Annotated in this window: 92 protein-coding genes, 3 tRNA genes and 3 pseudogenes (2 of these 98 running past the window's edge); 39 read left to right on the top strand and 59 right to left on the bottom strand. The window is 39.2% G+C overall.

Annotated features, from left to right (window positions below; all coding sequences use genetic code 11):
- The 6 genes from DV428_RS05210 to modA form a co-directional block, all read right to left on the bottom strand.
- Nucleotides 1-51: the 5' portion of a fimbria/pilus outer membrane usher protein gene (locus DV428_RS05210; protein WP_114908922.1), read on the bottom strand. The gene continues 2,547 nt to the left of window position 1, outside the view; the window shows 51 of its 2,598 coding nt (coding positions 1-51); its start codon is at nucleotides 49-51; its stop codon lies off the left edge, out of view.
- A 20-nt stretch (nucleotides 52-71) separates the two neighbouring features.
- Nucleotides 72-782, bottom strand: coding sequence for a fimbrial biogenesis chaperone (locus DV428_RS05205; protein ID WP_114908921.1), 711 nt, complete (start codon nucleotides 780-782; stop codon nucleotides 72-74).
- Between the two features lie 98 nt (nucleotides 783-880).
- The gene (locus DV428_RS05200) at nucleotides 881-1,528 is read right to left on the bottom strand and encodes a fimbrial protein (RefSeq protein WP_239993694.1); all 648 of its coding nucleotides are present in this window, start codon (nucleotides 1,526-1,528) and stop codon (nucleotides 881-883) included.
- Between the two features lie 255 nt (nucleotides 1,529-1,783).
- The gene (gene modC / locus DV428_RS05195; RefSeq protein WP_114908919.1) at nucleotides 1,784-2,839 is read right to left on the bottom strand and encodes a molybdenum ABC transporter ATP-binding protein ModC; all 1,056 of its coding nucleotides are present in this window, start codon (nucleotides 2,837-2,839) and stop codon (nucleotides 1,784-1,786) included.
- Complete coding sequence (gene modB, locus DV428_RS05190) at nucleotides 2,826-3,554, bottom strand: molybdate ABC transporter permease subunit (RefSeq protein WP_162790779.1); 729 nt, start codon at nucleotides 3,552-3,554, stop codon at nucleotides 2,826-2,828. The genes modC and modB overlap by 14 nt, the downstream gene beginning before the upstream one ends.
- 135 nt (nucleotides 3,555-3,689) lie before the next feature.
- Nucleotides 3,690-4,454 (bottom strand): molybdate ABC transporter substrate-binding protein, encoded by a 765-nt coding sequence (gene modA / locus DV428_RS05185; protein ID WP_114908918.1) that lies wholly within the window; start codon nucleotides 4,452-4,454, stop codon nucleotides 3,690-3,692.
- A gap of 137 nt (nucleotides 4,455-4,591) precedes the next feature.
- On the opposite strand from modA, the gene DV428_RS05180 reads away from it, so the two are divergent.
- The gene (locus DV428_RS05180) at nucleotides 4,592-5,359 is read left to right on the top strand and encodes a TOBE domain-containing protein (RefSeq protein ID WP_005632589.1); all 768 of its coding nucleotides are present in this window, start codon (nucleotides 4,592-4,594) and stop codon (nucleotides 5,357-5,359) included.
- Nucleotides 5,360-5,448: 89 nt separating this feature from the next.
- Here DV428_RS05180 and DV428_RS05175 read toward each other — a convergent pair whose 3' ends face one another.
- The 7 genes from DV428_RS05175 to rsgA all read right to left on the bottom strand — a co-directional run bounded on the left by DV428_RS05175 (nucleotide 5,449) and on the right by rsgA (nucleotide 12,106).
- Complete coding sequence (locus DV428_RS05175; RefSeq protein WP_005632591.1) at nucleotides 5,449-5,904, bottom strand: NfeD family protein; 456 nt, start codon at nucleotides 5,902-5,904, stop codon at nucleotides 5,449-5,451.
- 83 nt (nucleotides 5,905-5,987) lie between these two features.
- Entirely contained in the window at nucleotides 5,988-6,905 is a 918-nt protein-coding gene (locus DV428_RS05170; RefSeq protein ID WP_114908917.1) for an SPFH domain-containing protein, read from the bottom strand.
- 79 nt (nucleotides 6,906-6,984) lie between these two features.
- Entirely contained in the window at nucleotides 6,985-8,184 is a 1,200-nt protein-coding gene (gene manA, locus DV428_RS05165; protein WP_114908916.1) for a mannose-6-phosphate isomerase, class I, read from the bottom strand.
- A gap of 93 nt (nucleotides 8,185-8,277) precedes the next feature.
- Nucleotides 8,278-8,778, bottom strand: a complete 501-nt coding sequence (gene crr, locus DV428_RS05160; protein ID WP_114908915.1) for a PTS glucose transporter subunit IIA — start codon at nucleotides 8,776-8,778, stop codon at nucleotides 8,278-8,280.
- Nucleotides 8,779-8,838: 60 nt separating this feature from the next.
- Complete coding sequence (gene ptsI / locus DV428_RS05155; protein ID WP_114908914.1) at nucleotides 8,839-10,566, bottom strand: phosphoenolpyruvate-protein phosphotransferase PtsI; 1,728 nt, start codon at nucleotides 10,564-10,566, stop codon at nucleotides 8,839-8,841.
- A gap of 78 nt (nucleotides 10,567-10,644) precedes the next feature.
- Nucleotides 10,645-10,902 (bottom strand): phosphocarrier protein Hpr, encoded by a 258-nt coding sequence (ptsH, locus tag DV428_RS05150; RefSeq protein ID WP_114908913.1) that lies wholly within the window; start codon nucleotides 10,900-10,902, stop codon nucleotides 10,645-10,647.
- Nucleotides 10,903-11,065: 163 nt separating this feature from the next.
- On the bottom strand, nucleotides 11,066-12,106 hold the full coding sequence (rsgA, locus tag DV428_RS05145) for a small ribosomal subunit biogenesis GTPase RsgA (protein WP_114909579.1): 1,041 nt from the start codon (nucleotides 12,104-12,106) through the stop codon (nucleotides 11,066-11,068).
- Nucleotides 12,107-12,175: 69 nt separating this feature from the next.
- Here rsgA and orn point away from each other — a divergent pair, with 69 nt between their 5' ends.
- The 3 genes from orn (at nucleotide 12,176) to DV428_RS05130 (ending at nucleotide 12,993) form a co-directional block, all read left to right on the top strand.
- Nucleotides 12,176-12,724: an oligoribonuclease gene (gene orn / locus DV428_RS05140; RefSeq protein ID WP_114908912.1), complete on the top strand. Its 549-nt coding sequence runs from the start codon at nucleotides 12,176-12,178 to the stop codon at nucleotides 12,722-12,724.
- Between the two features lie 93 nt (nucleotides 12,725-12,817).
- Nucleotides 12,818-12,893, top strand: a tRNA-Gly gene (locus tag DV428_RS05135).
- 24 nt (nucleotides 12,894-12,917) lie between these two features.
- A tRNA-Gly gene (locus tag DV428_RS05130) sits at nucleotides 12,918-12,993 on the top strand.
- A gap of 127 nt (nucleotides 12,994-13,120) precedes the next feature.
- Here the strand turns inward: DV428_RS05130 and wecA are convergent.
- From wecA to DV428_RS05105, 5 genes are all read right to left on the bottom strand, one after another.
- On the bottom strand, nucleotides 13,121-14,188 hold the full coding sequence (wecA, locus tag DV428_RS05125) for a UDP-N-acetylglucosamine--undecaprenyl-phosphate N-acetylglucosaminephosphotransferase (protein WP_114908911.1): 1,068 nt from the start codon (nucleotides 14,186-14,188) through the stop codon (nucleotides 13,121-13,123).
- A 152-nt stretch (nucleotides 14,189-14,340) separates the two neighbouring features.
- Nucleotides 14,341-16,704: a YadA-like family protein gene (locus tag DV428_RS05120; protein WP_114908910.1), complete on the bottom strand. Its 2,364-nt coding sequence runs from the start codon at nucleotides 16,702-16,704 to the stop codon at nucleotides 14,341-14,343.
- Nucleotides 16,705-16,838: 134 nt separating this feature from the next.
- Nucleotides 16,839-17,024: an ESPR domain-containing protein gene (locus DV428_RS05115; protein WP_114908909.1), complete on the bottom strand. Its 186-nt coding sequence runs from the start codon at nucleotides 17,022-17,024 to the stop codon at nucleotides 16,839-16,841.
- Nucleotides 17,025-17,294: 270 nt separating this feature from the next.
- The gene (gene glnD / locus DV428_RS05110) at nucleotides 17,295-19,886 is read right to left on the bottom strand and encodes a bifunctional uridylyltransferase/uridylyl-removing protein GlnD (protein ID WP_114908908.1); all 2,592 of its coding nucleotides are present in this window, start codon (nucleotides 19,884-19,886) and stop codon (nucleotides 17,295-17,297) included.
- A 12-nt stretch (nucleotides 19,887-19,898) separates the two neighbouring features.
- Nucleotides 19,899-20,186, bottom strand: a complete 288-nt coding sequence (locus DV428_RS05105) for a hypothetical protein (protein WP_239993693.1) — start codon at nucleotides 20,184-20,186, stop codon at nucleotides 19,899-19,901.
- Nucleotides 20,187-20,517: 331 nt separating this feature from the next.
- Here DV428_RS05105 and DV428_RS05100 point away from each other — a divergent pair, with 331 nt between their 5' ends.
- A complete protein-coding gene (locus DV428_RS05100) occupies nucleotides 20,518-21,048 on the top strand; it encodes an REP-associated tyrosine transposase (RefSeq protein ID WP_114908907.1) in 531 nt (176 codons plus the stop codon).
- Nucleotides 21,049-21,209: 161 nt separating this feature from the next.
- Here DV428_RS05100 and map read toward each other — a convergent pair whose 3' ends face one another.
- Nucleotides 21,210-22,016 carry a type I methionyl aminopeptidase gene (gene map / locus DV428_RS05095; RefSeq protein ID WP_114908906.1) on the bottom strand — a complete coding sequence of 269 codons (807 nt, stop codon included), beginning with the start codon at nucleotides 22,014-22,016 and terminating at the stop codon, nucleotides 21,210-21,212.
- Between the two features lie 136 nt (nucleotides 22,017-22,152).
- Here map and erpA point away from each other — a divergent pair, with 136 nt between their 5' ends.
- The 5 genes from erpA (at nucleotide 22,153) to argG (ending at nucleotide 27,767) form a co-directional block, all read left to right on the top strand.
- Complete coding sequence (gene erpA, locus DV428_RS05090; protein ID WP_005632606.1) at nucleotides 22,153-22,497, top strand: iron-sulfur cluster insertion protein ErpA; 345 nt, start codon at nucleotides 22,153-22,155, stop codon at nucleotides 22,495-22,497.
- Between the two features lies 1 nt (nucleotide 22,498).
- Nucleotides 22,499-22,852 (top strand): YacL family protein, encoded by a 354-nt coding sequence (locus DV428_RS05085; protein ID WP_032826506.1) that lies wholly within the window; start codon nucleotides 22,499-22,501, stop codon nucleotides 22,850-22,852.
- A 6-nt stretch (nucleotides 22,853-22,858) separates the two neighbouring features.
- Complete coding sequence (mrcB, locus tag DV428_RS05080) at nucleotides 22,859-25,216, top strand: penicillin-binding protein 1B (RefSeq protein ID WP_114908905.1); 2,358 nt, start codon at nucleotides 22,859-22,861, stop codon at nucleotides 25,214-25,216.
- Nucleotides 25,217-25,383: 167 nt separating this feature from the next.
- Nucleotides 25,384-26,256 carry a phosphoribosylaminoimidazolesuccinocarboxamide synthase gene (locus tag DV428_RS05075; protein WP_114908904.1) on the top strand — a complete coding sequence of 291 codons (873 nt, stop codon included), beginning with the start codon at nucleotides 25,384-25,386 and terminating at the stop codon, nucleotides 26,254-26,256.
- Between the two features lie 176 nt (nucleotides 26,257-26,432).
- Nucleotides 26,433-27,767, top strand: coding sequence for an argininosuccinate synthase (gene argG, locus DV428_RS05070; protein ID WP_114908903.1), 1,335 nt, complete (start codon nucleotides 26,433-26,435; stop codon nucleotides 27,765-27,767).
- Nucleotides 27,768-27,835: 68 nt separating this feature from the next.
- On the opposite strand, the gene DV428_RS05065 is transcribed toward argG, so the two are convergent.
- From DV428_RS05065 to metX, 5 genes are all read right to left on the bottom strand, one after another.
- The gene (locus tag DV428_RS05065; protein ID WP_114908902.1) at nucleotides 27,836-28,219 is read right to left on the bottom strand and encodes a hypothetical protein; all 384 of its coding nucleotides are present in this window, start codon (nucleotides 28,217-28,219) and stop codon (nucleotides 27,836-27,838) included.
- A gap of 62 nt (nucleotides 28,220-28,281) precedes the next feature.
- Nucleotides 28,282-29,115 carry a PTS mannose transporter subunit IID gene (gene manZ / locus DV428_RS05060; protein WP_005635877.1) on the bottom strand — a complete coding sequence of 278 codons (834 nt, stop codon included), beginning with the start codon at nucleotides 29,113-29,115 and terminating at the stop codon, nucleotides 28,282-28,284.
- 10 nt (nucleotides 29,116-29,125) lie between these two features.
- Nucleotides 29,126-29,920, bottom strand: a complete 795-nt coding sequence (locus DV428_RS05055; RefSeq protein WP_005628385.1) for a PTS mannose/fructose/sorbose transporter subunit IIC — start codon at nucleotides 29,918-29,920, stop codon at nucleotides 29,126-29,128.
- A gap of 11 nt (nucleotides 29,921-29,931) precedes the next feature.
- Nucleotides 29,932-30,933, bottom strand: coding sequence for a mannose/fructose/sorbose PTS transporter subunit IIA (locus DV428_RS05050; RefSeq protein WP_053466415.1), 1,002 nt, complete (start codon nucleotides 30,931-30,933; stop codon nucleotides 29,932-29,934).
- Between the two features lie 266 nt (nucleotides 30,934-31,199).
- Nucleotides 31,200-32,276 carry a homoserine O-acetyltransferase MetX gene (gene metX, locus DV428_RS05045; RefSeq protein ID WP_114908901.1) on the bottom strand — a complete coding sequence of 359 codons (1,077 nt, stop codon included), beginning with the start codon at nucleotides 32,274-32,276 and terminating at the stop codon, nucleotides 31,200-31,202.
- Between the two features lie 157 nt (nucleotides 32,277-32,433).
- Here metX and DV428_RS05040 point away from each other — a divergent pair, with 157 nt between their 5' ends.
- Nucleotides 32,434-33,114, top strand: a complete 681-nt coding sequence (locus DV428_RS05040; protein WP_114908900.1) for a SanA/YdcF family protein — start codon at nucleotides 32,434-32,436, stop codon at nucleotides 33,112-33,114.
- Between the two features lie 19 nt (nucleotides 33,115-33,133).
- On the opposite strand, the gene DV428_RS05035 is transcribed toward DV428_RS05040, so the two are convergent.
- Both DV428_RS05035 and DV428_RS05030 read right to left on the bottom strand, forming a co-directional pair.
- Nucleotides 33,134-33,820 (bottom strand): Fic family protein, encoded by a 687-nt coding sequence (locus DV428_RS05035; RefSeq protein WP_244188315.1) that lies wholly within the window; start codon nucleotides 33,818-33,820, stop codon nucleotides 33,134-33,136.
- The gene (locus tag DV428_RS05030; RefSeq protein ID WP_114908898.1) at nucleotides 33,795-33,980 is read right to left on the bottom strand and encodes an antitoxin VbhA family protein; all 186 of its coding nucleotides are present in this window, start codon (nucleotides 33,978-33,980) and stop codon (nucleotides 33,795-33,797) included. The genes DV428_RS05035 and DV428_RS05030 overlap by 26 nt, the downstream gene beginning before the upstream one ends.
- 283 nt (nucleotides 33,981-34,263) lie before the next feature.
- Here DV428_RS05030 and DV428_RS09725 point away from each other — a divergent pair, with 283 nt between their 5' ends.
- From DV428_RS09725 to DV428_RS09780, 3 genes are all read left to right on the top strand, one after another.
- Complete coding sequence (locus tag DV428_RS09725; RefSeq protein ID WP_114908897.1) at nucleotides 34,264-37,656, top strand: autotransporter family protein; 3,393 nt, start codon at nucleotides 34,264-34,266, stop codon at nucleotides 37,654-37,656.
- Between the two features lie 227 nt (nucleotides 37,657-37,883).
- The gene (locus DV428_RS05020) at nucleotides 37,884-40,418 is read left to right on the top strand and encodes a hypothetical protein (protein ID WP_114908896.1); all 2,535 of its coding nucleotides are present in this window, start codon (nucleotides 37,884-37,886) and stop codon (nucleotides 40,416-40,418) included.
- A 5-nt stretch (nucleotides 40,419-40,423) separates the two neighbouring features.
- A complete protein-coding gene (locus DV428_RS09780; protein WP_114908895.1) occupies nucleotides 40,424-41,314 on the top strand; it encodes a YadA-like family protein in 891 nt (296 codons plus the stop codon).
- An 82-nt stretch (nucleotides 41,315-41,396) separates the two neighbouring features.
- On the opposite strand, the gene folC is transcribed toward DV428_RS09780, so the two are convergent.
- Together folC and accD are read right to left on the bottom strand one after the other, a co-directional pair.
- On the bottom strand, nucleotides 41,397-42,701 hold the full coding sequence (gene folC / locus DV428_RS05010) for a bifunctional tetrahydrofolate synthase/dihydrofolate synthase (protein WP_162790777.1): 1,305 nt from the start codon (nucleotides 42,699-42,701) through the stop codon (nucleotides 41,397-41,399).
- A gap of 1 nt (nucleotide 42,702) precedes the next feature.
- On the bottom strand, nucleotides 42,703-43,593 hold the full coding sequence (gene accD / locus DV428_RS05005; protein ID WP_053466482.1) for an acetyl-CoA carboxylase, carboxyltransferase subunit beta: 891 nt from the start codon (nucleotides 43,591-43,593) through the stop codon (nucleotides 42,703-42,705).
- 194 nt (nucleotides 43,594-43,787) lie between these two features.
- Between accD and DV428_RS05000 the strand changes: the two genes are divergently transcribed.
- The gene (locus tag DV428_RS05000) at nucleotides 43,788-45,179 is read left to right on the top strand and encodes a DegQ family serine endoprotease (protein WP_114908893.1); all 1,392 of its coding nucleotides are present in this window, start codon (nucleotides 43,788-43,790) and stop codon (nucleotides 45,177-45,179) included.
- A gap of 52 nt (nucleotides 45,180-45,231) precedes the next feature.
- Here the strand turns inward: DV428_RS05000 and mfd are convergent.
- The 7 genes and pseudogenes from mfd to DV428_RS04970 all read right to left on the bottom strand — a co-directional run bounded on the left by mfd (nucleotide 45,232) and on the right by DV428_RS04970 (nucleotide 53,790).
- A pseudogene (gene mfd / locus DV428_RS04995) lies at nucleotides 45,232-48,665 on the bottom strand (transcription-repair coupling factor).
- A 102-nt stretch (nucleotides 48,666-48,767) separates the two neighbouring features.
- Complete coding sequence (locus DV428_RS09615; RefSeq protein WP_162790776.1) at nucleotides 48,768-48,941, bottom strand: DUF5363 domain-containing protein; 174 nt, start codon at nucleotides 48,939-48,941, stop codon at nucleotides 48,768-48,770.
- A complete protein-coding gene (locus DV428_RS04990; protein ID WP_114908892.1) occupies nucleotides 48,938-50,908 on the bottom strand; it encodes a tRNA(Met) cytidine acetyltransferase TmcA in 1,971 nt (656 codons plus the stop codon). The genes DV428_RS09615 and DV428_RS04990 overlap by 4 nt, the downstream gene beginning before the upstream one ends.
- A 4-nt stretch (nucleotides 50,909-50,912) precedes the next feature.
- Nucleotides 50,913-51,254 (bottom strand): SirB2 family protein, encoded by a 342-nt coding sequence (locus tag DV428_RS04985; RefSeq protein WP_005634743.1) that lies wholly within the window; start codon nucleotides 51,252-51,254, stop codon nucleotides 50,913-50,915.
- 61 nt (nucleotides 51,255-51,315) lie between these two features.
- Nucleotides 51,316-52,986 carry an energy-dependent translational throttle protein EttA gene (ettA, locus tag DV428_RS04980; protein ID WP_114908890.1) on the bottom strand — a complete coding sequence of 557 codons (1,671 nt, stop codon included), beginning with the start codon at nucleotides 52,984-52,986 and terminating at the stop codon, nucleotides 51,316-51,318.
- A gap of 164 nt (nucleotides 52,987-53,150) precedes the next feature.
- A complete protein-coding gene (locus DV428_RS04975; protein WP_009499989.1) occupies nucleotides 53,151-53,474 on the bottom strand; it encodes a HigA family addiction module antitoxin in 324 nt (107 codons plus the stop codon).
- Between the two features lie 10 nt (nucleotides 53,475-53,484).
- A complete protein-coding gene (locus tag DV428_RS04970; RefSeq protein WP_012054677.1) occupies nucleotides 53,485-53,790 on the bottom strand; it encodes a type II toxin-antitoxin system RelE/ParE family toxin in 306 nt (101 codons plus the stop codon).
- Nucleotides 53,791-54,116: 326 nt separating this feature from the next.
- Here DV428_RS04970 and zevA point away from each other — a divergent pair, with 326 nt between their 5' ends.
- Both zevA and zevB read left to right on the top strand, forming a co-directional pair.
- Nucleotides 54,117-54,737, top strand: coding sequence for a zinc transporter binding subunit ZevA (gene zevA, locus DV428_RS04965; protein WP_114908889.1), 621 nt, complete (start codon nucleotides 54,117-54,119; stop codon nucleotides 54,735-54,737).
- 2 nt (nucleotides 54,738-54,739) lie between these two features.
- Complete coding sequence (zevB, locus tag DV428_RS04960) at nucleotides 54,740-55,714, top strand: zinc transporter permease subunit ZevB (RefSeq protein ID WP_114908888.1); 975 nt, start codon at nucleotides 54,740-54,742, stop codon at nucleotides 55,712-55,714.
- Between the two features lie 85 nt (nucleotides 55,715-55,799).
- On the opposite strand, the pseudogene DV428_RS04955 reads toward zevB, so the two are convergent.
- Nucleotides 55,800-56,452, bottom strand: a pseudogene (locus DV428_RS04955) (IS1595 family transposase).
- 41 nt (nucleotides 56,453-56,493) lie between these two features.
- On the opposite strand from DV428_RS04955, the pseudogene DV428_RS09835 reads away from it, so the two are divergent.
- Nucleotides 56,494-56,571 (top strand): annotated as a pseudogene (locus DV428_RS09835) (IS3 family transposase); the annotation flags it as partial.
- Between the two features lie 44 nt (nucleotides 56,572-56,615).
- Here the strand turns inward: DV428_RS09835 and DV428_RS04945 are convergent.
- Together DV428_RS04945 and DV428_RS09715 are read right to left on the bottom strand one after the other, a co-directional pair.
- Complete coding sequence (locus tag DV428_RS04945; protein ID WP_114908887.1) at nucleotides 56,616-57,752, bottom strand: DUF2827 family protein; 1,137 nt, start codon at nucleotides 57,750-57,752, stop codon at nucleotides 56,616-56,618.
- Between the two features lie 131 nt (nucleotides 57,753-57,883).
- Nucleotides 57,884-65,470 (bottom strand): hypothetical protein, encoded by a 7,587-nt coding sequence (locus DV428_RS09715; RefSeq protein WP_244188319.1) that lies wholly within the window; start codon nucleotides 65,468-65,470, stop codon nucleotides 57,884-57,886.
- 261 nt (nucleotides 65,471-65,731) lie between these two features.
- Here DV428_RS09715 and DV428_RS04920 point away from each other — a divergent pair.
- Nucleotides 65,732-65,807, top strand: a tRNA-Asn gene (locus DV428_RS04920).
- 418 nt (nucleotides 65,808-66,225) lie between these two features.
- Nucleotides 66,226-68,265 (top strand): excinuclease ABC subunit UvrB, encoded by a 2,040-nt coding sequence (uvrB, locus tag DV428_RS04915; protein WP_065249720.1) that lies wholly within the window; start codon nucleotides 66,226-66,228, stop codon nucleotides 68,263-68,265.
- Between the two features lie 29 nt (nucleotides 68,266-68,294).
- Here the strand turns inward: uvrB and DV428_RS04910 are convergent, their stop codons facing one another.
- Together DV428_RS04910 and DV428_RS04905 are read right to left on the bottom strand one after the other, a co-directional pair.
- Nucleotides 68,295-70,220, bottom strand: coding sequence for an LTA synthase family protein (locus DV428_RS04910; protein ID WP_065249721.1), 1,926 nt, complete (start codon nucleotides 70,218-70,220; stop codon nucleotides 68,295-68,297).
- 284 nt (nucleotides 70,221-70,504) lie between these two features.
- A complete protein-coding gene (locus tag DV428_RS04905) occupies nucleotides 70,505-72,775 on the bottom strand; it encodes an NADP-dependent malic enzyme (RefSeq protein ID WP_114908886.1) in 2,271 nt (756 codons plus the stop codon).
- Between the two features lie 196 nt (nucleotides 72,776-72,971).
- On the opposite strand from DV428_RS04905, the gene DV428_RS04900 reads away from it, so the two are divergent.
- From DV428_RS04900 to DV428_RS04890, 3 genes are all read left to right on the top strand, one after another.
- Nucleotides 72,972-73,592 (top strand): DUF1919 domain-containing protein, encoded by a 621-nt coding sequence (locus DV428_RS04900; RefSeq protein WP_114908885.1) that lies wholly within the window; start codon nucleotides 72,972-72,974, stop codon nucleotides 73,590-73,592.
- A 90-nt stretch (nucleotides 73,593-73,682) separates the two neighbouring features.
- The gene (rsuA, locus tag DV428_RS04895; RefSeq protein ID WP_114908884.1) at nucleotides 73,683-74,381 is read left to right on the top strand and encodes a 16S rRNA pseudouridine(516) synthase RsuA; all 699 of its coding nucleotides are present in this window, start codon (nucleotides 73,683-73,685) and stop codon (nucleotides 74,379-74,381) included.
- 1 nt (nucleotide 74,382) lies between these two features.
- Nucleotides 74,383-75,579 (top strand): Bcr/CflA family multidrug efflux MFS transporter, encoded by a 1,197-nt coding sequence (locus DV428_RS04890; protein ID WP_065249725.1) that lies wholly within the window; start codon nucleotides 74,383-74,385, stop codon nucleotides 75,577-75,579.
- Between the two features lie 32 nt (nucleotides 75,580-75,611).
- Here DV428_RS04890 and DV428_RS04885 read toward each other — a convergent pair whose 3' ends face one another.
- Entirely contained in the window at nucleotides 75,612-76,412 is an 801-nt protein-coding gene (locus DV428_RS04885) for a hypothetical protein (RefSeq protein ID WP_114908883.1), read from the bottom strand.
- A gap of 97 nt (nucleotides 76,413-76,509) precedes the next feature.
- Between DV428_RS04885 and DV428_RS04880 the strand changes: the two genes are divergently transcribed.
- Nucleotides 76,510-77,172, top strand: a complete 663-nt coding sequence (locus tag DV428_RS04880; protein WP_005652973.1) for a trimeric intracellular cation channel family protein — start codon at nucleotides 76,510-76,512, stop codon at nucleotides 77,170-77,172.
- Nucleotides 77,173-77,192: 20 nt separating this feature from the next.
- Entirely contained in the window at nucleotides 77,193-78,446 is a 1,254-nt protein-coding gene (gene proA, locus DV428_RS04875) for a glutamate-5-semialdehyde dehydrogenase (protein ID WP_114908882.1), read from the top strand.
- A gap of 77 nt (nucleotides 78,447-78,523) precedes the next feature.
- Here proA and dnaJ read toward each other — a convergent pair whose 3' ends face one another.
- From dnaJ to dnaK, 4 genes are all read right to left on the bottom strand, one after another.
- On the bottom strand, nucleotides 78,524-79,672 hold the full coding sequence (dnaJ, locus tag DV428_RS04870; RefSeq protein WP_114908881.1) for a molecular chaperone DnaJ: 1,149 nt from the start codon (nucleotides 79,670-79,672) through the stop codon (nucleotides 78,524-78,526).
- Nucleotides 79,673-79,734: 62 nt separating this feature from the next.
- Nucleotides 79,735-80,139, bottom strand: a complete 405-nt coding sequence (locus DV428_RS04865; RefSeq protein WP_114908880.1) for a GyrI-like domain-containing protein — start codon at nucleotides 80,137-80,139, stop codon at nucleotides 79,735-79,737.
- Between the two features lie 207 nt (nucleotides 80,140-80,346).
- Nucleotides 80,347-80,727, bottom strand: a complete 381-nt coding sequence (locus tag DV428_RS04860) for a hypothetical protein (protein ID WP_114908879.1) — start codon at nucleotides 80,725-80,727, stop codon at nucleotides 80,347-80,349.
- A gap of 21 nt (nucleotides 80,728-80,748) precedes the next feature.
- Nucleotides 80,749-82,656, bottom strand: coding sequence for a molecular chaperone DnaK (dnaK, locus tag DV428_RS04855; protein ID WP_114908878.1), 1,908 nt, complete (start codon nucleotides 82,654-82,656; stop codon nucleotides 80,749-80,751).
- A gap of 266 nt (nucleotides 82,657-82,922) precedes the next feature.
- Between dnaK and DV428_RS04845 the strand changes: the two genes are divergently transcribed.
- A complete protein-coding gene (locus DV428_RS04845; RefSeq protein WP_114908876.1) occupies nucleotides 82,923-84,371 on the top strand; it encodes a YdgA family protein in 1,449 nt (482 codons plus the stop codon).
- A gap of 68 nt (nucleotides 84,372-84,439) precedes the next feature.
- Here DV428_RS04845 and mgsA read toward each other — a convergent pair whose 3' ends face one another.
- Nucleotides 84,440-84,898, bottom strand: coding sequence for a methylglyoxal synthase (gene mgsA / locus DV428_RS04840; protein ID WP_009500009.1), 459 nt, complete (start codon nucleotides 84,896-84,898; stop codon nucleotides 84,440-84,442).
- Nucleotides 84,899-85,201: 303 nt separating this feature from the next.
- Between mgsA and aceE the strand changes: the two genes are divergently transcribed.
- The 8 genes from aceE (at nucleotide 85,202) to hda (ending at nucleotide 97,005) form a co-directional block, all read left to right on the top strand.
- Nucleotides 85,202-87,862: a pyruvate dehydrogenase (acetyl-transferring), homodimeric type gene (gene aceE / locus DV428_RS04835; protein ID WP_114908875.1), complete on the top strand. Its 2,661-nt coding sequence runs from the start codon at nucleotides 85,202-85,204 to the stop codon at nucleotides 87,860-87,862.
- 63 nt (nucleotides 87,863-87,925) lie between these two features.
- The gene (gene aceF, locus DV428_RS04830) at nucleotides 87,926-89,815 is read left to right on the top strand and encodes a pyruvate dehydrogenase complex dihydrolipoyllysine-residue acetyltransferase (protein ID WP_114908874.1); all 1,890 of its coding nucleotides are present in this window, start codon (nucleotides 87,926-87,928) and stop codon (nucleotides 89,813-89,815) included.
- A gap of 100 nt (nucleotides 89,816-89,915) precedes the next feature.
- Nucleotides 89,916-91,340 (top strand): dihydrolipoyl dehydrogenase, encoded by a 1,425-nt coding sequence (lpdA, locus tag DV428_RS04825; protein ID WP_114908873.1) that lies wholly within the window; start codon nucleotides 89,916-89,918, stop codon nucleotides 91,338-91,340.
- A 157-nt stretch (nucleotides 91,341-91,497) separates the two neighbouring features.
- On the top strand, nucleotides 91,498-92,040 hold the full coding sequence (gene apt, locus DV428_RS04820) for an adenine phosphoribosyltransferase (RefSeq protein ID WP_114908872.1): 543 nt from the start codon (nucleotides 91,498-91,500) through the stop codon (nucleotides 92,038-92,040).
- An 11-nt stretch (nucleotides 92,041-92,051) separates the two neighbouring features.
- The gene (gene dnaX / locus DV428_RS04815) at nucleotides 92,052-94,118 is read left to right on the top strand and encodes a DNA polymerase III subunit gamma/tau (RefSeq protein WP_114908871.1); all 2,067 of its coding nucleotides are present in this window, start codon (nucleotides 92,052-92,054) and stop codon (nucleotides 94,116-94,118) included.
- A 139-nt stretch (nucleotides 94,119-94,257) separates the two neighbouring features.
- Nucleotides 94,258-94,884, top strand: coding sequence for a uracil phosphoribosyltransferase (gene upp, locus DV428_RS04810; protein ID WP_005634809.1), 627 nt, complete (start codon nucleotides 94,258-94,260; stop codon nucleotides 94,882-94,884).
- Nucleotides 94,885-94,994: 110 nt separating this feature from the next.
- Entirely contained in the window at nucleotides 94,995-96,239 is a 1,245-nt protein-coding gene (locus DV428_RS04805) for a nucleobase:cation symporter-2 family protein (protein WP_114908870.1), read from the top strand.
- 70 nt (nucleotides 96,240-96,309) lie between these two features.
- Complete coding sequence (gene hda, locus DV428_RS04800; protein WP_114908869.1) at nucleotides 96,310-97,005, top strand: DnaA regulatory inactivator Hda; 696 nt, start codon at nucleotides 96,310-96,312, stop codon at nucleotides 97,003-97,005.
- Between the two features lie 27 nt (nucleotides 97,006-97,032).
- Here hda and yciH read toward each other — a convergent pair whose 3' ends face one another.
- The 7 genes from yciH to cmk form a co-directional block, all read right to left on the bottom strand.
- The gene (yciH, locus tag DV428_RS04795; protein WP_032828022.1) at nucleotides 97,033-97,353 is read right to left on the bottom strand and encodes a stress response translation initiation inhibitor YciH; all 321 of its coding nucleotides are present in this window, start codon (nucleotides 97,351-97,353) and stop codon (nucleotides 97,033-97,035) included.
- Nucleotides 97,354-97,358: 5 nt separating this feature from the next.
- Nucleotides 97,359-98,051, bottom strand: coding sequence for an orotidine-5'-phosphate decarboxylase (gene pyrF / locus DV428_RS04790; RefSeq protein WP_114908868.1), 693 nt, complete (start codon nucleotides 98,049-98,051; stop codon nucleotides 97,359-97,361).
- A 23-nt stretch (nucleotides 98,052-98,074) separates the two neighbouring features.
- Nucleotides 98,075-99,265 carry a lipopolysaccharide assembly protein LapB gene (gene lapB / locus DV428_RS04785; RefSeq protein ID WP_114908867.1) on the bottom strand — a complete coding sequence of 397 codons (1,191 nt, stop codon included), beginning with the start codon at nucleotides 99,263-99,265 and terminating at the stop codon, nucleotides 98,075-98,077.
- Complete coding sequence (locus tag DV428_RS04780) at nucleotides 99,265-99,558, bottom strand: LapA family protein (RefSeq protein ID WP_053465343.1); 294 nt, start codon at nucleotides 99,556-99,558, stop codon at nucleotides 99,265-99,267. Before DV428_RS04780 ends, lapB begins: the two co-directional genes overlap by 1 nt.
- An 80-nt stretch (nucleotides 99,559-99,638) precedes the next feature.
- Nucleotides 99,639-99,920, bottom strand: a complete 282-nt coding sequence (locus tag DV428_RS04775) for an integration host factor subunit beta (RefSeq protein ID WP_005629286.1) — start codon at nucleotides 99,918-99,920, stop codon at nucleotides 99,639-99,641.
- Nucleotides 99,921-100,041: 121 nt separating this feature from the next.
- Nucleotides 100,042-101,691: a 30S ribosomal protein S1 gene (gene rpsA / locus DV428_RS04770; protein WP_114908866.1), complete on the bottom strand. Its 1,650-nt coding sequence runs from the start codon at nucleotides 101,689-101,691 to the stop codon at nucleotides 100,042-100,044.
- A gap of 96 nt (nucleotides 101,692-101,787) precedes the next feature.
- A complete protein-coding gene (gene cmk / locus DV428_RS04765; protein ID WP_162790775.1) occupies nucleotides 101,788-102,465 on the bottom strand; it encodes a (d)CMP kinase in 678 nt (225 codons plus the stop codon).
- Nucleotides 102,466-102,760: 295 nt separating this feature from the next.
- Between cmk and DV428_RS04760 the strand changes: the two genes are divergently transcribed.
- Entirely contained in the window at nucleotides 102,761-105,628 is a 2,868-nt protein-coding gene (locus DV428_RS04760; protein WP_114908865.1) for a TonB-dependent receptor domain-containing protein, read from the top strand.
- Nucleotides 105,629-105,725: 97 nt separating this feature from the next.
- On the opposite strand, the gene mtnN is transcribed toward DV428_RS04760, so the two are convergent.
- From mtnN to dsbC, 4 genes are all read right to left on the bottom strand, one after another.
- Nucleotides 105,726-106,415, bottom strand: a complete 690-nt coding sequence (mtnN, locus tag DV428_RS04755) for a 5'-methylthioadenosine/S-adenosylhomocysteine nucleosidase (protein WP_114908864.1) — start codon at nucleotides 106,413-106,415, stop codon at nucleotides 105,726-105,728.
- Nucleotides 106,415-107,119, bottom strand: coding sequence for a thiol:disulfide interchange protein DsbA/DsbL (locus tag DV428_RS04750; protein WP_162790774.1), 705 nt, complete (start codon nucleotides 107,117-107,119; stop codon nucleotides 106,415-106,417). The genes mtnN and DV428_RS04750 overlap by 1 nt, the downstream gene beginning before the upstream one ends.
- Nucleotides 107,112-108,839, bottom strand: a complete 1,728-nt coding sequence (gene recJ / locus DV428_RS04745; RefSeq protein ID WP_114908863.1) for a single-stranded-DNA-specific exonuclease RecJ — start codon at nucleotides 108,837-108,839, stop codon at nucleotides 107,112-107,114. The genes DV428_RS04750 and recJ overlap by 8 nt, the downstream gene beginning before the upstream one ends.
- A gap of 287 nt (nucleotides 108,840-109,126) precedes the next feature.
- Nucleotides 109,127-109,816: a bifunctional protein-disulfide isomerase/oxidoreductase DsbC gene (dsbC, locus tag DV428_RS04740; protein ID WP_114908862.1), complete on the bottom strand. Its 690-nt coding sequence runs from the start codon at nucleotides 109,814-109,816 to the stop codon at nucleotides 109,127-109,129.
- Nucleotides 109,817-109,948: 132 nt separating this feature from the next.
- On the opposite strand from dsbC, the gene prfB reads away from it, so the two are divergent.
- Together prfB and lysS are read left to right on the top strand one after the other, a co-directional pair.
- A protein-coding gene (gene prfB, locus DV428_RS04735) for a peptide chain release factor 2 (RefSeq protein WP_114908861.1) occupies nucleotides 109,949-111,047 on the top strand; the annotation gives its coding sequence in 2 pieces (ribosomal slippage) (nucleotides 109,949-110,023 and nucleotides 110,025-111,047; 1,098 coding nt in all).
- Between the two features lie 111 nt (nucleotides 111,048-111,158).
- On the top strand, nucleotides 111,159-112,667 hold the full coding sequence (gene lysS / locus DV428_RS04730; protein WP_114908860.1) for a lysine--tRNA ligase: 1,509 nt from the start codon (nucleotides 111,159-111,161) through the stop codon (nucleotides 112,665-112,667).
- 86 nt (nucleotides 112,668-112,753) lie between these two features.
- Here the strand turns inward: lysS and mdh are convergent, their stop codons facing one another.
- Entirely contained in the window at nucleotides 112,754-113,689 is a 936-nt protein-coding gene (gene mdh / locus DV428_RS04725) for a malate dehydrogenase (RefSeq protein WP_005634845.1), read from the bottom strand.
- Between the two features lie 206 nt (nucleotides 113,690-113,895).
- Between mdh and argR the strand changes: the two genes are divergently transcribed.
- Together argR and DV428_RS04715 are read left to right on the top strand one after the other, a co-directional pair.
- On the top strand, nucleotides 113,896-114,351 hold the full coding sequence (gene argR / locus DV428_RS04720) for a transcriptional regulator ArgR (RefSeq protein WP_114908859.1): 456 nt from the start codon (nucleotides 113,896-113,898) through the stop codon (nucleotides 114,349-114,351).
- Entirely contained in the window at nucleotides 114,351-115,241 is an 891-nt protein-coding gene (locus DV428_RS04715; protein ID WP_114908858.1) for a TIGR01777 family oxidoreductase, read from the top strand. Before argR ends, DV428_RS04715 begins: the two co-directional genes overlap by 1 nt.
- Before the next feature lie 65 nt (nucleotides 115,242-115,306).
- On the opposite strand, the gene purF is transcribed toward DV428_RS04715, so the two are convergent.
- Nucleotides 115,307-115,343: the 3' portion of an amidophosphoribosyltransferase gene (gene purF / locus DV428_RS04710; protein WP_114908857.1), read on the bottom strand. It continues 1,481 nt past the right edge of the window; only the last 37 of its 1,518 coding nucleotides appear in the window; its start codon lies off the right edge, out of view; the stop codon is at nucleotides 115,307-115,309.

Below are 115,343 nucleotides of genomic sequence, written 5' to 3'. Positions count from 1 at the left end.
TAATGCAAGAGAAAGCGGGCTTAAGGCAGTGTTTAAAGTTAATTTTTTCATGGTAAATCGATTTTAGGTAATTATTTAATTATAGATTCTCCAGCTACATCACCACCGTAATCATTAATTAATGACCATTTTACTTTTTGACCATTACTTACGCCTTTTACGTCAAATTCTCCTTGGCTAAAGGGTGCAACCATCACCGCCGCTGAGGCATCTTTTGCACCCACTTGTGCTTGGGTAAAGGTTAAATAGTAAGGTGTTGGGTTATCTGCCCATAGTTTGCCGCCTTTGGCTTGCCAAGTCACTTTGTTATAGGCTTCTGCTGGTGGATAAGGTAAACCGCTTGGGCGATAAAACATTTTTAAACGGCTACGCACTGAAAATTGCAGATAATTTTGGCTATCTTTAAGCTCTTTCTTACTTGGTTTGGGTGGAATATCCAATAAATTAAAATAATAGAGAGATTCGCGATCTTCTGGGAGTGCTTGCGTGCCCGTATAAGTAATACGTAAGGTTTGCCCTTGGTTACCCTCCACACGTGTTACTGGGGGAGTAATAATAAAAGGAATATTAGCTTGGTTGCCTTGTTTGTCTTCAATCCAACTTTGCACTAAAGCAGGGGTGCCGTTTTGGTTGTTAAGTTGAACATTGAGGCTTTTTTGGTTAGACGGGTAAATCAGACGCGTACCGAGAATGATTACACTCGCCTGAGCAGATGAGACTGCAAATGCAAGCATAAGTGAAGTGGCAGAAATAAAAGCCGATTTTTTAAAAATGGATAGCATAGATGATTCTCCCTAAGTAAACAGAATACTCAAAATAAGAGTTAAAACCCCAAAAAAGCCCGCCAAAGACGGGCTTAATTTTATTGAATCAGTTAAGCTTACTCGTAAGCTAAGTCTAATTCAGCTTCTGCTTTTACTTTACCAGGAGTAGATATACCAGTTGCATAGTAACGAGCGTTGAATTGAATAAGACCAGTACCATCTGTTGAAGGACGGATACCTAGTAATTTGTTAGCTGGATCGTCTGCACCAAGGCGAATAGATGAACCATCTAAGTTAGAGAATTGGATGTTTACGTTTTGAGCTGGAGTATCAGGAGCACCCGCTAAGTTTCTCAATGTACCGTTATTAACGTGATCAACATTGTTAGTTGAACGGAATGCAGCAGTTATATTTTTACCGCCACTACCGTTTTGTGCTGGATTACCAGCTTTGCAGTTTTCTAATTCAATTTGAATTAATTGGTCTGCAGCAACATCACCTAGTTTTTTTAATTGGTTTTTACCTACTTTTTTAAGTGTAACAGTTTTGTTTCTATCACCTGCTTTAATTTCACAAGTGTTATCAAGTACTTCACCCAATACAGTAATTTTTGCGTGAGTAGGACCTACACCTTCTGGTGTGGCATCTGCAGCTTGATATGGAATTGCAGTACCAATTGGAGTGTGTGGAGTGAGTGGATTGGGAGCAGCATTAGCTACACCGAATGCACCTAATGCTAATAAAGCTAAGATTGTTTTTTTCATTTTAAACATCCTATATAAAAACTTTAGAATAAAATTCATCCTAGATCGGATGACCACGTTTAAACCCGATTTTTTAGAGTAAAAACTTACCCATTCTAAAAAAAAAAAAAAAAAAATGCAAGCTGTATAAACATCAGGGTAATTTGACAAATTTCTTTATTTTTCTAGATATTAAGCAAAAAAAAACGCTTGTAATATAACTACAAGCGTTTTTTATATTATGTCGTATTAGTGTTTTATTCAGTAAAGCGTTTACTACATCACCGACACCGCTTTAATCTGAACATAAACATCTTGCCCAACAGCAAAACGCAGTTCATTTTGCGCCCATTTACTGATACTTGCCCAAATCTTATGCCCTTCCACTAATACGGCAAGATCCACTCTGGAATCTTGTATCTCAATTTGTGCAACTTGGCCACGTAAAATATTACGAATGCTTGTTTGTTCTGGCTTTTGCAGTGTGATAGAAACATCTGAACTATAAATACAAACTCGCACTCGCTCGCCTACATTCGCGGGTACTTGATGAATCCAAAGCGCTTGTTCACCTAAGGAAAGTGCGGTCATTTTATAAGGTGGATTATGCAAATGAACGGGCAAGGCGAGCACACTGCTCTGTTCGCTTTCTCCTTTCCAAGGGGCAAAAATAGCACTATTCCAAATTTTTTCTACGCTGTCATAGGCTTTCACAATGCCGTTTTCCATCAGCACAACGCGATCAGCTAAACGCAACAATTCGTCCAAGCTATGTGTAACATATAAAATCGGGATATTAATTTCTTTAGAAAGACGTTCCAAATATTGCATTAGCTCGCGTTTGCGGGGAACATCAAGGGCAGAAAGAGGTTCGTCCATCAGTAAAACGTCGGGTTCAGCCAACAATGCTCGACCAATTGCTACACGTTGCTTCTCACCACCAGAAAGCGTGAGCGGATAACGCTTTAATAAATGAGTAATGCCGAGAAGATCGACAATATAATTAAAATCATCTTGCGAGACATTTTTCATGCCATAGCGCAAATTGCCTTTCACGGTATAGTGAGGAAATAAACGCGCATCTTGGAATACATAGCCAATTTTACGCAGGTGGGTCGGCAATGATTCTTGGGTTTCCATATCCACTAAAGTGCGGTCATTTAAACGGATGAATCCTTCGTCTGGTTGTATCAAGCCACTGACTAGATTAATCAGCGATGTTTTACCTGAACCAGACAAACCGAAAATAGCTGTCACACCTTGATCTGGCACTTGTATATTCGCTTGCAAGGCAAGTTGCCCGAGCTGTTTTTTCACATTAATCTGCAACATTTCCTTGTCCTAATTTTTTCTGCATTCGCTTGCTCAACCATTCAGACAATAACAAAGAAATCAATGAAAGAATGATAGCAAATAAACATAAGCGAGCGGTTTGTTTTTCTGCACCCGGTGTTTGAATAAAAGAATACATCGCAAGTGGAATCGTTTGAGTTTCGCCTGCAATGTTCGATACAAAGGTAATGGTCGCGCCAAATTCTCCTAATGATCGTGCAAAACCAAGCACGAGTCCAGCTAAAACCCCTGGTAAAGAAAGTGGCAAGGTTATTGTAAAAAATACACACCAAGCGGAAGCACCCAATGTTTGTGCCGCTTGCTCCAATTTAATATCAATATTTTCTAAAGAAAGTCGAATCGCACGAACAACCAATGGAAAGGCAACCACTGCAGAGGAAAGCACCGCCCCTTTCCAACTAAAACCAAAAGATAAGCCAAACCACTGATATAAATACTTACCAATGAAACCATTGCGCCCCATTGCCACAAGCAATAGATAACCGATAACCACAGGTGGCAACACTAAAGGTAAATGAATCACGCCAGTAATCAGGGATTTTCCATAGAAGTTTTTACGCGCTAAGAGCCACGCGACAAAAATGGCTAACGGCAAACTCCAAAGCATGGAACTAACAGCGACACTCAAACTTAAATTAATCGCTGAGATTTCCATTGGAGTCAGATTGAAAAATGAAAAAATTTGGGTAAGCAAAATAAATCCTTAATCTGAATAGCCTCTCTTTAAATCCCTTGTTTATGAGAATATCCCACATTAATGAGAGGTAAGATGCTCTATAATTACAAAAGGGCAGAAATATCCGCCCTTCATGACTATTAAGATTCTATCTTATTTTGCAGAGAAACCATACTCTACAAGCACTTTCTTCGCAGCATCTGATTCTAAATATTTCAAGAAATCGCGAGAATCCGCATTATCATGACCTTTTACAATAGAAACGGGATAAACAACCGGTTTATGGCTATCTGACGGGAACACTGCAACCGTTTTAACTTGTTGGCTAACTTTTGCATCAGTGCTGTACACTATACCGTAAGGTGCTTCTGCACGTTCAACTAAAGCTAATGCGCCACGCACATCTTTTGCACGCGCTAAACGATCTTGCACTTTATCCCATAAATTTAATTTGGTTAATGCTTCTTCTGCATATTGACCTGCTGGTACGTGCGCAGGATCGCCAACAGATAAATAGCTATCTTTTAATGTATTAATCCATTCGCCTTTTGCAATATCCACAGAATTTACCGCACTTTTTGCTGGTGCGATTAAGACTAAATCATTGCCCACTAAAACTTTTTCGGTTTCTTTCACCGTTAAATCTTTTTCAGAAAGATATTTCATCCATTTATTGCTTGCAGAGACAAAAATATCTGCTGGCGCGCCTTCTTCAATTTGTTTTGCTAAAGTTGAAGAAGAAGCGAAAGAAAACACCACTTCATTTTTCGGATTTTGTTTTGCGTAATCCTTTGCAACTTGTTGTAAAGCATCTGTCATTGAAGCCGCTGCAAATACAGTCACTTTAGCTGATGCCACAAAAGAAAAGCCTAATCCTGCGATTAAAAGTGCGGTTGAAATTTTAGTTAATTTTTTCATGAATCATCTCCTATGATTAAACGTTATTTACTTGATTATATATTGAAATAAATAACAATCATATAGCAAAAGAAAAATTATTTAGTAAAATATATAACGCTTAGGCTTACCACTTAGGATTACTTAGGGACAGCAAAATGAAAAACACCGAAATTTTACTCACCATTAAACTTCAACAAGCACTTTTTATCGATCCAAAACGCGTGCGTTTACTAAAAGAAATTCAACAATGCGGTTCGATTAATCAAGCAGCGAAAAATGCAAAAGTGAGCTATAAAAGTGCGTGGGATCATTTAGAAGCGATGAATAAAATCAGCCCTCGCCCATTGCTTGAACGAAATACAGGTGGAAAAAATGGCGGAGGCACGGCGCTTACCACTTATGCCGAGCGCTTGCTACAACTTTATGATTTATTAGAACGTACGCAAGAACACGCTTTTCATATTCTACAAGATGAATCCGTACCGTTAGATAGTTTACTCACGGCAACTGCACGTTTTTCTTTACAAAGTAGCGCACGCAATCAATTTTTTGGACGAGTGGCACAACAGAGAATTATTGACGCCCGTTGTGTTGTGGATGTGAATGTGCAAGGATTACCAACGCCGTTGCAAGTTTCTATTACCACAAAAAGCTCGGCTCATTTGAAACTGATTACAGAAAAAGAAGTGATGCTGATGTTCAAAGCACCTTGGGTGAAAATTAGTGAAAAACCACTGGAGAATCAATCTAATCAGTTCCCTGTAAATATCAAATCACTCAATGAAGAAGAAGCCATCCTTCAATTTGCTGAAAGCGACATTGAATTTTGTGCCACAGTCCACCAGCCGCATCAATGGCAAATCGGACAACAAGTTTGGATTCATATTGATCAAGAGCAAATTATTTTAGCGACGCTGGGCTAATCCCAAAGTGCGGTAAATTCTGAAGGAAGATTTATCCTATAAAAAAACAGGCTTAATGCCTGTTTTTTCTTATTGAATAAAACCCAAAACTAATTAGAAAGATTTTTTACAATCAGCGTAATGCCATCCACACGTTCAACTTCAATCAATGCGCCAACCGTGAGATTATCTCCTTGAATACGCCAAGTTGTATCACCAAAAGCACCTCGACCAATTCCATTTGCGCCAAGATCTTGAACAATGCCTTGTTTACCAAGTAAGGCATGATCACGTTGATTTAATGTTGAATGAGATTGATCATGGCGATCTTTACCATGTTGATATTTCCACCAAATCACAGAAAGTATGCAAGCTAATAGCGCGTAAAAAATAGCAAGTGAGGCAAGAGAAAGGCTTGGAAAAAGAAATTGTACAAATGCCGTCACTAAAGCCGCTAATCCCCACCATAGCAAAAATATCCCTGGTGTAAGCACTTCACCAATAAGCAAAATAAAGCCTAAAATCAGCCAATGCCAAAGCGTCCAATTTATTAACCAATCCGCCATAGACTCTCCTATTTGTTGTAAGGGCTTTTTATTACAAAAGTGCGGTGATAAACGATTAAAAAAATCACCGCACTTTATCTAAATTAAGATTTTTTATCGCCCTTTAATAACTCCGCAATACCTGCAACAGAACCAATTAAATTGCCTGCTTCTAATGGCATAAGCACGACTTTACTGTTTCCTGAACTACCGATTTCTTTCAATGCTTCCGTGTATTTTTGAGCGATAAAGTAGTTAATCGCTTTGGTATCACCGCTGGTAATTGCTTCTGATACCATCTGCGTTGCTTTTGCTTCAGCTTCTGCAGCTCGTTCTCGGGCCTCAGCTTGTAAAAAGGCTTCTTGTCGCTCCCCTTCCGCTTTTAGAATTCTAGCTTGTTTTTCACCTTCAGCACGGAGAATCTGAGCTTGGCGAATCCCTTCAGCCTCTAATACTTCAGCACGTTTATTTCGTTCCGCTTTCATTTGAGCATTCATTGAATCAATCAGTTCACGAGGCGGACGAACATCACGAATTTCAATACGCGTTACTTTAATCCCCCATGGATTTGTCGCTTCATCCACAATAGCCAATAATCGACTATTAATAGAATCACGTTGGGAAAGCATTTCATCAAGCTCCATCGAGCCAAGCACGGTTCGAATATTTGTCATGGTTAAATTAATGATAGCTTGTTCCAAATGGTTTACTTCATAAGCCGCACTTCGGGCATCAATCACTTGCACAAAACAAACCGCATCAATAGAAACATTGGCGTTATCTTTAGAAATCACTTCTTGGGAAGGAATGTCTAAAACTTGTTCCATCATATTAATTTTACGACCAATACGATCAACAAAAGGCACCACTAAATTTAACCCTGGAATTAACGTTCTTGTGTAACGACCAAAACGTTCGATTGTCCAGTTATAGCCTTGTGGTACGGTTTTTACTGTAGAAAACAAAATTAATGCGACTAATATCACAAAAATTAATGTGGAAATAGCGAATCCATCAAGCATATTTTTCTCCTTTATTAGATAGATTGAATAAAAAGTCTATCAAATCCACTCGTACTTTTATAGCCTATTTTGTATAAAATTAAGGCAATTTTGCCACCACTGCATAGCCTTCAATTAAACCTTCCACCTCATAAGAAGCATTCGCGGTAATGAAAGCTGCCTTACCTTGTTTCAAAGAAAGTGCGGTCGTTTCTGAGCGTAAATTTAACTGGCCATTCATCACCAATAAAATACTCGCACTTTGTGCTTTTAAATGATGAGTTTCGCCACATTCATATTGAATATTTTGCAAAGCGAAATCTTTTGCTGGCGTGGCGTAAGTAAATATGCGTGCATCTTGAGGTGCCAACGGGATAATTTTAGGCTCCACTTCACGACAATCAACAATTTTAAGTAATTCTGGAATATCAACATATTTAGGCGTTAAACCACCTCGAATCACATTATCCGAACAAGCCATCAATTCAATATTTTGCCCACGCAAATAAGCATGCGGAATGCCTGCATCTTGGTAAATTCCTTCACCTTTTTTGAGATGAACAATATTAAACAAATAGAAACAAATTAAACCTGCATCTAATTTATCTAAAGAAATATTCATTGCATCAATGGTGTAAAGCACCCAATAATCTGGATTAGTTAAATCCAGATTATTAGCCTCATAAGCAACTTGATTCTCCAACAGAATTGGCGAAAGCCATTGGTGTAATTGGGCCTGTTCTACTTGCATAATATCGGCATAGAAAGCATGTAAATCTTGTTCATGCAATTTTTTTGCAAGCGGGACTAAAGATGATCGCGCCTCTAAAGTTTCGATAATATCCGATTTATTTTTAAAACCATGCAACAACCAGAAATCAGATAAAGCAATCATCATTTCAGGTTTATGATTGTTATCTTTATAAGTACGTGTTGATGCTTTTAACTCAATGCCTTTCGCATTTTCTTCCGCAAATCCTATTTCAGCTTGCGTTTTTGTTGGATGAAGTTGAATAGAAAGAGGTTGGGCAACATCAAGAATTTTTAATAAATAGGGTAATTCATCACCAAAACTTACTCGGCTTTGTGCACCAAGTGCGGTAGGATTTTTCTGTAAAAATTCAGTAAGTAATACATTTTTACCATCAACTTCAATGCTTGAAGGCGCAGAATGATGTGCGCCTAACCACCATTCAGCATAATATTGATTTTCTTCCGCAGGAATATTCAGTAATTGAGGAATATATTGATGCCCTCCCCATACGTAATTTTGGAGTGAGCCAGTGAGTTTATAGATCATTTTTAATTTTTCCGTTGAATCCTATCTACACCACAGTTTTATTTACATAAATAAAAAATCCGCACAAAGGCGGACTTTTTTATCGTAAAGAAATTATTTAGTTAAGCTTAATACCACTGACTCTCCAGCGACGACTTCACCTGATTTTTTCACGATGCAAGAAATTTCATCCATATTGGAAATAACAATGGGTGTTAATACAGATTTTGCTTTTGATTCTAATAAAGGAAGATCAAATTCAATTACGGTGTCACCGCGTTTAACAGATTGACCTTCTTGCGCAATACGAGTAAAGCCTTCACCTTTCAGCTCAACGGTATCAATACCAAAGTGTACAAATAATTCTACACCTTCTTTTGATTCCATTGAGAAAGCATGGTTGGTTTCAAAAATTTTACCAATCACACCATCCACTGGCGCAACGATTTTGTTACCAGTAGGACGAATAGCAACACCATCACCCACGATTTTTTCAGAGAAAACTACATCGGGAACATCTTCAATATTTACAATATCACCAGAGATAGGTGCATAAATTTCAACTTCCACAGATTTGTTTTCTTTTGAACCGAATAACTTGTCAAATAAGCCCATTTTAATCTCCTATCAATTCATAGATGGCTGTTATTTTAACGTAAAATCAAACAATTTTGTTTAATTTAATGCATTTTCCGCCAAAAATTCTTCGATTAACTGCTCAATTTCCGAAGCGGTCGGTTTTTGTAATGCGGCATTAGCAAGGGCTTTTGCATCTTGGAAATTCACATTACGGATTAATTTTTTAATTCGAGGTACAGAAATAGCACTCATACTAAATTCATCTAATCCCATACCAAGTAACAATAAAGTTGCACGTTCATCACCGGCTAATTCACCGCACATTCCCGTCCATTTGCCCTCTGCGTGAGAAGCATCAATCACTTGTTTAATTAAACCAAGCACAGATGGCTGCATTGGATTGTAAAGATGCGAAATTAACTCATTGCCACGATCCACAGCCAAAGTATATTGGGTTAAATCGTTCGTACCGATACTGAAGAAATCCACTTCTTTTGCTAAGAATTTTGCATTTACAGCTGCGGATGGCGTTTCAACCATGACACCCACTTGGATATGCTCATCAAAAGCTTTGCCTTCTGCACGCAATTCCGCTTTTAATGTTTCAATAACCGCTTTTAATTCTCGAATTTCTTCTACAGAAATAATCATCGGGAACATCACCGCCAATTTACCAAATACCGAAGCACGCAACACTGCGCGTAATTGTGCATTTAGAATTTCACGACGATCTAACGCAATGCGAATCGCACGCCATCCCAAGAATGGATTCATTTCTTTTGGTAAATCTAAATATGGAAGCTCTTTATCACCACCAATATCCATAGTACGAAGCACGGTTAAACGCCCGTTCATTGCTTCTACGACTTCTTTGTAGGCGATGAATTGTTCTTCTTCCGTCGGAAGTTGTTCACGATCCATAAATAAGAATTCAGTTCGGTATAAACCAATACCTTCTGCACCATTACGATCTGCCCCTTCACAATCACGGATTGTCCCGATATTCGCGACAACATCAACCTTGTGTCCATCTAATGTGATTGCGGGAAGATCTTTTAATTTAGCTAACTCTGCTTTTCCCTGAGAAATTTTAGCTTCAAGTGTTTTTAATTCATCAATCTGAGATTGTGTTGGATTGATATAAACTTGATTATTTATGGCATCTAAAATTAAGTAATCACCTGTATTAACTAATTCGGTCACATTATTTGTGCCTACAATCGCGGGTAATTCTAAAGAACGCGCCATGATAGAAGTATGAGACGTTCTACCACCAATATCAGTGACAACCCCTAATACTTTTTCAAGATTAAGTTGGGCGGTTTCTGACGGAGTCAGATCATAAGCAACAAGAATTGATTCTTCTTGAATATCGCCAAGATCTACTATGTACATGCCCAAAATATTTTTAATTAAACGGTTACCAATATCACGAATATCGCCAGCACGCTCTTTCAAATATTCATCATCGATCTCCGACAACATTGTGACTTGTTGATCAATAATTTTGCTCGCTGCAACTGCGGCATTGACTTTATTTGAATGAAGATAATCAAGAATTTCTTCTTCCAATTCTTCATCCTCAAGAATCATCAAGTGACCTTCAAAGATTGCAGCTTTTTCTTCGCCTAAAGAAATTAATGCACGCTCTCTGATTGAATTAAGTTGTTCCACCGCCAATGCACGACCTTCATAAAATCGAGCGACTTCTGCGTCAATTTGATCATCAGTAATTTTTTGCGTATCAAGAACAATCTTTTCTTCTTTAAGAACAAGTGCCTTACCAAAGGCAATACCTGGGGATGCGAGAATACCAGAAATCATAGATACCTTCCGAAATAATTAAAAAGGAATAGATAAACAATAGCCATAAAATTTCACAATTTTATGGCTAAGTAAGAATTATTCTAAAGTTGGAATCAAAGCGACTAAATGCTCAACTGCCTGCTGCTCATCTTCGCCTTCAGCAGAAATGGTTATCACCGTACCCTGTGTTAAACCTAGCGTTTGTAGCTTAAACAAACTTTTTGCACTTGCGCTCTTACCAGCAGATATCACTGTGATATCAGAAGAAAATGCTTTAGCTTCTTTCACAAATTGTGCTGCAGGACGAGTGTGTAAACCGTTTGGCGCGGTGATTTCAACATCTTTTGAGTACATAATGCTACCTCTCTACTAAATAATAGTTAAAAAAATACAAAGATAAAATTCGCCTTAGTATCCTTGTTCAAAAACAAATAATCAAGAATAAACACTAAAAAAATTGAATTAGATCATAAAAAAAAGCAGGATTTGCTTATTTATCATCCAGCTTGCGCAATCGTTAAACTGCTGAAAAATGACGTTGTGATTTTGTTTCACTTAAACTTTCAATTAATCGGTGATAATTATCATAACGAACAGGCGAAATTTTCCCTTGCTCCACTGCTTCACGCAACGCACACCCTGGATCGCTCAAATGTTTACAATCACGGAATTTACAGGTTCCCAAAACATATTGAAATTCTCGATACCCTTTTGTGATTTGCTCCGCATCTAAATGCCAAAGCCCAAATTCTCTAATTCCTGGCGAATCAATTAAATTACCGCCTTGTGGCAAATGATAAAGACGCGATGATGTCGTGGTATGTTGCCCTAGCCCTGATGTTTCACTCACGTCCCCTACTTGAGCGTTTACGGTAGGCAAAATATGATTAATTAAACTTGATTTACCGACACCAGATTGCCCAACAAAAATCGCCGTGCCTTGTGCCAAAAGTGCGGTTAATTTTTCCATATTTTCACCGCTCTTTGCTGAAATCATTAAAATCTCATAGCCAATATCTTGGTAAATTTTAAGTTGTTCTTCAATTTCTTGACGCTGTTCCTGCGTCAATAAATCCACTTTATTCAAAACAATGAGAGGCGTAATTCCCGCGATTTCACACACAACAAGATAACGATCGATAATATTTAAGGAAAGCGTTGGCAACACCGCTGATACAATAATAATACGATCAATATTCGCCGCAATGGGTTTCAAACCATCATAATAATCAGGACGGGAAATTTCATTTTCTCGGGGATGGATCGCCTCAATCACACCGCTCACACCTTGTAATTGTTCATTGCCTTTACGCCAAACGACTTTATCTCCCACCACCAAACTCGACAAAGTACGGCGCAAATTACAACGATAAATTTCGCCTTGTTCATTTTCGACATCAGCATGAATCGAATAACGCGTGACCACAACACCTTCTTGTGATTCTCCAAGCATTTCATCTGACCATTCAATCTCTTTTTTCTTATGGCGATGTAATGTTTTCGCATTATTCGATTGAATTCTTCTGGTTTGGTTTTGAGTTAATTTACGTTTAGCCATAAAAGTGCGGTCGTTTTTTCCCTTGTTTTTGGTAAAATGAAAAAAATTTTGCATAGGATACCTGATATTATGCCATTCGATAAACAAAATCTTATTTGGATTGATTTAGAAATGACCGGTTTAGATCCGGAAAAAGAACGTATTATTGAAATTGCGACTATTGTGACAGATAAAAATTTGAATATTTTGGCAGAGGGCCCTGTATTAGCCGTTCATCAGTCTGATGAATTACTCAATAAAATGAATGATTGGTGCCAAAAAACACATAGTGAAAACGGCTTAATTGAACGCGTAAAAGCCAGCAAACTTACCGAACGTGCAGCAGAATTACAAACCTTAGACTTTTTAAAAAAATGGGTGCCAAAAGGTTCGTCGCCAATTTGCGGTAATAGTATTGCCCAAGATAAACGCTTTTTAGTGAAATATATGCCTGATTTAGCCGATTATTTTCATTATCGCCATTTAGACGTGAGCACATTAAAAGAACTTGCTGCACGTTGGAAACCTGAAATTTTAGAAGGCTTTAAAAAAGAGAATACGCATTTGGCGCTAGATGACATTCGAGAATCGATTAAAGAGCTAGCTTATTATCGCGAACATTTCATGAAATTAGATTGACGAAAACTTCAACAAAAAATTTCTTTTTATGAAATTGCCCTTGCAAGCCCTAAAAATATTTGTATAATGCGACCTCATTCACTGATGTGAACTGCGGGAATAGCTCAGTTGGTAGAGCACAACCTTGCCAAGGTTGGGGTCGCGAGTTCGAGCCTCGTTTCCCGCTCCAATTTCACATTATAAAAGTATTATTGCGGGAATAGCTCAGTTGGTAGAGCACGACCTTGCCAAGGTCGGGGTCGCGAGTTCGAGCCTCGTTTCCCGCTCCAAATTTCAATCCCTAGCCAAAAGGCTGGGGATTTTTTCTATCTACAAAACATATCGACCAAACTCTAAAGTGCAGTGAATTTTCTCAAAAAATAAAGGCTTGTAATTTAATAACACAAGCCTTTATTTTTATGCTTTCTTCAATCGTTTTGCGCGACGTTTCATTCTTCTTACCCAACGGGTAATTCGCCATGCACGCGTAATTGAATACACATAAAGGAAAAATAAAATGAAAAAGCCGACAAACATCGCCCACTCATTCACATAATAAACTTCCCCTAAAATACCGATAGTTGCACACACTGCCGAAACAAACGTAATCAATAAAAAGGCTTGTCTTGATGTTAAACCCGCTCTCACCATTAAATGATGAACGTGTAAACGATCTGGACGGAATGGGCTTTTACCTTTACGTACACGGCGATAAATAATCGCAACCATATCAATCAAAGGAATCGCAATAATCCAAAGTGCGGTTACTGGATTCATAGGATGCCCTTTTCCTTGCGTACTCAATAACAAAATCCAAATAATGGTAAAACCAATTAATGTACTCCCCGCATCCCCCATAAACACCTTATATTTCGATCCAAATGGAATCCCTAGGTTTAGCATCAAATAAGGTAAAATCGACACGATTAAAGCAAAACTCCAATGTGCCATATCCATTTGCCCATCTCGATACATCAAAAAACCAATCGCGGCAAAAGAAACGCAAGAAAGCCCACCGAGCAATCCATCAATACCATCAATCATATTAAAGGCATTAATAATCGCGATAGTGGCAAAGACGGTAATAATCAAACCAATTGAACCAAGCGTTAACTGGAAAGGCCCTAAAATTTGACCAAGATGATCAAGATAAACATTCCCAAGATCAATCATTAAAATCGCCAGAATTGCTTGAATCCCCGCTCTTAAGAAAGGACTGATATCAAAGCGATCATCTAAAATCCCTATCGCCAATAAAACAAAAATACTGAACAAATAGAGATACGGTAATCGAAGTTGCTCCCATTCCATCAGGTAATAGCAAAGATTTCCAACAAAAAGCGACACGCCACCAATTAACGGAATTGCGCCTTGATGACGTTTACGATAGTTTGGTTTATCAACTAATCCAATCCAATTAGCAACTGGTCGCATCACAATCAATGTTAAAAACGCGCCAAGAAAAGTAACAAAAATACTCAACATAATGTGATCCTAAAAATTTTTTGTAAAGGATAACATAAGGCAAATTTACCTAGAAATATATTTTTCAAGAACCACAATTTTTCACGTCAACACCCGTATTTTTATAAAAAATGCGGTCCAAATTGACCGCACTTTTACTCCTATCCTTTATTTTACCAGTGGTATCCTACACTACCACCCGCATTCACATCACTTCGACTATTGACACTCACCCCCAATTTAACCTCAATTTTGTTATTGGTTAAACGTCTGCCATAACCGACCGCTAACGCGTGTTCTCCTTTATAAGTGCCTACTGCCACAGAAACCGCAGACTCCCCAGCAAAATTTCCTCCTTGCAAGAAAGCAATCGCTGTTGCCCCCGCAATCCCTGCCCGCAAATCTTTGTTCATTTTTTGCATATTGCGATCGAGTTGTTGAATGGATTGCTGATCTTTGCGGATTTGCGCTTTCAAGCTATCGTGTTCCGTACGAAGCTGTTGTAACTCAGCTTTACTCGCTCCTCCCCCTAACACCTCAGCAAATTCAGCTTCGGATTTTCCATGGTTAGCAGGCAGTTCTTTCCAACTTTCATAAGCTGATTTTCCTTGATCGCCTTTCTCGCCTTTAGGACCTCTTTCTCCTTGATTGCCTTGAGGACCTTGTTCGCCTTTAGGACCGCTTTCTCCTTGCTCGCCTTTTTCGCCTTTTAACGTTGCATCATTTTGAATTTTTTCACGATCTAAACCGACAAAAAGAACCTGTTTTCCGTCTACATCTTTCTTCTCAACTTTTAAGCCGTCACCAAAACTAAAACTCAAGTTATTTAATGCAAAGCCATCAAGAGCAGTTCCCAATTTGAATGCATTATTTATCATTCCACCACCATTATAAATAGAAACTGGTAATGTCGCCAAAGTCTTTAATTGAGCTACGTTCACTGCATCGGTGTCTTCTGTACCTGCTGCAACACCAATAATTTGGCGAGTAATGCCTTTTTTATCATTTCCAATAGAAAGCGATCCAGCAGTGCCTTGCCATACAGAAACGATTTTATTGCGTTCCTCTTTTTTAGCTAATAATGCTTGTTTTTTAGTCTCTAACTCTGTCTCTTTTGCCGCAATTTCATCACTTAATTTATCAGACTGAACATTTGTTTCGGCTAATAAAGCGGTATTTTTTTCATTAAGCCTTGTTAATTCTTCTTCGGCTGCGGTTTTTTCATTTTCAACCTTAGTGATCTCGTCTTGTTTCGGACTAGACTGTGCTTTAAGTGCAGTCAGTTGAGTTGTTAATTCGTTCACTTTTTCCTGTTGTTTTTTCAAATTAAACTCAACATCTCGCTGTTCAACCAATTTATAGTATGCTTTCTCTGTGTCATTAAAGTCAGTTTCTAATGGCGTGATCGCTGTAGTTAATTGATCATATTCTGTTTTCATTGTTCCCAGCAATTGACCATTCGCTATCTTATTTTCACTATTTGTATGTTTTGTATTTTTTTCGCTAAAATCATAGCCAATAGCACCTATTCCACGCTCATTAAATGAGTTTGAACCTAATGCGATGCCAGATTCAGTTTGAACTGTTGAGTTATCACCCAACGCAATAGAACTTTCTGAACGAGCAGAAGAATAATAACCTAGCGCGATAGCATTATTTTTATAAGCAATTGCTTGCTTACCTAAGGCATTAGAAAAATGTCCTCTAGCTTCTGCGGCAATACCAAGCGCCATTGAGTTTGTAGCTGAAGCTTCAGCTGTTCCCCCGATCGCTAATGTTTGATATCCAAGTGCTTTTGCTGAATTACCAATTGCAACTGAAGAAAAATATTTCCTAGTTGGCTCAACATTCATCTGAGCATAATCTTTTGCTACTGCACGAGTCGATCCCGGTGTACCTGTTTCACTTTGATCAGAATCAATAATCGTGCCTCTTCCATCAATATATGCATTTGAATTTGCTTTTTTAGATTTACCCACATAAGCACTAACACCTAATGCAATAGAAGAATTTGCATAATCAGTGATCTCAGATTCAGTCCCTGCAACTAAGCTATTTTTGCTATTTATTTTATTTTTACTCCCAATCGCAACTGAGGCTTGACCATTTGCACTTGACTCAAAGCCGAACGCTAAAGTTTGCACGCCTAATGCTTTCGATAAAGTGCCAAGTGCAATAGTATGTTCTTCAGCCGATTGGGCATGAGTCCCAATACTAATACCGTTTGTTGCCGACAAAGAGGAATTAGAATTTGTACCAATACTAATCGCACTATTACCAAGTGATTTAGCTCCCGCACCTAATGCAATACCATTGTTTCCCGAGGCATTAGTAAGTACACCCAATGCAATACTATTTCCCCCCAATGCTTTAGTATATGCACCAATTGCTAGTGAATAATTTGCATTTGAAACCGCATTCCAGCCTATCGCTACTCCTCCAGTATTCTTAGAATTTGCACTTTTACCTAGTGCAACAGAATAAGTACCAGTAGCACCACTATTATTATAATTTGTATCAGAAGAATCTATATTCACACTTACACCGTGAATTTGTTTAATTTTAAGGGTGCTAATTTCTTGTTTTAGAGTTGTAATTTCTTGTTTTAACTGTTCAATTTCAGGATCAGCCGCAAAACTATTTGTTGAAAATAAGAAAAGAGAAGAAAATGTTAAGACAGGCAGGCAGGCAGGCAGGCAGGCAGGCAGGCAGGCAGGCAGGCAGGCAGGCAGGCAGATGATGCATCAGAAACTTGTTGCTTGCAACGTCTTGATTTAGATTTTCCTTTTGCTAATTCAGATACAACTTGGAACATTTGCAAACCTGCGTTCCACACGACTTTATAAATATTATTCATATATACCTCTATATTTAAGATAAGATTTATTTATAAGAGAGTAAGATATAACACTTCCCCTCCCATAAACCCAAAATCAGACTAACTATGCCATACATCAAAAAATAAGTAAAATTTATTTAGAAAAATACGGAGAATAGCTTTTATATTTTACAAATTAGAAATTTTGTTAATGTGGTAAAACTCTTAAGCTTCATAGCTGAAATAATTAATATATTGGTGCAATAGTAGTTATATGCCTCATTTAACTTATTAATAGAATATAGATATTTACCTAATTTGCTGAATAATAACACTGTTCAGTTTTTCCCTTTCCTCTCTTGCAAGAGCTTGCCCAAATTGGTTCGTCAAAATAAAAAAGTCCTCGGCTTTCTCGCCCACTGTGGTAATTTTCGCATTCAACAAATTGAGATTTAGCTCACTGAAGATTTGGCTCACTTGGGCTAATAACCCCGGTTTATCCAACGCAACCAGTTCCATTTCAGTATGCTCTTTTTTGTTTTCATGTAAAAAACGCACGTCGGTTTGTAGAGTGAAATGTTGAAGTTGACGGTTCGGCGTAATAGAAAGTGCGGGTAATTTTTCGCTTTGAAGGGCTAATGTTAGGGCTTGCTCTAGTTCTCGGCGACGATCAAATTCCACTAATTCACCATTAAGTTCCGTGATGATAAAGCTATCAAAAACATAACCATCTTGTGTCGTAATAATCTGCGCATCATGGATACTGAATTTTTTTGCGCCTATGGTACTCACGACTTTATTAAATAAGTGCGGTTGATCTTGGCAATAAATAAATACTTCCGTGCCGCCAAGTGAAAATCGATTACTAATTTTCACTAATAATGCTTCAGCGAAATCCACCAGCAAACTTGTATGCCACGCGATTTGTTTTGGCGTATTACGTACAAAATAATCTTCAGGACAACGATCCCATAATTGCTCAATCGAGATTGGTGCAATATCTAAATAATCCTGCGTTAAAATTTGTTGTGCAAGTTTTCGGTTTTCTTCCGATTTTTCAGAGTAATCAAGTAATTCTTTCATGCCTTGTGCAAATTGCTGTTCGGTAAATTCATATAAAGAGGCAAAAAGCGAACGTTTCCAGCTATTCCATAAATTGCTGTTGGTTGCACAAATATCCGCTACCGTTAAACAGGTGAGATAATCTAGCCGAACTTGATTTTGCACGGCTTCAGCAAAATTCATGACGACTTCAGGATCATGAATATCACGGCGTTGCGCAGTAATTGACATCAGCAAATGAGATTGAACTAACCAAACAAGGGTATCAATTTCTCGGCGATCTAAACCATGTAATTGTGCAAAGTCGGCAACATCCACAGCACCAAGTTCTGCGTGATCACCGCCCCGCCCTTTTGCAATATCGTGGAACAATGCCGCAATATAAAGCAAAGTGCGGTCAGAAAGTTGGCTAAAAATTCGATGGGCAATCGGATGTTCTTGCGCACTTTCCTGTGACAGAAAACTTTCCAATTTTAACATCACGCGCAATGTATGCTCATCCACCGTATAAATATGGAATAAATCAAATTGCATTAATCCCTCAATGGCTTGCCATCGGGAAAGATACGCAGTTAATACGCCATATTGGTGCATCGGCATAAACGCACGCTTAATCGCATTAGATTGATTAAACAAACGTAGAAATTTTTCTCTAGCTGCAGGAATTTCACATAATTTTTGTGGTAATTGATCCAAGGAAATTTGTAATTGACGCAAAGTATCAGAATGAATTTTAGCCTGGTCGTACTGCGTTAAATAAAAGAATAGATCTAAAATTCGTTCTGGTTTTTCTTGAAAAACAAGGCTATTACGTAAACACAAGCATTGGTTAATCAGTTGAAAATCATCGTCTAACTGATGAATCACGCTGTCCTGATTTGATGAAAGCACATTTTCTCGATAATGCTGAATCAGCAAATTACTAATGAGCGAAATTCGGTGCAATGCTTGAAAAAAACATTTCATCATTTTTTCCACAGCTTGATTTCCTTCACCTCGAAAACCCAACAATTCACTGACTTTAATTTGGCGATCAAACAACAGACGATTATCGTAACGTTTCAAAATCAAATGCAAAGCGAACCGCACTTTAAATAAAAATGCACGACTTTCTTGTAGTTGCTGATATTCTTGAGGATAAATAAAACCGCTTTGTAAAATGGCCTCAAGGGTCAACGCCCCCGAATGGCGCAACGCCACCCAATACAACAAATGCAAATCACGCAAACCACCCGGGCTGTACTTAATATCTGGCTCAAGGTTATAAGCCGTATTGTGATAACGCTGATAACGTTCTATTTGCTCTTGCACTTTGGCGTTAAAAAAATCTTCTTTCGACCAAAAATCAGCATTTTTTACCAATTCATTTAGCGCATCAAAGTGCGGTCGATCTCCAGTAAGAAATCTAGCTTCTAATAAATTGGTGGCAATCGTAATATCTTGTTTTCCTTCCGATTCACATTGTGCTAAGGTTCGAACACTATTTCCCACCTCAAAGCCACAATCCCATAAAAATTGGATAAATTGTGTAATCTTTTCTTCAATTTCTGGGCTAGGTATTTGCTTGACCAAAATTAAAAAATCGAGATCCGACAAAGGAAACATCTCACGCCGTCCATAACCACCCACCGCAATTAAAGCAATCCCCTGCAATTCACTTAATCCCATGTCCTGCCAAAGTTGAATCAATAAGGCATCATAAAAATTACTGCGATTTTCAATAAGCTCAAAAATGGAATAACGAGAAAAATTCTCTAGCTCAAATTGCTTGAGATTTTCTCGCTCAATTTTGACCGCACTTGGCGTTAAAGAAAAAGATAGTGTCGGAGAAAACAGCATGTTGATTGCCTTTTAGTGGTTCGAGGTAGCTTTATTATATATCCCTAAATCTGACAAAGGAAACATCTCACGCCGTCCATAACCGCCCACCGCAATTAAAGAAATGCCTTGCTGTTCACTTAATCCTCTTTCCTGCCAAAGTTGAATCAATAAGGCATCATAAAAATCACAGCGATTTTCAATAAGCTCAAAAATGGAATAACGAGAAAAATTCTCGAGCTCAAATTGCTTGAGATTTTCTCGCTCAATTTTGACCGCACTTGGCGTTAAAGGAGAAGATAGTGTCGGAGAAAACAGCATGTTGATTGCCTTTTAGTGGTTCTAAGTGGTTTTATTATATATCCCGCGTGGGCTTACGCCCACCCTACAATTTTAAGGGAAATCAAATGACAGACGTAATATGGGTGTAAACCCGTGCGTTAAAACGTAATGCTCGTGTTATAAATATTTTCCTATATTTTCAACTTGGGCTTACGCCCACCCTACAATTTTAAGGAAAATCAAATGGCAGACGTAGGGTGGGCGTAAGCCCACGCGTTAAAATCTTAATACCTGTGTTATAATATTTTCCTATATTTCCTACAAAACCTCCCCCACCTTAGGGGTATATAAAATATATAAGGAACTTGATATGTCACGGTATCGACGCATGAAAGTTGAAAATGGTATGTATTTTATCACAGCGGTTTTGCAAAATCGTAAAGCTAATTATTTAATCCGCTATATTGATGAATTTCGTGCAGCTTATAAAGAAACACAATCACATTGCCCATTTGAAACTATCGCTCTCTGTATTTTGCCCAATCATTTTCATTTGATTATGCAACTACCTGAAAATGATATGAATTTTTCTAAACGAATACGTTTATTAAAATTAAATTTTACAAAACGTTTACCCTTAGAATGTCGCCAACCAACAGCAAGTCATATCAAACGCAGAGAAGCTGGTATTTGGCAACGCCGTTTTTGGGAACATTTAATTCGTGATGATCAAGATTTAGTAAATCATTGGGATTATATTTACTACAATCCTGTAAAACACGGTTATGTGCAAGCTGTGAAAGATTGGGCGTATTCATCCTTTCATCGTGATGTTAAAAGAGATATTTTTCCCGAAGATTGGGGTGGTCATCCTGAGTTGATGATTAAGGGAGAAATATAATAATTTAGCCCAGCCTATAATATAGAACACCACGTGGGCTTACGCCCACCCTACAAAACCTATGCTACCCCACAAGACCTAAGGCACCTTATAAAATTCATAGAATTCTTATTAATAAAAAAGGGCGTATATCTACGCCCTTATCTTATAATTTTATGCGATTACACATTCACCATAATCCGTGAGATTCGACCTTCTGCAATTTCTTCATCGCGGATAGTCATCACTTCACAACCAGTTTCGGTGACAACAAGTTGATGTTCGTATTGTGCTGAATGGCTGCGATCTTTGGTTTTTACTGTCCAACCATCTCCCATCACGCGCACTTCTTTTTTGCCCGCGTTAATCATTGGTTCAATGGTAAACACCATTCCGGATTTTAAAATCACACCGCCATCATCTGCGTAATAATGCAATACTTGAGGTTCGCAGTGAAACTCTGTACCGACACCATGTCCGCAATATTCACGCACAACACTGAAAGTTTGGCTTTCTGTATATTTTTGCACAGCTTTACCTACTTCATTTAAACGAATACCCGGTTTTACTGTGCGCAATCCCACGTATAGGGCTTCTTGTGCCGCTTCCACTAATTTTTTACTACGAATATTCGTTTCTCCGCCCACGATATACATTTTTGAGTTATCACCAAAATAACCGTCTTTAATCACCGTGACATCAATATTCACAATATCGCCATTTTTAAGCACTTTATCGTCACTTGGAATACCGTGACAGACAACTTCGTTAATGGAAATACAGGTAGCCTTTGGGAAACCGTGATAATTCAAACACGCAGGGATAACCTTTTGTTCATTCACCATATATTCATGGCAAATTCGATCAAGTTCACCTGTAGTTACACCTGCTTTTACGTAAGGTTCAATCATCACCAGCACATCCGAAGCCAATTTGCAGGCCTCACGTAGTTTTACAATTTCTTTTTCTGTTCTAATTGGAATAGCCATTTTATTTCACCTTTTTTGAAAAAAATTTTGCCAGATTATAGCACGATTTCTAGGAAAAAACTGGATTACACTTGAATGGAGTAAATGGTTATTAGATAATAACGAAATTCAAATTTTCGGGAAGCGGGAAATAATTATGACAGATAACATTGCAGTACCATTGACATTTACTGATGCAGCAGCGAATAAAGTAAAAAGTTTAATCAGCGAAGAAGAAAATACTAATTTGAAATTGCGCGTGTATATCACGGGTGGTGGCTGTAGCGGTTTCCAATATGGTTTTACTTTTGATGAAAAGGTGAATGAAGGCGATTTAACGATTGAAAAATCAGGGGTTCAACTTGTGATTGACCCAATGAGTTTACAGTATTTAATCGGTGGTACCGTCGATTACACTGAAGGTTTAGAAGGCTCACGCTTTACTGTAAATAATCCAAATGCTACCAGCACTTGTGGCTGTGGTTCATCCTTTAGTATCTAAGATGGATTTTCAATTTACACATTATCAAGGCAATGTATCCGTAAAATGTTCGATGGAACACATTGCTCTTGCTAACTGGTTCAATACAGAAGTGCGGTCAAATCCAAAGGCGATTTTGACCGCACTTTCTACTGCGCAATCCCTCTCTGAAAATCAAGAAGAGATCTTAATCGGCGCAGAATATACATTGTTTTTAGATGCTGATGAAGTAATGGTACGAGCGAATAATCTCGCCATTGAAACAGATGAAATTTTGGAAGACGATTTTCATTATTATGATGAAGAAAGCATTGCTTTTTGTGGCACGCAAGATTTTATCCATTTCCTCGAAGCTTATGTTGATTTTATCTCTTAACCGACTATGACCACCGAAAACGTTCAAAAAAATCCCGAAGAAAAAACACCAAAAAAATGCCGTTCTTTCAAAAGTTTTCTATTCAAAGTCGCGTTTACTGGTGCGGTATTAATCGTATTTTATGGCGGATATTTAGATTGGCAAATCCGTTCGAAAATGGACGGGCAAATTTGGCGTTTGCCCGCTGAAGTGTATAGCCGTATTGAAAGCGTGAAGATTTCAGATAATCTCGCTTTTGATGAAGTGATTCAAATTTTATTAGATAACGAATATCGCCAAACGACCATGGTAGCTGCACCAGGCGATTTCAAATTAGAAGATGATACCATTGTGGTTCTTCGTCGAGCTTTCCCTTTCCCTGATAAACCAGAACCACAACGAGTTTTACGTTTACGTTTTGTCGATAACAAACTTAATCGAATTGAAGATCTCGTTGCCGTAAAAGCAATCGATGAGTTTCGCCTTGCGCCAAAATTGATTGCGATGTTGGAATCTGATAATGAAGATCGCCTTGCAATTCCTTTACAAAATTATCCGCGCTTATTGATTGATGCCCTAATTTTAACGGAAGATCGCCGTTTTTATGATCATCACGGCATAAATCCAGTGGGGATTATACGAGCATTAATTACCAATATTCGTGCGGGACAAACCGTACAAGGCGGTAGTACGCTCACTCAGCAACTAGTGAAAAATTTATTTTTATCAAGCGAACGTACGATTACCCGTAAAGCGAACGAAGCCTTGATGTCATTGGTGTTAGATTGGCGTTATGATAAAAATCGTATTCTCGAAACCTATCTCAATGAAATTTATCTCGGACAAAATGGCGATACGCAAATTCACGGTTTTGAATTAGCCAGCCAATTCTATTTTGGTCGTTCGATTCGTGAAATTAGCTTAGATCAAATTGCACTTTTAGTCGGTATGGTCAAAGGTCCTTCACTTTATAATCCTTGGCGTAATCCTCAAAATGCCTTAGAACGTCGTAATGTTGTTTTAAAGCTCATGCTTGAACATAAAATGATCGGTGATGAACTTTACCAATTATTAAGCCAACGACCTTTAGGTGTTCAACAAAAAGGACAAATATCCCGTAAATATCCGTCATTTATTCAAACTTTACAGGCGGATTTACGTCGTGAATTAGGCGAGCATAAAATCTCCAGTTTACTTGGCGCACGGATTTTCACCACAATGGATTTAAAACAACAAGCCCAAGCAGAAAATGCAGTAGTGAATACAGTTTCACAACTACAACTGAAAACGAAAAATCCATATTTAGAAGGCGCCATGATTGTTGCGGATTACCGCGTGGGTGAAATTCGTGCGGTAGTGGGCGGTTTGCAAACGCAATATGCAGGCTTTAATCGTGCATTAATGGCAAAACGTCAAATTGGTTCTTTAGTAAAACCATCAATTTATTTGACCGCACTTTCGAATCCAGAACAGTTCCGTTTAAATACCCCAATTAATAATCAGCCAATTACAATTAATGTCAAAGGTAGCCCGCCGTGGCAGCCGCGCAACTATGACAAAAAATATAGTGGTTCAGTGATGTTAATGGATGCCTTAGCACGTTCTTTAAATATTCCGACTGTGAATATTGGGATGAAAGTCGGCTTGAGCAAAGTCATTGATACACAAAAAGCGATGGGATGGGATAATGTGGAAATTCCAAAAGTGCCCGCTATGTTACTCGGCGCTTATACCATCTCACCTTATGATGTAACTAAACTTTATCAAACTATTGCGAATCAAGGTGGGCGGATTGAACTCACAACCGTCGATACCATTGCGGATCGTCAAGGAAATATCATTTATCAACATGATAAAACCGCAAAACAAGTGGTCCCACAAGAAGCAGCATTCCAAACGTTATTTGCGATGCAACAAACTGTTGAACGGGGTACAGCTCGTAGCTTAAAAAATGATTATGCAGATTTACGTTTAGCCGGTAAAACAGGGACAACAAATGATGCGCGTGATACTTGGTTTGTGGGGATCGATGGAAAAAATATCAGCACAGTTTGGCTTGGTCGCGATGATAATGGCGAAACAAAACTTACTGGTGCATCAGGCGCATTACAGATTTATAAAGATTATTTAAGCCATACTTATATTGAAAAATTGAAGCTAAATAAACCCGCGAATATGAAATGGGTTGGTATTACCCAACATGGTAGCTGGGATTGTGACAGCAATCGAGTGATCCCAGTTTGGGTGTATAATGGACAAAATTTCTGCGGAGGCACACCAAATGCTTCTCCATCGCCAGCTACTCCACCAGCTGAAACAGAAATCGCCCCTCGACAAGAAAGTGTCTGGGATGTATTGGATAACCCAAATCCACCCGCTCAATAATTAATCTCAGTATATTTCTAATGATAAGCAAATATTTTGAAGCGAAAAAACTACACTTCCCCTGAAATTTCAGGGGATTTTTTTATTTCTTTAAAAAATAGCAAACGTTTGCTTTAAAAGTGCGGTACAATACGCGCCAGTTTTTACTTTCATACAGGTGCAAAACGATGACACAACAACTCCCTATTTTAAGTCTAAAAAAAATCTATTCAGGTAAAGTACGCGATCTCTATGAAATCGATGATAAACGCATGCTAATGGTTGCTTCTGACCGCCTATCTGCATTTGATGTTATTTTAGATGATCCTATTCCACGAAAAGGAGAAATTCTGACTCAAATTTCTAATTTTTGGTTTAACAAACTTGCTCATATTATGCCGAATCATTTCACTGGCGAGAGTGTTTATGATGTGTTGCCAAAAGAAGAAGCTGATTTAGTCAAAGATCGCGCTGTAGTGTGTAAACGTTTGAATCCCATTAAAATTGAATCTATCGTACGTGGCTATTTAACTGGCAGTGGTTTAAAAGATTACAAACAAACTGGTACCATCTGCGGATTAAAATTACCTGAAGGCTTAGTTGAAGCCAGTAAATTACCCGAAGCTATTTTCACGCCATCAAGCAAAGAAGAAGTTGGCAACCACGATATAAATATCAGCTATGCAGAGTGCGAAAAACTTATCGGGGCAGATTTAGCCGCACAAGTAAAAGAAAAAGCTATTGCACTTTATACCACGGCTGCAGAATATGCACTGACTAAAGGCATTATTATTTGCGACACAAAATTTGAATTTGGTTTAGATGAAAACGGCACACTCACTTTAATGGACGAAGTATTAACGCCAGATTCTAGCCGTTTTTGGTCTATCGATACTTATCAAGAAGGGATTAATCCTCCATCATTCGATAAACAATTTGTACGCGATTGGCTAGAAAATAGCGGCTGGAATAAACAAGCTCCCGCACCAAAAGTGCCAGAAAATATTATTCAGAAAACTGTTGATAAATATCAGGAAGCACTGGATTTATTAACAAAATAAAGATTAAAATCCCTGCTCTTTACAGCAGGGATTTTTATGCATGATGACAAATAAAGATTTTTAGCTTCAATGCATAAAATACTAGACAAACATAAAAAGTGCGGTTATATTTAAATGACTTTTTATTCAAATAAAATGATTAATTATTCAACCCAATTTATAAACAAGGAAAAGATATGTCAAATACAATTCTACAACATTTACCTGAAGGGCAAAAAGTCGGTATCGCTTTCTCTGGAGGCTTAGACACCAGCGCGGCATTACTTTGGATGCGTCAAAAAGGTGCGGTGCCTTATGCCTACACTGCCAATTTAGGGCAACCCGATGAAGACGATTACAACGCAATCCCTAAAAAAGCGATGGCATATGGTGCAGAAAATGCTCGCTTAATTGATTGTCGTGCTCAACTTGCTCACGAAGGTATTGCAGCGATTCAATGTGGCGCATTCCATATTTCGACAGGCGGCATTCCTTACTTCAATACAACGCCTCTTGGTCGCGCAGTAACAGGCACAATGCTTGTTGCAGCAATGAAAGAAGATGATGTAAACATTTGGGGCGACGGCTCAACTTTCAAAGGTAATGATATTGAGCGTTTCTATCGTTATGGCTTATTAACAAACCCGAATTTAAAAATCTATAAACCTTGGTTAGATGCACTATTTATTGAAGAACTTGGCGGTCGTTTAGAAATGTCTCAATTCCTTATCGAAAATGGTTTTGACTACAAAATGTCCGTTGAAAAAGCCTATTCCACTGATTCCAATATGCTGGGTGCAACCCATGAAGCAAAAGACTTAGAGCAATTAAGCACTGGCATGAAAATTGTTAAACCAATTATGGGGGTCGCATTTTGGGATGACAATATAGAAATTAAACCTGAAACAGTGACAGTCACTTTTGAAGAAGGCGTCCCTGTCGCATTAAATGGTAAACGTTTTGATAATGCAGTTGATATTATTCTAGAAGCCAATCGTATTGGCGGACGTCACGGTTTAGGAATGTCAGACCAAATCGAAAATCGTATTATTGAAGCCAAATCTCGTGGTATTTATGAAGCACCAGGGATGGCATTATTGCATATTGCTTACGAACGTTTAGTCACAGGTATTCACAATGAAGATACCATCGAACAATATCGTATTAATGGCATCCGTTTAGGCCGTTTGTTATACCAAGGTCGTTGGTTTGATCCGCAAGCATTAATGCTGCGTGAAACAGCTCAACGTTGGGTGGCAAAAGCAATTACAGGCACAGTAACCCTTGAACTTCGTCGTGGTAACGACTTCACTATCTTAAATACCGAATCACCAAACTTAACCTACAAAGCAGAGCGTTTAAGTATGGAAAAAGTGGAAGATGCGCCATTTGATCCAATTGATCGTATCGGTCAATTAACTATGCGTAATTTAGATGTATCAGACACTCGAGGTAAACTTGGTATCTATGCACAAACAGGTTTATTAAGCGCAATTAAAGATTCCGTATTGCCACAATTAGGCAAGAAATAAGATAAAGTTCGGTGAAAACCAACCGCACTTTTCCGCTTATAAAAATGGCTACTTCATGTAGCCATTTTTTATTCACTCATCTTTTCTAATTCATCTTGAGAAAATGCTTGTAGCTTATGGATTTCATTTTTTGCTTTGTCAGAAAGCACTTTATTATCCTTTAGCATCTGTTCTGAACGCGCCATAATAAAACGTAAATAATCATAGTTTTGCGTTTTTTCAAATAAAGACTGTGCTTGATACATATCAGCAAAATCCTTATTTGCTTGGGTAAGCAACATCTTTTGCCCAACTAAAACAATTAGTGATAATGCCAATGCAATGACAGTGCCATAACCGTTCGTCGGATAATAAAGTAACCCACCTATAACAAATAATCCTGAAACCAGTCGAGAACTATTTTTAATATAAGTTTCACTCGGTGGTGCTTGGATAAGTTCAGATAATTTCATTCAAATTCACCATAAAAAAATAAGGGCGTTATCATCGCCCTTATTATTAACTTTCGCAAGGATTAAGCAAGAATACCAGCCCAGTAACCTAAAATCCCCACGCCAAATAAACCGAAGATAATCACCATTGCATTCACTTTTTTACGTAATAAATACATACATAAGAAAGTCAGTAATAAGGCTAATAAACCTGGAAGTAGATCATTTAATACACCTTGCAATGTTACCACAACTTCTTCACCTAATTGGTTTTTATAGCGTGTAAGTTCTAATGGGACATTAATACTTGTCCATTTAGAAACCAACGAGCCCATGACAAAGAGACCAAGAATAGAAGCCCCTTGAGTGATTTTTTGCAAACGTCCACCCCCCATATCAGAAACGATTTCAGTGCCTTTTTCATAACCATATTTGAAACCATACCAGCGAGTAACAGCACGGATCACATTGATTAAAATAAAAAACAATAATGGACCTAAAATGCTACCTGTTAAGGCAATTCCAGCACCAAGTGCGGCTAAAACTGGGCGTAAAGTTCCCCAGAAAATAGGATCACCCACACCAGCTAGTGGCCCCATAAGTCCAACTTTTACACCGCTAATTGCCGCATCATCTACATCTTTTGCGCCATTAGCACGCTCTTGTTCCATTGCAGCAGTCACGCCCATAATTGCAGACCCAACCCAAGGTTGAGTATTAAAAAATTCAAGATGGCGTTTGAGTGCCGCAGCTTGATCTTCTTTTTTGCTATATAAGCGTTTGATTGTTGGGATCATCGAAACACAGAATCCCATTGATTGCATACGTTCAAAGTTAAATGAACCTAAAAGGAACGTTGAACGGAAATAAGTACTTAAAATATCACCCTTTGTAAGAGTTACTTTTTGTTCTGACATAATACGCTCCTTATAGACCTTCTAATTCGTTATCAGCAAGTTTTCTTTTGCTTGCCACTGGCATTGCGACTTGGTTAAAACGCGGATTTAATTGGATATAAAGCATTGCTAAACAAGTACCAAGAATACCCAATCCAACTAAGTTGTAATTAGTAAAGGAAGCAATAACAAAACCAAGGAAGAAAAATGGCATTAATGCACCCGCGCGCATCATATTAATCACCATTGCATAACCCACTACGACGATAAATCCACCGGCAATTTGTAAGCCACGAGTAATCACTTCAGGAATTGCATCTAATGCGCTAGTTACGGCATCAGTACCTGCGACTAAACCAACCGCTAATGCAGGAATTGCAACACGCAATGCTTGTAAAGAAAGCCCTGCAAAATGGCAAAGTTCAATTCCACGGAAATTAGCTTGCTCAGCAAATTTATCCGCTTTATGTTGTAAGAAGATGGTTAGTGTACGTACAAAAATAGTAAGCACTTGACCTGCAGCAGCAACTGGCACCGCGATAGCAATCGCTGTACCCACAGATTGACCGCCCTTAATAACAAGAATCGCAGAGATCACACTAGCAAGTGCCGCATCTGGTGCCATAGCAGCCCCAACGTTCATCCAACCTAGCGCGATCATTTCTAATGTACCGCCAAGGATAATACCAGTTTCAAGATCGCCTAATACCAAGCCAATCATAGTACAAGCAAAAAGTGGACGGTGAGTTTGACGTTCATCTAATACGCTCCCCATACCACAAATTGCCGCGACAAGCACGACTAAAATGAGTTCCATTGTTGACATAAAATGCGCTCCTAGAATTTAATTGAATCAAGTTTTTCGCGAGTAAGTTCAACAGGCTTATTCGCTGCCACTTTTTGAAGGGAAAGTTTCACGCCCATATCAAGTAATTTTTTGAATGCAGCGACATTAGATGGATTCACTGTGACTGCATCAGAAAGCTGTTTATTTCCTTCTTTATGCGTCATTCCGCCCACGTTAATGGTATCAATACGCAAACCACCTTCGATTAAACGCACTGCATCTTCAGGCTTGGTCACAAGCATTAAAATATTACGGCTCGCATATTTTGGATTGTTGTAAACCTTAATCGCTTTATCCACAGGAATGACATAGGCTTTCAAATGTGGCGGCGCAATTTGAAGAAGCAATTCCTTACGTAATTCATCATTTGCTACTTCATCACTAATAGCAAAAATGGCTTCGCATTTCACTGCTTTTGCCCAAGAAGTAGCGACTTGACCATGAATTAAACGATCATCAATACGCAGTAAATTGACACTCATACGTCCATTAGGATCGTATTGAATATTATCTTCCTGTTCCTCTGATTCTTGTTCAGAATTGACCGCACTTTTTGCTTCTGAAGTGGCTTCAGGTTGAGCGAAAGAGGCAACATCATCTGGTTTCCGATAACTTTTCACCGCCATTACGCCAACTTCCTTGGCGACATCTGCAAGAGCTTCCGCTGATTTTGCATCATCCTTGGCATCTAATACTTCTAATAACATTGGTAAACTTACGCCAGTGACAATATCATCTTGAGGACGTTTTGCCGCCACTCGAGCTGCCGCGTTATACGGGCTACCACCAAATAAATCTACCAAAAATAACACGCTATCTGATGGCGAGCATTCAGCAATAATAGCCTCATACTTTTCCACCAAGGTGTCTTGCCCTTCTCCTGGAACGAATGTTACACCGTGGAGTCCTTCCACCTCACCAAACACCATTTCAGAAGAATTGACCAACTCAGCAGCAAGCTTGCCGTGAGCAGCAACGATTACTTGAATCATTGGGATACTCCTAAAGTTGTAAAAAATCGCCCGAGAGCATAAAGTAAACGTTTGCACAACTCAAGAGAATTATAAGTGTTCGCACCATTAAAAATTGATATTCATCAATTTTTAGCGATCATAGGGGAGATTTTGAACAGGTTAATTTAGCATAAATTATGCGTGATTACGCTCCATAATTTTTGGATAAAAAGTGCGGTATAAACTAAGAAAGTTTTTAAAAATAAGAAAAAAGTGCGGTGAAATTTCACCGCACTTTTTTATGCCTAATTACCCGCCAAACCATCTCTAATTCGTTTTTCAAACTGATTATAATCCACTAAAAACGCATCGTGTCCGTAGTCTGATGGAAATTCATAAAAATGTAAATCCACTCCACTTTGTTCTAAAAGCTGTTTACTTTTATAAAGATCCACTGGTTTAAAAAGCTGGTCCGTAGTCACAGAAACCAACGTATAGCGTGCTTTAATGCGTGATAATGCCTCTTTGATATTTTCATATCCCAAACTGGGATCATACATATCTAACGCACGCAATAAATGCAAATAACTATTGGCATCAAAACGTTCTAAGAATTTTTTGCCTTGATAAGAAAGGTAGGATTCCACTTGAAAGTAATCGCCCCAAAAGCTGCCATCTGATTTTATGGCACGCCCAAAGGCTTTCGCAAGTTGTAAATCGGTGCGGTAAGTCAGCATACCTAGCATACGCGCAATAGATAGCCCTTGATCCGGCGGTGTACCATCATAGTAATCGCCACCATTAAAATTAGGGTCATTAATAACCGCTTGACGCATCACGTGGTTAAAGCCTATGGCTTCAGCACTAAAATAAATGGATGAGCAAAGATTTACGATATTATCCATAAAATCAGGATAATCAATCGCCCATTGGTTCGCTTGCATGCCGCCAAAAGATCCGCCAATAATGGCTTTTAAATGGCTAATGCCAAGATGATCAAGCAAAGCTTTTTGTACTTTGACAATATCTTGCACGACAATATTAGGAAATTGGCTACCATAAGGTTTACCCGTTTGCGGATTAATCGATGAAGGCCCTGTTGTTCCCTTGCAGCCGCCTAATACGTTCGAGCTAATAAAAAAATAACGATCCGTATCCAACGCTAAACCTGCGCCCATAAAATTCTGCCACCAGCCATCGCGTCCATCATCGAAATAAGGCTCAGCATCGCCAGTCAAAGCGTGGCAAATTAATACCGCATTATTTTTTTCGGCATTGAGCGTGCCATACGTTTGATACGCAACATTGATATGGGAAAGTTTGCCGCCAAGCATCAGAGTTAAAGGCTGTGTGTCAAAAAGCACTACATTTTGCACAGACATTGAAAACCTATCGTAATAATCAGAATGGCGTTTAAACTATCAGTAAGTCGATTAGCTTGTCAAGAAATTTTAGCCGTCTAAACGGCTAAATTATCGCACATCAATGCGATTCACAAAATCCATCAAATTCCCCTTGAAGTGCGGTCGATTTTTCATTATGTTTACCGCTATGCTAGTAAAAAAATTCTCCCCAAAATTCACCGCACTTTTTCGCGCCCTACTCTACGCAATCTTTGCATTGATTATACTTTGCTTGCTAGTTGATCGAGGCGTAAGTTTTTATGTTCGCGATAAAATATTCACAAATATTGATGAACTGCCCTTTCGCCCTTACGCCCTTGTGCTTGGCACATCAAAATATACCGTCAGCGGAAAACCGAACGTTTATTACGATAGTCGCTTAATGGCAGCTAAAAGCCTAATCGAACAACAAAAAGTGAATTATCTTTTATTAAGTGGCGACAACCGAACGTTGCAATATAACGAACCAAGAGCAATGTTTCGCGATTTACGCAAAATGGGCGTGCCAGAAACTTTAATGTTCCGTGATTTTGCTGGTTTCCGTACGTTAGATTCCGTTATCCGCGCCGATAAAATTTTCCAAGTGCAAGCATTTACGATTGTCAGTCAAAAATTTCATTGCGAACGTGCACTATTAATTGCCCAAGCACATAATATTGATGCCATTTGCTTTGTGGCAAAACAGCCAGAATTACATTTTTCCACACAAATAAGAGAAGTTTTTGCCCGCATAAAAGCGGTTTTTGATTTGATATTAGGGGTTGAACCTTATTTTTTGGGTGAGCCAGAACCTTTGCCGAAGAAAAATTTTCAGTGAAATAATCGTTAAAATCAACTTAATATGTTTTTTGCCTTTCTAAAGGAGTTAAAGAATCATTTATAATTTTTTCTAAAGGTTTATATAGAGAGTGCTTTAGTGTAGCCTCAATTTCACCTTCAAGATAAGATTTTTGGTTTTGATCAGATACTTTTGATAATGCTATTGTATTAACTTCAAAATCTCTAGCTAAATATATTTCTTGTTGAGAACTGCAAGACCAATCTAACTTAAATCCAGCTTCTTCAGATAGAATACGAGTAAATTCACGAAGAGTGCGACTATTCCCGTCAGGAAATGGGTGAAAATAATCTAATTTTTTATATATATCTGCAAGTTCTTTCGCAAATTCACTTTTATTTAGTCCTTTCATTTTCTCTAGGTTGATAGAATTAAGAACCGCCTTCGCATCTTCAATACTATTTTTATCCATTGAGCTATAACAAACAGTGATAATGCCAAATCTTGGATAGTTTCGGTCTTTATGCCACAATTTATCATTTTTAACTTCAGCTCTAAATTTTCCTGCAACTGTAGGGCTATCCTGAAAAATATAACTATTTAATTTTCTCAAATGTTCCAATGAGAAATCTCCTTTAATTGGATTTTCCCTTAGTTCTGATAAACGAATAAATGATAACTTATCTTTAATCTCTTCTTCAGAATATCCCTTAGCCAAATCATACCCCTGCTTTAACTGCTTCAATATATTCTTTTGTAAATTCTTCTCTTGTTAAGAAGCCTTGAATATATTTATCAGCAATATCTAATAAACCTCTAGATAGGGTAATGCCTTCTAAACCTACACTTGACTTTGCATATTCAACTGCTTCGCGTCTCGCTTCTTTTTCAGTTTCAGTAATCATAGGTTTTCTCCTCAATAACTTCATCGTTAATGCTACATATTATACAATAAATTTATCAAACTTTTTAATAATACCCAAATTGACGATATATCATGCCCTATATAGTATTTTTCAAAGTGTTAGTTATCTAGGGCAATCCCTAAATATCTCTTCCAAAAATTTCCGCTAAAATTTGCAAGTCTACTTCAAATTGGTTAAAATCCAAACGCTATATATGGATAATTTCATATAAGGCATTTCATACTAAAATTATTTAAACTTACAAAACTTATCAGGTGAATTTATGAAATACTCACAAGCAAGCAAGCAAAATTGTAAAAAAAAACTTCTTAGTATTCTAATCTCTTCTGCGCTTTCTACTACTGCTTTTGCTACTAACTATACTGAAATTAATATCAATAACCAAAATTCTGGTGAAACGCCAGCTCACGAAGTAACCGATAGTACAAACACCGTTACTGGTGATGTAAATATCACTGTTACGCCTGCAAATCCTTCAATACATACTTATCCTAAAGCCATTATTATTCGTGGCGATCGTACCGAAGAAATTCAAGGAAAAACCAATATTGCTGTCACTTTAGCCAGTGAAGTAAATCCTAATAAATCACCAGATTCCAACGCCGCTTATGGCATTGCGGTTGGGTATGACTATGATGGTGGTGGTAAAAATAAGACTGTTTTGACATTAAAAGATGATGCAACAATCAAAGTAGATAATACCCCAGGGACTATTCTTGGTTCTATAAGCTATAGCGGTGCCACTGCTAAAACCGGTCATCAACTTTCAGGGATTAGGATCTATCGAAAATCATCCGATCATTCAACCCCTATTTTAACTTCTGAAAAATCATTAACCATTAACGTTGAAGATAAATCAACCAAAAAAATTGGCGATTATTTAGTGGGTATCTACATTGCAGGTGATGGTGCTGAAGCCAATCTAAAAGACAGCAAAATCACTGTAAAAGCAAATGGTAAACATTCCGCAGCACTGAAAATTGGTAAACCAGAATTACCTAACACGCCAAAAGATGACAAGTACAAAGGTGCAGTGATCAACTCAACAGGCAATATGGTGCTTGATACGTCAGAAACAAAAGATTCAGCTACGGTGCGCTTATTTGGCACAAAATCCCGTTTAATCGCGGATAGTGAAACCAGCACAGGAACAATCACATCAGGTAATTCAGCTATTGTATTTGATACGCAAGATTACTTCACTAAGGTCACATATAGTATTTTTAGTGATACTGTTTATCGTAACGAACCAAACAAAGATCAAGAAGTGCGCTTAAATAATACCAAAATTTCAACCACTTCTGAAAATGCCTCATTGATTGTTGCTGATGCCAAGAATGTGAACAGCCTTGCCGTAAATATGAAAAAGGAACAAGTCAAAAATTGGTTTAACAATGGGGAATTTTTTGCCGAAAATGCAAAATTCTTATTAAAAGGCGCGCAATCTGAAGCAAGGGCGGCAAATAAAGGTTGGTTGGCTGAAACAAAATTGGCAAACACCAAAGCCTCAGATCTCACTTTTACGCTGGATAATCAGGCAAAAGCGGTCGGCTTGACGCATCAGCGTTCAAGGGTGGGCTTAAGCTCTAAACTTGATGTCACCGTTGATAATAACGCAACTTGGGAATTAGCACCGAAAACCGATGAAGCTGTCCAACGTGCGACCGCTTATGATGTGAATCTTGCCAATGGTGGGGTACTAGATGCTTCAAAACATGCGACTGGAGCAGGCACCGACTATAAAATTACATTAATTCATAAACACAGTGATAAAAACGTAAGTAAACCATCAATTTCTGATGGAACTGTTTCTATCCCTGAAGGATATATCTTTGGCGCATCTGGTATATTAATCAATCCAGATGGAACAGAAAAATCATTTGCAATGCGCTTCCCCCTCCGTATTACCAATGCAGTGCTAACAATTACAAATGGCGCAATGGAATTAAAATCAGAAGATCTTGGAACCATAAAACTAACAAAAGCTACTTTTAACCTTGAAAAAAACACAATATTAGAAACACCTAAAGATCCTAAATATCCTAAAGGTCCTAAAGATACTGTATTACTCTCAGAGGGTACATTAAAGAACGCTGATAAAGGTTTTTCTTTATCTGGCAGAACTGCCGTATTTGAAAAGGGAACATTCACCAACGGCGGTGTCATCACCCTAGCCAATCAATCCTATGCTGACAAACTTACCATTGAAGGGAATTATGTTGGTAATAATGGCGTGTTAGAAGTAAACACCAAATGGGATACCCCGGGCGATTATTCTGGCGCAAATTCAGAATCAGATTTATTAACGATTACGGGTGATGCCTCTGGTAATACGACTGTCAAAGCTATTAAAACAGATGGAACTGAAAATGTTATTGATGGCTCAATCGGCGAGCTTGCTGATCGCTACAAACGTAGTGTCCCTGTTATTAAAGTTTTAGGCACAGACAATGGAACAGAAGGCAATGAAATAAATTCTACGGATGCAACTAAACCTTACGCTTACAATACACGTTCAACCTTTACTGGTACAGCAAAAACCACAGGGGCAGGAGAATTACAATTAGTTTCACATAAAGATGACAATGGTGTAACAGAATACTTCTGGACTTTAACCACGCCGAATCAAGATAAAACCATCATCACGCCAAGCGCACCGGCTTATACACTCGTTCCTCGCCAAAACTTGGAATTAGGCTATACAATGTTGGATACGCTTCACCAACGTCGTGGCGAAAACCAAACCCTTTCTTGGGATAAACAAGGCGGTTATTGGCAAGATGTAGAAAAACAATCTTGGGGGCGCGTAATCGGCAAACACCTCAAACTCGACGGAAAAGAACGTTTTGGTTTAAAAACCAATATGTACGGTTTCCAAGTGGGGCACGACTTTGATGTTAAAACCAAACAAGATGACGAGGGCAAACTCGCTCGTCGTTTTACTGGCTTATATTTCGGCGCGTTACGTTCTCACAGCAAATTCTATGATGAATACCGCGCGAAAAATGGTGTCGTGATCGCAGATAAATTAACTTCTCGCGTAAAAACTACCGCACTTAATCTTGGTGTAACTGATACGCGTTACAATGAAAATGGCACTTATATTGACTGGGTGGGACAACTTTCTTGGTTAAATAACCGTTATTCATCAGTTGATGGCACAAGTGCGAAAAATCACGGCTGGGGTGCTGCCCTTTCAGTGGAAACGGGTCGTCCTTACGCATTAGGTAAAGATAAAACCAACAACGGAGATAGTTGGATTTTAGAGCCACAAGCACAACTTATTGCTCAATACTTGCGCTTAGGCAACTTTAACGACGGCACTCGTTCCGTTTCGCAAAAAGGTTATGGCTTGCGTGGTCGTGTTGGTTTCCGTTTGGCATATAACAAACCAAATGATAAACAACGCACTCGCACCTATTATTTCATCGGTAATATTTGGCACGATTTTAAAGCTACAGGCAATGCATTAATTGGTCGTGACAAATTAACCGAGAAATTTGACCGCACTTGGTGGGAATTAGGCTTAGGCTCTCAATTCTCATTAAGTGAAAACACTTACCTTTATGCGGATGCTCGCTATGAAAAATCATTCGATAGCAACAGACATAAAGGTTACCAAGGCACCGTGGGTGTGAAATATTCTTGGAAATAATGAGCAACAAAGAGAATAATCAGGGCGTGTAAACGCCCTGTAGTACTACAGGGGGATGTGTAACATAGTTACACATCGAAAAATTAAAATCCTAATCTCTCACTAACATTCAATGTAGTACTTCTCTTTTCCTGTTATTTGGTGACAGAAAAGATAAGGATCTATCTGTTCGATCTAGTCAATTTTCTTCTGTCGTAAGAAATTCTTCTTTTATACGATTTTTTATTATGAATACAAAAACTTCTTTTTCTTATTCTCTAATTACTTTGGCTTTGTGGTCCACTTATTCGTTTGGGGCGGTTTCTGATGATGTTATTGCAGGAACACCACCTACCTATGGTGGCAATAATGGTAATAATATTATCGCTGGTGATGGTACTAATTTATATTCAAACGCCCGCAATAATATTATGAATACAACTGGGAATAAAGGATTTGGCGGCTCCTATAGTTTGGTTATTGGTGAGAGCGCAGGTCATGATGCTGGTAATGATAAGGGCAATGCTAAATATCTTTTACTCGTAGGTGAACATGCTGGAGAAGGCATGTGGGGAGTTAGCAAATATAAATTTATCTTTGGGGAAGCGGCTGGCTGGAATGCAGGTGGGGAATATGTATATGCCTTTGGTTCACATGCAGCTCGCCGAGCATCAGGTAGCTATAACTTTTCTTTCGGTGAAAATTCTTATTCTAGTGATGCTGTCAGCTGGGGTAGCTATAACTTCAATTTTGGTGAAAATTCTGGATATAACAACAAAGGAAGCCGAAATGTCAATTTTGGTTTCCACGCAGGAGAAGGAGTAGAGGGTAATGACAACTTTGCTTTAGGTCATCATGCAGGAACAAATGTAACAGGTGATCATAACTTCGCCTATGGTCAAGATGCTGGTCAAAATACATCAGGTAGCCGCAATATAGCTTTAGGTCAAAACGCAGGTCAAAATGTAAAAGGCGTGTATAACTTAGCATTTGGTCTAGGAGCTGGTTCAAAAGTAGATGGCCACAAAAATGCGGCTGGTGTCTACGGGCAATCCGTGGGTTCTAATAATATGGCTTTCGGCAAATACTCTGGAAATAATGTGGTTGGTAACTTCAACCTTGCCTTTGCTGAAAATGCAGGGAATTATGTCGGTCATGATTGGGAAGATATCTATGATGCCGATGGCAAGTTTATTGAGACAAAAGATAAAGGTACTGTAGATGGTGCAGAGCACAATATCGCTTTTGGATATAGTGCGGGAAGATGGATTGCTGGTCAAGATAACCTTGCCGCAGGCGTCAATTCTGGTAGCAGGATCAGAGGTGACAGTAACGTTGTTTTAGGTAAAGAATCAGGAAAAGAAATAACAGGAAGCTTCAATACATCCTTGGGTCATGAAAGCGGCAATAAAGTAACGGGCAGCAATAACTTTGTAGCAGGTGCCGAAGCGGGTAAAAACGTAACAGGTAACAATAACTATGCAGCAGGATACCAAGCAGGCAATGATGTAACTGGTGATAATAACCTTGCAATGGGTAAAAATGCTGGAAATAAACTCACTGGTGATGACAATATCTCTATTGGTCATGAAGCTGGTGTTGAATACGAGAACGTGGAAGAAACACAATCTGATGGTACAAAGAAAACTGTTCGTAAAATAAAAGGGCTGCCCGTAAACTACGCGATTGCAGTTGGTAAACAAGCTGTAGCCACGAAAGCGAATGCAGCAGCATTCGGGAATGAAAGTAAAGCTTCAGAAGTACGATCTTTGGCTTTAGGTTATAAAGCAAATGCAAGCATTGCAGATAGTGTAGCAATAGGCAGTAATGCAACCACAGTATCTACTTCAAATTATTCAATGGGTACTGATAAGAATTACAATTCTATGGGAATTGATAACCATACATTTAATTTTGCAGGTGGCAAAAATGTTGTAGGTGTATTTAGCGTAGGTAATGAAACACAAACTCGCCGAATCCAACACGTTGCGCCAGGCTTAATTTCAGCGGACAGTACCGATGCAATCAATGGTTCACAACTCTTTAGTTTTATTCCTCGAGCTTCTTTCTATACAGGAGGGGCGAAAGGCAATGCCTCAACACCAATTGGTACAACAGAAGTTGCAAAAGATCTTTTAGTCAATGGCTTGCGCATGGATTTTGGAGATGGTTTATATGCAGAAAAACGTACTGATTCTAAAGGTGACTTTATTTTTGTAGGCTCGAATACGAAAAATACAACGGGTGATGCAGGAGTTGCAGGCCCTAAAGGTGATAAAGGTGATAAAGGTGATAAAGGTGATCCTGGACAAGATGGTGCAGCTGGTGCACAAGGCCCTAAAGGTGATAAAGGTGATCCTGGACAAGATGGTGCAGCTGGTGCACAAGGCCCTAAAGGCGATAAAGGTGATCCTGGACAAGATGGTGCAGCTGGTGCACAAGGCCCTAAAGGCGATAAAGGTGATCCTGGACAAGATGGTGCAGCTGGTGCACAAGGCCCTAAAGGTGATAAAGGTGATCCTGGACAAGATGGTGCAGCTGGTGCACAAGGCCCTAAAGGTGATAAAGGTGATAAAGGTGATCCTGGACAAGATGGTGCAGCTGGTGCACAAGGCCCTAAAGGTGATAAAGGTGATCCTGGACAAGATGGTGCAGCTGGTGCACAAGGCCCTAAAGGCGATAAAGTGATCTGGACAAGATGGTGCAGCTGGTGCACAAGGCCTAAAGGCGATAAAGGTGATCCTGGACAAGATGGTGCAGCTGGTGCACAAGGCCTAAAGTGATAAAGGTGATAAAGGATCCTGGACAAGATGGTGCAGCTGGTGCACAAGGCCCTAAAGGTGATAAAGGTGATCCTGGACAAGATGGTGCAGCTGGTGCACAAGGCCCTAAAGGCGATAAAGGTGATCCTGGACAAGATGGTGCAGCTGGTGCACAAGGCCCTAAAGGTGATAAAGGTGATCCTGGACAAGATGGTGCAGCTGGTGCACAAGGCCCTAAAGGCGATAAAGGTGATCCTGGACAAGATGGTGCAGCTGGTGCACAAGGCCCTAAAGGCGATAAAGGTGATCCTGGACAAGATGGTGCAGCTGGTGCACAAGGCCCTAAAGGTGATAAAGGTGATAAAGGTGATCCTGGACAAGATGGTGCAGCTGGTGCACAAGGCCCTAAAGGTGATAAAGGTGATCCTGGACAAGATGGTGCAGCTGGTGCACAAGGCCCTAAAGGCGATAAAGGTGATCCTGGACAAGATGGTGCAGCTGGTGCACAAGGCCCTAAAGGTGATATTGGAGCAACAGGTCCTAAAGGCGACAAAGGTGATAAAGGCGATAAAGGAGATACGGGTCCTATTGGTCCTCAAGGTCCAACTGGAATGAAACCACAAGAAATCCGTATTATGGATCAACGCATTCATCATCTTGAAAATCGTGTTAATAAACTTGATAAACGCGTAAATGGATTAAGTGCAACAATCGCTGCTGCGGCTGCATTACCACAATCGACTATTCCAGGTAAATCAATGTTTGCTGCGGGTAGTGGTATTTCTGCGGGCTCTTCAGCTGTGGCAGTCAGCTACTCAAGAATGTCTGATAATGGGAAAACCGTTGTAAAATTTGTCGGTACGGCAAATACCAGTAAGGATTATTCAGCGGGTGTCGGTGTTGGCTATCATTGGTAATCATTAATCTAGGGAGATAATCCCCTTTTAAAAAGACAAAGGGCTGATTTTAAATATCAGCCCTTTGTTTTAATGATAAATTTTATTCCACCACAGCCCAAAATTCGGCAACGGTGTGGAAAGATCCAAAGATTAAAACAACATCATTTTTCACCGCACTTTTAAGTGCTGTACGCACGCCATCCATAACAGAATTATCTGATGTAACTTGAACTTGTGGGAAATGACTTTTCAATTTCTCTGCTAATTCATCGCCTGACTGCCCGCGATAGCCACCTAAGGTTACGCAATGCCATTCATCAATAATAGGCGTTAAATGCGCAAATACACCATTTGCATCTTTGTCTTTGAGCATCCCACATACGGCAATAATTTTGCCCTCAATGTTGCATTTAAGTGCGGTCAATTTTTCAGATAAATATTTTGCGGCATGAGGATTATGCCCCACATCAACGATAATTATTGGCAAGGTTTCAACTGGTACGCCAAGATAATCCGCTAATTTTTCACGTCTATCTGCTTTTATAGCTTGAAAACGACCAACCAGTTCTACCTCTTGCAAAGATTTTCGCAAAGTCTGTTCTGAAATATCAAAAGGTAAACATTGAACAGCAGCCAGAGCCGTTGCGGCATTCGCCAATGGAATCTGACAAAACGGTAAATTTCCTAACCGCACTTTTTTATTTTGCCATTGCCAATTTTCAGCATTTTGCTCAAATGACCAATCCACATCACGTCGAGAAACTTGACAATGTAATTTTTCAGCCTGATCTAACATTGTTTGCGGCACATTAGGTTCACCAATCACGACAGGGCAATTTTCACGGAAAATTCCTGCTTTTTCAAAAGCAATGGCCTCTCTGGTATCCCCAAGGAAATCGGTGTGATCAATATCGATGCTAGTAATCACCGCAAGATGGCTATCCACAATATTGGTTGCATCTAAACGACCACCCAACCCCACTTCTAAAATCACCACATCTAATTTCGCTTGCTTAAATAAATGCAATGCAGAAAGGGTGCTAAATTCAAAATAAGTGAGTGATTCTGTTTTGTTCTCATCAATAAAAGCAAAAGAGGCAGTATGTGCTTCATCCGGTAAATCTTGATTTTGAATGCGTACTCGCTCGTTATAACGTAGTAAATGAGGCGAAGAATACACGCCCACACGTAATCCGTGATTAAGCAAAATCGTTTCTAATAAGCGGCAAGTTGTGCCTTTACCATTCGTCCCTCCCACAGTTATCACATAAGGGGCAGGATGAAGTAAATCCAATTTTTCTGCCACGGATTTAATACGATCTAAACCAAGATCAATGGGTTTAAAATGGCTTTTTTCCAAATAAGAAAGCCACTCAGCGAGTGGCGAAGTGGCTTTAAGTTGCATATTATTCATCTTCTGAAATGAGTTCAGGTTCTACAAAAGGAGAAGGTTGATTCGTTAATTTACTCAGTACACTTGCTAAAGTTTTACGCATTTCTGAACGTTTCACGATCATATCAATTGCCCCTTTCTCAAGTAAAAACTCACTACGTTGGAAACCTTCTGGGAGTTTTTCACGTACGGTTTGTTCGATAACACGTGGACCAGCAAAACCAATTAAAGCTTTTGGCTCGGCAATATTTAAATCCCCTAACATCGCAAAACTGGCTGATACGCCGCCTAAAGTCGGATCCGTTAATACTGAAATAAATGGCACGCCTTTTTCACGCATTTGGGCAAGCACCGCGCTAGTTTTTGCCATTTGCATTAAAGAAAACAAGGCTTCTTGCATACGTGCACCGCCACTTGCAGAGAAACATACAAACGGACAATTCATTTCCATTGCCTTTTCAGCTGCTTTAACAAATTTTGCACCAACCACAGAACCCATTGAACCGCCCATAAAAGCAAAGTTCGATGCAGCCACAACAATTGGCATATTATAAAGTGTACCTGTCATAGTGATTAGTGCATCTTTCTCGCCCGTTTCTTTTTGCGCCGCACTGATACGATCTTTATATTTCTTTAGATCTTTAAATTTTAAAATATCTTTTGGTTCTAAATCTGCCGCTATTTCTTGGCTTGAACCTTCGTCCAATAAGTTTAATAAACGCTCACGCGCATCAATACGCATATGATGACCACATTTCGGGCAAACATAAAGATTACGTTTAAGCTCTTCACTATAAAGTACTTGTTCACAAGAAGTACATTTTGTCCACACGCCTTCCGGCACATTGGCTTTTCGAGTGGAAGAAGAAGGACTTTTACTAAAAATTCGGTTAATCCAGCTCATTTTTTGACCTTTTTATTGACTAGAAAATTGCGCGTATTAGAACATAAATTTATAGAATTTGCTACTTGTAAGGCCGTTTTTATACTGCTCCGATTTCCTTTTAAACAAGATAATTTGCTCTCCTCTTATTGAACATTTTTTCTATTTTTTTGTCTTATAGACCACGTTGTCTGAAATCTATTTTGGAGTATTTTATGAAAAAAACACGTTTTGTATTAAATAGTATTGCACTTGGATTAAGTGTATTAAGCACATCATTTGTTGCTCAAGCCACTTTGCCAAGTTTTGTTTCGGAACAAAACAGTCTTGCACCAATGTTAGAAAAAGTTCAACCTGCGGTGGTGACGCTTTCCGTTGAAGGAAAAGCAAAAGTTGATTCTCGTTCTCCTTTTCAAGACGATATTCCTGAAGAATTTAAATTCTTCTTTGGCGATCGTTTTGCCGAACAATTTAGTGGACGCGGAGAATCAAAACGTAATTTCCGTGGTTTAGGTTCTGGTGTCATTATCAATGCAAGCAAAGGCTATGTTTTAACCAATAATCACGTTATTGATGATGCTGATAAAATTACCGTGCAATTACAAGATGGGCGTGAATTTAAAGCGAAATTAGTGGGTAAAGATGAGCAATCAGATATTGCATTAGTACAGCTTGAAAAACCAAGTAATTTAACAGAAATAAAATTTGCTGATTCCGATAAATTACGCGTAGGCGATTTTACTGTTGCAATTGGTAATCCATTTGGTTTAGGTCAAACTGTTACATCAGGCATTGTTTCTGCATTAGGTCGTTCAACAGGCTCTGACAGTGGTACTTATGAAAACTACATTCAAACCGATGCAGCCGTAAACCGCGGTAATTCGGGTGGTGCATTAGTCAATCTAAATGGCGAACTTATTGGCATTAATACCGCAATTATTTCTCCAAGCGGTGGTAATGCAGGAATTGCCTTTGCGATTCCAAGTAATCAAGCAAGCAATTTAGTGCAACAAATTTTAGAATTTGGTCAAGTACGTCGCGGATTGCTTGGTATTAAAGGTGGCGAACTCAATGCTGATTTAGCCAAAGCCTTTAATGTAAGCGCGCAACAAGGCGCATTTGTGAGTGAAGTATTACCGAAATCAGCTGCTGAAAAAGCAGGTCTTAAAGCGGGCGATATTATCACGGCAATGAACGGTCAAAAAATCTCAAGTTTTGCTGAAATGCGTGCAAAAATTGCAACCACTGGTGCAGGCAAAGAGATTAGCTTGACTTACTTACGAGACGGCAAATCCCACGATGTTAAAGTGAAATTACAAGCGGATGATGGTAGCCAACTTTCCTCAAAAACTGAGTTGCCTGCATTAAATGGCGCAACATTGAAAGACTACGATGCAAAAGGCGTTAAAGGCATTGAAATCACAAAAATTCAACCTAATTCGCTGGCTGCACAACGTGGTTTAAAAGCGGGCGATATTATTATTGGTATTAATCGTCAAATGATCGAAAACATTCGTGAATTAAATAAAGTGCTTGAAACTGAGCCATCAGCAGTTGCACTTAATATTTTACGAGGTAACAGTAATTTCTATTTATTAGTGCAATAATCTGCTTGATATATTTAAGAAAAAAGTCCGATCACAATGATCGGACTTCTTTTTATGCAGCAATCGTTCTTAACAAATCTACCACAAATTCTAACCGCACTTTGTTATCTGATAGATCTTTCATAAACTTAAATTTCAATGGGCCATCAAATCGATACACAATAGGTTCTTTTTGAATTAATTGAATAAATTTATCTGGATTCACTTGTGCTTTTGGTGAAAACTCAATAAAACCGCCTTGCGTTCCTGCATCAATTCGCACAACTTTTAACGGCTCAACCAACAAACGCAACTCTGCAATTTGCAGTAAATTTTTTGTCGCGTCAGGCAATAATCCGAATCGATCTATTAACTCAACTTTTAACTCGTCCAACTCTGATTTACTCTCTGCTGCGGCAATACGTTTATAAAAGGATAAACGCATATTCACATCACCTAAATAATCATCTGGCAATAAAGCAGGTACGCGCAATTCAATATCCGCTTGTTGTTGCGTCAATTCTTCTAATGATGGCTCTCGCCCTTCTTTTAACGCTTTAACCGCTGCATCCAATAATTCCATATAAAGCGAAAAACCGATGCTTTCAATTTGTCCGCTTTGTTCGTTTCCGAGTAATTCGCCAGCGCCACGAATCTCTAAATCGTGGGTTGCTAAAATAAAACCAGCCCCAAGATTATCAAGATTTTCTAACGCATCTAGGCGGCGTTCAGCATCTTTTGTCATCATTTTAGGTGGGGGCGTAAGCAAATAAGCATAAGCCTGATGATGTGAACGCCCAACTCGTCCACGTAATTGATGCAACTGAGCCAAGCCAAAATGATCCGCTCGTTCAATAATAATGGTATTTGCCGTTGGTACATCAATACCCGTTTCGATAATGGTTGAACAAACTAACACGTTATAACGCTGATGATAAAAATCACTCATCACACGTTCTAATTCACGTTCTCGCATTTGTCCGTGCCCCACAATCACTCGTGCTTCAGGCACAAGTGCGGTCAGTTTTTCTGCTGTATTTTCAATGCTTGCGACATCATTGTGAAGATAATAAACCTGCCCGCCACGTAAGATTTCACGCAAAATCGCTTCTCGTATAACAAGATCGTCATTCTGGCGTACAAAGGTTTTAATACTTAATCGGCGTGCAGGAGGCGTAGAAATAATAGACAGATCACGAATGCCATTCATCGCCATATTAAGCGTTCGAGGAATTGGCGTTGCCGTTAGCGTAAGAATATCGATATTCGCACGAAGCTGTTTTATTTTCTCTTTTTGCCCTACACCAAAACGGTGTTCTTCATCAATAATCAACAAGCCAAGATCGCTAAATTTGACATCTGATTGAATTAATTTATGGGTACCAATCAGTATATCGACTTTGCCTTCTGCAAGATTTTCCAGAATTTGTTTTTGTTCTTTTGCGGTTTTAAAACGCGATAACACTTCTACGTTCACAGGCAAATTCGCAAAACGATCTTTAAAATTCTCATAATGCTGTTGGGCTAACAGTGTAGTTGGCACTAGCACTGCTACTTGCTTATGATTCATCACAGCCAAAAAGGCAGCACGCATTGCCACTTCAGTTTTACCAAACCCCACATCACCACAAACAAGGCGATCCATTGCCTTAGGCTGACACATATCCGAAATTACCGCATTAATTGCCATTTCCTGATCGTAAGTTTCTTCAAAAGGAAAGGTTGCAGCAAATTGTTGAAATTCTTCACGATCATATTTAAAGCAAGCTTCTTTCGCTACGTGTGCATAACATCTAATAACTCGGCCGCCACATCACGAATTTTCTCCGCTGCTTTTTGGCGCGATTTCGCCCAAGCCTCGTTACCCAGTTTATGTAATGGCGCACTTTCATCAGAACCACCAACATAACGGCTAATCAGATGTAATGAAGTCACTGGCACATAAAGTTTCGATTCATTTGCATAATTTAGCAGCAAATATTCGGCTTTAATTCCGCCTGTATCTAAGGTGACCAAACCGCCATAACGCCCCACACCGTGATCAAGATGCACAACTGGTTGCCCTATTTTCAACTCGGCAAGATTGCGCACAAGCGTGTCAGGATTAATCGTTTTACGTTTATCTCTAGAACGTTGTTGAACGCGCTCGCCAAGTAAATTAGCTTCACCAATAATCGCAACAGGAAGGGATTGTTCAATTATAAAACCTTGTTCAAGAGAGCTGACTAACAAGCTAAACTTTTCATTTTCAGCCTGTTCCAAGGATTGAATTTGTTTTGGCTTGAGTTTTAACGGTGAAAGCAAATCAAGCAACGTCTCTCGGCGACCTTCCGTCTCCACAGAAAACAGTACATTTCCTTTAAAATGCTCAATAAATTGACGGAGTTGTCCCAATGGTTCTTTTTGCTGGGATTGAATGGTCACTTCTGGTAAAGCGACAACAGGTAAATTTTTCTGGCGTACCGATGACCGCACTTTTTCCGCTTTAAATGTAATGCGTGGATAAGATTTCAATCGGCGATTGACTTCATCAACATTAAGCCATAATTTTTCAGGCGATAAAAGCGGACGCATGGGATCCACTTTACGTTGTTCATAACGCTGTTTGGCATCTTGATAAAAACGCTCGCCTTGCGTTTGGTTGTTTTCCATATCCAAAAACAGCGTTTGTGCTGGCAAATAATCAAACAAAGTCGCCATTTCAGAAAAGAAAAGTGGCTGCCAATATTCAATGCCAGAAATCAAGGTACCTTTACTGATTTGCTGATAAATATGTTCAGGATCTCGGCGAATTTCACCAAAGGTTTCACGAAATTGCGCACGGAAAAATTCAATCCCTTTATCATCCGTTGGAAATTCATGAGCTGGCAAAAGATTAATTGAGCTAATTTCATCAAGAGTGCGTTGCGTATCCACATCAAAAGTACGAATAGAATCAATTTCATCATCAAAAAAATCAAGACGAAAAGGCACCGCACTTCCCATTGGGAAGAGATCCAACAAAGCACCACGAACTGCGTACTCGCCGTGTTCTAATACTTGCTCCACAGCACGATAGCCCGCTGCTTCTAATTTTAAGCGCATTTTATCAATGACCAAGCGATCGCCTTTTTTAATCAGAAGCACATTGTGTTGTAAATATTGTGGCGGGCAAAGGCGTTGCATTAATGTCGAAATCGGCAATAAGAAAATGCCTTTTTTCGCATTTTGTAAATGGAAAAGCGCACTTAAACGAGAGGAAATGATTTCTTGATGGGGAGAAAAGGTATCGTAAGGTAAGGTTTCCCAATCAGGAAAAAGGCATACATTTTGGCTGCTTAATTCCGATAAAACACGTGATAAACGCACAGCACTTCGCGTATCTGGTGTCACCACTACGGTTAAATTTTGGTTTTGCTCTGCAATTTCACTAATCGCCAATGCATCAGCACCTTGTAAGACATTGCCTAAAATTTTGTGATCATTGGGTTGGGTTGGAATATCAGGTTGGAAAAAAGCCGTTTTCATAAATATAAATAATGCGCCAATCTTGTATAAAAATTGGCGCATAGTGTACTGGAATTTGAATTATCTTTCAATAAATTTACTGTTTAAAAAAACAGTTAATATTTATTTCTTTAAAAGAGATTCCTCTTTCTTCAAATTACCATTTTCATCTTCTGTTGCTGACATAGGCACGCAGCTACAATTAGGTTGATCTAATCCCCACTCTTTAATGAAATTATCATATTTTTCAAGTGCGCGTTTAAACCAGCCTTTTGGTTTTGCGGTTTGTTCTGTCATAAAGTTCCTCGCTCTAAATATTGTTTAATTTCTAAACGCAAACATTCTACGCCTTTTTTCTTGTTAATGAGAAGTTGTTTTTTTGTTAAATAAGCGGAAATTAATGGGAAATTTTCTTTGCCTGCTAATTTTAATAAACGCCTCATCGCAGGAACGCTCGAAAATAAAGTGCGGTGAAAATTAGCGAAGTTTTTTAAGCTCATCCAATCGAATTCATCAAGCTGCCAATCAAGCTGATTTTGCTCAAAATTTATGGCGAACGGATGAAAAGATAAAGGGATATCACGCTGAAATTGTTTGTGCGCAGTATCAACTAAAGCCAAGCCTTCTTTGGAAATACCTTTAAGGGCAATCGCTGAATAACAACCACTACTCGCTTCTTGGTGTTCACCTAAATGCACCAAAACAAAACCGCACTTTTGCCAAAATTTGGCCAGTTCGTCAGTGTAGCCAAAACTCACTGAAAGAAAATCCACTTCTGAATTTTCCATAAATTTCATTAGATTTTGACCAATACCCTTTTTTTGCCAATTTGGCTGGACCGCGATACGAGAAATACGTAAGGAACGTAATTTACAGGCTTGAGACAGATTTTCATGGAAACATAATGCTTGTGGAACAAGATTCCCTTTCGGGCGACGTTTGCCTTGTTGAATTTGAATAATCAACTCATCATCAGCCATATTTCCTTCTTCTAATGCCCAAATTGCACCGAGCAAATTCTGTTGATATTCGGCAAAATAAAAACGTTGATTTTCTCCATCAAGTAAACGGCGAAGATCAAGTGGCGACGTTCGATAATGAGCCAATGTCATTAAGCCATAAAAATCTCGAAATAAAAATTGACGATTATATTTTCCTTTACTACCCTTACTTGTGAGGGGAGCTTCCAAAGCTTGAGGGAGACTGGCTATATCTAAATCCCCCTTCCGCCCTTCGGGCACCTTCCCCCGCAAGCAGGGGAAGGAAAGATTTTTAGCGTTTTCCTCTATGTTATAAGTAATATTGCTATAGTCAAAGTGCTGAAAATCATCTTCGGCATTTAGCAACAAAAGCTCATCAATAAAATGTTCTAACGGATCATTTTCTTGCCAACGTAGGGGCTGTTTAAGCTCAAAATGCTGAAAAGTGCGGTGAATTTTCTGTTTAAATTTTAATTCGAAACCACGCCCCGTTCCTTCATAGCTATGAATTGTAGTACTGAAGACAATATGTTGAAAATATTGAGAATATTCTTGCAATAACGGCAATGGGATCATCGCAGCTTCATCTACAAGCAACCAAGCAGATTGACTAAATTCTGGTTCATGTTGTAACCGAATAGCCAGTTCATCAGGAGCGATAAATTCAATTTCCCCTTCTGAAAATTCGATAACCGAATGCACCGCACTTTTACTCGGTGCGGTGAGATAAACTGGCTCTTGAATTTGATCAGCCAGCATCCCCAATAATGCGGATTTCCCTCTTCCCCGCTTGGCGGTTAGAAAATAAATATCCTGCTCGGCTTGTAAAATAGTCTCGATAATTTGTTGTTGCGCTAACGTAGCATTTTTATAATGTTCGTTAGAGTAAAAAACAGGGGAAAATTCAACCGCACTTTCCTCTCTTAAAATGGGGAAATGATAGCGTTCAATGCACTGTTTAAAATGATCAATAAAATTAGGCGTGGCGATTGCTGACTGATTTCCATTCCAACGTAAACTATCTTGATCAGGCTGCTGAGATAAATTTTCCCAATCGGATAACACTAAACAAAGTCTGCCGCCCATTTTCAGTGTTCCAGCTGCAATAGCCAGCGCTTCAAGATGAATGCCATTTCGTGCATCAAATAAAATATGTTCAAATTCTTGTCCGAGCAAATTCGTTGCTTTAGAAAAAGCAATGCCGCTCTCACCGATAATTAACACGTTATCAGGCACAAGCGGCAAAGTTTTGTTGATTAAAATTTGAAGTTGACGAGATGGCATCGTGTTATTTTAAATAGGCAATTAACATCGCACCAATAAAACTTACGCAAGCAAGCCAAAAGAAAATGCTTTTGGGTTGAGAAACTTTTTTACTGAAAAATTTCGCTGCAAACAGGATATACAAAATCAGTAATGCGAATTTAGCGACCAACCACCATTCAATATCAAAAACAAAGAGATATAAAATAACAACGCCAGAAACAATCAGCAAGGTATCCGATAAGTGCGGTAAAATTTTTAATAATTTTATCGAACGCCAGTTTTTGCCAGTAAGCTGCATTGCGCCACGAATCGCCAACAAGGCAAAACTTAAAAAGGCGAAAAAAATATGTAAATAAACTAGCATAATCACTCCCAAAAAAGTAAGAAAAGTGCGGTCAAAATCCACCGCACTTTCTCAATATAAATTACTTCGCAATACGTTTATATTTAATACGATGTGGCTGAGTGGCTGCATCGCCTAAGGTTTTCTTTTTCCACTCTTCGTAGTCTGAGAAGTTACCTTCATAGAACGTGACTTTACCTTCATCACAGTAATCTAAAATATGTGTTGCGATACGGTCTAAGAACCAACGGTCATGGGAAATCACCATTGCACAGCCTGGAAATTCTAAAATCGCATTTTCTAACGCACGCAAGGTTTCAACGTCTAAGTCATTGGTTGGTTCGTCCAATAACAACACGTTGCCACCACGTTGTAGAAGTTTCGCTAAGTGTAAACGACCACGTTCTCCACCCGATAATTCGCCCACGCGTTTTTGTTGATCCACACCTTTGAAGTTGAAACGCCCCACATAGGCACGGCTTGGAATTTCAAAGTTACCAATGGTCAGAATATCTTGTCCGTTAGATACTTCTTCCCACACGGTTTTCTTATCATCCATTGAGTCACGGAACTGATCTACCGAAGCAAGCACAACGGTTTCGCCCATTGTCACAGAGCCTGAATCTGGTTGTTCTTGACCTGACAACATGCGGAATAAAGTTGATTTACCCGCACCATTTGCCCCGATAATTCCAACGATTGCCCCTTTTGGAATACTAAATGATAAATCATCAATCAAAGTGCGGTCACCGTAAGATTTAGTTAAGTTTTGTACTTCAATCACTTTATCACCCAAACGTGGACCAGGTGGAATAAAGAGTTCGTTAGTCTCATTTCGTTTTTGATATTCGCCAGAGTTCAATTCATCAAAGCGCGCCATACGTGCTTTACTTTTCGCTTGACGGCCTTTAGGATTTTGACGCACCCATTCCAATTCTTTCGCAATAGATTTTTGACGCGCATTTTCAGCTGCTTGTTCTTGCTCTAAGCGTTTCTCTTTTTGCTCTAACCAAGAAGAATAGTTACCTTCCCAAGGAATACCCTCGCCACGGTCAAGCTCTAAGATCCAACCGGCTACGTTATCTAAGAAATAACGGTCGTGGGTAATTGCCACAACAGTGCCTTCATAATCATGTAAGAATCGCTCTAACCATGCCACCGATTCCGCATCTAGGTGGTTAGTTGGTTCGTCTAATAAGAGCATGTCTGGTTTTTCGAGTAATAAGCGACAAAGTGCCACACGGCGACGCTCACCACCAGATAAATGTTCGATTTTGGCATCCCAATCCGGTAAACGTAACGCATCTGCCGCACGCTCTAATTGGTTATCTAAATTATGCCCATCATGCGCTTGAATAATGGCTTCAAGATTCGCTTGCTCTGCCGCCAGTTTATCGAAATCTGCATCGGGATCCGCATAAAGTGCATACACTTCATCTAAACGAGTCAGTGCATTTTTCACTTCAAAAACAGCCTCTTCCACAGCTTCACGCACGGTTTGTTGCGGTTCTAGCTTTGGCTCTTGCGGAAGATAACCGATTTTAATCCCAGGTTGTGGACGTGCTTCCCCTTCAAATTCTTTATCTACGCCCGCCATGATGCGTAAAAGGGTTGATTTACCCGCACCATTTAAACCTAAAACCCCGATCTTAGCGCCGGGGAAAAAGCTTAAAGAAATATCTTTCAAAATATGACGCTTCGGTGGCACCACTTTACCGACACGGTGCATCGTATATACAAATTGCGTTGACATTAATTATTCCTCATTAAAAATGACGCCCTATTTTACTGGAAAATAGGGCGAAAATATAGGAAACAAGCGGTAGGATTTTACAAAAGTTTCGCGGAAATTGACCGCTTGTAAATATTTAAGGGTAAAACAGCTCCCTAAATGAAATAGACACTTTAGGACTTAAATTACATTGCAAATGTAGAAGTACCATGCCGATGTAGAGCGGGCTTAACATTTGCAAGACTTTGTTGAAAACGTTTATTGTGTTCAAGCTCCCATAAATCAATACGTGTTTGCAGATTAAGCCAAAACTCAGGCGTGGTATCAAATGCTTTAGCAAGTTTAACTGCCATTTCTAGCGTAATTCGTGAACTATTATTAACAATGTTGCTTGCCGTATTACGATGTACATCTAAAATTTGAGCTAAATCATTAATTTTAAGACTTAAAGGTTCTAAAAACTCTTCTTGTAGAATTTCACCAACAGAAGTGGGTTTTCTCGTCATCATATTATCTTCCTTATAAATTATAAGAATGTGGATCTAAATATAAATTATTTACTTCGTTATTCTCATATTTAAAAATTAGGCGATATTGTTTATTTACTCGAATGGAATAAATTTTATTTTCTTTTGGCTCAAGCAACTCTAAGTGATTAGCCGGCGGAGAACGTAAATCATTGATGTCTTCTGCAGCACTTATCATATCCAATTTTCTTGCCAATACTTTAGATAAATTAGAAGGAATCTTACTATGAGCATCACCATATTGATAAAACCTATAAAGATAATCATCTCTAAAATGCTCACGCTTTAAATTAAACATCTATTATTCTCTTGGTTATACTCGAGCTGATCATAATAAGAATAAATGCACAATGCAAGAGTGCATCTTTCGACTTAGATAAAAAAAACCACCCGAAGCGGGTGGCAGGAAAGTAGTTTAGCTATATTTATGATTATTTTATTTAGGAACTTTATGAATATCAAGCAATCACTTGACGAGCTTTATATTACTGAATATTGAAAGGCAAGGGAAATGCTATTGAGAGTTTTTTTGATTTACATCAACATTTTTGACAGAAAAATTCGTTTTTGCGTGTAGAATAAACAACTTCTAATGCTAACGTTCAAAATAATTAGGATTTTTTTGTGAAAACGTATTCATTATTACTCGGTCTATTCATTAGTTGTGGTGTTTTAGCTCACCCCCATGCATTTATAGATATGCAAACCACGCCTATCATAGAAAATAATCAACTCACTGGCTTTTCAATGAAATGGACGCTGGATGAACCAAGTTCGTCCGCGGTTATTTATGATATGAAACAGGCTAAAACAAAAAATGAGCAACAAAAACTTATTGATGATGTCATGGGAAATGTTGTGAGTGAACATTATTTCAGCTATTTATATGACAAGCAAAATAATAAAATCAAATATTCCCCTCGCCCAAAAAATTACGGCATTAACGTTCAAGGTTTACAACTGCAATATTATTTTGATGTGCCACTCGCCCATCCGCAAAAGTTAGAAAAAAACACTTTTAGCTTACAAACTTACGATCCTACTTATTATGTGGCGATGACTTACGCCTCAAAAAATGCGGTAGATTTTTCCGCACTTCCAAAAAATTGCCAAGGAAAATTAATTGAACCTAATGTGGATGAAAAAATCCAAGCCTACGCATCTTCACTTGATAAATCCCAAAAGAACGAAGATGATTCCTTAGGTGTGATGTTCGCACAAAAAATAATAATTCAATGTGAGTAGAAATGAAAAAATATAAAACTGGGCTCGTGTTATTAGTGATTGCACTTGCCTTACTTACCTATTTTTCCCCTTGGTTTTTCTTACATATTGCTGCATGGCAAAAAGATTTTAATCAACTTATTTCGGAAAATTTACATCAAATTCAAAATAATAGTATCAAGGCAGGTATCACTCTTATTTTCGCCAGCTTTGTTTACGGCGTGCTTCATGCCCTCGGGCCGGGACACGGCAAATTTATTATCGCCAGCTATCTTTCCACTCATGAAAGCCAATTAAAACAAAGCACCATCTTGAGTTTACTTTCTTCCTTAATGCAAGGCATTGTCGCCATTACAGCAACCACATTGCTCGTTGTGGTACTTAATCTATCATCACGTTATTTCAAATTAAGTCAGCTTTGGTTAGAACGAGCAGCCTTGCTATTATTGATATTTCTCGGCTGTTATTGGATTTGGCAAGGTTTACGTGCCTATCGTAAAAAAGCTGAATTAACCATTAAATCCCTCAATCCCCTCCCTCTACACGAAAAAAGTGCGGTGAAAAATAACCGCACTTTTCAGCCAAACACCTGTAGTTGTGGACACCAACATTTGCCAAGCCCCACACAAACTGCACAAGCAACCAATCTAAAATCGCAATTCCTCGTGATTCTAACAATTGGCATGCGCCCATGTAGTGGTGCAATTTTCGTTTTATTTTTAGCTTATATGCTTGATCTTTATGGCTGGGGAATTTTAGCTGTATTAGCCATGTCTTTCGGCACGGGGCTTATGCTGTCAGCCTTCGCGGGAATTGTACGTTATGCGCGAAATACCGCAATCCACTTAGGGCGTTGGTATAGTTCAAAAAATACGAAAGGAAAAAGCGAAAGCATCGTGAAACTAATCGCAGGTGGAATAATGCTATTTTTTGCCTTGAGTTTGTTGTATGGAACGCTAAACCCAGTAAATGGAGGCTCTATTTTATTTGGAAATTAGTGAGCTATCAAAACGATTTTATTATCGAGAGATAATAGGTTGCATTGATATTTTATTAAATTATAGGGGCTGACGTAGATTAGCCCTAAATACCACACCATTTTCTCAATATTTTAAGCTGTTCTTTTGGTGCTCCAAAGTTAAACCGAAATTCACATTCCTTCAAAAATAAAGGAAAGTTTTTTCGGTCTATTCCATTATATTTTCGGAGTATTTCTTCGCCTGACTCCAGAAATTTTCTATTCCATTTATGTGGTTTTGTTTCACCGCAAATAGTTCGGAATGATTGATTCGTTCGTTGTGAAATTTGCTCACATCAAGGGCATCATAGCTTCGATAAGTATCGGTATACACCCAGCTGTCAGGCTTGATTTTCCTCACAATAACAGGCATTAATGTCTCTGTTTTGGTATTTTCTACCACTACTGTAAATACTTTTCCTTGTCGCTTTAACAAACCGAATACGGCAACTTTTCCTGCTGCGCTTCGACCTCGTTTTCCTTTACGAGGACCGCCAAAATAGCTTTCATCAAGCTCAATTTGACCATAAAAAACCTCATCGGCTTCAAGGGCTAAATGATAGCTAATGACTTCACGAATTTTTCGGTAAAACAAAATCGCTGAATTGGCTTGGATACCGAATAAATCAGCCGCTGCTCGGGCTGTCACTTCTAATACAAAAAATTCAAGGAGCTTATTTTGTATAGATTTCTTTAATTTACAATGAGTTATCTTCATTTTTATAGACCAGCACACTTGCTAATCTACATCAGCCCCTTTATTATAATCATGAGCACATTCAGGGGAAACTAAAAGGACTGAGCCCTGTAAATTACAGAACTCAGTCCTTGAACTAAATCAGTCTAACTTTTTGGGGTCAGATCATTTTTTATAAGATAGATTAAGAAAATAACCGCTTAAGCTCTTTCTCATACATATAAATATTAACTGGGTTGGTTGGCAGCTGAGAATCTAAATATTCATTTGCACGTTTAACATATTCTTCATGATGCTTGTCATGGTTATCTATTACATCAAGTAATACTTTAGCACCTTCAAAAGCATCAAATTGATCATAATAATATCCAACACCTTTAGGAATTAGTTTTGAGTTATGAATAAATGGATATCCTCCATATAGCGCATCATTATACGCATAATTTAAACCATTTTCCCATTGATGACTTAACACTATATCTACATAACGTGTTAAAAAATCAGGCATTTGATAACGACCTTCGACAGTCATTATTCCGTCTTTTACTAAATTAGTGTGTCCAATAAAATTGAAAAAGGTTGGATTATCTTTTTTGTCATAGGTATTACACATATAAACATGTTGAATTTTATTTGGGTGTTCTCGGTAGGCTTGTTCCGCAATCAAAATAGGTGTAAAGCTATTTTTAACTACATTAATATTTGCTTCAAAAGATGCTATACGCTTTGCCTTTTTATCTGAATTAGGTTTATACCCAAAATCTAAATTATGTTGTTCTTTAATACGCTTAATGACTTGATCACAAAAGACTGGCGACCAAATGGGAGGGACAACATAAGATGGGCAACGATACATGATTGAGAAATAAGATTTACAAGTATTTTCATGTTGTGGGATCATCCATACCGCATCGAATGTTGTTCCATTAAATACTCTCCCAGCCTTTTTATCAAATAAGAAATTTTCTATATCTATAATAAAATCATTTCCCATTTTGTAACTAACTACTTTACCTCCATGTTCATGCATGCGAGTTACTTGATGTGATTCAATGATCAAAGTTCCTTCAATTAGTAAATCAAGGCTTTCAATAACATCTTCGATATAGGCAAATTTGAGATTCATTTCGTTAAGCATGAATCCTTCAGGAGGGGAAGTCCGTTTTTCAGGCCCCCAGGAAACTAAAACCACTTCATCAATAAGCTCTGAGTGTTGAAATAAGTGACAAAGATGGATGACATTCTGATTTACACCATTTGCCCAGATATCTGTCACGTTACCTTCTAAGTTAAAGGTGATCCCAATTTTATATTTTTTCATGATATCTCCTGCTTAGGTTTACTATATAAAGAGTTTTACAAGGCATTAAGATTATTTATTTTATATGCAAGGTACATAATAAAATCACTCTGGTTTCCCAGAGTGATTTCCTCATTATGATTTAGAATAGATTACCATTGATAGCCAATTCCACCACCAACAGCATAATCCCCTGAACTGGTCGCAGAGCCGCTTACTTTAAAGTGGATACGGTTGTTATCACTTGATTTGCTCATACCAACAGCCACTGCATTTTGACCTTTAAAGTTACCGACTCCTAATCCAATCATTGTACCTCCAGCACGGTTTACAGTAGGAATATTAGCCATTGCAACAGCACCAGCAATACCTCCACGAAGTTTCTTATCAGTTTGTTTCAATTCATTACGAACTGAATTTACTGAGTTATCAACATACTGTTTATTTACTGCATCTGTATTGTGAACAGGCGTTGCAACGTTAGTAATACGGCGATTTACAATAGGTTGACCATTTGAACCATCATTACCTACCGATACAGTATCTTTTTCGTTTGCTACAGATCCTTGTCCAATTGCAACTGAATTTTCTGCTTTCGCTTTTGCTCCTTGACCAATTGCTGTCGCATTCTGCGCTGATGCTTGAGAATTGTTTCCTAAAGCTGTTGTGTTTTCACCACTTGCTTTTGAACCGTATCCCATTGCCGTTGCATCCTTACCTTTTGCTTCAGCACTATCACGATTACTGGTGTTATCAGCAGCAAAGGCAGTTTTACCATCTTTACTGATTAAACCTGAATTTTCAATACGTTCTGCTGCACTTGCCGCTGATGTCGCTGAGTTCTGAGCAGAAGTTGCTGAGTTCTGAGCAGAGGTCGCTGAGTTAGCAGCAGAAGTTGCAGAGTTAGCTGCTGATGTCGCTGAGTTCTGAGCAGCGGTTGCTGAGCTTGCTGCAGAGGTCGCTGATTTACCTGCTTCAGTTGCTGAGTTAGCAGCAGAGGTAGCAGAGTTAGCTGCTGATGTCGCTAAGTTCTGAGCAGCGGTTGCTGAGCTTGCTGCAGAGGTCGCTGATTTACCTGCTTCAGTTGCTGAGTTAGCAGCAGAGGTAGCAGAGTTAGCAGCAGAAGTCGCAGAGTTAGCTGCTGATGTCGCTGAGTTAGCGGCAGAAGTCGCTGAGTTCTGAGCAGAGGTCGCTGAGTTAGCAGCAGAAGTCGCAGAGTTAGCAGCAGAAGTCGCAGAGTTAGCAGCAGAAGTTGCAGAGTTAGCTGCTGATGTCGCTGAGTTCTGAGCAGAAGTTGCTGAGTTAGCAGCAGAAGTTGCAGAGTTAGCGGCAGAGGTCGCTGATTTACCTGCTTCAGTTGCTGAGCTTGCCGCAGAGGTCGCTGATTTACCAGCTTCGGTTGCTGAGTTAGCAGCAGAAGTCGCAGAGTTAGCAGCAGAAGTTGCAGAGTTAGCAGCAGAGGTCGCAGAGTTAGCTGCTGATGTCGCTGAGTTCTGAGCAGCGGTTGCTGAGCTTGCTGCAGAGGTCGCTGATTTACCTGCTTCAGTTGCTGAGTTAGCTGCTGATGTCGCTGAGTTAGCGGCAGAAGTCGCTGAGTTCTGAGCAGAGGTCGCAGAGTTAGCAGCAGAAGTCGCAGAGTTAGCAGCAGAAGTCGCAGAGTTAGCAGCAGAAGTCGCAGAGTTAGCAGCAGAGGTAGCAAAGTTAGCAGCAGAAGTTGCAGAGTTAGCTGCTGATGTCGCAGAGTTAGCAGCAGAAGTCGCTGAGTTCTGAGCAGAGGTCGCAGAGTCAGCCGCTGATGTCGCTGAGTTAGCCGCAGAGGTTGCAGAGTTAGCCGCTGATGTCGCTGAGTTAGCAGCAGAAGTCGCAGAGTTAGCCGCAGAGGTTGCAGAGTTAGCAGCAGAAGTCGCTGAGTTAGCCGCTGATGTCGCTGAGTTCTGAGCAGAAGTCGCTGAGTTAGCAGCTGATGTCGCTGAGTTAGCAGCAGAAGTTGCTGAGTTCTGAGCAGATGTTGCTGAGTTTGCAGCAGAGGTCGCAGAGTTAGCCGCTGATGTCGCTGAGTTCTGAGCAGAGGTCGCTGAGTTAGCAGCAGAAGTTGCAGAGTTAGCTGCAGAGGTCGCTGATTTACCTGCTTCGGTTGCTGAGTTAGCAGCAGAAGTCGCTGAGTTAGCCGCTGATGTCGCTGAGTTCTGAGCAGCTGTTGCTGAGCTTGCCGCTGATGTCGCTGAGTTCTGAGCAGAGGTCGCAGAGTTAGCCGCTGATGTCGCTGAGTTAGCTGCTGATTGAGCTGATTTACCTGCTTCGGTTGCTGAGTTAGCAGCAGAAGTCGCTGAGTTAGCGGCAGAAGTTGCTGAGTTAGCGGCAGAAGTTGCTGAGTTAGCTGCAGAAGTCGCAGAGTTAGCTGCTGATGTCGCTGAGTTCTGAGCAGCTGTTGCTGAGCTTGCCGCTGATGTCGCTGAGTTCTGAGCAGAGGTCGCAGAGTTAGCCGCTGATGTCGCTGAGTTAGCTGCTGATTGAGCTGATTTACCTGCTTCCGTTGCTGAGCTTGCTGCAGAGGTCGCTGAGTTAGCAGCAGAAGTTGCTGAGTTCTGAGCAGAGGTCGCAGAGTCAGCCGCAGAAGTCGCTGAGTTCTGAGCAGAAGTTGCTGAGTCAGCCGCTGATGTCGCTGAGTTCTGAGCAGAAGTCGCTGAGTTAGCAGCTGATGTCGCTGAGTTAGCCGCAGAGGTTGCAGAGTTAGCCGCTGATGTCGCTGAGTTAGCAGCAGAAGTCGCTGAGTTCTGAGCAGAAGTTGCTGAGTCAGCCGCTGATGTCGCTGAGTTCTGAGCAGAAGTCGCTGAGTTAGCAGCTGATGTCGCTGAGTTAGCAGCAGAAGTTGCTGAGTTCTGAGCAGATGTTGCTGAGTTTGCAGCAGAGGTCGCAGAGTTAGCCGCTGATGTCGCTGAGTTCTGAGCAGAGGTCGCTGAGTTAGCAGCAGAAGTTGCAGAGTTAGCTGCAGAGGTCGCTGATTTACCTGCTTCGGTTGCTGAGTTAGCAGCAGAAGTCGCTGAGTTAGCGGCAGAAGTTGCTGAGTTAGCGGCAGAAGTTGCTGAGTTAGCTGCAGAAGTCGCAGAGTTAGCTGCTGATGTCGCTGAGTTCTGAGCAGCTGTTGCTGAGCTTGCCGCTGATGTCGCTGAGTTCTGAGCAGAGGTCGCAGAGTTAGCCGCTGATGTCGCTGAGTTAGCTGCTGATTGAGCTGATTTACCTGCTTCCGTTGCTGAGCTTGCTGCAGAGGTCGCTGAGTTAGCCGCTGATGTCGCTGAGTTAGCTGCTGATTGAGCTGATTTACCTGCTTCCGTTGCTGAGCTTGCTGCAGAGGTCGCAGAGTTAGCTGCAGAAGTCGCTGAGTTAGCAGCAGAAGTCGCAGAGTTAGCCGCAGAAGTCGCTGAGTTCTGAGCAGATGTTGCTGAGTTTGCAGCAGAGGTCGCAGAGTTAGCCGCTGATGTCGCTGAGTTCTGAGCAGCTGTTGCTGAGCTTGCCGCTGATGTCGCTGAGTTCTGAGCAGAGGTCGCAGAGTTAGCCGCTGATGTCGCTGAGTTAGCTGCTGATTGAGCTGATTTACCTGCTTCCGTTGCTGAGCTTGCTGCAGAGGTCGCTGAGTTAGCAGCAGAAGTTGCTGAGTTCTGAGCAGAGGTCGCAGAGTCAGCCGCAGAAGTCGCTGAGTTCTGAGCAGAAGTTGCTGAGTCAGCCGCTGATGTCGCTGAGTTCTGAGCAGAAGTCGCTGAGTTAGCAGCTGATGTCGCTGAGTTAGCAGCAGAAGTTGCTGAGTTCTGAGCAGATGTTGCTGAGTTTGCAGCAGAGGTCGCTGAGTTAGCCGCTGATGTCGCTGAGTTCTGAGCAGAGGTCGCTGAGTTAGCAGCAGAAGTTGCAGAGTTAGCTGCAGAGGTCGCTGATTTACCTGCTTCGGTTGCTGAGTTAGCAGCAGAAGTCGCTGAGTTAGCGGCAGAAGTTGCTGAGTTAGCGGCAGAAGTTGCTGAGTTAGCTGCAGAAGTCGCAGAGTTAGCTGCTGATGTCGCTGAGTTCTGAGCAGCTGTTGCTGAGCTTGCCGCTGATGTCGCTGAGTTCTGAGCAGAGGTCGCAGAGTTAGCCGCTGATGTCGCTGAGTTAGCTGCTGATTGAGCTGATTTACCTGCTTCCGTTGCTGAGCTTGCTGCAGAGGTCGCTGAGTTAGCAGCAGAAGTCGCTGAGTTAGCGGCAGAAGTTGCTGAGTTAGCTGCAGAAGTTGCTGAGTTAGCCGCTGATGTCGCTGAGTTCTGAGCAGAAGTCGCTGAGTTAGCCGCAGAAGTCGCTGAGTTCTGAGCAGAAGTTGCTGAGTCAGCCGCTGATGTCGCTGAGTTAGCTGCTGATTGAGCTGATTTACCTGCTTCCGTTGCTGAGCTTGCTGCAGAGGTCGCTGAGTTAGCCGCTGATGTCGCAGAGTTAGCCGCAGAGGTTGCAGAGTTAGCAGCAGAAGTCGCTGAGTTAGCCGCTGATGTCGCTGAGTTCTGAGCAGAAGTCGCTGAGTTAGCCGCAGAAGTCGCTGAGTTCTGAGCAGAAGTTGCTGAGTCAGCCGCTGATGTCGCTGAGTTCTGAGCAGAGGTCGCTGAGTTAGCAGCAGAAGTTGCAGAGTTAGCTGCAGAGGTCGCTGATTTACCTGCTTCGGTTGCTGAGTTAGCAGCAGAAGTCGCTGAGTTAGCGGCAGAAGTTGCTGAGTTAGCGGCAGAAGTTGCTGAGTTAGCTGCAGAAGTCGCAGAGTTAGCTGCTGATGTCGCTGAGTTCTGAGCAGCTGTTGCTGAGCTTGCCGCTGATGTCGCTGAGTTCTGAGCAGAGGTCGCAGAGTTAGCCGCTGATGTCGCTGAGTTAGCTGCTGATTGAGCTGATTTACCTGCTTCCGTTGCTGAGCTTGCTGCAGAGGTCGCTGAGTTAGCAGCAGAAGTCGCTGAGTTAGCGGCAGAAGTTGCTGAGTTAGCTGCAGAAGTTGCTGAGTTAGCAGCAGAAGTTGCTGAGTTAGCAGCAGAAGTCGCTGAGTTAGCGGCAGAAGTTGCTGAGTTAGCTGCAGAAGTTGCTGAGTTAGCTGCAGAAGTCGCAGAGTTAGCTGCTGATGTCGCTGAGTTCTGAGCAGAGGTCGCAGAGTCAGCCGCAGAAGTCGCTGAGTTCTGAGCAGAAGTTGCTGAGTCAGCCGCTGATGTCGCTGAGTTCTGAGCAGAAGTCGCTGAGTTAGCAGCTGATGTCGCTGAGTTAGCCGCAGAGGTTGCAGAGTTAGCCGCTGATGTCGCTGAGTTAGCAGCAGAAGTCGCAGAGTTAGCCGCAGAGGTTGCAGAGTTAGCAGCAGAAGTCGCTGAGTTAGCCGCTGATGTCGCTGAGTTCTGAGCAGAAGTCGCTGAGTTAGCCGCAGAAGTCGCTGAGTTCTGAGCAGAAGTTGCTGAGTCAGCCGCTGATGTCGCTGAGTTCTGAGCAGAAGTCGCTGAGTTAGCAGCTGATGTCGCTGAGTTAGCAGCAGAAGTTGCTGAGTTCTGAGCAGATGTTGCTGAGTTTGCAGCAGAGGTCGCAGAGTTAGCCGCTGATGTCGCTGAGTTCTGAGCAGAGGTCGCTGAGTTAGCAGCAGAAGTTGCAGAGTTAGCTGCAGAGGTCGCTGATTTACCTGCTTCGGTTGCTGAGTTAGCAGCAGAAGTCGCTGAGTTAGCGGCAGAAGTTGCTGAGTTAGCGGCAGAAGTTGCTGAGTTAGCTGCAGAAGTCGCTGAGTTAGCTGCTGATGTCGCTGAGTTCTGAGCAGCGGTTGCTGAGCTTGCCGCACTACTCGCAGCTGTTTCTGCTCGTTCAACTGACTTATTGATCTCAACTAGTTTGTCACTTACTGTTTTTGCGGCTGCTTTAGCATCAGCAATAGATTTCTTGGATTCAGAATTTAATTTATAAGTTACAGCTCCGTTTTCATAGGCAACCTCTAACCCATCGCCAGCTTTAAAATCAAGCGTATTATTAGCATTATTAGCTGCTGATGTGCCTTTGTTACTCATAGTTTTAATATCCGAGCCATTTACTTGGAACTTATATTCCGTTTTAGCAATTTCATCGGCAGCTTTGATTACATGGTAAAGTTGTGAACCAGTAACCACATCACTAGATGTCTCAGAGATTTCACCAGCTCCAACATTTTGAATCTGGCGCTTAATATTGTTATTACCAAAACTTACAGTGCCATTATCGGTTGCAAGAACGCCTTTAGATAAGGTTGCATCACCAATTTTGATATCACTTACTGTATGTTTGGTCGATGTACTTGAAGATTGACCAATGGCAATATCGCCTGCATTATTTGCTTTTGCACTTTGACCTAATGCAATCCCATTTGCTGCAGACGCTACCACTTGAGCACGATCACCGATACTAATCCCTGTCGCTCCAGCTGTTTTAGCATTGTTACCTAAAGTAACAGAATATGTTGCATTATCTGTTGCTTGCGCGCCATTACCGATAACAATAGAGTAGTCTTTCTCTGCAGTCGCTTTTGCATCACCAATACCACCAATCACAATAGATCTTGAGCCATTGGCTGTTGCTTCAGGACCAATTGCTACAGTTCTATCGCCTCCTGCTGTTGCATATGCACCAATGGCGACAACCCTTTCTTTCGTTGCACTTGCATTTTGACCAATAACAACAGAATTTTCTCTTGTTGCAGTAACACTTGTACCAATAGCAACGGTATTTGCACCGCTTACCTTTGTTCCGTCACCTAAAGCAATTGAACTTACACCGCTCGCTTTCGTACCCTGACCTAAAGCAATGGAATTTCTGCTTTCAACTTCTGCACCATTACCAATAGCAATTGCATTCACTGCACCATTACCAACACCTGTATCTATTGCAGTAATCTTGGTTTCGTTACCAATCGCAATTGCACCGCTTGCAGCTGTAATTTTGCTATTATTACCAATCGCAATAGCATTATCTGAACCCACATTGTATGGCTGATTACGAAGAATAGTACTACCTGCACCAAAAGCAATTGCACCTGTTGAACCTTCAACTTGTGCTTGCTTACCGATAGCAATACCATTTACTGCTTCACGATATTGGGTTCCCCAGAAATTATTAACATTTGCACGAGAACCAATAGCAATGGAGTCAGTTGCTAAGGCATTGGCATATACGCCAACAGCAACTGAACGCGTTCCCTGCGCACCAGACTTTTCTGTAAATTTCCCCAAGTTATTACTAAATACCGCACCGGGATTTCTTCCTTCAGCCGCTACTTTTGAATCATCAGCTGTAAGCCAATCTGCCCAAATACCTGTATTTTCTGTCGATGTCGTTTTATCATCTATTATAGTACCTTTTTTATAACCTTCAGCATTTACGTGTACAAAACCCTTATAACGTTTCATCATCAGATTTAATGTACCTACAGCATCTATAGCAGATAAAACACCTGAAGTTTCTGAACCTTCAAGAGCAACATTTCTCAGAATTTCACTATTAGGATCTGATACGACTGCAACACCTTGTTTAGGTATATCATTGTAATTAATAGTCGCAGCATTGGTAACAGAAGCTAGCAATGTTGATGTTATAAGAGCTGTAAGAACAGATATGGTAAATTGTTTTGTGGCTTTTTGAGTATTATTAGAAGCAGAACTTGCTTTTGCACTACCTTTCGCTAATTCTGAAACAACTTCCTGTCTCTGTGTTGTTTTATTCCAAATGACTTTAAATATGCGGTTCATTAATAATCCTAAATAAGTTAAATTATATACATCCAAATACTTTTAGATATACTTGTGCTATCTAAAAAGGCGTTGAATTTTGTCATATTAATGATGATATAACCATCGTTTTTTTGTAAAGATTTGTAAAGATAAGGTGTTCAAATATTTAGCTTAATAGATTGATGTGTACATTGGCTCTAAATTACTATAGTTTTTTGTTGACAAGAGGTTTTCTCCTCATTAAAATGCGCGCCCTGTTCCTTGTGATACAAAGTTTATTCCTCCTTAGTTCAGTCGGTAGAACGGTGGACTGTTAATCCATATGTCGCTGGTTCAAGTCCAGCAGGAGGAGCCAATTTTTCTTTTGGTTTAGAGTTTGTTTGTCTCCTTTTACAAATTCTAAATTAGCAACCAAAAGATTTTGAGCCCATCATGTTGATGGGCTTTATTTTTATCAGAATCCTCTCTTTTTTCTATCCACAGAGCCTGTGGATAACTTTGTGGATTAACTTTTTAAAATTTTGCGGATCCCTTATTCTTACAAGGATTGTTCGATCTTGATTACAGATTAGCCTAAAATTAAATTTTAATTTAAAATCAACAGGTTAAGTTTTGTCTAGTAAAAAATTAAAGTTTTTTTTATGAATTTGTGACATCTTCCTCTTGACATCGCTAAGTCTGTGTAAAACTTAGATTTTTGCCTGATCAATTTTACACATTAAATATGCTAAAATAGACATTATTCAAAACTATGAAAAAACCGACCGCACTTTATGTCTGAAAAAATCAACACAAAACCGTTCATTCTACATTCCGACTTTCGTCCCTCTGGCGATCAGCCACAAGCTATCGAAAAACTGACTGAAAATTTAACGGATGGATTAGCTCACCAAACTTTACTCGGGGTAACAGGCTCGGGGAAGACGTTTACTATTGCCAATGTAATCGCTCAATTAAATCGCCCAGCGATGTTACTTGCGCCAAATAAAACACTTGCCGCCCAACTCTATGCAGAAATGAAAGCCTTTTTTCCAGAAAATGCGGTGGAATATTTTGTGTCTTACTATGATTATTATCAGCCAGAAGCCTATGTGCCGAGCAGCGATACCTTTATTGAAAAAGATGCGTCTATTAATGATCAAATCGAACAAATGCGTCTTTCAGCAACGAAATCTTTTTTAGAACGTCGAGATACTATCGTGGTGGCTTCCGTTTCTGCAATTTATGGTTTGGGTGATCCTGATAGCTATTTACAAATGATGTTGCATTTACAACAAGGTGCCATTATCGATCAACGCCAAATTTTAGCGAAATTAGCGGAATTGCAATATACTCGCAATGATCAAGCATTTCAGCGTGGAACTTTCCGTGTTCGCGGCGAAATTATTGATATTTTCCCAGCGGAATCCGATGATCGTGCGGTGCGTATTGAGTTATTTGATGATGAAATCGAGCGTTTAAGTTTATTTGATCCGCTTACTGGCAGTAGTTTTGGTGCAGTACCACGTTTTACGATCTATCCTAAAACGCACTATGTGACACCAAGAGAACGTATTTTAGATGCGATAGAAAACATCAAAAAAGAACTGGTATCACGCCGTGAATACTTCATCAAGGAACATAAACTTTTAGAAGAACAGCGTATCAGCCAGCGTACCCAATTTGATATTGAAATGATGAATGAATTAGGCTATTGCTCGGGCATTGAAAACTATTCTCGCTATTTGTCAGGCAGAAATGAGGGCGAACCACCACCAACATTATTTGATTATATGCCCTCTGATGCTATTTTAATTATTGATGAATCTCATGTGACTGTGCCTCAAATTGGTGGAATGTATCGTGGCGACCGTTCTCGCAAAGAAACCTTAGTCGAATATGGTTTCCGTTTACCGTCTGCCTTGGATAATCGTCCATTACGCTTTGAGGAATTTGAACGCTTAGCCCCACAAACCATTTATGTTTCCGCAACACCAGGGCCTTATGAATTAGAGAAATCAGGTAGTGAGATCATCGATCAAGTGGTTCGCCCGACTGGTTTACTTGATCCGATCATTGAAATTCGTCCAGTGTCCATTCAAGTGGATGATTTACTTTCCGAAGCTCGCCAAAGAGCGGATAAAAATGAGCGCGTTTTAGTGACAACACTCACCAAAAAAATGGCGGAAGATTTAACAGATTATTTAGATGAACACGGGATTCGTGTACGTTATCTACATTCTGATATTGATACTGTGGAACGCGTCGAAATTATCCGAGATTTGCGTTTAGGCGAATTTGATGTATTGGTTGGGATTAACTTATTGCGTGAAGGTTTAGATATTCCGGAAGTGTCTCTTGTGGCGATTTTAGATGCTGACAAAGAAGGATTTTTACGTTCCGAACGTTCTTTAATCCAAACAATCGGCCGTGCTGCGCGAAACTTAAATGGTAAAGCGATTTTATATGCGGATAGCATCACAAAATCGATGGAAAAAGCTATTACTGAAACCAATCGTCGTCGTGAAAAACAAACAAAATACAATGAAGAACATGGCATTGTGCCACAGGCATTAAATAAGAAAGTCGGTGAATTGTTAGATATTGGACAAGGTGCAAACCAAAAAGCGAAAGCCAATAAACAACGTGGAAAAATGGCAGCAGAACCAACCGCACTTTATAATGCACCGAAAAATGCCAAAGAATATCAACAACAAATCAAAAAACTGGAACAACAAATGTATAAATTTGCCCAAGATTTGGAATTTGAGAAAGCCGCAGCAATTCGCGATCAATTACATCAATTGCGTGAACAGTTTGTTTTTGAAAACTAAAAAAACGCCAGCTTAAGCTGGCGTTCCGTTTATTTATTTTCACCTGAAGAATACAAGCGATTCTTATATAAATAACTACCTAATAAAGCGTGAGCCAATGCCTCTTTTTTCATCGCATCAGGCACGTCTTTTGGCGTTAAAGTTTCTGAAGCTTTATCATAATGATAACCTTGTGCCGCTTTATTTGGCATTTGAATCACCACATCATTATTGCCTTTCATCATTGCTTGAGTTTGATCGTATTGCATAAAGGCACGATCTGGGTTTACATCTTGCGTTAAATCAAAACCAATCATTGGATAATTGCCACTTACGCCTGCTAAAGAAAGCAATGTAGTTGGCATATCAATTTGGCTCACAAGACGGCTGTCACGACGTGGCGCAATGCCATCACCAAGAATCAAAGCTGGAATATGGAAATGCTTAATTGGCACAAGACTTGCACCGCCTACACGAGAATCGTGATCCGCAACAATTAAGAAAATCGTATCTTTCCAATAATTAGACTGTTTTGCCATTTTAAAGAAATGACCTAAGGCATAATCCGCATATTTTGCCGCGTTATTACGAGTGGCTTTTGGTTGCTCATAAAGCTCAATTTTGCCATCTGGATATTCAAATGGATCATGATTGCTAGAGCTAAACACTAAACTAAAAAACGGTTTACCTTCATTTTGTAATTTCGTGAAAGTTTCATTGGCTTTATCAAATAAATCCTCATCACTCACGCCCCAAGTGCCGGTAAATTTTGGATTTTGGTAATCTTGTTGATCCCAAATATCTTTAAATCCATTGCCATAGAAAAAGCTCGCCATATTGTCGAAGTGCTTTTCACCGCCATAAATAAAGGAAGTGTTATAACCTTGTTTATGTAATAAATCCGCAATAGTAAAGAAACCACTTTGGGCATTATTAAGTTTCACAACTGCACGAGCTGGCGTTGGCGTAAAACCTGCGGTGGTTGCTTCAATACCGCGTACTGAACGCGTGCCTGTTGCATAAAGATTTTCAAATAACCACCCTTCTTTTGCGAGCTGATCCACATTTGGAGAAAGTGGTTTGCCACCGAGTGTACCAATAAATTGAGCACCGAGACTTTCTTGTAGCAAAATCACGATGTTTTTAGGTTTCCCCTGATAAGTCGCGACATTTTTCGTTAAAGTTGGGTATTTATCTGAAATATAATCGCTGTCTGGGCGGCCTCGACTTGCTTTAACAATACGAAACATTTCATCTGCATCCATTTTTCCATACATTTCTGAAGATTTTTCTTCATCTTTAAATTGCTGTGCGGCATAAATCACGGAATAGCCCGAGTTAAGCACCAAAGAATTCACTAACGCATCAGAAGAAAATGCCACCATGGCGGGGTTAATACCACGATGTTGAAAACTTGAACGCGCGCCAAGGAAACTCACTACAATCATAAGCAAAGCAATCAAAGGGCGAAGTTTCCAACTCATTGAACGTAAATTTTTGACTGCCCAACCAGAAATTTTCCAATAAATCATGGCAGCTAAAATCGTGAAAACAAGGCTAAAAATCACCGCACTTAAATGCCCTTCCGCGAGCATTGAAAAAACTTCTTTCGGATAAATCAGATATTCGATAAATAAACGATTTGGTCGGTAATCATAGGTTTCAATAAAGGCAGGTGTGGCAATTTCCATAAAGATAATAAACACACTGCCAAGGGTTAACCAAATGCGTAAAATTTTTACCCAAACTTTACTGCTATGAAATAACGTTGTGAGCAATGCAGGTACGCCAAATAAATAACAGAGTGCCACAATATCCATTCGTACGCCTTGCAAAAATAATTGCAACCAGCCATCTACGGCAGATACACGCTCTGATTGCCATACAGCAAGTCCCAAACGGGATAAAGAAAGGATGATGAGATTAATCAACACGAAGGTGAAGATGGGGAATAAAGGGGAATGCGCTTTTTTCATTGTAAAAACCACTAACAAAACGGCATACAAGCCGTATTAAATTAAAGAAAGATAGGCAACTGTCTATCGGTCGGTTCCTTTTCGACATGACAAAAGTCTTAAAGTGCGGTCAATTTTCGCATAGTTTTAGTTAATCTCAAATGCAAACAATATGCCGAATTCTGTGTAGCGCAATTTTAGCTAATCACATTCAATAGAATTACAAAAAATAAAGCCTCGAGAAAAATCGAGGCTTTGTTAAGTAAACGGCGGAAATTTAATAAAAATTCACCGCACTTTTTCAATTACTCTTGTTGTGCTTTCACCGCAGCATAGGCAATCATATTAATAATACGGCGAACAGATGCACCCGGATTAAGAATATGCGCAGATTTGTTCATACCCATTAAGATAGGGCCAACAGTAATTGCCGTAGTGGTGCCGCGTAATAAGCTATAACTAATACGTGATGAGCTCAAATCAGGGAATACCAATAAATTTGCACTTCCTTTCAATGGACTATCAGGCATGACTTCTCTTCTGTGTGCTTCATTCATTGCTAAATCACCACGCATTTCACCATCAATCATTAAGTGTGGATAGCGCTCATTGACCATATGTAATACTTCGCGCATTTTTGGCGCCCCCAACGAATTCGATGAGCCAAAGTTAGAATGGGAAAGTAATGCAATAGCAGGTTCAATACCAAAACGATGAATTTCTTCCGCTGCCATTAACGTAATCTCTGCAAGTTCTTCCGCTGTTGGATTAGTATTTACATGAGTATCGGTTAAAAATACATTTCCTGTTGGTAATACAAGACTATTTAATGCAGCCGCAACTTTAACTCCATCTTTTAACCCAATAATATCCTTAATAGATGCTAAATGTTTACCATAAGAACCAAATAAACCACATACCAAGCCATCAGCATAGCCCAGACTCACTAAAGTAGATGCAAGCACAGTTGTGTTAGAACGCACGACACGTTTTGCAATTGCAGGCGTGATACCTTTACGTTTGGTAAGCTCGTAGTAATGTTTCCAACATTCTTCATAGCGAGGATTATCTTCGTTATCCACAATTTCAAAATCGACACCCGCGGTTAAACGCAAGCCAAGTTTTTTAATTTTTTCTTCAATCACACTGCGGCGACCGATTAAGATTGGATTTGCCAAGCCCATTGAAATCACTTCTTGAGTGGCATGCAATGCTTTATTTTCTTCCCCTTCCGCCAAAATAATGCGTTGTTTTGCCGCTTTTGCTTGGCTGAAAATAGGACGCATAAACAAGCTAGTTTTGTAAACAAACTGAGTTAGTTTTTCAACATAAGCATCCCAATTTTGAATTGGACGAGTTGCCACACCAGATTCCATTGCGGCTTTTGCTACCGCTGGTGCGATACGCACAATTAAGCGAGGATCGAATGGACGAGGAATCACATAATCTGCACCAAATGTCGCGCCTTCACCACCGTAAGCAGAAGTTACAACTTCATTTTGCTCTTCTAATGCAAGGTCGGCGATGGCATAAACTGCCGCACGTTTCATTTCTTCATTAATAGTGGTTGCTCCCACATCTAATGCGCCACGGAAAATGAATGGGAAACAAAGCACGTTATTGACTTGGTTTGGATAATCAGATCGGCCTGTACATACAATCGCATCAGGACGAACCGCTTTCGCTTCTGGCGGGGTAATTTCAGGATTTGGGTTAGCTAAAGCAAGAATAATTGGATGCGCAGCCATGGTTTTCACCATATCTTGTGTAAGCGCACCAGCTGCGGAACAACCTAAGAAAATATCTGCATTTGGAATCGCATCGCCAAGTTTACGCCAGCCATTATCTTCAATTGCATAATCTTTTTTGGTTTGATCCATTTTGTCATCACGACCTTTATATACCACGCCTTTCGAGTCGCAAACCGTGATATTTTCACGTTTCATACCTAAAGAAAGCAATAAGTTCAAGCACGCGATAGATGCGGCTCCCGCACCAGACGCAACAAGTCGAACATCTTCAATTTTTTTACCTACAATACGAAGAGAATTGATGATCGCGGCAGCACTGATGATCGCCGTACCATGTTGGTCATCATGGAAGACAGGAATATTCATTCTCTCACGCAATTTTTGTTCAATATAGAAACATTCTGGTGCTTTAATATCTTCTAAATTGATCCCACCGAAAGTCGGCTCTAACGAGGCAATAATATCGACAAGTTTATCGGGATCATGTTCATTCACTTCAATATCAAATACGTTGATACCAGCGAATTTTTTGAACAATACGCCCTTCCCTTCCATTACAGGTTTGCCTGCAAGCGCGCCAATATTACCAAGACCAAGTACCGCTGTACCATTAGAAATAACAGCGACCAAATTTCCACGCGCCGTATATTTGTAAGAGGCTGCAGGATCTTTTTCAATTTCTAAACAAGGCTCAGCCACACCTGGTGAATAAGCTAAAGCCAGATCGCGTTGCGTTGCTAATGATTTTGTTGGGGTAACTTCAATTTTTCCAGGAATTGGAAATTCGTGGAAATCCAAGGCTGCTTGACGTAATTGTTCACTCATAATAAATGCTCCATTTTATTGAAACAGGATTGAAATATTACGTCGATTATAGCGGTTTTTTATTCAAAAAATTGTGACAGACTGCAAATTTTCACAAAATCATTACAAAATTTTTTGATGCGAGGCATTAGCTAGACTTTTCATTTTTCAGCAAAAAAGGTAGGATTTTCACAAGAGAATCATTGAGGATAATAAAATGAATCCATTTCAAAAACTTAAAAGTGCGGTAAATAAATGTCAAAGATTTTTTATCAATCGTTCATTACAACGTAAATTGACTAACCAAGGCATGACTGTCATTTCTGCCAATTGCGTGGGAGCTTTTATCTTACATGATTTACACCAGCAGTTTAATTCCCCTTTTGTGAACCTCTATCTCTCACCACAGGATTTTTTGCGTTATTTACAAAATATGGATTTCTACCTCACTCAACCTCTCACATTCGTACAAACAGAAAAAAGTTATCCAGTGGGAAAACTTGCCGATCTTGACATTCATTTTATGCACTATCACAGTGAGCAAGAAGCCAATGAAAAATGGCAACTTCGCACGTCACGAATGAATTTAGACAATCTTTTTATTATGATGACAGATCGAGATGGTGTAACCGAAAAAGACATTCAACTTTTTGATCAACTCCCTTTCAAAAATAAAGTAATTTTTACTCACAAGCCCTACCCTGCTTTTAAATCGGCTTATTATATAAAAGGCTTCGAGAAACAAAATCAGGTGGGCGATATTTTTGAGTTTTCTGGCTGGAATGGGAAAAAATATTATGATCAATTCGATTACGTGAAGTGGTTTAATCAAGCTTAATCGATAAAGGCTGCATTGCAGCCCTTTTTGTTTCGTTCTAAAAGCAAAAACCTGTACAATGCCTAGCGAATTTTAACAAGAGAAAACATAATGAGATTAGATAAATTTATTGCTGAAAATACGGGATTAACGCGTTCTCAAGCAACGAAAGCAATCCGCCAAAGTGCGGTAAAAATTAATGGTGAAATTGTCAAAAGTAGCGCGGTACAAATTTCACAAGAAGATGAAATCTATTTTGAAGATCAATTATTAACGTGGGTGGAAGAAGGCCAGTATTTTATGTTGAATAAGCCACAAGGCTGTGTTTGTTCTAATGATGATGGCGACTATCCAACTATTTATCAATTTTTTGATTACCCTTTAGCGGGCAAATTACATAGCGCGGGTCGCTTAGATGTAGATACAACAGGCCTCGTATTGCTTACCGATGATGGACAATGGTCACATCGCATCACTTCCCCCAAACATCATTGTGAAAAAACCTATTTGGTGACATTAGCTGATCCCGTAGAAGAGAATTACACAACAGCTTGTGCAGAAGGCATTTTATTACGCGGAGAAAAAGAACCCACTAAACCAGCAAAATTAGAAATCTTAGATGATTACAATGTGAATCTGACGATTTCCGAAGGTCGCTATCATCAAGTAAAACGTATGTTTGCCGCACTTGGGAATAAAGTCGTTGGATTACATCGCTGGAAAATTGGTGATGTCGTGTTGGATGAATCCTTAGAAGAAGGCGAATACCGCCCATTGACTCAAAGTGAAATCGAAAGTTTGGTGAAATAAGATGAGTCAACAAAAATCTACTTTTATCTTTATTCTTACGCTCGGTATTCTCTCCATGCTACCGCCTTTTGGCGTGGATATGTATTTGCCGTCTTTTTTAGAAATTGCGAAAGATCTCGGCGTGAGTCCAGAGCAAGTACAACACACGCTCACTTCTTTTGCTTATGGCATGGCATTTGGTCAGCTTTTTTGGGGGCCTTTTGGTGATAGTTTCGGACGAAAACCGATCATTTTACTCGGTGTCATTGTAGGCGCATTAACAGCTTTAGTGCTCACCGAAATAAATTCAGTCGGAAATTTCACCGCACTTCGTTTTGTTCAAGGTTTCTTTGGTGCTGCGCCAGTTGTACTTTCAGGCGCATTATTGCGTGATTTATTTAGTAAAGATCAGCTATCCAAAGTGATGTCCACCATCACGTTAGTATTTATGCTTGCACCTTTAGTTGCGCCAATTATTGGTGGTTACATCGTTAAATTTTTCCATTGGCATGCGATTTTTTACGTTATTTCGCTCGTGGGATTATTAGCCGCAGCATTGGTCTTTTTCATCATTCCAGAAACCCATAAAAAAGAAAATCGCATTCCGCTACGCTTAAATATTATCGCTCGCAATTTCCTTCTGCTTTGGAAGCAAAAAGAAGTACTTGGCTATATGTTTGCCGCCTCTTTTGGATTTGGTGGGTTGTTTGCTTTTGTGACTGCAGGATCAATTGTCTATATCGGCATTTATGGAGTTCCCGTCGATCAGTTCGGTTACTTCTTCATGATGAATATCGTTACGATGATCTTTGCCTCCTTTTTGAATAGCCGATTTGTCACTAAAGTGGGCGCAGAAACAATGTTACGGATAGCCCTCACAATTCAATTTCTTTCTGGAATGTGGCTAATTTTGACCGCACTTTTAGATCTCGGTTTTTGGCCTATGGCAATTGGCGTCGCCTTTTTCGTTGGTCCAAACCCAGTGATTTCATCAAATGCAATGGCATCAGCTTTAGAAAGATGTCCTCAAATGGCGGGAACAGCAAATTCTTTGATTGGTAGCGTACGTTTTGCAGTGGGTGCAATTATGGGAAGTTTAGTCGCGTCAATGAAGATGGATACTGCCGCACCAATGCTCTTTACTATGGGGGCATGTGTCGTGATTTCCGTATTGGCGTATTACTTTCTAACCAGCCGAAATTTAAAAAGCCGTGGGTAAATATCCCCACGGCTCAATGATTGTTTTCTTTATTAAACAAAAACCATCCATAACGGTAAGCAAACCGCAATAAATAATAGGATAAATAAACTATTGGCAGATAATTTCCACTTTTGGAAACTATGCAGAATCAAAATAACCGCAATAACAAAATGACAAACAAAATAAATGATGTAAGCGAAAATACTGTCAGAATTACCCGCACTTTCCATACCATTTAAAAGTAAAAATAAGAAAATTGCCAAGGCATTTAGGGCAAGTAATATAATCATGGCTAACGGAAACAATGCAATAAAACCTTGTAAACGATTTCGTGCAATAACAAGTGCAAGATTTGCTAAAATCACGCCAGATAAAATCGGCGCAAAAGGGTTATATTCAGCAAAGGCACTCGCAGGAAGCGCAGTAAAAATCATTAAATAACTCAAGCAACCTAAACCCGCAATTAATGCAGCCATCAATAAAAAACTGTTACGGATTTTTTCAGTTTTTGGTTGTTTCCAAATAAAATACACGACAGAAAGACCACATACGCTCATCACGTTAGTAAGCGTGTGATTATTCTGTAATAGACTTATCACCAACCACACTGCCCAATAAATAGCAAAAGTCAGATTAACTTTGATTAAACGACCACGTTGTCCTGGGCAAATTTCGCCGCGATAAAACACCAACAAAGAAATTAACTGTGCAACCAACACGCCTACACCTAAATGAGGCATTGTTTGCTTTTCAGGTTGCAAAGAAAAAATAAATAGATCGATGCCAAGCACCACTGAGATCGATAATACCGCAAGCAATGCCGCGATATATTTAGAAGATTGTTCTGACATAATTTTGACGTACGAAAAAATAATGCGCCATTATGCTAAAAATTCATTAAATTTTAAAGTAGAATGAAACCAATTATAACCGCACTTAGGTACATGAATGTTACTTAGTATTTTATATATCATCGGTATCACCGCTGAAGGAATGACAGGCGCACTTGCGGCAGGTCGTGAAAAAATGGATATTTTTGGCGTGATAATTATCGCATCCGTCACTGCCATTGGCGGTGGCTCTGTGCGTGATGTACTGCTTGGGCATTATCCTCTCGGCTGGGTTAAGCACCCAGAATATTTTTTAATGGTGGCAAGTGCGGCGGTAATTACCGTATATGTTGCGCCATTCATCAATCATTTTATGCGCTATTTCCGCACTATTTTCTTGGTGCTCGATGCGATGGGTTTGGTGGTGTATTCCATTATTGGCGCACAAATTGCGATGGATATGGGACATAGTCTCACTATTGTTTGTATTGCAGGCTGTATTACAGGTGCCTTTGGTGGGGTTTTACGCGATATGCTATGCAATCGAATTCCTCTCGTGTTCCAAAAAGAACTCTACGCCAGCATTGCGCTATTTGCCACACTGACTTATTACGCATTAAGCACACTTCAAGTAGAACATACGCTTGCCGTGTTACTCACACTTATTAGCAGCTTCACTTTACGCCTTTTAGCTATTCATTTCGAATGGGGTTTGCCTGTATTTAATTACCAAGAACTCACATCGGAAGAACAAGATAAGCTGCCAAATAAAAAGAAATAAATACAATAAAGGGAATAACTATGTTAGAACAAATGGGTAAACAAGCCAAAGATGCAGCATTTATCTTGGCTCAACTCACCACTGCTGAAAAAAATCGTGCATTATCCATTATTGCAGAACAACTCGAACAACAAGCACCGCTTATCTTAGCCGAAAACGCAAAAGATATTGAACTTGCCAAACAAAATAGATTGTCTGATGCCTTGATTGATCGCCTACTGCTCACGCAAGAACGTTTACAAGGCATTGCTAATGATGTACGCCACGTTATTTCTCTTGCAGATCCCGTGGGGAAAATCATAGACGGCGGCACATTGGATAGCGGACTTAAAATCGAACGCGTACGCACTCCGCTCGGCGTCATTGGCACCATTTATGAAGCTCGCCCAAATGTGACTATTGATGTGGCAAGTCTTTGCCTTAAAACGGGTAATGCAGTAATTTTACGCGGTGGTAAAGAAACACAGTTTTCTAACAAAATTTTAATCGAAGTTGTGCAAAATGCTTTAGAGCAAGCCGGCTTACCAAAATTTGCTGTGCAAGCCATTACCGATCCAAACCGTGAGCTCGTTATGCAATTATTAAAACTGGATCGCTATGTGGATATGATTATTCCTCGTGGTGGTGCGGGTTTACATGAATTGTGTAAACAACATTCGACTATTCCAGTTATTGTGGGTGGCGTGGGTGTTTGCCATACTTTCGTTGAAGAAAGTGCGGATCAAAATAAAGCAATTTTTGTTATTGATAACGCCAAAACACAACGTCCAAGCACCTGTAACACATTGGAGACATTGTTAGTACAACGTTCTATTGCTGAAGAATTTTTACCCAAACTTGTCTCTCAGCTTTCCGCTAAAAACGTAAAATATCACGCAAAATCCACCGCACTTAATATATTGAAACAAGCGGGTGCGAATGTCTGCGAAGTGACAGAAAAAGAATTGCGCGAAGAATGGGGATCATTGGATTTGAATATCGTTGTTGTGGAAGATATTCATGCCGCTATTGAGCATATTCGCCAATATGGTACGCAACATTCTGAAAGTATTTTAACTTCTTCACAAAACCTAGCCCGTCAATTTATTAATCAAGTCGATGCCGCTGCTGTTTATGTGAATGCAAGCACACGCTTTACTGACGGCGGACAATTTGGATTAGGCGCAGAAGTCGCCGTAAGCACCCAAAAACTTCACGCTCGTGGCCCAATGGGATTAGAAGCATTAACGAGTTATAAATGGGTGTGTGAGGGAGAATATACGGTTCGCAAATAAAACCCAAAGTGCGGTAATTTTTAGAAGAGATTATTTGCATATAAAAAAGTCCGCGAAAGCGGACTTTTTCATTATCTTTATTTGTCAGATTTACCCAAATTATCAAAGAATTTTTTCACACCGTCCAAAAATCCTGAAGATTTTGGCGCATGCTTACTTAAATCTTTACCTTGTAAACTTTCTTCAAGTTTTTGGAGTAATTCTTTTTGTTCGCTGGTTAAATTAACGGGTGTTTCTACCACAATACGGCAAATCAAATCTCCCGCATAGCCACTACGTGTAGAGGCGACACCTTTGCCTCGCATGCGGAATAATTTTCCAGTTTGCGTTTCAGCTGGGATTTTAAGTTTTACTCTGCCATCTAAGGTCGGTACTTCAATTTCACCGCCAAGCGCTGCAGTAGCAAAACTAATCGGTACTTCGCAATATAAGTTACTACCGTCACGTTCAAAAATGTTATGTTCTCTCACATGAATCACAACATATAAATCTCCAGCTGGTGCGCCATTTTCGCCCGCAGCACCTTTGCCCGCTAAGCGAAGTTGATTGCCCGTATCTACACCTGCAGGAATTTTTACTGAAAGATTTTCTTTCTTATGAACTCGCCCTTCACCATGACAGCTGCGACAAGGTTTTTCAATTTTCTTACCGCTACCATGACAAGTTGGACAAATACTTTCAGATACAAAGAAACCTTGCTGACGACGAATTCGACCAGAACCGTGACAATGCGGACAAGTTTCCACTTTAGAACCTTTTTCAGCCCCAGAACCACCACAGCTATCACAATGCGCAAGAGTATTGATTTGAATATCTTTGGTTGTACCTTTTACGGCTTCTTCTAAAGTGATTTCTAAGTCATAGCGTAAGTCTTCACCACGAACAACACGCTGACGACCACGTCCACCACCGCCGAAAATATCGCCAAAAATATCGCCGAACATATCACCAAAATCAGCGCCGCCAAAGCCGCCACCGAAACCACCTGCACCACCACCTTGTTCAAAGGCTGCGTGGCCATATTGATCATAAGCTGCGCGTTTTTGATCGTCGCCTAATACTTCATAAGCTTCATTAATTTCTTTGAATTTTTCTTCTGCTTCTTTACTGCCTTGGTTTTTATCGGGGTGATGTTTAGATGCTAAACGTTTATACGCACGTTTAATGTCATTCTCACTCGCCCCTTTTGTCAATCCAAGGACTTCGTAGTAATCTTTTTTTGCCATAGTGTTTCCGTATTTTTATTTGCAAATATTTTGTCATTTCTGAGCGCTTGCATTCGCTATTTTTAGCAATGTGGGCAAATTGAAATGTAAATATCCACTTTTCCATTTGGATAATATTTCTCAAAATCCACTTTATAAGCACGTTTTAATAAGCCTTGCTTTTCTTTATTCCAAATGCGTTGCCACGTTTGAACTACTAATTCACAAGTCGTGGGGAAGATTTCATACCAAGTCAGATCTTCAATTTCAATGGTTGAGAAACTGCCTTCAGGTTTACTTTCTTGAGCAACAGCAACATCATAATAGCCCGTAAAATCCGATTCGTAATTCAGATAAACACCATAATAAGGCTCATTTTGAGGCAATTTTGCAAAATTATTCTGCCAAAGCTGTCCAATCTTTTCTGAGGGATTTTCCTTTGTGTTATGCGTACGAATTGTAGCAAGTGGATAAAGTGTAAGTGGCATAACTATTCCTTAAATTTACAAAATTCTGGGTAAATTTGACCGCTTATAACATCCCCCTCTTTAGAAAAGAGGCGGGGGGAGATTTGGCAGAAGTAAATTTAGCTCATAAGAGGATTTGATATCGCTATCAAATCTCCCCTAACCCCTCTTTTCTAAAGAGGGGGATCATTTATATACACCAAAAGGGCGTGTTTCCACGCCCTTTACTTAGATAAGAGTAGAAAATATAGGATATGTTTTAATAATATAATCCCTATTTCCACTTCTCATAACAAAATTATCTAAGTCATCTTCGTATACCTCATAAGGTAATATATCGTCAATCAGAGTAACGACAATAAGTTTTTTAGGTTCCTTACCGAAAAAACATTTCTTATTCTCAAAATCTGAACTGTTTATCCGATGATCTTTTTTGATCGTATCAACTACTTTCTTCAAGTGTATATTTATTGCCCCAGCCTTTGCTTGTTCAGCCGTTTGGTGAATATAAATATTCCACGTATTTTTATCGGATTGAGTTGAAACTGTGCAAATAAAGTGATGAGGAACATTATCGATAGAAAATTGCTGTCTATTTAAATTTGCCATAAGTATTTATTCCTAAATTTTTTACTTATTATCTTTCACTTCTTCAAATTCAGCATCTACCACGCCATCATCTTTTGCTGATGATTGTTGTGGTTGCTCGCCACCAGCTTGTTGAGCTTTTGCTTGAGCTGCTTGCATTAATGGTTCAGAGGCTTTAATTACCGCTTCAATTTTCGCTTCAATTTCTGCTTTATCTTCACCTTTTGCCGCTGTTTCAAGCTCAGCGACTGCTGCTTCAATTTTCTCTTTGTCTGCGGCACTCAATGTATCGCCAGCTTCTGCAATTTGTTTACGTGTTGCGTGAGCAATACCGTCTGCTTGGTTACGAGCTTGAACAACTTCTTCAAATTTACGGTCAGCATCAGCATTTGCTTCTGCATCACGCACCATTTGTTGAATTTCTTCATCAGATAAACCAGATGATGCTTGAATACGAATTTGTTGCTCTTTACCCGTATTTTTATCTTTTGCAGATACGTTGATTACACCGTTTGCATCGATATCAAATGTTACCTCAATTTGTGGCATACCACGCGGTGCAGGATTAATACCTTCTAGGTTGAATTGACCTAAAGATTTGTTGTCTGCCGCACGTTTACGTTCACCTTGAAGAACGTGAATGGTTACCGCACTTTGGTTATCTTCCGCTGTTGAGAATACTTGCGATTTTTTAGTTGGAATCGTGGTATTTTTCTCAATTAAAGTGGTCATCACGCCGCCCATGGTTTCGATACCAAGTGATAACGGAGTAACATCTAATAAAAGAACGTCTTTCACATCACCTTTTAATACACCACCTTGCACTGCCGCACCGATTGCCACCGCTTCATCAGGGTTTACATCTTTACGAGCTTCTTTACCAAAGAACTCAGCAACTTTTTGTTGTACAAGTGGCATACGAGTTTGTCCACCCACAAGAATAATATCGTGGATTTCGCTTACACCTTTACCTGCATCTTTTAATACAGTTTTGAGTGACTCAATTGAGCTTGCTACTAAATCTTCTACTAATGCCTCTAATTTTGCACGAGTGATATTTAATGCTAAGTGTTTAGGTCCAGTCGCATCTGCAGTGATGTAAGGTAAGTTTACTTCGGTAGATTGCGCTGATGAAAGTTCAATTTTTGCTTTCTCTGCAGCTTCTTTCACACGTTGTAATGCCATTGCATCATTACGTAAATCGATGTTTTGTTCTTTTTTGAACTCATCAATGATGTAATCAATTACACGGTTATCGAAGTCTTCCCCGCCTAAGTGAGTGTTACCACCTGTTGCCAATACTTCGAAAGTTTGTTCGCCATCAAAGTTATCAATTTCGATGATTGAAATATCGAATGTACCACCACCTAAGTCATAAACTGCGATCACTTGGTTCTCTTTGCTTGAACCTAAACCAAACGCTAACGCAGCCGCTGTTGGTTCATTGATGATACGTTTAACGTCTAAACCAGCAATTTTACCTGCATCAATCGTTGCTTGACGTTGTGCATCGTTAAAGTATGCAGGAACGGTAATTACCGCTTCTGTTACAGATTCACCCAAGAAATCTTCTGCAGTTTTTTTCATTTTTTTCAATACTTCAGCAGAGATTTGTGGCGGTGCTAATTTATCACCTTTTACATTTACCCAAGCATCACCGTTGTCAGCCCGAGTAATTTCGAAAGGCATAATTTTAATATCGCGTTGAACTTCTTCGCTTTCAAAACGACGACCAATTAAACGTTTAATCGCAAACAAAGTATTTTTCGGGTTAGTGATTGCTTGACGTTTTGCTGGCTGACCAACTAAGGTTTCATTATCTGTATAAGCAATAATTGAAGGGGTTGTACGTGCACCTTCTGCATTTTCAATTACGCGAGCTTTGTCGCCGTCCATTACTGCTACACAAGAGTTTGTTGTACCTAAGTCAATACCAATAATTTTTCCCATTTTGTACTCCTAGTAAAAATTTTAAAATCTGGGGAAGGGCTTGTAGCCCTATTTATTACGAATTGTAAGATGTGGATATTCTTTCGCATTTCAAGAGAAAATTTTAAAAATTTTTTATTTCTTAAAGTGCGGTGATTTCCGTTCTTGTTTTCAAGATAAGTCTCAAATGATGAACTTCAAGGGGAAAACAAAAATTTTCAGGCAAGAAAAAGGGATTTGTGATAAATTTGACGAAAATTTTTACGTTAAAAATAGGAAAGAAATAAATGAAAAAATCAAAAATTGCTGCAGGCGTAGTCGTTGCTCTTGCTGCCGTTTGGTGTACAGGTGCATGGTTTACAGGGAAAAAAGCTGAGGAAGAATATTTACATCAACTAAAACAGTTAAATCAACTATTTGCCAAAACTGATGCATTAAAAGAAAGTAAAATTTTTTATAAAAATATAAAATTTGAAAGAGGATTATTTGCCTCTCACATTCAAGATCAAATAGAAATCCACAAAGCAAATGAAACGATCATTATTCCTTTATTATCAACGCTTTATCACGGGCCTTTGCCGCTTGACCGTGTGGCAAAACTGAATTTCGTTCCAACCATTTTTTCAAGCCAAACCTTGTTAGGAAAAAATGCAACAACTCAGGCACTCTTTGATATCACAAAATCAGAGAAACCGTTACAACTGAATTTCGCAATGAATTATTCATTAAGCGGTAATGCGGAATTAAAACTTGCATCGGGGCAATATCACAATGAGCAATATAAGGCAGATTTTGGTTGGTCAAATGTCGTATTAAATGTAGATTTAGACAAAAATGAACCAAGCAATTATACGCTATCTGTAGATGCATTTAATTCAAATTACCCTAATCATACAGCTTCAACAGCTTCAACAGCTTCATCAATTAAAGTAAAAGATCTTGTCGTACAAGGCTCACTACAAAGCACAAAATGGCCATTTATTTATAGTGGAAGCATCAATAGCAAAATAGGCTATTTTGAGCAAAATACCGAATCTGCAGAGACTGGAGAAAAACTCTCTCTTATTCAGAAAAACAACCAAGCAAATTTAACTACACAAGTTGAGGGTGATACAGTAAATATCATCAATAAAACAACTCTGGATGAATTACATATTAACGGCAACAACTTAGGCAAAGTGACCAACAATGTAGAATTGAACCATATTGATGGCAACGCATTGCAAGAACTTTTAAATATTTTAGTTTCAATCGGCAAGGCTGATTCAGGTACGCCGTTACCTAAAGCATTGGTGCAAAAATTACAACAAGCAGGCATGGCCATTGCGAATAATCAGCCTCAAATTAAATTTGCCCCTCTTTCTATTTCTGATGAAAAAGGCAAAGTGGCATTGGATCTGAATATTGCTTTAGTGCCAAATCCTAAATTTGATTTAATGCACAGCGGCTTATACAAACAATTCAAAGATTTTTCGATCAATTTTGATGTGAATAAAGAAACTGCGATTTCATTGTTATCTAAATTTGTACCAGAAAACCAAAAGCAAGATTTAGTTTACAGAATGGACGAATTAATTGCTGAAGACGAAGCAAATGGCATTATCATAAACACGGACAAAACCGTCACATTAACGCTTGCTTTAGAAAATAACGAATTGAAACTAAACGGCAAAGCAATACCAGAAGAACAGTTGAAAATGGTACTCTTTATGCTTGTAATGGGGGGATTTGGGTGATAACAAAAACAGGGCGATAAATTGTCGCCCTGTTTCACGATGAAGAGCGGTAAATATTCTTTATCTTTTTAAGCTAAACGCTCTTCTAAATACCCCTCATAATCTGGCACTTCAATTTCCACATCTTGTTCAAATAAAACTGAAGTTAACATAAAATCTGCAGAGCTTTGATTAATGGCAACGGGGATATTCCACACTGTTGCAATACGCATGAGAGCTTTTACATCGGGATCATGTGGTGCAGCATTCATTGGATCCCAAAAGAAGATCATCATGTCGATTTTCTTTTCTGCGATTAATCCACCAAGTTGTTGGTCGCCGCCCATCGGACCACTTAATAAAGATTGAATGCTTAAACCTGTTTCTCGTTCTAAAATATGGCCTGTGGTACCTGTCGCATAAAGTATATGAGGTTTAAGTGCTTCTTTATGTTTTTGAGTCCAATTCAGTAAATTTTTTTTGCAGCTATCATGAGCCACAAGTGCAATACGTTTGTGTTGGGTGAGCGTTCGCGTCGTTATATGCATGATTAATTCCTTTTTGAAATAAGTTTGAAAAACTTTAAAGCAAAGCCCTATAGAATGCAATGTTTTACTTATGATTTTAATAGGCTTTACAAAAGGCGAGAAAAATTACCGCACTTTCAAAAGATTACCGATTAACACAGTACTGAACAGGGATATTTGATGAAAATTTACTATCTTTATCTCAAAAAATCTTCTAAAATTTACAAGATTTGTTAAATGTTTGTAAAAAGGCAAGCATTTCTGATATTCGTGTTTAGTGCTGACTAAACTAATGTTCACTTAATTAACAGATAAGGAAAACCTATGTCTGAGATTTTAAAAAATGACGTTGATCCAATCGAAACTCAAGATTGGTTACAATCATTAGATTCTTTGATTCGTGAAGAAGGCGTAGAGCGTGCACAATATATTATTGAGCAAGTTATCGGCCAAGCACGTACAAGTGGTGTTTCATTGCCAACAGGTGTAACGACCGATTACGTCAATACTATTCCAGCTTCTGAACAACCTGCTTACCCAGGTGATCATGCTATTGAGCGTCGTATTCGTTCTGCTGTGCGTTGGAATGCTATTGCTATGGTATTGCGTAGTCAGAAGAAAGATCTTGATTTAGGTGGTCATATCTCAACTTTCCAATCTGCTGCAACCATGTATGAAGTTTGCTATAACCACTTCTTCAAAGCGGCAAGCGAGAAAAACGGTGGCGACTTAATTTTCTTCCAAGGCCATGCTGCTCCAGGTATGTATGCGCGTGCATTCTTAGAAGGTCGTTTAACTGAAGAACAAATGGATAACTTCCGTCAAGAAGCCTTCACCGATGGTTTATCTTCATATCCACACCCTAAATTAATGCCTGAATTCTGGCAATTCTCTACGGTTTCTATGGGTTTAGGCCCTGTGAATGCCATCTACCAAGCGCGTTTCTTAAAATACTTAGATAACCGTGGCTTAAAAGATACCAAAGATCAAAAAGTCTATGCATTCTTAGGCGATGGTGAAATGGATGAAATTGAGTCTAAAGGTGCATTAACTTTTGCGGCTCGTGAAAAATTAGATAACTTAATCTTCACTATCAGTTGTAATTTACAACGTTTAGACGGTCCGGTTAATGGTAACGGTAAAATCGTTCAAGAATTAGAAGGATTATTTACTGGTGCGGGCTGGGAAGTGATTAAAGTTTTATGGGGCAGTGATTGGGATAAATTATTCGCGAAAGATACTTCAGGTAAATTAACTCAGTTAATGATGGAAGTAGTTGACGGTGACTATTTAACCTTTAAATCTAAAGACGGTGCTTATGTTCGTGAACATTTCTTCGGTCGTTATCCAGAAACCGCTGCATTAGTAGCAGATATGACTGATGATGAAATTTGGGCATTACGCCGTGGTGCACACGATAGCGAAAAATTATATGCTGCCTATGCAAAAGCACAAAATGCAACGAAACCAGTTGTGATTTTAGCGCATCAAGTTAAAGGTTATAAAATTCCTGAAGCGGAAAGTAAAAACACCGCTCACCAATCTAAAAAAATGTCTTACGAAAGCCTTAAAGGTTTCCGTGACTACTTCGATTTACCATTGACTGATGAGCAAGTAGAAAAATTAGAATACATTAAATTTGCTGAAGGCACACCTGAGTATGAATACTTACATGGCCACCGTAAAGCATTAAACGGTTATGTTCCTGCTCGTCGTACTAAATTTGATGTTGAATATAAAGTACCTGCATTAGAAGAGTTTAAAGCATTATTAGAAGAACAACCACGCGGCATTTCAACTACAATGGCGTTTACTCGTGCATTAAACATCTTATTAAAAGATAAAAACATTGGTAAAACTATCGTTCCAATGATTGCTGATGAAGCACGTACTTTTGGTATGGAAGGTTTATTCCGTCAAATCGGTATTTATAACCCACATGGTCAAAACTATGTACCTTCAGATCGTGATTTAGTGGCTTACTATCGTGAAGCAAAAGATGGTCAAGTTCTACAAGAAGGTATCAATGAATTAGGTGCAACCGCATCTTGGTTAGCAGCAGCGAATTCATACTCTGTCAATAACCAACCAATGATTCCATTCTTCATCTATTACTCAATGTTTGGTTTCCAACGTGTGGGCGATATGATGTGGGCTGCTGGTGACCAATTAGCTCGTGGTTTCATGGTGGGGGGTACTTCAGGTCGTACAACCTTAAACGGCGAAGGCTTACAACACGAAGATGGCCATAGCCATATTCAAGCAGGTATCATTCCTAACTGTATCACTTATGATCCATCATTTGCATTTGAAGTTGCTGTAATTATGCAAGACGGTATTAACCGCATGTACGGCGAAAAACAAGAAGATGTATTCTATTACATGACAACATTAAACGAAGTCATGGATCAACCAGCAATGCCTGCTGGTGCGGAAGAAGGCATTCGCAAAGGTTTATATAAATTTGAAACAGTGGAAGGTAAAAAAGGCAAAGGCCACGTTCAATTGTTAGGTTCTGGTGCCATCATGCGTCATGTTCGTGAAGCAGCGCAAATTCTTGCAAAAGATTATGGTGTCACCTCAGATGTATTCTCTGCACCTTCATTCAATGAATTAGCACGCGAAGGTCATGATGCAGCACGTTGGAACTTATTACACCCAACAGAGACACAACGCGTACCATACGTTGCTCAAGTATTAGCTGATTTACCAACCGTTGCTTCAACTGACTATGTTAAAGCATACGCAGATCAAATCCGTGCATTCGTACCAAGTCGTCATTATCATGTGTTAGGTACAGATGGTTTCGGTCGTTCAGACAGCCGTGCAAATTTACGTGAACACTTCGAAGTTGATGCACGTTATGTTGTGGTTGCTGCACTTTCTCAATTAGCGAAAGAAGGTACAGTATCTAACCAAGTTGTTGCAGATGCGATTGCGAAATTCGGTTTGAATGTAGATCGTATCAATCCGCTTTACGCGTAATTGATGAAAACTGCGGTCAAAAAATATCGTGTTTTATGACCGCACTTTAAAAGGAACAAAAAAATGTCAAAACAAATTCAAATTCCTGATATTGGTAGTGATGAAGTTACAGTAACAGAAGTCATGGTAAACGTAGGCGATACCATTTCTGTTGATCAATCTATCATTAACGTTGAAGGCGATAAGGCTTCAATGGAAGTGCCTGCACCAGAAGCTGGCGTTGTAAAAGAAGTTTTAGTCAAAGTCGGTGATAAAGTCACAACAGGCACCCCAATGCTCGTTTTAGAAGCTGCAGGCGCTGCGCCAGCGGCTGAGGCCCCTGCTGCACCAGTAGCCGCTACTGCGCCAACTGCGTCGGCTGTTGTTGAAGTGAACGTACCAGATATCGGTTCTGATGAAGTCAATGTGACTGAAATTATGGTTAAAGTGGGCGATAGTGTTGAAGTTGATCAATCAATCATCAATGTTGAAGGCGATAAAGCTTCAATGGAAGTTCCAGCACCAATCGCAGGTGTAGTAAAAGAAATTTTAATCAATGTCGGTGATAAAGTTTCAACAGGCAAACTTATCATGAAATTTGAAACTGCATCAGCTGATCCAGTTGCTGAATCAGCACCAGCTCAAACAACGGCGCCTGTAGCTACTACAACATCTGCAATTAAAGATGTGAATGTGCCAGATATTGGTGGTGATGAAGTCAATGTGACTGAAATTATGGTTGCCGTTGGTGATACTGTTTCAGAAGAGCAATCATTAATTACCGTTGAAGGTGATAAAGCATCAATGGAAGTTCCGGCTCCATTTGGCGGTGTCGTAAAAGAAATTCTCGTGAAATCAGGTGATAAAGTATCGACTGGTTCATTAATTATGCGCTTTGAAGTAGCGGGTGCAGCGCCAGCTGTGGCAACATCTGCTCCAGCACCACAAGTTGCATCACCTGCGCCAGCGGCACAACCTGCTCAATCTGGCAATGTATCTGGCTTAAGCCAAGAACAAGTGGTGGCAAGCGCAGGCTATGCACATGCAACCCCAGTTATTCGTCGTTTAGCACGTGAATTTGGCGTAAACTTAGATAAAGTAAAAGGTACAGGTCGTAAAGGTCGTATCGTTAAAGAAGATATCGAAGCTTATGTGAAGACCGCAGTTAAAGCTTATGAAAGCGGTGCAACAGCACAAGCTGCTGGCAATGGTGTAGCAAATGGCGCGGGCTTAGGCTTATTACCATGGCCAAAAGTTGATTTCAGTAAATTCGGTGAAGTAGAAGAAGTCGAATTAAGTCGTATCAACAAAATTTCAGGTGCCAACTTACATCGTAACTGGGTCATGATTCCACATGTTACTCACTTCGATAAAGCAGATATCACGGATTTAGAAGTATTCCGTAAAGAACAAAATGCGTTAGCAGAAAAACAAAAACTCGGCGTAAAAATCACGCCAGTTGTGTTCATTATGAAAGCAGTGGCAAAAGCATTAGAAGCGTATCCACGTTTCAATAGCTCAATTACCGAAGATGCACAACGCTTAATCCTGAAAAAATATATTAACATTGGTGTCGCAGTAGATACGCCAAATGGCTTAGTCGTGCCTGTATTCAAAAATGTGAACAAAAAAGGCATTATCGAACTTTCACGTGAATTAATGGAAGTATCGAAAAAAGCACGTGAAGGCAAATTGACTGCATCTGATATGCAAGGTGGCTGTTTCACCATTTCAAGTCTTGGTGGTATTGGTACAACTCACTTTGCACCAATCGTAAACGCGCCAGAAGTGGCCATCCTTGGTGTGTCTAAATCATCGATGGAGCCTGTATGGAATGGTAAAGAATTTGCGCCACGCTTAATTCTTCCAATGTCATTATCATTCGACCACCGTGTCATTGATGGTGCGGATGGTGCACGATTCATCAGCTATATCGGTGCTGTATTAGCAGATTTACGCCGTTTGATTATGTAATAACGCCCCTTTCTTCTAATTAGAGGAAAGGGCGTTTTAGCAAATCCATTATGATCGCCAAAAGTGCGGTCAATATTTTGAACGTTTTTACGAGGTAAAAATGAGTAAAGAAATTAAAACCCAAGTCGTCGTACTTGGTGCTGGCCCAGCAGGTTATTCCGCAGCGTTCCGTTGTGCGGATTTAGGCTTAGAAACTGTATTAGTTGAACGTTATTCAACTCTTGGTGGGGTATGTTTAAATGTAGGTTGTATCCCGTCTAAAGCATTGTTGCACGTAGCAAAAGTAATTGAAGAGGCAAAACACGCAAGTAAAAATGGTATTTATTTTGGTGAGCCAAAAATTGATTTAGATGAAGTTCGTGCGGGTAAAGAAGCAGTTGTCGCTAAATTAACTGGTGGTTTAGCGGGTATGGCAAAAGCGCGCAAAGTCACTGTTGTTGAAGGCTTAGCAGCATTTACTGATCCTAATACTTTAGTCGCGCGTGACCGTGATGGCCATCCAACTACAATCAAATTTGATAATGCTATTATTGCAGCAGGTTCTCGCCCAATTGAATTACCATTTATTCCACATGAAGATCCTCGTATTTGGAACTCAACTGATGCGCTTAAATTAAAAGAAGTACCTAAAAAACTTCTCATTATGGGTGGCGGTATCATCGGTTTAGAAATGGGTACGGTTTACCACGCATTAGGTTCAGAAATTGAAGTTGTGGAAATGTTCGACCAAGTTATCCCTGCTGCGGATAAAGATGTTGTTGCAATTTACACCAAACAAATCGAGAAAAAATTCAAGTTAATGCTTGAAACCAAAGTAACCGCTGTTGAAGCAAAAGATGATGGTATCTACGTTTCAATGGAAGGCAAAGCATGTAATGATACCAAACGTTATGATGCGCTGCTTGTCGCTATCGGTCGTGTACCAAATGGCAAATTGATTGATGCAGGTAAAGCTGGCGTTGAAGTGGATGATCGTGGTTTCATTCATGTTGATAAACAAATGCGTACCAATGTGCCACATATCTTTGCAATCGGTGATATCGTTGGCCAACCAATGTTAGCGCACAAAGGTGTTCACGAAGGCCACGTTGCTGCAGAAGTCATTGCGGGACAAAAACACTACTTCGATCCTAAAGTGATTCCATCAATCGCTTATACCGAACCAGAAGTGGCTTGGGTAGGTAAAACTGAGAAAGAATGTAAACAAGAAGGTTTAAACTACGAAGTAGCTAAATTCCCTTGGGCAGCATCAGGCCGCGCTATTGCATCTGAATGTTCAGAAGGTATGACGAAGTTAATCTTTGATAAAGATACTCATCGTGTACTTGGCGGTGCAATCGTCGGTTCTAACGGTGGTGAATTATTAGGTGAAATCGGTCTTGCCATCGAGATGGGTTGCGATGCAGAAGATATCGCATTAACTATCCACGCTCACCCAACTTTACACGAGTCTGTTGGTTTAGCTGCGGAAGTATTTGAAGGCTCAATCACTGACCTTCCAAATGCAAAAGCGAAGAAAAAATAATTTCTATTTAAGAAGTTTTAATTCAGCTAAAATTATAAATTCAAACCTAAATAAAATCCCCAATAGGGGATTTTTATTTTCCTACCTTTTTATTTTTTTATGATAAGATACCGTCCTAAAAACGTTTCTTTTTTTACCGCACTTTTGAGCATTATTTATGACTACACAACTTGATTTAATTAAATCTTCTATAAAATCAATTCCTAACTATCCAAAAGAAGGCATTATCTTCCGCGATATTACTACCCTTTTAGAAATTCCAGCAGCTTTTAAAGCAACAGTAGATCTTATTGTGGAACAATATCGCGACAAAGGAATTACCAAAGTGCTTGGAACTGAATCTCGTGGTTTTATTTTTGGCGCACCCGTTGCCTTAGCACTAGGTTTACCTTTCGAATTAGTACGTAAACCTAAAAAATTACCACGTGAAACCATTTCTCAATCTTATCAATTAGAATATGGTCAAGATACTTTGGAAATTCACGTTGATGCAATTTCAGAAGGTGACAATGTTTTAATCATTGATGATTTATTAGCAACAGGTGGCACCGTTGAAGCAACGGTAAAATTAGTTCAACGTTTAGGTGGAGTGGTAAAACACGCTGCATTTGTGATTAATTTACCTGAATTAGGTGGCGAAAAACGCTTAAATAATTTGGGCGTTGATTGCTATACACTCGTCAATTTTGAAGGTCATTAATTAAGGATTCGATGAGCTATCAAGTCTTAGCCAGAAAGTGGCGACCAAAAACATTTGCTGATGTCGTTGGGCAAGAACACATTATCACGGCATTAGCAAATGGATTAAAAGATAATCGACTACATCACGCTTACCTCTTTTCAGGCACACGTGGTGTAGGGAAAACCTCTATTGCCAGATTATTTGCAAAAGGATTAAATTGCGTACATGGTGTAACGGCTACACCTTGTGGTGAATGTGAAAATTGTAAAGCCATTGAGCAAGGCAATTTCATTGATTTAATTGAAATTGATGCGGCATCCCGCACAAAAGTTGAAGACACGCGCGAATTATTGGATAACGTGCAATATAAACCTGTTGTCGGAAGATTTAAGGTTTACTTAATCGATGAAGTCCACATGCTGTCCCGTCATTCATTTAATGCATTGCTCAAGACGTTGGAAGAACCTCCAGAATATGTAAAATTCTTACTCGCGACAACGGATCCGCAAAAACTACCTATAACAATCCTTTCTCGCTGTTTACAATTTCATCTCAAAGCATTAGATGAAACCAAAATCTCGCAGCATCTTGCCCATATTTTGACGCAAGAAAATATTCCTTTTGAAGAACCTGCATTAGTTAAACTTGCAAAAGCGGCGCAAGGAAGTATTCGTGATAGCTTAAGTTTAACCGATCAAGCCATTGCAATGGGCGACCGACAAGTTACGAATAGTGTTGTAAGCAATATGTTAGGGTTGCTTGATGATAACTATTCTGTTGATATTTTATACGCCTTACATCAAGGCAATGGTGAACTCTTAATGCGAACACTGCAAAGAGTTGCAGATGCAGCAGGCGATTGGGACAAATTACTTGGCGAATGTGCAGAAAAATTACATCAAATTGCACTCATGCAACTTCTTCCACAAAAATCTTCAGATGACAATGAACATTTTTCATTTTTAGCCAAACATATCTCTCCAGAAGATGTTCAGTTTTTTTATCAAGTCATTGTTTCTGGTAGAAAAGACTTATCAAATGCGCCAAACCGTCGTATTGGCACAGAAATGACATTATTGAGGGCATTGGCATTCCACCCAAAGTTCCTTACGGCAGTACCAAAGGCTAACACTACAATTACTCCACCGCCATCAACTCCAAGTGCGGTTGAAAATACAGGTAATTATGTAGATGTGCCAGTACTGTCGCAAAGTATAAAATCAGCTTATTCTCAAGCAAAACCAAATAAAACGAGTATTCCAAATTTGGCAAGCCTTTCAGCTTTAGATGCGCTTGAACATTTAACACAACTCGAAAACCAAGAACGTCAAGAACACAAAGCTGAATCATTAGCTGCGGTAAGCGAAACTTTACATCACATCCAAGAACTGGATGAAGAAAAATCTCATAAAAAAATGACCGCACTTCCCGTGCGAGAAATGTCTGAACCGAAGCCCAAGCACATAGAAAAGCCAACATCACCATCAAATGCCGCACAGGCTCCACAAGAAAATAGCACAGAAGAAAATTCAAGTGATGATAATGCAGAAATGGCTCAAGATGAGCAAGGAATCTTGAGTGCTGACACCTATCGTTGGGAATGGAGCAATCCAGAACTTGCTAAAGCCGATACAGGTGTTCATCCTTCTGATATAAAACAGGCGATTTTGAAAGATATTACGCCTGAATTACGCTTAAAAATCATTACCCAAACTCAACAACAAGATGAATGGGCAGATATAGTTGAACGTTCTGGCGTAACAGGATTTAGCAAAGAATTAGCGCTAAATTGTTTCTTACAAAGCAAAACTGATGATGAAATCAATCTTGGACTACATTCAGAAAAATCTCATTTACGCCAAGACAGAAGCATAAAAAATTTGGTTGAAGCTTTAAGCAAATTGCAAGGTAAAGATATTCGATTAACAATTAATATTGATGATAGCAATATCACGACTCCAATTGAATATCGCCGCAATATTTATCAAGCATTGCGGGAAAAGGCTCAAAATGAGTTGCAAAAAGATAGTAAATTACAAATTCTACTTAATGAGTTTGATGCAAAATTAGATATAGAGAGTATTCGACCAGTTTAAAAATATTGTGTTTTCCCCTCACAATTTCCCGGTCAAATTTATAAAATCATCAGAATATTTTTATTAAGCTCTACCATTTTGTATGTTTTTAATCTAGAATTCGTCAATTTGTTTTTTAAGAGCCAAAAGGAGAGTGAAAATGAAACTGGTTGAAGTAAAACACCCACTTGTAAAACACAAACTAGGTGTGATGCGTGAAGCTGAGATTGATACAAAAAAATTCCGTGAACTAGCAACAGAAATCGGTAGCCTATTAACCTATGAAGCAACGTCCGATTTAGAAACTGAAAAAGTAACGATCAACGGTTGGAATGGCCCAGTAGAAATCGATCGAATTAAAGGTAAAAAAGTAACGGTTGTTCCAATTTTACGTGCAGGTTTAGGTATGATGGATGGTGTACTTGAACATGTACCAAGCGCACGCATCAGCGTAGTGGGGATCTACCGTAATGAAGAAACCCTTGAACCAGTCCCTTACTTCCAAAAATTAGCTAGCGATTTAGAAGAGCGTCTCGCAATTGTGGTCGATCCGATGCTTGCAACTGGTGGTTCAATGATTGCAACCCTTGATCTTTTAAAAGCAAAAGGTTGTAAACACATCAAAGTATTAGTGTTAGTCGCTGCGCCAGAAGGTATTAAGGCTCTTGAAGCTGCACATCCTGACATTGAACTTTACTGCGCTTCTATTGATAGCCACCTAAATGAACATGGTTACATTATTCCGGGTCTAGGTGACGCGGGTGATAAAATTTTTGGGACAAAATAATCCCCAAAAATAAAAGATGGACGGCATTTTCTTGCCGTCTTTTTGTGTGCGTGAAACACAAGAAAAACTGACCGCACTTTAAGTTAATTCAAACAGAGAGTTGAAACTAAATGACAAATCAAACTTCTTCTTTTCCTTCGGAAAAACAAAGTACATTAAAACAATCATTCGTTGGCCTACAGATGCTCTTCGTCGCATTTGGTGCGCTTGTTCTTGTACCATTAATTACAGGCCTTGATTCCAATACAGCATTATTAACTGCAGGCGTTGGCACCCTACTCTTCCAACTTTGCACAGGCAAACAAGTTCCTATTTTCTTAGCCTCATCTTTTGCCTTTATCGCGCCGATTCAATATGGTGTTCAAACTTGGGGCATTGCGACCACTATGGGGGGGTTGGCATCCGCTGGTCTTGTATATCTAGCACTAAGCATGTTAGTAAAATTACGTGGAACAGAAGCATTACAACGCATTTTCCCACCGATTGTAGTTGGCCCAGTAATTATAATCATTGGTATGGGACTTGCCCCTGTGGCAGTTGATATGTCATTAGGCAAAAACAGTGCTTATGCGTATAACGATGCGGTATTAGTTTCAATGGTAACTCTTCTTACTACTTTATCTGTGGCAGTATTTGCCAAAGGATTGATGAAACTCATCCCAATTATGTTTGGTATTACTGCGGGCTATATTTTATGTTTATTCCTAGGTTTAATTAATTTCCAACCAGTGATTGATGCGCCTTGGTTCAGCTTACCAAAATTAACTGCGCCTGAATTTAATCTAGAAGCTATTCTATATATGTTACCAATTACCATTGCACCTGCAGTAGAGCACGTGGGCGGCATCATGGCAATCAGCTCTGTGACAGGTAAAGACTTTTTAAAAAAACCAGGATTACACCGCACTTTATTAGGCGATGGCTTAGCAACTGCAGCTGCATCTTTAGTGGGGGGACCTCCAAATACAACCTACGCGGAAGTAACTGGTGCCGTAATGTTAACCCGAAATTTCAATCCTAATATTATGACTTGGGCTGCGGTTTGGGCTATTGCGATTTCATTTTGTGGAAAAGTAGGTGCATTCCTATCAACGATTCCAACTATTGTAATGGGTGGAATTATGATGCTTGTTTTCGGTTCAATCGCAGTCGTGGGCATGAGCACCTTAATTCGTGGCAAAGTTGATGTTACCGAAGCACGTAATCTGTGTATTATTTCTATCGTCATGACATTTGGTATCGGCAATATGTTTGTAGATGTGGGTAACGTATCACTAAAAGGTATCAGCTTGTGCGCAATTGTTGCTATCATCTTAAACCTTGTTTTACCGAAAGCAAAAAATGAAGTAGAATAAGATTCCTTTTAAAAGGGTTAAATACCAATTTAGCCCTTTTTCTTACTTATAATCTGTAATACATAAATATTTGAATAAGCAGCTTCCCTTACCCATTCATCAAATTGATGATGCCACATTAGAAAACTTTTACGGCGATAATAATCTTTTATTGCTCAATTCTTTACGCAAAAATTCATCTGAATTAAAACAACAGTTTTTCTATATTTGGGGAAATAAAGGTTCTGGAAAAACTCACCTGCTTAGAGCATTCAGTAACGAATATTTAATCAATCAACGTACTGCTATTTATGTGCCTCTAAGTAAATCTCAATATTTTTCTACCGCAGTTCTTGAAAATCTAGAACAGCAAGAATTAGTGTGTCTAGATGATGTACAAAGTGTGATTGGCAATGATGAATGGGAATTAGCTATTTTTGATCTATTCAATCGAATTAAAGCGAGCGGAAAAACGCTTTTGCTTATTAGTTCAGATAAATCGCCTTCCGCACTTTCTGTAAAATTGCCTGATTTGAACTCTCGCTTGACTTGGGGTGAAATTTATCAATTAAATTCCTTAACTGACGAGCAAAAAATTAGTGTGCTACAACATAACGCTTATCAACGAGGAATTCAATTACCCGATGAGACGGCTAATTTTTTACTTACACGACTAGCACGAGACATGCACACATTATTTGAAGCCCTTGATCTACTAGATAAAGCCTCGTTACAAGCGCAACGAAATCTTACAATTCCTTTCGTTAAAAAAATTTTAAATCTTTAAAAAAAAGGCGCTAATGCGCCTTTTTAATCATCCACCTGATAATTTAACAGTAAACCCTTTTTGCTCTAACAATTGCTTAAGCAAATCACGCTTTTCACCTTGAATCTCAATCATTCCATTTTTAACTGAGCCACCACATCCACAACGTTTTTTTAATTCAGCCGCTAATTTTTTCAATTCCTCATCAGATAAATCTAAACCAGTTATAACCGATACGCCTGCACCTTTCCTACCACTTGTTTGCTTTTGGATACGTACAACACCGTCTCCTTTTGGGCGAACTACAGAAGCCTTTTCCTCTTTAATTCGACCCACATCTGTTGAATACACTAAAACAGAATCTGACATCATAATTACCCAATAGATGCATTAATAGAACGAAGAACCTCTGCTGGATTATCAGCTTTAGTAATAGGACGCCCTATCACTAAATAATCGGAACCAGCACGAATCGCAGCTGTAGGTGTCATCACACGTCTTTGATCACCAAAGTCCGATCCAATTGGACGAATCCCTGGGGTCACTAATTTAAAGTCTTCTCCACAAGCGTTACGTAAAATTTCAACCTCTTGCGGAGAGCAAACCACCCCATCCAAACCTGCACGTTGAGTTAAATGAGCTAAGCGTAAAACTTGTTCCATTGGCGATGCATTAATCCCAATTTGTAATAAATCCAAATCTTCCATACTGGTTAATACCGTCACAGCAATAAGCAATGGCGCATCTTTCCCATAAGGCTCAAGAATTCTCTTAGCTTCTTCCATCATTCGTAGCCCACCGCTTGCGTGCAGATCTACCATCCATACACCCAAATCAGCGGCAGATCTGACCGCTCTTGCTACAGTATTTGGAATATCATGATATTTAAGATCTAAGAAAACATCGAAATTACGTTGATGTAATTGTTTTACAAAATTAATACCAAGTGTAGTAAACATTTCTTTACCCACTTTTAATCGACATAAACTCGGATCAATTTGATCAACTAAAGCAAGAGCCTCAGCTTCTTTCTCATAGTCCAATGCCACAATAATTTTGCTTGTCATAATGTTACCTCGCTGAGTATCAATTAATTATGTTCTTGACTTGAAACTGGTTTAATACTTTCCCATTGACGGCAAGATGGACAATTCCACAATAGCTTATGGATTTGATAACCACAATTTGTACAACGATAGGCCGATGTTTGCTTAATTCTTTCACCAACCATTTTATGTAATAAAATTAGGCTTTCTTTTCCCCTCCCGTCTTCTGCATCATCAATTTGATACTGCATAAAACGATGGAAAATTAAAGTACTTGGCTTTTTCGTGAGTTGCTGATAAAGCTTAGCCTGAGCAGCTGACTTGCCATCTTTTTCTTCAATTAATTTGACCAAAGCTAGCTCTACTTCGTCATTATTAGTAATTTGGCCAGCACGAATTAAGAATAATTCAAAGTTATCTAACTGATTTAATTCTTCATAACAATGTTTTAAAGGTGACAAAATTTCACCCGTATAATCTGGATTTTGCTCTAAAACATGTTCTAGTATTTTTGCCGCGTGTTGGTATTGACCTTCAAGCATTTCTAAATTTGCGAGTAATAAAGAAGCGCGAACACAAGTAGGAGAAACCGCCAAAGCTTTTTGTAAAACACTGCGTTTTTCAACCGCACTTTCAGGCTCTAAACTTTGTGAATATTCACAATAACATTGCGCAAGTTCAATATTATTCTCTTGTGGTTTTATTTTAGCGAGTTTTTCAGCAATATTGACTGCTTTTTTCCATTCTTTAGTTTTTTGATAAATCAGCAAAAGCTGCTGTAAAGCATTTTCTGCAAACTCTGGTTCATCAACCAATAAAATATAAAGATTTTCAGCTCGATCAAAAAAACCAACCACCATAAAATCTCGGGCAAGCTGCTGTTTTGCAAGTAATTTTTGTTCAAAAGTATAATTAGGACTAAGATCTAAAGCTTGATGGATACGCAATGCGCGATCAACTTCGCCTCTAGAGCGGAATAGATTGCCAAGTGTAAGCTCAGCTTCAAATTGGGAGTGGCTTTCGATTTCATTTTCGGTTTCTTGCTTTTGAAGCATGTCCAAAAACAAATCTACAGCTTTATCAGTTTGATTGGAAAGTAAGAAGTTTACCCCCGTAACATAATCTCGGGAGAGTTTATTACTAATGTCATCTTGATCTTTCTTTGCACTACGCTGCCCCATGTACCAACCATAGGCTGCAGCAATAGGCAATAGTAGAAAGAGTAATTCTAGCATCAGGCGACCTTATCGCGCACAGTAGTCAATTCGTTGATTTGTAAAGTTTGACGCTTAACTTGACGAGCCAATGCCATATTTTTAAGTTTTAACTTAAGATAGAAAAAAGCGGTGATTAACCAGCCAAGAATTAAACCTAATCCAAATAAAATAGCAACAAGACTTGATAGTTGGAGCTGACTTTCCGCCACAATATAATTAAATGTAATAACTTGATCGTTATTTGCTCCAACGGTAATTGCGACCAATACGATAGCGATAAAAATCACAATACCTAAAATATATTTAATCATAACATTTCCTTAAAATATGGCTTTTCTAAATAATGGTAAAGGTTGTAGTTTAAAAGGCATATTCAAGCATTTTAATTTTATTAATAAATATCTACACGCTCTTTTAATTCTTTACCTGCTTTAAAGTGCGGTACAGATTTAGCTTCTAATTTAACAGAATCACCCGTTTTGGGATTACGCCCTAAACGAGGATTACGATAATGCAGTGAAAAACTTCCAAATCCTCTCAACTCAACACGATCGCCATTTTCAAGAGATTGAGAAATAAACTCCAAAATATCTTTTACCATATTTTCGATTTCTTTTACGGGTAAAGTCGGATGTTTCGCTAATAATTTTTCTATAAGTTCTGACTTAGTCATCGTCTTTTCTCCCTTAATATTATTCAAATTAAGATTTATTGCTAATACATTATTTCAATGTATTAGCAATAAGCCCTAAAAATAAGGCTGGACATGAGCCCAGCCTTATTACGTGAATTAATTATTCACCTTTAGCTGCTTTAAATGCTTCAGCCATTGCGTTTGGAATAGCAACTTCTTCTTGTTTGTTATTCACATTTGCAACTGCAGCAGCTTCTTCAGCTTGATCTTTTGCTTTCACTGATAAGTGAACGATACGAGATTTACGATCTACACCAGTGTATTTAGCTTCAACTACATCACCTGCAGCAACTTCATTTGTTAAATCAGCTGCGCGGATATAACCTTCAACACCACCCGCTAATTCAACTTTAGCACCTTTTACATCTGCTTCAACTACAGTTGCAGATACTACAGCGCCTTTTTTGTTGATTGCTACGAAGTTATTGAATGGATCTTCTTCAAGTTGTTTGATACCTAAAGAGATACGCTCTTTCACTGCATCAACAGCTAATACTACTGCAGAAACTTCGTCACCTTTTTTGTAGTTACGAACAGCTTCTTCACCTGATACATTCCAAGAAATATCAGATAAGTGAACTAAACCATCGATACCACCTTCAAGACCGATGAAGATACCAAAATCAGTGATAGACTTGATTTTACCAGTTACTTTATCGCCTTTATTGTGAGTTTCAGCAAATTGAGTCCATGGGTTAGCTTTACATTGTTTTAAGCCTAAAGAAATACGACGACGTTCTTCATCAATTTCTAATACCATTACTTCAACAGTATCGCCTAAGCTAACAACTTTAGATGGGTGGATATTTTTGTTAGTCCAATCCATTTCAGAAACGTGAACTAAACCTTCAACGCCATCTAAGATCTCAACAAAACAACCATAGTCTGTTAAGTTAGTTACTTTACCAGTTAATTTGCTGTTTACTGGGTGATTTTCAGCAATTGCAGCCCATGGATCTTGACCTAATTGTTTTAAGCCTAAAGATACACGAGTACGATCTTTATCAAATTTTAATACTTTAACAGTAACTTCATCGCCAACATTCACGATTTCGCTTGGATGTTTAACACGTTTCCAAGCCATATCTGTGATATGTAATAAACCATCAACACCACCAAGATCAACGAATGCACCGTACTCAGTTAAGTTTTTAACGATACCTTTAACTTCTGAACCTTCAACAAGATTTTCTAATACTTGTTCACGTTCTTGGCTGTTTTCAGATTCAATCACTGCACGACGAGAAACAACAACGTTGTTACGTTTTTGATCTAATTTGATTACTTTGAATTCTAATTCTTTACCAAGTAAGTGATCTGCTTCACGCGCTGGACGAGTATCAACTAAAGAACCCGGTAAGAATGCACGAACACCGTTTAACTCAACTGTGAAGCCACCTTTCACTTTGCCGTTGATTAAACCGATAACGGTCGCTTTTTCTTCGTAAGCTTTTTCTAATTCAATCCAAGATTCGTGACGAACAGCTTTCTCACGAGAAAGTTTAGTTTCACCGAAACCATCTTCAACTGCATCTAATGCAACATTTACAGTATCGCCAACTTGGATTTCAAGTTCGCCTTGTGCATTTAAGAATTCAGCAACTGGGATTGCAGACTCAGATTTTAAACCTGCATCAACAAGCACAAAGCCTTTTTGGATAGCTACTACAGTACCGCTAACGATTGAACCTTGACGAGTTTCAAGGCCTTTTAATGATTCTTCAAAAAGTTGAGCAAAAGATTCTGACATATAAATAATCTTCTTAATTTAAGTTAATAACATCCACATTAAAATCCATAAAATGCGGGGTTGAGGATAAATGCTTATTCTTCCTTGAACAAACAGTTAAATCGAAACTGACACCTTTTCTTGAATATAAGCTAACGCCTGATCAATAACTTCATCAATACTCAACGTTGTGCTATCCAATAATAAAGCATCATCAGCCGGTTTTAGAGGCGCGACCTCTCGATTTCTATCACGAAAATCACGCTCTTTTATCTCGGCTAAAATCTGCTCAAAGTTACCATTTATTCCTTTATTTTGCAACTGTTTATAGCGTCTTTTTGCACGCTCTTCAGCACTCGCATCTAAAAATAACTTCACTTGAGCATTCGGGAATACTACAGTCCCCATATCTCTACCATCAGCAATTAATCCATCATTTTTCGCAAAATCTTGCTGAAGTTGTAGCAAAGCTGACCGCACTTCTGGAAACACAGCTACTTTAGATGCGGCATCAGCGACTTCTTGAGTGCGAATTAAATGGCTTACATTCATGCCAGCAAGCAAAATATTCACCTCGCCATTTTGAGGAATAAATTGAATATCTAAATGACGAGCTAATTCGGCTAACGCCAATTCATTTGTTAAATCAGTTTTACGTTGTAATGCAGCTAATGCTGTAACGCGATAAATTGCTCCACTATCCAATAACGCATAACCTAGCTTTTCTGCCAAAGCGTAACAAAGCGTACCTTTCCCGGCACCGCTAGGACCATCAACGGTAATAATCGTTCCCATATAACTTATCCTTTACTTATCAAAAGTTGACGTATTATAGAGATAAACACTCTATTTCGCTATTGCCACCTTTCAAACTTAACTCAAGATCCATTAACAAAGAATAAAAAAATAACAAACACGCACCTATAAGCTTTTTTTAGTTAAGGAGCTACTCTACTTATCCTCCACCTTTTAAAATTAATTTTTTCATTTTTTCGCGGTTTTATATTAATTTTAATAAAAAACCATTGAGTTTTACAAAATATAATAAGATAATGAGAATCTTTCTCAAAAAAAACAATAAGGATATGTAATGAAGAGAGTTATTAAATTAAATTTAATCACACTCTGCTTAATCAATACCCTTAGTGTTTCTATCGTTGATGCAAAAGCTGAAGAAACATTAGATCAAATTGATGTAGTAGAAAAAAATGTCGCTAACGATAAAAAACCTTTTACGGAAGCAAAAGCGAAAAGTACCCGAGAGCATATTTTTAAAGAAACCCAGACTATCGATCAAGTCATTCGAAGTATCCCTGGTGCATTTACTCAACAAGATAAAGGCTCTGGCGTAGTTTCTGTTAATATTCGTGGCGAAAATGGGTTAGGTCGTGTCAATACTATGGTCGATGGAGTCACACAAACTTTTTACTCTACAGCCATGGACTCAGGTCAATCTGGTGGTAATTCTCAATTCGGTGCATCGCTTGATCCTAACTTCATTGCTGGTGTCGATGTCAATAAAAGCAACTTTTCAGGTTCTAATGGCGTAAATACCTTATCTGGTAGTGCCAATTTTAGAACGCTAGGTGTTAATGATGTTATTACTGATGACAAACCATTTGGACTCATCGTAAAAGGAATGACGGGGAGCAATGCAACTAAATCGAATTTTATGACAATGGCTGCAGGCAGAAAATGGCTGGATAATGGTGGTTATGTTGGTGTGGTATATGGTTACAGTCAACGTGAAGTTTCACAAGATTATCTTATTGGTGGAGGAGAACGATTGTCTTCGCTTGGACAAGATATTCTTGCTAAAGAAAAAGAAGCCTATTTCCACAATGCAGGTTATGTTTTAAATTCAGCTGGACAGTGGACACCTGATTTAAACAAAAATCATTGGTCTTGTAACGCACCTAATCCAACATTTAATGGAAATACAGACCCAATTACGACAACCGATGAACTCACTGGAACTATAGAAACAAGAACACCAGGCTGTATTACTCGAATTGAACGACAAGAAGAAAATTACGATTATATTAGTGAAGAGGACACGCCAGATGAGCCACGTTACAATACATCTCGCTATCAACTTGATAACTATAAAAATGAAACAAGAAAGAAAATTTTAAAAGAATTAGCAAATGGCACTCAGCCTCAAGAAATACCTGAATTACAGGATGAAGTAAATTCTACAAATGACTCATTTGAGCGCAATAAAGATCAATATAGTGTTGCCCCTATTGAGCCAGGTAGTTTGCAATCTCGTTCTCGTAGCCATTTATTAAAATTTGAATATGGCGATGACAACCATACCTTAGGTGCACAAATACGTACCCTTGATAATAAAATTGGTTCTCGAAAAATCGAAAATCGTAATTATCAATTAAATTATAATTTTAATAATAATCGCTATCTTGATCTAAATCTAATGGTAGCACATAACTTAGGTAAAACTATTTATCCTAAAGGTGCATTCTTTTCTGGTTGGCAAGTAGAAGATAAATTAATTACAAAGAATGTGGCAAATATTATTGATATTAACAATAGCTATACTTTTTTATTGCCAAAAGAAATTGATTTAAAAACCACATTAGGCTTTAACTACTTTATTAATGAGTATAGTAAAAACCGTTTTCCTGAAGAATTAAGTTTGTTTTATAACAATGAATCACACTCCCAAGGAAACTATAGCTATTTAGGTCGCTTCCAAGGAAGCAAAAGCGGATTACCACAACGTTCAGTGATCTTACAACCTTCCGGTAAACAAAAATTTAAAACTGTTTATTTTGATACCGCACTTTCTAAAGGAATTTACCATTTAGACTATAGTGTCAATTTTACGCATTATGCATTTAATGGTGAGTATGTAGGTTACGAAAATACACCAACACAAATTAATGAACCGATTTTGCATAAATCAGGACATAAAACAGCAATAAATCACTCAGCAACACTTAGCGCAGATATCAATAATTATTTTATGCCGTTTTTCACCTATTCGCGCACACATAGAATGCCAAATATTCAAGAAATGTTCTTCTCTCAAGCATCTGACGTTGGGGTAAATACGGCATTAAAACCTGAGCGAGCTGAAACTTATCAACTTGGATTTAATACCTATAAAAAAGGCATTTTCACTAAAGAAGATATATTAGGTTTAAAACTAGTGGGCTATCGCAGCTTTATCAAAAATTATATTCATAATGTATATGGTGTATGGTGGAGAGATGGCGTTGTTCCTGACTGGGCAGCTAATAATGGATTTAGATTTACCATTGCTCATCAAAATTATAAGCCTATTGTGAAAAAGAGCGGTGTTGAGTTAGAAGTAAATTATGACATGGGACGTTTCTTTGCAAATCTATCTTATGCATACCAACGAACAAATCAACCAACCAATTATGCGGACGCAAGCCCACGTCCTAACAACGCATCAAAAGATGATATTCTGAAACAAGGTTATGGTCTATCTCGTATCTCAATGTTACCGAAAGATTATGGAAGATTAGAACTTGGCTCTCGCTGGTTTGATCAAAAATTAACTCTTGGTATCGCAGCACGTTACTATGGGAAAAGTAAACGAGCAACCATTCAAGAAGATTATATTAACGGTTCTCAATTTGAATTAAATACGAGCCATGAACGAACTTATTATGCTATAAAGAAAACAGAGGAAATTAATAAACAACCGATTATTTTAGATTTGCATGTAAGTTATGAACCTGTTAAAGATTTAATTATCAAAGCTGAAGTACAAAACCTACTAGATAAACGTTATGTTGATCCTTTAGACTCAGGCAATGATGCTGCTTCACAGCGCTATTATTCAAGCTTAAATGATTCAATTTGTAGTAAAAATAATACTTGTGAAGATGGAGGAAAAGATAAATCTGTACTTTATAACTTTGCACGTGGAAGAACTTATATTCTGAGTTTAAATTATAAATTCTAATTGGCTCATATAAAAAGGCATAGCTAATAAGCTATGCCTTTTTAAATAATGTTTATAATTCAATTTTAGAATTTATTATCTTATTAAAAGATTATTACTACAGTCTATCAATCATCCCCAACACTAACGCCGAAGACTGTTTTGCAGCTAACGGTAAGAACTCTTCAAATGACATACTCGCTTCACCATCTCCTCCATCCGAAATAGCTCGAACTACCACAAAAGGCACATTAAAAGCATAACAAACTTGAGCAATCGCTGTCGCTTCCATTTCAACACCTGTCACATTCGGGAAGTCTGCTTTTATTTGTGCAATTTTATCTTCGCTATTAATAAAACTATCGCCAGAGCAAATTAAACCACGTTTTACTGATTGTCCTTGCTTTTCTGCGATTTCTTGAGCGATGTCAGCCAGTTTTTTGTCAGATAAAAATGCTGCGGGATTAGCGGGCAACTGCCCTTTTTCATAGCCAAAAGCTGTCACATCCGCATCGTGGTAGCGTGTTTCATCAGAAATTACAATATCCCCCACTTTCAAGCCTTTTGCTACCCCACCCGCAGAACCAGTATTGATCACAAAATCTGGCTTGGCTAATTGCAACAATGCCGTCGTGCCAATTGCAGCGGCCACTTTGCCAATACCTGATTGCAATAATGCAACATCTTTACCATTAATTTTGCCTTCAAAAATTACCGCACTTGCTACTCGAGTTTCAGTTCTCTCTGCCATTAAATTTTTTAAAATTTCTACTTCTTGCGCCATTGCGCCAACAATTCCGATTTTCATCACTTTTGTTCCTGTTCTATTTTATTTACCAAAAAATCTAGCACAGCCACGCTATAATCATCGTTATAAAGCGTGCTCGCCGTGAGTACATATTTTCCCCCAATGACAACGTAAGGATAGGTAAAAACACCATATTCTTCCGTCAATTCAATCGCATCTTGAATTTGTTCTTTTACTCTTTCTGAATTTTCAGTTTGAATAAATAACGGCTTATCTAGCCCTTGTTCTTCCGCCCATTGTTGAATTTTATTTGTAGCAGACAACTCTGCATAACGGGATTTTTCTGAAGTTTCAAATAATAAAACATTAGATAATTCACCCGCACTTAGTGCTTGCAAGGTATAAAAAATGCGTGCGCTAAACTGACTATCCGCAGTTGCAATAGGATATTGTTCCAACGCAACTTTATTTGTACGCATTTGACTATAAAGCTCTAAAATATCTTGCGCTGACGAACATACGCGGCAATCGTAATCAAAAAAGAATTGAATACGTATTTTTTTATCCGCTCTAGGCGCTTGTTCAATAGGCTCTTGATAAGAAAAATAATCCCGCCCATCTTCAAAATGCATGACATCAGAAGATGGTAAGTGCGGTGGATTTTGAGTAGAAAATTCTTTTTGATTTACCTCGGCTAGAACCGATAATGTAAACCCAAATAAACCTAATACCAATAATCCATAAAATTTCAAAATATTACTCATCAATCGCTTCAATATATTCCACTAAAAGCTGTACATTTCGGTTACCACGAAACTCATTAACATCCAATTTATATGCAAATCTCGCCTGTTTAATTGAAAGATCGGGATACAATCTTGTATCAATATTAAACGCAACTGCATCTAATAAAGGTCCGCCTTGTTTTGGCTCTACTAACATTTTGAGATGGTTTTTATTTTGCCCAATTGCACGTTGGTCTAAAATTTTAAATTCGCCATCAAAACAAGGCTCTGGGAAAGCTTGTCCCCAAGGGCCTGCTGATTTTATCAGTTCTGCCGTTTCAAGATTAAATTCATTTGAATTTAATTCACCATCGGTCCAGATGACACCTTGTAAATGTTCTTCATCAAGCCAATCGGCAACGGTTTGATTAAAAACATGTTGGAAATCGTCAAAGTGTTCTTCTCGGAGGCTTAATCCCGCAGCCATCGCATGGCCACCAAATTTTAAAATCATATTAGGATGTTGCGAATGAATACGCTCTAAAACATCACGCATATGCAAACCTTCAATAGAACGAGCAGAACCTTTCAAAATCCCCTCACTATCTTTCGCGAAGGCAACCACAGGGCGATGATATTGCTCTTTAATCCGAGATGACACAATGCCCAACACACCTTGATGCCAATCGGGTTGATAAAGTGTAATCCCCGAAGGTAACTCTTTAAAAAGAGCGGTGAGATTTTGGCAAATTTCTAGCGCCTCAAGCTTCATGCCAGCTTCAATTTCTTTACGCGTTTGGTTGAGTTGGTCAAGATCTAACGCTAATTCTCTGGCTTTTAGCATATCGTCCACCAGTAAAAGCTCTACCCCAATCGACATATTGTCTAAACGCCCCGCTGCATTTAAACGAGGTCCGATACAAAAACCGAGATCACTTGAAGTAAACTGTTCAACATTGCGGTTGGCCACTTCAGCCAACGCAATAATACCAGGACGACAACGCCGTGCACGAATCCGCATTAAACCTTGATAAGCAAGGATACGATTATTTTGATCTAAAGGTACAACATCCGCGACAGTACCCAATGCCACTAGATCGAGCAAGTCAGTAAAATTAGGTTGTGTTTCTGCAGTAAAAATACCGAGTTCACGAAATTTTGCTCGTACGGCTAACATCAAATAAAACGCAACACCAACGCCCGCTAAGGATTTTGAAGGAAAACCACACTGACTTAAATTAGGATTAACAATGGCATCAGCTGGCGGCAAAGTTTCGGGTGGTAAATGATGATCCGTCACTAAAACACGCACACCTTTCTCTTTCAAAAATGCAACGCCTTCAAAAGACGAAACACCATTATCCACCGTCATTAACAGCTGAACACCCTTTTCAATCGCCATTTCAGCCACAGGAATACTCAAACCATAACCTTGTTCAAATCGATTTGGTACAAGATAATCCACGTCAGCAAAACCAAGTTGTCTTAAAGCCAGCACACTCAATGCTGTGCTAGTTGCACCATCAGCATCAAAATCCCCAACAATCACTATTTTTTGCTGTTGTTGGTAAGCTTTCACTAATAAATTTACGGCTTGCTCAATACCATATAGCTGATTTGGATTCAGCATTGATTTTAAAGTGCGGTCTAATTCTTCGGTGTTTTGAATATGGCGTGCGCGATAAAGGCGATCTAATAACGGATGGTTTGAAACAGAATTTCCAATTGGAATTTCACGGCGTTTGATAAGTTTTTTCACTGGATATTAATTCATATCTAAAAGCAAAAAGCTGTTGAAATCAACAGCTCTTTTATCTATACTTTTTCCTGTCGGTCAGGGCTTTTAACCCTGAATGCTGACAGGGGTTAAAAGCCCTGCTGAGCATTAGTCTAACTATTGTGTCAGCTAAGGATTTTAATAATGCCTAAATTATGTATTTATATCATAGTCTCAGTATTGTTAATGCTTTTAAGCTCCCCAGCACATTAAGCATAACCGACTAAATACAAGGGGTAGGCATCTGCCCCTTGCTTTTTATTATAAAATTATTTCGCTGTTTCTTCAAGTGCGCTCAATAAATCAGCTGGTTTTAAATAACCGCCAATAAGCTCACCAGTTGAGGTAACAATACTTGGTGTGCCATTTACGCCAAATTGCGCACCTAATTCATAATGCTTTTTCACAACATTTGGGGTTTTAACTTCTTTCGGTAAATTGCCTTTTTCTGCTTCATTTAAAGCAAAAACAGGATCTTTATCCGTCCAAATTGCTTCCATTTGTTTTGCAGTTTGGTTATTCATGCCCGCACGAGGGAAAGCTAAATAACGCACGGTAATACCAAGATCGTTATATTCTTTTAATTGCTGATGTAATAAATGGCAATAATGGCAAGTAATATCCATAAATACCGTCACAACATGCTTTTCATTTTTAGCGGGATAAACAATCATCTCATTTTTATAAGAATTAAGTTTATCCACTAAAATTTTACCCGCTACATCAACAGGACCACTATTTGTGAGCTCGTAAAGTTTACCTTGAAAAGCATATTTTCCATCTTCCGTCACATAAAGCACACCTTGATCTGTTACGGCAGTTTTGATACCTGAAATTGGCGAGGATTTCACATCAATATTGGATGCGCCAAGAGACTGTAATTTGCTTTTAATTATGGCATCGTTTGCCATTGCATTAGCCGCAGCCACGCACAAAAGTGCGGTAAAAATTTTCTTCATTTTTTGTTCCTAAATTAGCTTGAGTAAGAAAGTCTGAAATTATAGAGAGATTGCTAATTTCTGCAAGGTCAAACTATCCAAAAATCAGAAAATAGCATATAATTCCACACTTTATCACACAGTGAATTTATTATGTTTGAAATCAATCCTGTAAAAAATAAAATCACCGACTTATCCGACCGCACTTCGGTGCTTCGGGGGTATCTTTGACTTCGATGCCAAAGTTGAGCGTTTAGAAGAAGTCAATGCGGAATTAGAACAGCCAGATATTTGGAATGATCCAGATAAAGCCCAAGCGCTTGGTAAAGAACGCGTTTCTTTAGAACAAGTTGTAAATACCATCAAAAATTTAGAACAAGGTTTAGAAGATGTTGATGGATTATTAGAACTTGCCATCGAAGCAGAAGACGAAGATACCTTCAATGAAGCGGTAGCTGAATTAGATGAACTCGAACAACAACTCGAAAAATTAGAGTTCCGTCGAATGTTTAGTGGCGAACATGATGCTTGCGATTGCTATGTGGACTTACAAGCTGGTTCTGGCGGTACGGAAGCTCAAGATTGGACAGAAATGTTGCTCCGTATGTATCTCCGTTGGGCTGAAAGCAAAGGTTTTAAAACAGAACTGATGGAAGTCTCTGACGGTGATGTAGCTGGATTGAAATCGGCAACGATTAAAGTGAGCGGTGAATATGCCTTTGGTTGGTTACGAACAGAAACAGGGATTCATCGTTTAGTGCGTAAAAGTCCATTTGATTCCAATAACCGTCGTCATACATCATTCAGCGCAGCATTTGTCTACCCTGAAATTGATGATGATATTGATATTGAAATCAATCCTGCTGATTTACGTATTGATGTTTATCGTGCATCGGGAGCAGGTGGTCAGCACGTAAACAAAACAGAAAGTGCAGTACGAATTACCCATATGCCAAGTGGCATAGTTGTGCAATGTCAAAATGACCGTTCACAGCACAAGAACAAAGATCAAGCGATGAAACAATTAAAAGCGAAATTGTATGAGCTTGAATTACAGAAGAAAAATGCAGATAAGCAAGCAATGGAAGATAATAAATCTGACATTGGTTGGGGAAGCCAAATTCGCTCTTACGTATTAGACGATTCACGCATTAAAGATTTGCGTACTGGTGTGGAAAACCGTAACACCCAAGCCGTATTAGACGGTGATTTAGATCGATTTATTGAAGCGAGTTTAAAAGCTGGGTTTTAATCATGATTTGCAGGATAAGTAAAGACACATTACTTATCTCATCATAGAAATAACCCAAAAGTGCGGTTATTTTTGAAGGTATTTTTAAAGTTAAAATTAAAGGTAAACAACATGTCAGAACAAGAAGTTAAAGAATTAGATCTCAATGGCGAAATGCTCGTTCGTCGTGAAAAATTAGCCGCATTACGTGCAAAAGGTAATGCATTTCCAAACAAATTTCGTCGTGATGCTCTCGCACAAGATTTGCACAATCAATATGATGCAGAAGACGGTGAAATCTTAAAAGAGAAAAACGTTGAAGTACAAGTTGCTGGCCGTATTATGACTCGCCGTGCAATGGGTAAGGCGACGTTTATCACCATTCAAGATATGAGCGGTAAAATCCAGCTTTATGTTGCACGCGATAATTTGCCTGAAGGCGTTTATAAAGATGACGTTGGTACTTGGGATTTAGGTGACATCGTTGGCGTTAAAGGCACTTTATTTAAAACAAAAACAGATGAACTCACCGTTAAAACCACTGAAGTTCAACTTTTAACTAAAGCTCTTCGCCCATTACCAGACAAATTCCATGGTTTAACCGACCAAGAAGTTCGCTATCGCCAACGTTATTTAGATTTAATTTCTAACGAAGAATCTCGCCGCACTTTTATTATTCGTTCTAAAGTTGTCGCGGGTATTCGTGAATATTTCATTTCTAAAGGTTTTATGGAAGTGGAAACGCCAATGTTACAAGTGATTCCAGGCGGTGCATCTGCGCGTCCTTTCGTAACCCATCACAATGCATTAGATGTGGATATGTATTTACGTATCGCACCTGAACTTTATTTAAAACGCTTAGTCGTTGGTGGATTTGAACGAGTATTTGAATTAAACCGTAACTTCCGTAATGAAGGGGTTTCTGTTCGCCATAATCCAGAATTTACCATGCTTGAATACTACCAAGCTTATGCGGACTACCATGATTTAATGGATAATACCGAAGAACTTCTTCGTAAATTAGCGATTGATATTCTTGGTACTACTATTGTGAAATACGGTGAATACGAATTTGATTTTGGTAAACCATTCGAACGTATTACGTTACACGATGCAACCATTAAATACGGTGCAGACAAAGGTATCGTAAAAGAAGATTTATATGATTTTGATCGTGCAAAAGCCACGGCTGAACGCTTAGGTATTGAAGTACAAAAATCTTGGGGTTTAGGTAGCATTGTCAATGCAATCTTTGAAGAAGTGGCTGAACATCACTTAATTCAACCAACATTCTTAATGGCTCACCCTGCGGAAATTTCGCCACTTGCACGTCGTAATGATGAAAACCCAGATGTTACAGATCGCTTTGAACTCTTTATCGGCGGTCGTGAAATCGGTAATGGTTTCTCAGAATTAAATGACGCGGAAGATCAAAATGAACGTTTTGATGCACAAGTCGCTGCGAAAGAAGCTGGCGATGATGAAGCAATGTTTAAAGATGAAGACTTTGTTGTTGCGCTAGAACACGGCTTACCACCAACAGCTGGTGAAGGTTTAGGTATCGACCGTTTAGCGATGCTTTATGCGAATGCACCATCAATTCGTGATGTTATCTTATTCCCGGCAATGCGTCAGAAATAATAAAGATACAAACAAAAGCCACCATTTGGTGGCTTTTTTATCGAAACATGAAAAAGGGAGCTAACGCTCCCCTTACTTTTTAATGATTAACCATTAATAAATTTTTCACCTAATTCAATATCTGCACGTAAAGTCGGCAACATATTTTCTAAGGCTTGTTGTTCAAAATTGCTTAATGGGCCAATTGGTAAAATTTCTTCTACACCTTCTTTACCTAAACGAACTGGCTGAGAGAAGAAACGAGCATATTTGCCGTCACCTTCAACATAAGTACATTCAACAACCGTCTCGCCACTTAATCCTTTCACTAAAGAACGAGCAAAACGCGCTGCAGCTTGCGCCATTGAAAGAGTTGCAGAACCACCACCCGCTTTTGCATTGACCACTTCTGTACCTGCATTTTGTATACGTTTTGTTAATGGTTCGATTTCATCTTCATTCCATTCAGCATATTGAACTTGAGAAAGTAATGGAAGAATAGTTACACCTGAGTGACCACCAATAACAGGAACGCTCGTACGAGAAACATTTAAACCTTTTAATTCAGCCACAAAAGTTTCAGAACGTAACACGTCTAAAGTTGTTACACCAAATAATTTACGTTTGTCGTAAACGCCTGCTTTTTTCAATACTTCTGCAGCAATCGCAACGGTAGTATTTACTGGGTTAGTGATGATACCAACGCACGCTTTCGGGCAAGTAACCGCGACTTTTTCAATTAAACCACGAACAATGCCTGCATTAATATTGAATAAATCTGAACGATCCATACCAGGTTTACGCGCAACACCAGCAGAAATTAATACAACATCCGCACCTTCAAGTGCTGGCGTTGGATCTTCACCAGAAAAACCTTTCACATTCACTGCAGTTGGAATATGGCTCACATCCACTGCAACACCTGGGGTAACAGGGGCAATATCATATAATGCTAAATCTGAACCAGCAGGCAACTGAAGTTTTAGTAATAACGCTAATGCTTGACCAATACCGCCTGCGGCGCCTAATACTGCAACTTTCATAAATACTCCTTATGTGTTAGTTAATTTAAGATGACCTGATTTTAAAATTTTCATCTCACAATTACAAACAGAGAAATATCATTCTATGATCTAGTTCACATTTCTGAGGTAATTTTTTCCTTCTCTTTGGTTTTATTCACATTCAAGTTGATGGAAATGAATTTTTATGCAATTCTTATGCAAATTTTTGACTATTGAAAAATAAAATGACTGACAATTTAACTCGCGCTTTTAAAGAATTACTCAATCAAGAACGCTTTGGCTCTCAAAGTGAGATTGTCGATGCCTTAAAAAAACAAGGCTTTACAGGCATTAATCAATCAAAAATATCAAGAATGCTCACCAAATTTGGTGCTGTTCGCACCCGTAATACCAAAATGGAAATGATCTATTGCTTACCGGGTGAATTAAGCGTTCCTAATACCAGTAGCCCATTAAAAAATCTTGTATTAGACGTTGATTACAATGATATGTTAATTGTCATTAAGACTTCTCCAGGTGCGGCACAACTCATCGCTCGCTTGCTCGATTCAATTGGAAAATCAGAAGGCATCTTAGGCACTATCGCTGGCGATGACACAATTTTTATCACACCAACGCGTGGTACAAAAATTGTCGATTTACTCAAAAATGTTCAACGTTTATTTGAAAACGCGTTGTAATGAACATCTTATTAACTGGAGGCACGGGACTTATCGGCAAAGCACTTGTTGAACAACTCTGCTTACGCAATGAACAAGTAACGATCTTAACGCGCTCAAGTACGCCGTACACTATCTCAAAACAAAAAAACATCAAATTTATTACCGCACTTTCCCAACTAGATTTACAAGAACAGTTTGATGCCATTATCAATCTTGCTGGTGAGCCGATTTTTCATAAAGCTTGGACGAAAAACCAGAAATCTATTTTACGAGAAAGTCGTTTAAGCCTCACTAGCCAACTGGTTAAATTCATTAATCAATATCAGCAACACCCTATTTTTATTTCAGGTTCAGCGACTGGAATTTACGGCGATCAAGACGAACAAAAAATTACCGAAACAAGCAAAACCGCAAAAACTTTCACCGCACAATTATGCCAAGATTGGGAAAATATTGCGCGACAAGCTAATGGGAGGGTTTGTTTGATTCGAACAGGTATGGTCTTTTCTAAGAAAGGAGGCGCCCTTGCTCAAATATTGCCTTTATATAAATGGGGACTTGGTGGTAAACTGGGCAATGGGGAGCAATATTTTCCCTGGATTGCTTTGGAAGATATGGTCAATGGCATTTTATTTTTACTCGATCATTCAAAGTGCCAAGGCTCATTTAACTTCACCGCCCCGAATCCCATAAAACAGCATAAATTTAACCGCACTTTGGCTGGAATATTAAAGCGCCCTGCCTTTGCAATCATTCCAAAATGGCTATTACATTTCATTCTTGGCGAACGAGCGAATCTATTACTCGAAAGCCAAAACGTTGTGCCTGAAAAATTACTCAACGCTGGATTCCAATTTCGATATTCTGATTGCGAAAACTATCTAAAAGATATCCTAAAAAACAAATAAAAAAATCACCGCACTTTTTTAATGCAGTGATTTTTATCGGACTAAATCTCTAGCCTTATCTCAATTTATTGTTCATTATAAATTTCAAGATTAGATGCTTGT

Source organism: Haemophilus haemolyticus (assembly GCF_003352385.1).
GTDB classification, from domain to species: Bacteria; Pseudomonadota; Gammaproteobacteria; order Enterobacterales; family Pasteurellaceae; genus Haemophilus; species Haemophilus haemolyticus_I.
This window is presented reverse-complemented; position numbering and strand designations above follow the sequence as displayed.

Bases quoted from the DNA above. Each gene is read 5' to 3' on its own strand.
- DV428_RS05205 (WP_114908921.1), bottom strand. From the start codon at position 782: ATGCTATCCATTTTTAAAAAATCGGCTTTTATTTCTGCCACTTCACTT.
- DV428_RS05200 (WP_239993694.1), bottom strand. From the start codon at position 1,528: ATGAAAAAAACAATCTTAGCTTTATTAGCATTAGGTGCATTCGGTGTA.
- modC (WP_114908919.1), bottom strand. From the start codon at position 2,839: ATGTTGCAGATTAATGTGAAAAAACAGCTCGGGCAACTTGCCTTGCAA.
- modA (WP_114908918.1), bottom strand. From the start codon at position 4,454: ATGAAAAAATTAACTAAAATTTCAACCGCACTTTTAATCGCAGGATTA.
- DV428_RS05180 (WP_005632589.1), top strand. From the start codon at position 4,592: ATGAAAAACACCGAAATTTTACTCACCATTAAACTTCAACAAGCACTT.
- DV428_RS05175 (WP_005632591.1), bottom strand. From the start codon at position 5,904: ATGGCGGATTGGTTAATAAATTGGACGCTTTGGCATTGGCTGATTTTA.
- DV428_RS05170 (WP_114908917.1), bottom strand. From the start codon at position 6,905: ATGCTTGATGGATTCGCTATTTCCACATTAATTTTTGTGATATTAGTC.
- manA (WP_114908916.1), bottom strand. From the start codon at position 8,184: ATGATCTATAAACTCACTGGCTCACTCCAAAATTACGTATGGGGAGGG.
- crr (WP_114908915.1), bottom strand. From the start codon at position 8,778: ATGGGCTTATTTGACAAGTTATTCGGTTCAAAAGAAAACAAATCTGTG.
- ptsI (WP_114908914.1), bottom strand. From the start codon at position 10,566: ATGATTTCTGGTATTCTCGCATCCCCAGGTATTGCCTTTGGTAAGGCA.
- ptsH (WP_114908913.1), bottom strand. From the start codon at position 10,902: ATGTACTCAAAAGATGTTGAAATCACCGCGCCAAACGGTTTACACACT.
- rsgA (WP_114909579.1), bottom strand. From the start codon at position 12,106: ATGGCTAAACGTAAATTAACTCAAAACCAAACCAGAAGAATTCAATCG.
- orn (WP_114908912.1), top strand. From the start codon at position 12,176: ATGCCATTCGATAAACAAAATCTTATTTGGATTGATTTAGAAATGACC.
- wecA (WP_114908911.1), bottom strand. From the start codon at position 14,188: ATGTTGAGTATTTTTGTTACTTTTCTTGGCGCGTTTTTAACATTGATT.
- DV428_RS05115 (WP_114908909.1), bottom strand. From the start codon at position 17,024: ATGAATAATATTTATAAAGTCGTGTGGAACGCAGGTTTGCAAATGTTC.
- glnD (WP_114908908.1), bottom strand. From the start codon at position 19,886: ATGCTGTTTTCTCCGACACTATCTTTTTCTTTAACGCCAAGTGCGGTC.
- DV428_RS05105 (WP_239993693.1), bottom strand. From the start codon at position 20,186: ATGCTGTTTTCTCCGACACTATCTTCTCCTTTAACGCCAAGTGCGGTC.
- DV428_RS05100 (WP_114908907.1), top strand. From the start codon at position 20,518: ATGTCACGGTATCGACGCATGAAAGTTGAAAATGGTATGTATTTTATC.
- map (WP_114908906.1), bottom strand. From the start codon at position 22,016: ATGGCTATTCCAATTAGAACAGAAAAAGAAATTGTAAAACTACGTGAG.
- erpA (WP_005632606.1), top strand. From the start codon at position 22,153: ATGACAGATAACATTGCAGTACCATTGACATTTACTGATGCAGCAGCG.
- DV428_RS05085 (WP_032826506.1), top strand. From the start codon at position 22,499: ATGGATTTTCAATTTACACATTATCAAGGCAATGTATCCGTAAAATGT.
- mrcB (WP_114908905.1), top strand. From the start codon at position 22,859: ATGACCACCGAAAACGTTCAAAAAAATCCCGAAGAAAAAACACCAAAA.
- DV428_RS05075 (WP_114908904.1), top strand. From the start codon at position 25,384: ATGACACAACAACTCCCTATTTTAAGTCTAAAAAAAATCTATTCAGGT.
- argG (WP_114908903.1), top strand. From the start codon at position 26,433: ATGTCAAATACAATTCTACAACATTTACCTGAAGGGCAAAAAGTCGGT.
- DV428_RS05065 (WP_114908902.1), bottom strand. From the start codon at position 28,219: ATGAAATTATCTGAACTTATCCAAGCACCACCGAGTGAAACTTATATT.
- manZ (WP_005635877.1), bottom strand. From the start codon at position 29,115: ATGTCAGAACAAAAAGTAACTCTTACAAAGGGTGATATTTTAAGTACT.
- DV428_RS05055 (WP_005628385.1), bottom strand. From the start codon at position 29,920: ATGTCAACAATGGAACTCATTTTAGTCGTGCTTGTCGCGGCAATTTGT.
- DV428_RS05050 (WP_053466415.1), bottom strand. From the start codon at position 30,933: ATGATTCAAGTAATCGTTGCTGCTCACGGCAAGCTTGCTGCTGAGTTG.
- metX (WP_114908901.1), bottom strand. From the start codon at position 32,276: ATGTCTGTGCAAAATGTAGTGCTTTTTGACACACAGCCTTTAACTCTG.
- DV428_RS05040 (WP_114908900.1), top strand. From the start codon at position 32,434: ATGTTTACCGCTATGCTAGTAAAAAAATTCTCCCCAAAATTCACCGCA.
- DV428_RS05030 (WP_114908898.1), bottom strand. From the start codon at position 33,980: ATGATTACTGAAACTGAAAAAGAAGCGAGACGCGAAGCAGTTGAATAT.
- DV428_RS09725 (WP_114908897.1), top strand. From the start codon at position 34,264: ATGAAATACTCACAAGCAAGCAAGCAAAATTGTAAAAAAAAACTTCTT.
- DV428_RS05020 (WP_114908896.1), top strand. From the start codon at position 37,884: ATGAATACAAAAACTTCTTTTTCTTATTCTCTAATTACTTTGGCTTTG.
- folC (WP_162790777.1), bottom strand. From the start codon at position 42,701: ATGCAACTTAAAGCCACTTCGCCACTCGCTGAGTGGCTTTCTTATTTG.
- accD (WP_053466482.1), bottom strand. From the start codon at position 43,593: ATGAGCTGGATTAACCGAATTTTTAGTAAAAGTCCTTCTTCTTCCACT.
- DV428_RS05000 (WP_114908893.1), top strand. From the start codon at position 43,788: ATGAAAAAAACACGTTTTGTATTAAATAGTATTGCACTTGGATTAAGT.
- DV428_RS09615 (WP_162790776.1), bottom strand. From the start codon at position 48,941: ATGACAGAACAAACCGCAAAACCAAAAGGCTGGTTTAAACGCGCACTT.
- DV428_RS04990 (WP_114908892.1), bottom strand. From the start codon at position 50,908: ATGCCATCTCGTCAACTTCAAATTTTAATCAACAAAACTTTGCCGCTT.
- DV428_RS04985 (WP_005634743.1), bottom strand. From the start codon at position 51,254: ATGCTAGTTTATTTACATATTTTTTTCGCCTTTTTAAGTTTTGCCTTG.
- ettA (WP_114908890.1), bottom strand. From the start codon at position 52,986: ATGTCAACGCAATTTGTATATACGATGCACCGTGTCGGTAAAGTGGTG.
- DV428_RS04975 (WP_009499989.1), bottom strand. From the start codon at position 53,474: ATGATGACGAGAAAACCCACTTCTGTTGGTGAAATTCTACAAGAAGAG.
- DV428_RS04970 (WP_012054677.1), bottom strand. From the start codon at position 53,790: ATGTTTAATTTAAAGCGTGAGCATTTTAGAGATGATTATCTTTATAGG.
- zevB (WP_114908888.1), top strand. From the start codon at position 54,740: ATGAAAAAATATAAAACTGGGCTCGTGTTATTAGTGATTGCACTTGCC.
- DV428_RS04945 (WP_114908887.1), bottom strand. From the start codon at position 57,752: ATGAAAAAATATAAAATTGGGATCACCTTTAACTTAGAAGGTAACGTG.
- DV428_RS09715 (WP_244188319.1), bottom strand. From the start codon at position 65,470: ATGAACCGCATATTTAAAGTCATTTGGAATAAAACAACACAGAGACAG.
- uvrB (WP_065249720.1), top strand. From the start codon at position 66,226: ATGTCTGAAAAAATCAACACAAAACCGTTCATTCTACATTCCGACTTT.
- DV428_RS04910 (WP_065249721.1), bottom strand. From the start codon at position 70,220: ATGAAAAAAGCGCATTCCCCTTTATTCCCCATCTTCACCTTCGTGTTG.
- DV428_RS04905 (WP_114908886.1), bottom strand. From the start codon at position 72,775: ATGAGTGAACAATTACGTCAAGCAGCCTTGGATTTCCACGAATTTCCA.
- DV428_RS04900 (WP_114908885.1), top strand. From the start codon at position 72,972: ATGAATCCATTTCAAAAACTTAAAAGTGCGGTAAATAAATGTCAAAGA.
- rsuA (WP_114908884.1), top strand. From the start codon at position 73,683: ATGAGATTAGATAAATTTATTGCTGAAAATACGGGATTAACGCGTTCT.
- DV428_RS04890 (WP_065249725.1), top strand. From the start codon at position 74,383: ATGAGTCAACAAAAATCTACTTTTATCTTTATTCTTACGCTCGGTATT.
- DV428_RS04885 (WP_114908883.1), bottom strand. From the start codon at position 76,412: ATGTCAGAACAATCTTCTAAATATATCGCGGCATTGCTTGCGGTATTA.
- DV428_RS04880 (WP_005652973.1), top strand. From the start codon at position 76,510: ATGTTACTTAGTATTTTATATATCATCGGTATCACCGCTGAAGGAATG.
- proA (WP_114908882.1), top strand. From the start codon at position 77,193: ATGTTAGAACAAATGGGTAAACAAGCCAAAGATGCAGCATTTATCTTG.
- dnaJ (WP_114908881.1), bottom strand. From the start codon at position 79,672: ATGGCAAAAAAAGATTACTACGAAGTCCTTGGATTGACAAAAGGGGCG.
- DV428_RS04865 (WP_114908880.1), bottom strand. From the start codon at position 80,139: ATGCCACTTACACTTTATCCACTTGCTACAATTCGTACGCATAACACA.
- DV428_RS04860 (WP_114908879.1), bottom strand. From the start codon at position 80,727: ATGGCAAATTTAAATAGACAGCAATTTTCTATCGATAATGTTCCTCAT.
- dnaK (WP_114908878.1), bottom strand. From the start codon at position 82,656: ATGGGAAAAATTATTGGTATTGACTTAGGTACAACAAACTCTTGTGTA.
- DV428_RS04845 (WP_114908876.1), top strand. From the start codon at position 82,923: ATGAAAAAATCAAAAATTGCTGCAGGCGTAGTCGTTGCTCTTGCTGCC.
- mgsA (WP_009500009.1), bottom strand. From the start codon at position 84,898: ATGCATATAACGACGCGAACGCTCACCCAACACAAACGTATTGCACTT.
- aceE (WP_114908875.1), top strand. From the start codon at position 85,202: ATGTCTGAGATTTTAAAAAATGACGTTGATCCAATCGAAACTCAAGAT.
- aceF (WP_114908874.1), top strand. From the start codon at position 87,926: ATGTCAAAACAAATTCAAATTCCTGATATTGGTAGTGATGAAGTTACA.
- lpdA (WP_114908873.1), top strand. From the start codon at position 89,916: ATGAGTAAAGAAATTAAAACCCAAGTCGTCGTACTTGGTGCTGGCCCA.
- apt (WP_114908872.1), top strand. From the start codon at position 91,498: ATGACTACACAACTTGATTTAATTAAATCTTCTATAAAATCAATTCCT.
- dnaX (WP_114908871.1), top strand. From the start codon at position 92,052: ATGAGCTATCAAGTCTTAGCCAGAAAGTGGCGACCAAAAACATTTGCT.
- upp (WP_005634809.1), top strand. From the start codon at position 94,258: ATGAAACTGGTTGAAGTAAAACACCCACTTGTAAAACACAAACTAGGT.
- DV428_RS04805 (WP_114908870.1), top strand. From the start codon at position 94,995: ATGACAAATCAAACTTCTTCTTTTCCTTCGGAAAAACAAAGTACATTA.
- yciH (WP_032828022.1), bottom strand. From the start codon at position 97,353: ATGTCAGATTCTGTTTTAGTGTATTCAACAGATGTGGGTCGAATTAAA.
- pyrF (WP_114908868.1), bottom strand. From the start codon at position 98,051: ATGACAAGCAAAATTATTGTGGCATTGGACTATGAGAAAGAAGCTGAG.
- lapB (WP_114908867.1), bottom strand. From the start codon at position 99,265: ATGCTAGAATTACTCTTTCTACTATTGCCTATTGCTGCAGCCTATGGT.
- DV428_RS04780 (WP_053465343.1), bottom strand. From the start codon at position 99,558: ATGATTAAATATATTTTAGGTATTGTGATTTTTATCGCTATCGTATTG.
- DV428_RS04775 (WP_005629286.1), bottom strand. From the start codon at position 99,920: ATGACTAAGTCAGAACTTATAGAAAAATTATTAGCGAAACATCCGACT.
- rpsA (WP_114908866.1), bottom strand. From the start codon at position 101,691: ATGTCAGAATCTTTTGCTCAACTTTTTGAAGAATCATTAAAAGGCCTT.
- cmk (WP_162790775.1), bottom strand. From the start codon at position 102,465: ATGGGAACGATTATTACCGTTGATGGTCCTAGCGGTGCCGGGAAAGGT.
- DV428_RS04760 (WP_114908865.1), top strand. From the start codon at position 102,761: ATGAAGAGAGTTATTAAATTAAATTTAATCACACTCTGCTTAATCAAT.
- mtnN (WP_114908864.1), bottom strand. From the start codon at position 106,415: ATGAAAATCGGAATTGTTGGCGCAATGGCGCAAGAAGTAGAAATTTTA.
- DV428_RS04750 (WP_162790774.1), bottom strand. From the start codon at position 107,119: ATGAGTAATATTTTGAAATTTTATGGATTATTGGTATTAGGTTTATTT.
- dsbC (WP_114908862.1), bottom strand. From the start codon at position 109,816: ATGAAGAAAATTTTTACCGCACTTTTGTGCGTGGCTGCGGCTAATGCA.
- lysS (WP_114908860.1), top strand. From the start codon at position 111,159: ATGTCAGAACAAGAAGTTAAAGAATTAGATCTCAATGGCGAAATGCTC.
- mdh (WP_005634845.1), bottom strand. From the start codon at position 113,689: ATGAAAGTTGCAGTATTAGGCGCCGCAGGCGGTATTGGTCAAGCATTA.
- argR (WP_114908859.1), top strand. From the start codon at position 113,896: ATGACTGACAATTTAACTCGCGCTTTTAAAGAATTACTCAATCAAGAA.
- DV428_RS04715 (WP_114908858.1), top strand. From the start codon at position 114,351: ATGAACATCTTATTAACTGGAGGCACGGGACTTATCGGCAAAGCACTT.